This window comes from Brevibacterium sp. HMSC063G07, assembly GCF_001810665.1.
In the GTDB taxonomy this organism is placed as follows: Bacteria; Actinomycetota; Actinomycetes; order Actinomycetales; family Brevibacteriaceae; genus Brevibacterium.
This window is the reverse complement of sequence record NZ_KV802321.1, coordinates 287,177-400,501: the sequence shown is the minus strand read 5'-3', so window position 1 is coordinate 400,501 and position 113,325 is coordinate 287,177. Positions and strand designations below refer to the sequence as shown.

106 protein-coding genes and 1 tRNA gene (2 of these 107 only partly in view) are annotated in these 113,325 nt (G+C 62.4%); 43 read left to right on the top strand and 64 right to left on the bottom strand.

Annotated elements, in window-relative coordinates:
• Positions 1-376: the start of a cytochrome bc1 complex diheme cytochrome c subunit gene (locus HMPREF2757_RS01860; RefSeq protein ID WP_070572811.1), read on the bottom strand. It extends 407 nt beyond the left edge of the window; 376 of the gene's 783 nt are visible here — the first part of the coding sequence; the start codon lies at positions 374-376; its stop codon lies off the left edge, out of view.
• 50 nt (positions 377-426) lie between these two features.
• Complete coding sequence (locus tag HMPREF2757_RS01855; RefSeq protein WP_226829166.1) at positions 427-1,071, bottom strand: aa3-type cytochrome oxidase subunit III; 645 nt, start codon at positions 1,069-1,071, stop codon at positions 427-429.
• Positions 1,072-1,511: 440 nt separating this feature from the next.
• Here HMPREF2757_RS01855 and trpD point away from each other — a divergent pair, with 440 nt between their 5' ends.
• The gene (trpD, locus tag HMPREF2757_RS01850; RefSeq protein WP_370919372.1) at positions 1,512-2,558 is read left to right on the top strand and encodes an anthranilate phosphoribosyltransferase; all 1,047 of its coding nucleotides are present in this window, start codon (positions 1,512-1,514) and stop codon (positions 2,556-2,558) included.
• Positions 2,559-2,567: 9 nt separating this feature from the next.
• Here the strand turns inward: trpD and HMPREF2757_RS01845 are convergent, their stop codons facing one another.
• From HMPREF2757_RS01845 to HMPREF2757_RS01835, 3 genes are read right to left on the bottom strand one after another with little or no spacing between them, the layout of a single operon-like run.
• On the bottom strand, positions 2,568-4,280 hold the full coding sequence (locus HMPREF2757_RS01845) for a DEDD exonuclease domain-containing protein (protein ID WP_070572808.1): 1,713 nt from the start codon (positions 4,278-4,280) through the stop codon (positions 2,568-2,570).
• Between the two features lie 35 nt (positions 4,281-4,315).
• Entirely contained in the window at positions 4,316-4,720 is a 405-nt protein-coding gene (locus HMPREF2757_RS01840) for a hypothetical protein (protein WP_070572806.1), read from the bottom strand.
• Positions 4,710-5,480, bottom strand: coding sequence for an alpha/beta hydrolase (locus HMPREF2757_RS01835; protein WP_070572804.1), 771 nt, complete (start codon positions 5,478-5,480; stop codon positions 4,710-4,712). The genes HMPREF2757_RS01840 and HMPREF2757_RS01835 overlap by 11 nt, the downstream gene beginning before the upstream one ends.
• Positions 5,481-5,564: 84 nt before the next feature.
• Here HMPREF2757_RS01835 and HMPREF2757_RS01830 point away from each other — a divergent pair, with 84 nt between their 5' ends.
• Together HMPREF2757_RS01830 and HMPREF2757_RS01825 are read left to right on the top strand one after the other, a co-directional pair.
• Complete coding sequence (locus HMPREF2757_RS01830) at positions 5,565-6,257, top strand: lysophospholipid acyltransferase family protein (protein ID WP_070572802.1); 693 nt, start codon at positions 5,565-5,567, stop codon at positions 6,255-6,257.
• 201 nt (positions 6,258-6,458) lie between these two features.
• Positions 6,459-7,025 carry a MerR family transcriptional regulator gene (locus HMPREF2757_RS01825; RefSeq protein WP_070572800.1) on the top strand — a complete coding sequence of 189 codons (567 nt, stop codon included), beginning with the start codon at positions 6,459-6,461 and terminating at the stop codon, positions 7,023-7,025.
• A gap of 109 nt (positions 7,026-7,134) precedes the next feature.
• Here the strand turns inward: HMPREF2757_RS01825 and HMPREF2757_RS01820 are convergent, their stop codons facing one another.
• Genes HMPREF2757_RS01820 through HMPREF2757_RS01810 form a run of 3 tightly spaced genes read right to left on the bottom strand, consistent with a single transcriptional unit; the run spans position 7,135 to position 12,472 of the window.
• A complete protein-coding gene (locus HMPREF2757_RS01820) occupies positions 7,135-8,298 on the bottom strand; it encodes a ParA family protein (RefSeq protein WP_083304039.1) in 1,164 nt (387 codons plus the stop codon).
• 26 nt (positions 8,299-8,324) lie between these two features.
• The gene (locus tag HMPREF2757_RS01815) at positions 8,325-11,357 is read right to left on the bottom strand and encodes an AAA family ATPase (protein ID WP_070572798.1); all 3,033 of its coding nucleotides are present in this window, start codon (positions 11,355-11,357) and stop codon (positions 8,325-8,327) included.
• Entirely contained in the window at positions 11,354-12,472 is a 1,119-nt protein-coding gene (locus tag HMPREF2757_RS01810) for an exonuclease SbcCD subunit D (RefSeq protein ID WP_070572796.1), read from the bottom strand. The genes HMPREF2757_RS01815 and HMPREF2757_RS01810 overlap by 4 nt, the downstream gene beginning before the upstream one ends.
• A 139-nt stretch (positions 12,473-12,611) precedes the next feature.
• On the opposite strand from HMPREF2757_RS01810, the gene HMPREF2757_RS01805 reads away from it, so the two are divergent.
• Genes HMPREF2757_RS01805 through HMPREF2757_RS01795 form a run of 3 tightly spaced genes read left to right on the top strand, consistent with a single transcriptional unit; the run spans position 12,612 to position 17,414 of the window.
• Complete coding sequence (locus tag HMPREF2757_RS01805) at positions 12,612-16,013, top strand: pyruvate carboxylase (RefSeq protein ID WP_070572794.1); 3,402 nt, start codon at positions 12,612-12,614, stop codon at positions 16,011-16,013.
• Entirely contained in the window at positions 16,006-16,503 is a 498-nt protein-coding gene (locus HMPREF2757_RS01800; protein WP_070572793.1) for a peptide deformylase, read from the top strand. Before HMPREF2757_RS01805 ends, HMPREF2757_RS01800 begins: the two co-directional genes overlap by 8 nt.
• Before the next feature lie 53 nt (positions 16,504-16,556).
• Positions 16,557-17,414: a 3-hydroxybutyryl-CoA dehydrogenase gene (locus HMPREF2757_RS01795; protein ID WP_070572791.1), complete on the top strand. Its 858-nt coding sequence runs from the start codon at positions 16,557-16,559 to the stop codon at positions 17,412-17,414.
• A 75-nt stretch (positions 17,415-17,489) separates the two neighbouring features.
• On the opposite strand, the gene HMPREF2757_RS01790 is transcribed toward HMPREF2757_RS01795, so the two are convergent.
• Positions 17,490-18,713: an aspartate aminotransferase type Ic gene (locus HMPREF2757_RS01790; protein ID WP_226829168.1), complete on the bottom strand. Its 1,224-nt coding sequence runs from the start codon at positions 18,711-18,713 to the stop codon at positions 17,490-17,492.
• Positions 18,714-18,866: 153 nt separating this feature from the next.
• Here HMPREF2757_RS01790 and HMPREF2757_RS01785 point away from each other — a divergent pair, with 153 nt between their 5' ends.
• Entirely contained in the window at positions 18,867-19,943 is a 1,077-nt protein-coding gene (locus tag HMPREF2757_RS01785) for an Ldh family oxidoreductase (protein WP_070572788.1), read from the top strand.
• On the top strand, positions 19,943-20,719 hold the full coding sequence (locus HMPREF2757_RS01780; protein WP_070572786.1) for a class I SAM-dependent methyltransferase: 777 nt from the start codon (positions 19,943-19,945) through the stop codon (positions 20,717-20,719). Before HMPREF2757_RS01785 ends, HMPREF2757_RS01780 begins: the two co-directional genes overlap by 1 nt.
• A gap of 98 nt (positions 20,720-20,817) precedes the next feature.
• On the opposite strand, the gene HMPREF2757_RS01775 is transcribed toward HMPREF2757_RS01780, so the two are convergent.
• The 3 genes from HMPREF2757_RS01775 to HMPREF2757_RS01765 form a co-directional block, all read right to left on the bottom strand.
• Positions 20,818-21,582 carry a TSUP family transporter gene (locus tag HMPREF2757_RS01775; RefSeq protein ID WP_070572784.1) on the bottom strand — a complete coding sequence of 255 codons (765 nt, stop codon included), beginning with the start codon at positions 21,580-21,582 and terminating at the stop codon, positions 20,818-20,820.
• 212 nt (positions 21,583-21,794) lie between these two features.
• Positions 21,795-22,622, bottom strand: coding sequence for a septal ring lytic transglycosylase RlpA family protein (locus tag HMPREF2757_RS01770; RefSeq protein ID WP_070572782.1), 828 nt, complete (start codon positions 22,620-22,622; stop codon positions 21,795-21,797).
• A gap of 126 nt (positions 22,623-22,748) precedes the next feature.
• Positions 22,749-23,156: a hypothetical protein gene (locus HMPREF2757_RS01765; RefSeq protein ID WP_070777281.1), complete on the bottom strand. Its 408-nt coding sequence runs from the start codon at positions 23,154-23,156 to the stop codon at positions 22,749-22,751.
• A gap of 115 nt (positions 23,157-23,271) precedes the next feature.
• Between HMPREF2757_RS01765 and HMPREF2757_RS01760 the strand changes: the two genes are divergently transcribed.
• Positions 23,272-23,613, top strand: a complete 342-nt coding sequence (locus HMPREF2757_RS01760) for an RNA polymerase-binding protein RbpA (protein WP_070572779.1) — start codon at positions 23,272-23,274, stop codon at positions 23,611-23,613.
• Between the two features lie 136 nt (positions 23,614-23,749).
• On the opposite strand, the gene HMPREF2757_RS01755 is transcribed toward HMPREF2757_RS01760, so the two are convergent.
• The 3 genes from HMPREF2757_RS01755 to HMPREF2757_RS01745 form a co-directional block, all read right to left on the bottom strand.
• Complete coding sequence (locus HMPREF2757_RS01755) at positions 23,750-25,906, bottom strand: acyltransferase family protein (RefSeq protein ID WP_070572777.1); 2,157 nt, start codon at positions 25,904-25,906, stop codon at positions 23,750-23,752.
• Positions 25,907-26,032: 126 nt separating this feature from the next.
• Positions 26,033-26,761, bottom strand: a complete 729-nt coding sequence (locus HMPREF2757_RS01750) for a polyprenol monophosphomannose synthase (protein ID WP_070572775.1) — start codon at positions 26,759-26,761, stop codon at positions 26,033-26,035.
• Complete coding sequence (locus HMPREF2757_RS01745; protein ID WP_070572773.1) at positions 26,761-27,711, bottom strand: amidohydrolase family protein; 951 nt, start codon at positions 27,709-27,711, stop codon at positions 26,761-26,763. Before HMPREF2757_RS01745 ends, HMPREF2757_RS01750 begins: the two co-directional genes overlap by 1 nt.
• Before the next feature lie 60 nt (positions 27,712-27,771).
• Between HMPREF2757_RS01745 and HMPREF2757_RS01740 the strand changes: the two genes are divergently transcribed.
• Positions 27,772-29,481 (top strand): 5'-3' exonuclease H3TH domain-containing protein, encoded by a 1,710-nt coding sequence (locus tag HMPREF2757_RS01740; RefSeq protein WP_070572771.1) that lies wholly within the window; start codon positions 27,772-27,774, stop codon positions 29,479-29,481.
• An 11-nt stretch (positions 29,482-29,492) separates the two neighbouring features.
• Positions 29,493-31,748, top strand: coding sequence for an accessory Sec system translocase SecA2 (gene secA2, locus HMPREF2757_RS01735; protein WP_070572769.1), 2,256 nt, complete (start codon positions 29,493-29,495; stop codon positions 31,746-31,748).
• A gap of 19 nt (positions 31,749-31,767) precedes the next feature.
• On the opposite strand, the gene HMPREF2757_RS01730 is transcribed toward secA2, so the two are convergent.
• The 12 genes from HMPREF2757_RS01730 to dop all read right to left on the bottom strand — a co-directional run bounded on the left by HMPREF2757_RS01730 (position 31,768) and on the right by dop (position 43,576).
• Complete coding sequence (locus HMPREF2757_RS01730; protein WP_070572767.1) at positions 31,768-34,464, bottom strand: DEAD/DEAH box helicase; 2,697 nt, start codon at positions 34,462-34,464, stop codon at positions 31,768-31,770.
• A gap of 14 nt (positions 34,465-34,478) precedes the next feature.
• Entirely contained in the window at positions 34,479-35,285 is an 807-nt protein-coding gene (gene tatC / locus HMPREF2757_RS01725; RefSeq protein ID WP_083304037.1) for a twin-arginine translocase subunit TatC, read from the bottom strand.
• Positions 35,282-35,554: a twin-arginine translocase TatA/TatE family subunit gene (tatA, locus tag HMPREF2757_RS01720; RefSeq protein ID WP_070572765.1), complete on the bottom strand. Its 273-nt coding sequence runs from the start codon at positions 35,552-35,554 to the stop codon at positions 35,282-35,284. The genes tatC and tatA overlap by 4 nt, the downstream gene beginning before the upstream one ends.
• A gap of 16 nt (positions 35,555-35,570) precedes the next feature.
• Entirely contained in the window at positions 35,571-36,497 is a 927-nt protein-coding gene (locus HMPREF2757_RS01715) for a WYL domain-containing transcriptional regulator (protein WP_070572763.1), read from the bottom strand.
• Positions 36,490-37,506 (bottom strand): helix-turn-helix transcriptional regulator, encoded by a 1,017-nt coding sequence (locus HMPREF2757_RS01710; protein ID WP_070572761.1) that lies wholly within the window; start codon positions 37,504-37,506, stop codon positions 36,490-36,492. Before HMPREF2757_RS01710 ends, HMPREF2757_RS01715 begins: the two co-directional genes overlap by 8 nt.
• 2 nt (positions 37,507-37,508) lie before the next feature.
• Entirely contained in the window at positions 37,509-37,883 is a 375-nt protein-coding gene (locus HMPREF2757_RS01705) for an FKBP-type peptidyl-prolyl cis-trans isomerase (RefSeq protein WP_070572760.1), read from the bottom strand.
• Between the two features lie 12 nt (positions 37,884-37,895).
• Positions 37,896-38,816, bottom strand: coding sequence for an FKBP-type peptidyl-prolyl cis-trans isomerase (locus HMPREF2757_RS01700; protein WP_070572758.1), 921 nt, complete (start codon positions 38,814-38,816; stop codon positions 37,896-37,898).
• 75 nt (positions 38,817-38,891) lie between these two features.
• Positions 38,892-40,352 (bottom strand): Pup--protein ligase, encoded by a 1,461-nt coding sequence (gene pafA, locus HMPREF2757_RS01695; RefSeq protein ID WP_070572757.1) that lies wholly within the window; start codon positions 40,350-40,352, stop codon positions 38,892-38,894.
• On the bottom strand, positions 40,349-41,035 hold the full coding sequence (prcA, locus tag HMPREF2757_RS01690; RefSeq protein WP_070572755.1) for a proteasome subunit alpha: 687 nt from the start codon (positions 41,033-41,035) through the stop codon (positions 40,349-40,351). The genes pafA and prcA overlap by 4 nt, the downstream gene beginning before the upstream one ends.
• Positions 41,032-41,835, bottom strand: a complete 804-nt coding sequence (prcB, locus tag HMPREF2757_RS01685; RefSeq protein WP_070572754.1) for a proteasome subunit beta — start codon at positions 41,833-41,835, stop codon at positions 41,032-41,034. The genes prcA and prcB overlap by 4 nt, the downstream gene beginning before the upstream one ends.
• Positions 41,832-42,029 carry a ubiquitin-like protein Pup gene (locus HMPREF2757_RS01680; protein ID WP_070572752.1) on the bottom strand — a complete coding sequence of 66 codons (198 nt, stop codon included), beginning with the start codon at positions 42,027-42,029 and terminating at the stop codon, positions 41,832-41,834. The genes prcB and HMPREF2757_RS01680 overlap by 4 nt, the downstream gene beginning before the upstream one ends.
• Before the next feature lie 5 nt (positions 42,030-42,034).
• Entirely contained in the window at positions 42,035-43,576 is a 1,542-nt protein-coding gene (gene dop / locus HMPREF2757_RS01675) for a depupylase/deamidase Dop (protein ID WP_176745863.1), read from the bottom strand.
• Positions 43,577-43,608: 32 nt separating this feature from the next.
• Here dop and HMPREF2757_RS01670 point away from each other — a divergent pair, with 32 nt between their 5' ends.
• Entirely contained in the window at positions 43,609-43,995 is a 387-nt protein-coding gene (locus tag HMPREF2757_RS01670) for a DUF3054 domain-containing protein (protein ID WP_070572749.1), read from the top strand.
• 21 nt (positions 43,996-44,016) lie between these two features.
• Here the strand turns inward: HMPREF2757_RS01670 and arc are convergent, their stop codons facing one another.
• Genes arc through HMPREF2757_RS01655 form a run of 3 tightly spaced genes read right to left on the bottom strand, consistent with a single transcriptional unit; the run spans position 44,017 to position 47,938 of the window.
• Positions 44,017-45,684 (bottom strand): proteasome ATPase, encoded by a 1,668-nt coding sequence (gene arc, locus HMPREF2757_RS01665; RefSeq protein ID WP_070572747.1) that lies wholly within the window; start codon positions 45,682-45,684, stop codon positions 44,017-44,019.
• The gene (locus HMPREF2757_RS01660) at positions 45,677-46,711 is read right to left on the bottom strand and encodes a tRNA (adenine-N1)-methyltransferase (RefSeq protein WP_070572745.1); all 1,035 of its coding nucleotides are present in this window, start codon (positions 46,709-46,711) and stop codon (positions 45,677-45,679) included. The genes arc and HMPREF2757_RS01660 overlap by 8 nt, the downstream gene beginning before the upstream one ends.
• Before the next feature lie 54 nt (positions 46,712-46,765).
• Positions 46,766-47,938: a site-2 protease family protein gene (locus HMPREF2757_RS01655; protein ID WP_070572744.1), complete on the bottom strand. Its 1,173-nt coding sequence runs from the start codon at positions 47,936-47,938 to the stop codon at positions 46,766-46,768.
• Between the two features lie 69 nt (positions 47,939-48,007).
• Between HMPREF2757_RS01655 and HMPREF2757_RS01650 the strand changes: the two genes are divergently transcribed.
• A complete protein-coding gene (locus HMPREF2757_RS01650; protein WP_070573022.1) occupies positions 48,008-48,820 on the top strand; it encodes a RecB family exonuclease in 813 nt (270 codons plus the stop codon).
• Here HMPREF2757_RS01650 and HMPREF2757_RS01645 read toward each other — a convergent pair.
• A complete protein-coding gene (locus HMPREF2757_RS01645; protein ID WP_256278245.1) occupies positions 48,798-49,457 on the bottom strand; it encodes an HAD family hydrolase in 660 nt (219 codons plus the stop codon). The genes HMPREF2757_RS01650 and HMPREF2757_RS01645 overlap by 23 nt on opposite strands.
• 67 nt (positions 49,458-49,524) lie before the next feature.
• On the opposite strand from HMPREF2757_RS01645, the gene HMPREF2757_RS01640 reads away from it, so the two are divergent.
• Positions 49,525-50,358 (top strand): PAC2 family protein, encoded by an 834-nt coding sequence (locus tag HMPREF2757_RS01640; RefSeq protein ID WP_070572741.1) that lies wholly within the window; start codon positions 49,525-49,527, stop codon positions 50,356-50,358.
• 7 nt (positions 50,359-50,365) lie between these two features.
• On the opposite strand, the gene mshC is transcribed toward HMPREF2757_RS01640, so the two are convergent.
• The 3 genes from mshC to HMPREF2757_RS01625 are packed head-to-tail and all read right to left on the bottom strand — an operon-like array spanning position 50,366 to position 52,978.
• Positions 50,366-51,619 carry a cysteine--1-D-myo-inosityl 2-amino-2-deoxy-alpha-D-glucopyranoside ligase gene (gene mshC, locus HMPREF2757_RS01635; protein ID WP_070573020.1) on the bottom strand — a complete coding sequence of 418 codons (1,254 nt, stop codon included), beginning with the start codon at positions 51,617-51,619 and terminating at the stop codon, positions 50,366-50,368.
• A gap of 25 nt (positions 51,620-51,644) precedes the next feature.
• Positions 51,645-52,442, bottom strand: a complete 798-nt coding sequence (locus HMPREF2757_RS01630) for an SCO1664 family protein (RefSeq protein WP_070572740.1) — start codon at positions 52,440-52,442, stop codon at positions 51,645-51,647.
• Positions 52,439-52,978: a DUF3090 domain-containing protein gene (locus HMPREF2757_RS01625; protein ID WP_070572738.1), complete on the bottom strand. Its 540-nt coding sequence runs from the start codon at positions 52,976-52,978 to the stop codon at positions 52,439-52,441. The genes HMPREF2757_RS01630 and HMPREF2757_RS01625 overlap by 4 nt, the downstream gene beginning before the upstream one ends.
• 46 nt (positions 52,979-53,024) lie before the next feature.
• On the opposite strand from HMPREF2757_RS01625, the gene HMPREF2757_RS01620 reads away from it, so the two are divergent.
• Both HMPREF2757_RS01620 and HMPREF2757_RS01615 read left to right on the top strand, forming a co-directional pair.
• Positions 53,025-53,339, top strand: a complete 315-nt coding sequence (locus HMPREF2757_RS01620; protein WP_070572736.1) for a hypothetical protein — start codon at positions 53,025-53,027, stop codon at positions 53,337-53,339.
• A 134-nt stretch (positions 53,340-53,473) separates the two neighbouring features.
• Positions 53,474-54,319: an undecaprenyl-diphosphate phosphatase gene (locus tag HMPREF2757_RS01615; protein WP_070572734.1), complete on the top strand. Its 846-nt coding sequence runs from the start codon at positions 53,474-53,476 to the stop codon at positions 54,317-54,319.
• A gap of 23 nt (positions 54,320-54,342) precedes the next feature.
• Here the strand turns inward: HMPREF2757_RS01615 and HMPREF2757_RS01610 are convergent, their stop codons facing one another.
• A complete protein-coding gene (locus tag HMPREF2757_RS01610; protein ID WP_070572732.1) occupies positions 54,343-55,008 on the bottom strand; it encodes a histidine phosphatase family protein in 666 nt (221 codons plus the stop codon).
• A 59-nt stretch (positions 55,009-55,067) separates the two neighbouring features.
• Here HMPREF2757_RS01610 and HMPREF2757_RS01605 point away from each other — a divergent pair, with 59 nt between their 5' ends.
• Together HMPREF2757_RS01605 and HMPREF2757_RS01600 are read left to right on the top strand one after the other, a co-directional pair.
• Positions 55,068-55,262, top strand: a complete 195-nt coding sequence (locus HMPREF2757_RS01605; RefSeq protein WP_070572731.1) for a DUF5703 family protein — start codon at positions 55,068-55,070, stop codon at positions 55,260-55,262.
• Positions 55,259-56,233, top strand: a complete 975-nt coding sequence (locus HMPREF2757_RS01600) for a DMT family transporter (protein ID WP_070572729.1) — start codon at positions 55,259-55,261, stop codon at positions 56,231-56,233. The genes HMPREF2757_RS01605 and HMPREF2757_RS01600 overlap by 4 nt, the downstream gene beginning before the upstream one ends.
• Positions 56,234-56,260: 27 nt before the next feature.
• On the opposite strand, the gene HMPREF2757_RS01595 is transcribed toward HMPREF2757_RS01600, so the two are convergent.
• Together HMPREF2757_RS01595 and HMPREF2757_RS01590 are read right to left on the bottom strand one after the other, a co-directional pair.
• Positions 56,261-57,571 (bottom strand): M20/M25/M40 family metallo-hydrolase, encoded by a 1,311-nt coding sequence (locus HMPREF2757_RS01595; protein WP_083304036.1) that lies wholly within the window; start codon positions 57,569-57,571, stop codon positions 56,261-56,263.
• A 3-nt stretch (positions 57,572-57,574) separates the two neighbouring features.
• Positions 57,575-58,204, bottom strand: coding sequence for a hypothetical protein (locus HMPREF2757_RS01590; protein WP_141750123.1), 630 nt, complete (start codon positions 58,202-58,204; stop codon positions 57,575-57,577).
• Between the two features lie 506 nt (positions 58,205-58,710).
• Between HMPREF2757_RS01590 and HMPREF2757_RS01585 the strand changes: the two genes are divergently transcribed.
• Positions 58,711-59,163: a hypothetical protein gene (locus tag HMPREF2757_RS01585; protein WP_070572726.1), complete on the top strand. Its 453-nt coding sequence runs from the start codon at positions 58,711-58,713 to the stop codon at positions 59,161-59,163.
• Positions 59,164-59,851: 688 nt separating this feature from the next.
• Here the strand turns inward: HMPREF2757_RS01585 and HMPREF2757_RS01580 are convergent.
• The 4 genes from HMPREF2757_RS01580 to HMPREF2757_RS01565 all read right to left on the bottom strand — a co-directional run bounded on the left by HMPREF2757_RS01580 (position 59,852) and on the right by HMPREF2757_RS01565 (position 63,474).
• A tRNA-Leu gene (locus HMPREF2757_RS01580) sits at positions 59,852-59,939 on the bottom strand.
• Between the two features lie 76 nt (positions 59,940-60,015).
• Positions 60,016-60,852 carry a MaoC/PaaZ C-terminal domain-containing protein gene (locus HMPREF2757_RS01575; RefSeq protein ID WP_070572724.1) on the bottom strand — a complete coding sequence of 279 codons (837 nt, stop codon included), beginning with the start codon at positions 60,850-60,852 and terminating at the stop codon, positions 60,016-60,018.
• Positions 60,852-62,192 carry a 3-oxoacyl-ACP reductase gene (locus HMPREF2757_RS01570; protein ID WP_070572723.1) on the bottom strand — a complete coding sequence of 447 codons (1,341 nt, stop codon included), beginning with the start codon at positions 62,190-62,192 and terminating at the stop codon, positions 60,852-60,854. The genes HMPREF2757_RS01575 and HMPREF2757_RS01570 overlap by 1 nt, the downstream gene beginning before the upstream one ends.
• Before the next feature lies 1 nt (position 62,193).
• Entirely contained in the window at positions 62,194-63,474 is a 1,281-nt protein-coding gene (locus HMPREF2757_RS01565) for an acetyl-CoA C-acetyltransferase (RefSeq protein ID WP_070572721.1), read from the bottom strand.
• A gap of 53 nt (positions 63,475-63,527) precedes the next feature.
• Between HMPREF2757_RS01565 and HMPREF2757_RS01560 the strand changes: the two genes are divergently transcribed.
• Together HMPREF2757_RS01560 and HMPREF2757_RS01555 are read left to right on the top strand one after the other, a co-directional pair.
• Positions 63,528-64,127 (top strand): TetR/AcrR family transcriptional regulator, encoded by a 600-nt coding sequence (locus HMPREF2757_RS01560; protein WP_070572719.1) that lies wholly within the window; start codon positions 63,528-63,530, stop codon positions 64,125-64,127.
• On the top strand, positions 64,124-66,199 hold the full coding sequence (locus HMPREF2757_RS01555; RefSeq protein ID WP_070572717.1) for an acyl-CoA dehydrogenase family protein: 2,076 nt from the start codon (positions 64,124-64,126) through the stop codon (positions 66,197-66,199). The genes HMPREF2757_RS01560 and HMPREF2757_RS01555 overlap by 4 nt, the downstream gene beginning before the upstream one ends.
• A gap of 51 nt (positions 66,200-66,250) precedes the next feature.
• Here HMPREF2757_RS01555 and HMPREF2757_RS01550 read toward each other — a convergent pair whose 3' ends face one another.
• From HMPREF2757_RS01550 to HMPREF2757_RS01530, 5 genes are all read right to left on the bottom strand, one after another.
• Positions 66,251-67,330, bottom strand: coding sequence for a homoserine O-acetyltransferase MetX (locus HMPREF2757_RS01550; protein WP_070572715.1), 1,080 nt, complete (start codon positions 67,328-67,330; stop codon positions 66,251-66,253).
• Between the two features lie 6 nt (positions 67,331-67,336).
• On the bottom strand, positions 67,337-68,719 hold the full coding sequence (locus HMPREF2757_RS01545; protein WP_256278243.1) for a bifunctional o-acetylhomoserine/o-acetylserine sulfhydrylase: 1,383 nt from the start codon (positions 68,717-68,719) through the stop codon (positions 67,337-67,339).
• Positions 68,720-68,878: 159 nt separating this feature from the next.
• The gene (locus tag HMPREF2757_RS01540) at positions 68,879-72,157 is read right to left on the bottom strand and encodes an error-prone DNA polymerase (RefSeq protein WP_083304035.1); all 3,279 of its coding nucleotides are present in this window, start codon (positions 72,155-72,157) and stop codon (positions 68,879-68,881) included.
• Positions 72,154-73,788 (bottom strand): DNA polymerase Y family protein, encoded by a 1,635-nt coding sequence (locus tag HMPREF2757_RS01535; protein WP_083304034.1) that lies wholly within the window; start codon positions 73,786-73,788, stop codon positions 72,154-72,156. Before HMPREF2757_RS01535 ends, HMPREF2757_RS01540 begins: the two co-directional genes overlap by 4 nt.
• Positions 73,781-74,437 (bottom strand): hypothetical protein, encoded by a 657-nt coding sequence (locus HMPREF2757_RS01530; RefSeq protein WP_070572712.1) that lies wholly within the window; start codon positions 74,435-74,437, stop codon positions 73,781-73,783. The genes HMPREF2757_RS01535 and HMPREF2757_RS01530 overlap by 8 nt, the downstream gene beginning before the upstream one ends.
• Before the next feature lie 63 nt (positions 74,438-74,500).
• Between HMPREF2757_RS01530 and HMPREF2757_RS01525 the strand changes: the two genes are divergently transcribed.
• Both HMPREF2757_RS01525 and HMPREF2757_RS01520 read left to right on the top strand, forming a co-directional pair.
• Positions 74,501-74,968 (top strand): tRNA (cytidine(34)-2'-O)-methyltransferase, encoded by a 468-nt coding sequence (locus HMPREF2757_RS01525; protein ID WP_070572710.1) that lies wholly within the window; start codon positions 74,501-74,503, stop codon positions 74,966-74,968.
• A 20-nt stretch (positions 74,969-74,988) separates the two neighbouring features.
• Positions 74,989-75,819: a bifunctional hydroxymethylpyrimidine kinase/phosphomethylpyrimidine kinase gene (locus HMPREF2757_RS01520; RefSeq protein ID WP_070572708.1), complete on the top strand. Its 831-nt coding sequence runs from the start codon at positions 74,989-74,991 to the stop codon at positions 75,817-75,819.
• 126 nt (positions 75,820-75,945) lie between these two features.
• On the opposite strand, the gene HMPREF2757_RS01515 is transcribed toward HMPREF2757_RS01520, so the two are convergent.
• From HMPREF2757_RS01515 to HMPREF2757_RS01495, 5 genes are all read right to left on the bottom strand, one after another.
• Positions 75,946-76,203 carry a type B 50S ribosomal protein L31 gene (locus HMPREF2757_RS01515; RefSeq protein WP_070572706.1) on the bottom strand — a complete coding sequence of 86 codons (258 nt, stop codon included), beginning with the start codon at positions 76,201-76,203 and terminating at the stop codon, positions 75,946-75,948.
• 142 nt (positions 76,204-76,345) lie between these two features.
• Positions 76,346-77,110, bottom strand: a complete 765-nt coding sequence (locus HMPREF2757_RS01510) for a phosphatase (RefSeq protein WP_070572704.1) — start codon at positions 77,108-77,110, stop codon at positions 76,346-76,348.
• A complete protein-coding gene (locus tag HMPREF2757_RS01505; protein ID WP_176745862.1) occupies positions 77,103-77,990 on the bottom strand; it encodes a TrmH family RNA methyltransferase in 888 nt (295 codons plus the stop codon). The genes HMPREF2757_RS01510 and HMPREF2757_RS01505 overlap by 8 nt, the downstream gene beginning before the upstream one ends.
• A complete protein-coding gene (locus HMPREF2757_RS01500; RefSeq protein WP_070572702.1) occupies positions 77,987-78,790 on the bottom strand; it encodes a sulfite exporter TauE/SafE family protein in 804 nt (267 codons plus the stop codon). The genes HMPREF2757_RS01505 and HMPREF2757_RS01500 overlap by 4 nt, the downstream gene beginning before the upstream one ends.
• On the bottom strand, positions 78,790-79,578 hold the full coding sequence (locus HMPREF2757_RS01495; RefSeq protein WP_070572700.1) for an ABC transporter ATP-binding protein: 789 nt from the start codon (positions 79,576-79,578) through the stop codon (positions 78,790-78,792). Before HMPREF2757_RS01495 ends, HMPREF2757_RS01500 begins: the two co-directional genes overlap by 1 nt.
• A 29-nt stretch (positions 79,579-79,607) precedes the next feature.
• On the opposite strand from HMPREF2757_RS01495, the gene HMPREF2757_RS01490 reads away from it, so the two are divergent.
• Entirely contained in the window at positions 79,608-80,363 is a 756-nt protein-coding gene (locus tag HMPREF2757_RS01490) for a hypothetical protein (RefSeq protein WP_070572698.1), read from the top strand.
• Positions 80,364-80,391: 28 nt separating this feature from the next.
• Complete coding sequence (gene serB / locus HMPREF2757_RS01485) at positions 80,392-81,183, top strand: phosphoserine phosphatase SerB (RefSeq protein ID WP_070572696.1); 792 nt, start codon at positions 80,392-80,394, stop codon at positions 81,181-81,183.
• A 174-nt stretch (positions 81,184-81,357) separates the two neighbouring features.
• On the opposite strand, the gene HMPREF2757_RS01480 is transcribed toward serB, so the two are convergent.
• Genes HMPREF2757_RS01480 through HMPREF2757_RS01470 form a run of 3 tightly spaced genes read right to left on the bottom strand, consistent with a single transcriptional unit; the run spans position 81,358 to position 83,336 of the window.
• A complete protein-coding gene (locus HMPREF2757_RS01480; protein WP_070572695.1) occupies positions 81,358-81,828 on the bottom strand; it encodes a SixA phosphatase family protein in 471 nt (156 codons plus the stop codon).
• A gap of 11 nt (positions 81,829-81,839) precedes the next feature.
• Positions 81,840-82,598: an enoyl-ACP reductase FabI gene (gene fabI / locus HMPREF2757_RS01475; RefSeq protein ID WP_070572693.1), complete on the bottom strand. Its 759-nt coding sequence runs from the start codon at positions 82,596-82,598 to the stop codon at positions 81,840-81,842.
• A gap of 27 nt (positions 82,599-82,625) precedes the next feature.
• On the bottom strand, positions 82,626-83,336 hold the full coding sequence (locus HMPREF2757_RS01470) for a beta-ketoacyl-ACP reductase (RefSeq protein WP_070572691.1): 711 nt from the start codon (positions 83,334-83,336) through the stop codon (positions 82,626-82,628).
• 116 nt (positions 83,337-83,452) lie between these two features.
• On the opposite strand from HMPREF2757_RS01470, the gene HMPREF2757_RS01465 reads away from it, so the two are divergent.
• From HMPREF2757_RS01465 to HMPREF2757_RS01455, 3 genes are read left to right on the top strand one after another with little or no spacing between them, the layout of a single operon-like run.
• Positions 83,453-83,803, top strand: a complete 351-nt coding sequence (locus tag HMPREF2757_RS01465) for a DUF3099 domain-containing protein (RefSeq protein WP_070572689.1) — start codon at positions 83,453-83,455, stop codon at positions 83,801-83,803.
• Positions 83,796-84,005 carry a hypothetical protein gene (locus tag HMPREF2757_RS01460; RefSeq protein WP_070427988.1) on the top strand — a complete coding sequence of 70 codons (210 nt, stop codon included), beginning with the start codon at positions 83,796-83,798 and terminating at the stop codon, positions 84,003-84,005. The genes HMPREF2757_RS01465 and HMPREF2757_RS01460 overlap by 8 nt, the downstream gene beginning before the upstream one ends.
• Positions 84,006-84,899 (top strand): SURF1 family cytochrome oxidase biogenesis protein, encoded by an 894-nt coding sequence (locus tag HMPREF2757_RS01455; RefSeq protein WP_070572687.1) that lies wholly within the window; start codon positions 84,006-84,008, stop codon positions 84,897-84,899. It begins immediately after the preceding gene.
• A gap of 32 nt (positions 84,900-84,931) precedes the next feature.
• Here the strand turns inward: HMPREF2757_RS01455 and HMPREF2757_RS01450 are convergent, their stop codons facing one another.
• The 8 genes from HMPREF2757_RS01450 to HMPREF2757_RS01415 form a co-directional block, all read right to left on the bottom strand.
• On the bottom strand, positions 84,932-86,533 hold the full coding sequence (locus tag HMPREF2757_RS01450) for an ABC-F family ATP-binding cassette domain-containing protein (RefSeq protein WP_070572685.1): 1,602 nt from the start codon (positions 86,531-86,533) through the stop codon (positions 84,932-84,934).
• Positions 86,530-87,237: a ribonuclease H family protein gene (locus tag HMPREF2757_RS01445; RefSeq protein ID WP_070572683.1), complete on the bottom strand. Its 708-nt coding sequence runs from the start codon at positions 87,235-87,237 to the stop codon at positions 86,530-86,532. The genes HMPREF2757_RS01450 and HMPREF2757_RS01445 overlap by 4 nt, the downstream gene beginning before the upstream one ends.
• Positions 87,238-87,298: 61 nt before the next feature.
• On the bottom strand, positions 87,299-87,634 hold the full coding sequence (locus HMPREF2757_RS01440; protein ID WP_019175051.1) for a metal-sulfur cluster assembly factor: 336 nt from the start codon (positions 87,632-87,634) through the stop codon (positions 87,299-87,301).
• Positions 87,635-87,653: 19 nt separating this feature from the next.
• Positions 87,654-88,409: a Fe-S cluster assembly ATPase SufC gene (gene sufC, locus HMPREF2757_RS01435; protein ID WP_070572681.1), complete on the bottom strand. Its 756-nt coding sequence runs from the start codon at positions 88,407-88,409 to the stop codon at positions 87,654-87,656.
• 11 nt (positions 88,410-88,420) lie between these two features.
• On the bottom strand, positions 88,421-88,741 hold the full coding sequence (locus tag HMPREF2757_RS01430) for a Rieske (2Fe-2S) protein (protein ID WP_070572679.1): 321 nt from the start codon (positions 88,739-88,741) through the stop codon (positions 88,421-88,423).
• Positions 88,738-89,889 (bottom strand): Fe-S cluster assembly protein SufD, encoded by a 1,152-nt coding sequence (sufD, locus tag HMPREF2757_RS01425; protein ID WP_070572677.1) that lies wholly within the window; start codon positions 89,887-89,889, stop codon positions 88,738-88,740. Before sufD ends, HMPREF2757_RS01430 begins: the two co-directional genes overlap by 4 nt.
• 40 nt (positions 89,890-89,929) lie before the next feature.
• Complete coding sequence (sufB, locus tag HMPREF2757_RS01420; RefSeq protein WP_305366931.1) at positions 89,930-91,369, bottom strand: Fe-S cluster assembly protein SufB; 1,440 nt, start codon at positions 91,367-91,369, stop codon at positions 89,930-89,932.
• Positions 91,366-92,085, bottom strand: coding sequence for a helix-turn-helix transcriptional regulator (locus HMPREF2757_RS01415; protein WP_070572675.1), 720 nt, complete (start codon positions 92,083-92,085; stop codon positions 91,366-91,368). Before HMPREF2757_RS01415 ends, sufB begins: the two co-directional genes overlap by 4 nt.
• A gap of 142 nt (positions 92,086-92,227) precedes the next feature.
• Here HMPREF2757_RS01415 and HMPREF2757_RS01410 point away from each other — a divergent pair, with 142 nt between their 5' ends.
• The 5 genes from HMPREF2757_RS01410 to HMPREF2757_RS01390 are packed head-to-tail and all read left to right on the top strand — an operon-like array spanning position 92,228 to position 98,495.
• Positions 92,228-93,130: an ABC transporter ATP-binding protein gene (locus HMPREF2757_RS01410; RefSeq protein ID WP_070572673.1), complete on the top strand. Its 903-nt coding sequence runs from the start codon at positions 92,228-92,230 to the stop codon at positions 93,128-93,130.
• Positions 93,127-93,912: an ABC-2 transporter permease gene (locus HMPREF2757_RS01405; protein ID WP_070572671.1), complete on the top strand. Its 786-nt coding sequence runs from the start codon at positions 93,127-93,129 to the stop codon at positions 93,910-93,912. Before HMPREF2757_RS01410 ends, HMPREF2757_RS01405 begins: the two co-directional genes overlap by 4 nt.
• 13 nt (positions 93,913-93,925) lie before the next feature.
• Positions 93,926-94,894 (top strand): COX15/CtaA family protein, encoded by a 969-nt coding sequence (locus tag HMPREF2757_RS01400; RefSeq protein WP_070572670.1) that lies wholly within the window; start codon positions 93,926-93,928, stop codon positions 94,892-94,894.
• A gap of 3 nt (positions 94,895-94,897) precedes the next feature.
• Positions 94,898-96,622 (top strand): ABC transporter ATP-binding protein, encoded by a 1,725-nt coding sequence (locus tag HMPREF2757_RS01395; protein ID WP_070572667.1) that lies wholly within the window; start codon positions 94,898-94,900, stop codon positions 96,620-96,622.
• Positions 96,615-98,495 carry an ABC transporter ATP-binding protein gene (locus HMPREF2757_RS01390; protein ID WP_070572665.1) on the top strand — a complete coding sequence of 627 codons (1,881 nt, stop codon included), beginning with the start codon at positions 96,615-96,617 and terminating at the stop codon, positions 98,493-98,495. The genes HMPREF2757_RS01395 and HMPREF2757_RS01390 overlap by 8 nt, the downstream gene beginning before the upstream one ends.
• A gap of 3 nt (positions 98,496-98,498) precedes the next feature.
• On the opposite strand, the gene HMPREF2757_RS01385 is transcribed toward HMPREF2757_RS01390, so the two are convergent.
• Positions 98,499-99,140, bottom strand: coding sequence for a TetR/AcrR family transcriptional regulator (locus tag HMPREF2757_RS01385; protein WP_070572663.1), 642 nt, complete (start codon positions 99,138-99,140; stop codon positions 98,499-98,501).
• A gap of 133 nt (positions 99,141-99,273) precedes the next feature.
• On the opposite strand from HMPREF2757_RS01385, the gene HMPREF2757_RS01380 reads away from it, so the two are divergent.
• Genes HMPREF2757_RS01380 through HMPREF2757_RS01355 form a run of 6 tightly spaced genes read left to right on the top strand, consistent with a single transcriptional unit; the run spans position 99,274 to position 106,072 of the window.
• Complete coding sequence (locus HMPREF2757_RS01380) at positions 99,274-100,911, top strand: class I adenylate-forming enzyme family protein (protein ID WP_070572661.1); 1,638 nt, start codon at positions 99,274-99,276, stop codon at positions 100,909-100,911.
• 21 nt (positions 100,912-100,932) lie between these two features.
• Positions 100,933-101,703, top strand: a complete 771-nt coding sequence (locus HMPREF2757_RS01375; RefSeq protein WP_070572659.1) for an SDR family oxidoreductase — start codon at positions 100,933-100,935, stop codon at positions 101,701-101,703.
• Position 101,704: 1 nt separating this feature from the next.
• Positions 101,705-102,958: an acyl-CoA dehydrogenase family protein gene (locus HMPREF2757_RS01370; RefSeq protein ID WP_070572657.1), complete on the top strand. Its 1,254-nt coding sequence runs from the start codon at positions 101,705-101,707 to the stop codon at positions 102,956-102,958.
• A complete protein-coding gene (locus HMPREF2757_RS01365) occupies positions 102,952-104,031 on the top strand; it encodes a phosphotransferase family protein (protein WP_070572654.1) in 1,080 nt (359 codons plus the stop codon). Before HMPREF2757_RS01370 ends, HMPREF2757_RS01365 begins: the two co-directional genes overlap by 7 nt.
• Before the next feature lie 2 nt (positions 104,032-104,033).
• Positions 104,034-105,440 carry an MFS transporter gene (locus HMPREF2757_RS01360; protein ID WP_083304033.1) on the top strand — a complete coding sequence of 469 codons (1,407 nt, stop codon included), beginning with the start codon at positions 104,034-104,036 and terminating at the stop codon, positions 105,438-105,440.
• On the top strand, positions 105,440-106,072 hold the full coding sequence (locus HMPREF2757_RS01355; RefSeq protein WP_070572652.1) for a histidine phosphatase family protein: 633 nt from the start codon (positions 105,440-105,442) through the stop codon (positions 106,070-106,072). The genes HMPREF2757_RS01360 and HMPREF2757_RS01355 overlap by 1 nt, the downstream gene beginning before the upstream one ends.
• A gap of 109 nt (positions 106,073-106,181) precedes the next feature.
• Here HMPREF2757_RS01355 and HMPREF2757_RS01350 read toward each other — a convergent pair whose 3' ends face one another.
• Complete coding sequence (locus HMPREF2757_RS01350) at positions 106,182-107,156, bottom strand: heme o synthase (protein WP_070572650.1); 975 nt, start codon at positions 107,154-107,156, stop codon at positions 106,182-106,184.
• Positions 107,157-107,308: 152 nt separating this feature from the next.
• Between HMPREF2757_RS01350 and tkt the strand changes: the two genes are divergently transcribed.
• From tkt to HMPREF2757_RS01330, 4 genes are all read left to right on the top strand, one after another.
• The gene (gene tkt, locus HMPREF2757_RS01345) at positions 107,309-109,390 is read left to right on the top strand and encodes a transketolase (protein WP_070572648.1); all 2,082 of its coding nucleotides are present in this window, start codon (positions 107,309-107,311) and stop codon (positions 109,388-109,390) included.
• Positions 109,387-110,478, top strand: a complete 1,092-nt coding sequence (gene tal / locus HMPREF2757_RS01340; protein WP_070572646.1) for a transaldolase — start codon at positions 109,387-109,389, stop codon at positions 110,476-110,478. Before tkt ends, tal begins: the two co-directional genes overlap by 4 nt.
• Positions 110,475-112,082: a hypothetical protein gene (locus HMPREF2757_RS01335; protein ID WP_070572645.1), complete on the top strand. Its 1,608-nt coding sequence runs from the start codon at positions 110,475-110,477 to the stop codon at positions 112,080-112,082. Before tal ends, HMPREF2757_RS01335 begins: the two co-directional genes overlap by 4 nt.
• A gap of 153 nt (positions 112,083-112,235) precedes the next feature.
• Positions 112,236-113,325 carry the 5' portion of an alanine/glycine:cation symporter family protein gene (locus HMPREF2757_RS01330; protein ID WP_256278242.1) on the top strand. 572 nt of this gene lie beyond the right edge of the window, so 1,090 of the gene's 1,662 nt are visible here — the first part of the coding sequence; it begins with the start codon at positions 112,236-112,238; its stop codon lies off the right edge, out of view.

Sequence of the window (113,325 nt, the reverse complement as noted above, 5' to 3'; positions counted from 1 at the left end):
GACCGAGCGAGGCGACGTAGGCAGCCATGTTGTCGATCTCGTCCTGATTGAACTGCGGTGCCTTGACGGGGGCCTGGGGGCCGTGCATCTGGAGCGGCATGCGGCCTGTGCCAACCTGAAAGTCGACCGCGGATGCGCCCACGCCGATGAGGCTGGGTCCGTTTTCGGTGCCTTCGCCATTCATGCCGTGGCAGGTTGCGCAGTTCGTGACGAACAGCTTCTGACCGTCGTCGATCTGATCAGCGGAGTATTCGTCTGCGTTGGCATCGCTTCCGCCGGTGAACAGCGCGTATGCCCCTCCGGTGAACAGGAGTCCGACCAGCAGGAGAACAACGAGCGCCATGGGGTGCCGGCGGCGTTCTGCAAGAAACTTCACGAGTCTTGTCCTTTACTAAATTATCGCTGCGGGGTGTGCGGGGCGCCCGCTTACTGGAGCAGGTAGATGATTGCGAACAGAGCAACCCAAACGATGTCGACGAAATGCCAGTAGTAGGAGACACATACTGCAAACGTCGATTCGCGATGTCCGAAGCGCTTGGCACCGTAGGCACGTCCGATCACGAACAGGAACGCGATGAGACCGCCGATGACGTGCAGGCCGTGGAATCCGGTCGTCAGGTAGAAGACGGAGCCGTAGGCGTTCGAGTTGATTGCGACGCCTTCGGAGACGAGCGTGGCGTACTCCATGACCTGGCCGCCGACGAAGACCGAGCCGAGGAGGAACGAGAGGAAGTACCACTCGATCATGCCCCACTGTCCGATGGCGAACAGGCTCTTGCCCGCGGGGCGGCTGGGCTTGAAGCGCTCAGCGTGATGAACGCCGACCTGGCAGGTCACGGAGGACAGAACCAGAATCGAGGTGTTCACAAGCGCGAACGGGACTTCGAGCTTGGGTGTTTCCGCTGCCCACATGTCCGGGGCGACGGAGCGGATCGTGAAGTACATGGCGAAGAGCGCGGCGAAGAACATCAGCTCGCTCGCAAGCCACACGACGAAGCCGATGGTCGTCGTGTTCGGCCTGCTGATCACGGGATGAACCGGCGCTGTTTGAGATGAAGCTGCAGTTGACACACCCCGATTATTACTCAGTCCGCAGGTGAATTTCATCTTTCACTCAGGATTCACTCATTGATTGAGACTTCAATGCCCGCGTTTCGGCTAGTTGGCGCGGTTCTTTTATTTTTTCCCGGTGATGCCGACGTGCCGGCCCTGCGTGTCGAACTACTGTGATGTGGGCTACTGTTCTGCTTGTCGGAGTCATCTTCCTTCTCATTCTGCGCTTTTGCCCTGCGGGTCTTCTCGCAAGGCGATTCTTCGCCCCAGGGCAAAGCCCGCAACTTCATCTGCACAGTTCACTCCGGCATGGGTCGTAGGCGCTGCCCCGAAGTCTGGGCCGAGCGCTGTCTGGCCGCGCCGCCCAGATAAACTGGCCGGGCTTGCCGTGTCGCACACTCGTCCATCAGAAAGGCTCAGCTATGACCGTTCCCTTCACCGCTTACGAAAGCAGCGTCATGAAGGATGTACGCGACTGGTCGGACCTCATCGTCGGTCTCATGGACCACCGCCACATGGACGGTGCGACTGCGGCATGGGCGATGGATCAGATCATGTCCGGCGATGTTCCGGATGTCACCATGGCCGCGTTCCTTGTTGCTCACCACGGCAAGGGCGAAACCGTCGAAGAGATTACGGGCCTTGTGTCGGCGATGATGGAACACGCCGTTTCCATTGACGGCCTCACCGGCTATGTCGACATCGTCGGCACTGGCGGCGACCGCGCCAAGACAGTCAACATCTCATCAACCGCCTCGTTCGTCATCGCCGGAGCCGGGGTTCCGGTTGCTAAACACGGAAACCGGGCCACCTCGTCGGCATCAGGGTCGGCTGACGTCTTTGAACACCTCGGTCTGGCGCTCGACCTGACGCCAGAGCAGACGGCGGCACTGGCCGACAAAGTCGGGATGGCGTTTCTGTTTGCCAACGTCTACCACCCGTCTATGCGCTTCATTGCGCCCGTGCGCAAGAAGATCGCGGTGCCCAGCGCCTTCAACATCCTCGGGCCTCTTGCAAATCCAGCAGGGACCCGGTCAACTGCCATCGGCGTGTCGGATCCCGCTATGGCGCCTCTTATAGCCGGGGTGCTCGCTGAACGCGGAGATTCGGCACTTGTCTTCCGTTCGCAGGACGGTTTGGACGAACTGTCGAACACCGCGGTCAATGACGTGTGGGAAGTCCGCGACGGACAGATTGAGCATTCGGTCTTCGATGCGACGTCGCTTGGCATAGCTCGGGTGACGAAGGACGACCTGCGAGGTGGGGACCCCGCTTACAACGCTTCCGTTATTCGCCGCACACTCGACGGTGAAACCGGTCCGGTGCGCGATGCCGTACTCCTCAACGCTGCCGCTGCTCTTGTGGCCGCCTCTGCGGATGCCGAGGGGCCGCTTGCCGACCGCTTGGCCAGTCAGTTCCAGCGGGCTCAGGAAGCGCTTGACGCTGGCAAAGCCTCTGCAAAGCTCGACCAGCTGGTAGAAGAGTCAGTCACCGCGTCTGCGTGAGTAGAAGAGTCAATCACCGCGTCTGCGTGAGCCGAGCCGCGCAGAGGCAAAGCCGAAGCCCGTGCGCGGCAGCGCCAGCGGTGCCGTCGAGCTGATGAGCACAGTGCCTTCGCCGTAGAGCCACGCCGACAAGATTGTGTGCTCTTCGAGAAGCGTTGGGTATTCGGGTTCAACGTGGGCAGCTGTTGCCTCCATTTCCCGAGCGGTGCTGAGCACAGCTGAGGCCTTCGCGGCGGTTTCGGATGCGGCCAGCCGCCCCCAGCGGATGAGGACGATCTCCCAGCTTCCGTTCGGCTGCGGGCGTGCGGCTGCTATCTGCTGTATCTGGTTGATCAGACGCGCTGCTTCCGCACGTGCTTGGACGCGCAGCATCTGCACGGCGGCTTCCAGCGCGTCGCTGGCTGATTCAAAGCGCTGCTGCTGGGAAAGCTGCTTCAGCCTTTCGTTCAGGCGGTGACTGAAATCGGCTGTGTCTCCGGCTGCGAACTGCTTGAGTCCGCGGATGCTGTGTTGATACTCCCGGGCGTTTGCTATGCCGCAACAGGGGCCACCGCATGCGTCGACCTGGCTGGCGGCACAGGGCCTGAACTTTGCCGACCGCGGGTTCTGCGTGCACGTTTTGAGCGGGTACAGCTGTTCAAGCACATTTTTGGCCTGGAGTGCACTGCGGTGCGAGGAAAACGGCCCCGCTGCCAGGAGACCGTGGGGCGGCTGCGTCCTTACGGCTGATAGGCGAGGAAACGCTTCGTCGGTGAACTTCAGCCAGGTTTGGCGCTCCGGCCTCTTTGATCGCCTGTTGTAGGGCGGGGCGAGTTCCCCAATGAGCCGCACTTCACGCACCGCAGCTTCTGCTTCTGTCGCACAGGGAACAGTGGTGACCTCCTGGGCGGCAGTCACCATTTCAGTCATCCGGCCGCGAGTTTCACCCGCAGTGAAGTACGACCGGACGCGAGTGTGCATATCGCGGGACTTGCCGATGTAGAGGACGCGGCGTGCCCCGTCGAGGAACATGTAGACACCGGGGCCTGTGGGGACATTGTCTGCCAAGTGCAGCTTTGTGCGTCTGCGTCCCAGGCCTTGTGGTTTGAGCGACAGCAGCTCTTCGAGCGTGTTGACGCCGTATCCGCCCAGCCGGTCGAACAGGTGATTGAGGAGCTCTCCCGTTGCCCGTGCATCTGCGAGCGCCCTATGCTCCGGATCGGTCCTAGTGCCGAAATGCTGAGCGAGCGTTGCGAGTTTGTGGTTGCGGACTTCCCCCTTCGGCAGGATCCGTCGGGCCAAAGTCAGCGTGTCGACAACGCGAAACTGGGGCCACGGATAGGCGTGTTCTTCACACGCTCGCCGGAGAATGCCGATATCGAAAGGCGCATTGTGTGCAACTAGCACTGTGCCCCGGGCGAATTCCAAGAACGCGGGGAGGACTGTGCGCATTTCCGGTGCCGCGGCCACCATGGAATTGGTGATCCCGGTCAAGCGCTGCACAAAGGGCGAAACGACTTGCCCTGCCGGATTCACGAGCGTCTGGAATTCTCCGTCGACTGCGCCGCCGCGCATACGCACAGCGCCGATCTCCGTGACGTTGCCGCCGGAACGGTCTGATCCGGTGGTTTCGAAATCGAGAACCGTGAACGTGACATCGCTGAGGTCCGTGCCGATATCGGCGATGTTCAGCTGGCCGGAGCGCACGGGCTCAGGGAGATCGAAGCCGGGAAATTCCTTCATTCAGTCATCGTCCCACCAGGCACTGACACGGAGAGTCACACCTGTGCGCCGTCATCCAATTGCTCGGTGCGCGATGCGGGAAGAAACAGCAGGAGCGCCACCCCGCCGCCGGCGGCACTGGCGATGAAGAACGCCGTCAGCAGTCCCGGCGCTGAGCGAAAGAACATAGCGGTCATGACCAGTCCGATAATGCCGAGAAGCAGCGCGGCGGCTGACACAACAAAGCCGGGTCGTGCTCTGCGGATGCCGATCTTGGGCGCAGGCGGGGCAGTCCACCCGTCCTGCTCGGCGAGGTAGTCTGCGGCTTCGTCAGCTGAGACTTCGGAATTGACGGCGTCGAGATCGCTGTAGCCGGACATGACCGAGTCCCATTGCTCATCCGTGACCTTCTCATCAGGGCTGAGGCGATCCCATTCCGGTTTGGGTTCGTCACGCGCCATCGGCAGCCCCCTGCAGACCGCGAACGGCAGCCGTCAGCGTCCGCTCGATTTTGCCGGAATCGTAGTCAAGGGTCGCAACGTGATTGCTCATGGGCAGCGGCACTGTTGTCATCGGCCCGCGGACGCCCCGGCGCACAGAGTTCCATGAGCGCGGGCTGACCACATCGTCTGATCCGGAGAGGAAATAGGTGATCGGCGCATGCACGCGCCACAGCAGAGAACGCACATTGCGGACGCCGCGGAAGAGTTCGCCCACACTGCGCAGCGGAACCTGCGGATACGCCAGTTCGTCCTGCCCGGGCTTGTTGATTGCGTTCTCAATCCCGGGGACCCGCTCTATCAGCCCAGCGAGCGAACCGGCGAACGGTGCGAATGGGCTGTCGACGTAAACGGCCGGGTTGATAAGCCCGATGTGTGCGGTGTCTGATCGGTTGGCAGCTGTGTGCAGGCAGAGCGCTCCGCCCATCGACAGCCCGATGAGGACGATCTGGCTGCACTCTGAGCGAAGTTCGTCAGCGGTCCGGTCAACGGCTGAGCACCATTGTTCCCACGTGCTTGAGGCCATGTCGTCAAGGTCGGTGCCGTGGCCCGGCAGCAGAGGCACTCGGACCGGCGCACCGGTAGCGGTGTGGAGGGCCTGTGCAAGCGGGCGCATCGAGGCGGGGGAGCCCGTGAAGCCGTGGACGGCGAGAATCCCGACATCGCCAGAGCCGGGCAGGCGGAGGGGCCGCGTCATCTCTTCGGCCAGATGAGAGGTCATGTTTCCAGCATGCCACAGCGGCAGGGTCAAGAGGACCTATACTCGAAAGCGCAAACAAGCGCAGTGCGTCCCGAAAGGCTCTGAGTGTTCTACTGGCTGCTCAAGCGGATCTTCGTCGGTCCGTTTCTCAAGGCTCTTTTTCGTCCCTGGGTCCGCGGTCTTGAGAACATTCCGGCTGAAGGCGGGGCCATCATTGCAGGCAACCACCTTTCGTTTGTCGATTCAATCTTTACGCCTCTCGCTGCGCCTCGCCCGGTGGTCTACCTTGCTAAGAAGGACTACTTCATGGGTCGGGGCATTACGGGCTTTTTCACCAAGTGGTTCTTCAAGGCCACGAACCAGCTTCCTATGGACCGAGGCGGAGGGTCGGCTTCCGAAGCATCGCTGCAGGCTGGTCTGAAAGTCCTCAGGAGCGGGGCTCTCTTGGGAATCTACCCGGAGGGTACACGCAGTCCTGATGGGAAGCTCTACCGGGGTCGCACGGGAGTTGCTCGCCTGGTTCTCGAGGCGGGTGTCCCGGTCATTCCAGTTGCGGTCATCGGCACCGACAAGGTGCTGAAAACCGGCTCCGTCATTCCCAGGCTGCGCCGGGTGGGTGTGGTCTTCGGCGAGCCGATGGACTTCAGTCGGTACCAGGACCTCGAACACGACAGGTTCTTGCTGCGATCAATAACTGACGAAGTCATGTACGAAATCCTGCGCCTGTCCGGTCAGCAGTACGAGGACAAATACGCATCGACGGTCAAGACCCGACTGCTGGCTGAGAAGAAAGCTTAACGAGACAGCTGAGCAGGGTTGCGATTCTTAGGATAACGACGACACGCAGAAGAGTTATCGCCAAGATGTTTGAATCCGGTCCGCGCAGCACATACATTCTTCATGTAGACAGCCCCGGGTGCGTGTCTGTCCTATGCGGTAAACTCAGAGGACTTCGACAACGCGCCCTTACTTCCCCCAGGGGTCTAAGGAGGAGATGGCGTGAGCCACTCAACAGAAGAATCGGCCAAGCCGATTCCCCGCGCAGCTCAAGGGCTGCTTTTTGACGACGACCTTCCGGAGCTCGACGAAGACGCAGGCTACCGCGGCCCGACAGTATGCCGTGTCGTCGACATCACGTACCGACAGCTCGACTACTGGGCGCGAACCGATCTTGTCGTCCCGTCTATTCGCACTGCCACCGGGTCTGGTTCGCAGCGCCTCTACTCTTTCCGCGACATCTTGGTGTTGAAGGTCATTAAGCGCCTGCTCGACACCGGTGTGGCCCTCAACCAGATTCGCACTGCGGTGGGGCATCTGCGCGAACACGGTATTGACGACCTTTCGCGCATCACCTTGATGAGCGACGGCGCTTCTGTTTTTGAATGCACCTCCGCTGACGAGGTCGTCGACCTTGTCCAGGGAGGACAGGGCGTGTTCGGCATCGCAGTCGGTCAGGTGTGGCGCGAAGTCGAAGGAACGCTGTCTGAGCTTCCCAGCGAAAGGCCAGAGCAGGCCCAGTTGCCGATTGACGAACTTGCTCTTCGGAGGGCCCGCAAGTCAAGCTGACTCGCACCCCAGGGGGGGGACCGAAGGCCCTTATATGCAGAAACGGCCAGGAGATCATCTCCTGGCCGTTTCTGCTGGACGGACGGGGCCTGTCTTTGTGAATGCTGTATCAGCGGCGCCGCAGATCGCGACGGCTTGGGTATGAGCCGTCCGAGCGCGGCCCAGTCGGTGTGCTGGAGCCCGGCTTTTCAACTGGACCGGCCTGATCGGTTGACCTGAACTTATCTGCCAAGCCGCTCAGTCTTGCCGGGCCGTGCCTATCTGCAGAGCGTGTCTGTGGTCTTACTGGATTTTCTGCGGGCACCGTGCCTATCCGCATTGTCTGCTGTGCCTCGGGCGCAGTCCTCTGCGTGTCCGAGAACCTGTTGATCTTCGGTCTCGGAGCTTCATCGCGACTGCGCTCGGCTTGTCCTCGCAGCTTCTGCGGCTCCTGGCTGGTTGTTGGAATCTCGTTGGTGCTCGGCGCGACTTCGACCGGTCGCCGACCTCGAATGTTCTCGCTGCGCAGTGCACGGTCGAGGATCTTGTCGAAAGCGCGGGCAAGTTCGCTGGCGGGCGCGCCTGGCCACTGGTGGATAGGGCGAGCTGACCCCTGCGCCTGCTGGAGGACGGTTCGCTCAGGAAGCGGCGGATTGACGACAAGCGGCCCGAACATGTCCTTGAGTTCGTTGATGCGGAAACTGTGTTCGCGCGATGATGGGCGCACGCGGTTGAGCACTATGCCGAGAGGCTGGAGGTCCTTGGCGGTTCTCTTTCGCAGCTCATTAGATGCCCGCAGGGCACGGTCTGCCGCTGCGACTGAGAAGAGGCCCGGCTCGGTGACGACGAGCACTCGGTTGCTTGCGGTCCATGCGGTCCTGGTGAGTCCGTTCAGCGACGGAGGGCAGTCGATGATGACCAGCCTGTAGACGTCCGAGACGCGGTTGAGCGTGTCGCGCAGACGCTTGAGGTAGCGCTCGGAGAGGCTGGGGCGATCGAACTCAGCAGCGCGCGGCGAACCGGGAATGACATCGAGGCGGCTGGATCCCCTTTCAGTCCATCCACTGGACACCATGGCTTCACGCGCGAGCTTTGACTTCGGCGCTGCGAGAACATCGGCGATGTCCAGCGGCGTGGAAATCGGTACATCGAGGCCCGTGGAAGCGTCAGCCTGAGGGTCCATGTCGACCACGAGGGTCGGTATTCCCCGGCTTTGGGCGGCAGAAGCCAAGCCGAGTGTGACCGACGTCTTGCCGACGCCGCCTTTGAGACTGGAAATACTGAGGACAAGCACAATTCAACGGTATCTGATTCTTCTGCTCAGATGCTGGAGGCGCCCGCGGAATGTTTCAGCCCCGCAGTGCTGATTGTTGAACCTGATGCACCGGGCTCAACGACGATTTTCGCCGGTATGGCTCGCTGCATCGATTCGACGTGCGAAATGACACCCAAACAGCGCCCGCCGGTGCGCAGTTCGTCGAGTACGGTGAGCACCGAATTGAGTGAGTCCGGGTCGAGGCTGCCGAACCCCTCGTCAATGAACAGGGTGTCCAGTCGCAGGCCGCCCGCGGTTTCGGCGACAGTGTCGGCCAGGCCGAGGGCCAAAGCCAGAGCGGCCATAAACGATTCTCCGCCGGATAGGGAACGAGGATCGCGCGCGGTTTCGGAAAAGGCGTCATGGATGACGAGGCTGAGGCCGACTCTGCGTTCTTTTCGCCGCCCGCGCGGGTCGACTGCCAGCCTGTAGCGTCCGCTGGTCATGCTGCTGAGTCGTTCTGACGCGCTGCGGGTGACGGCTTCGAACAGCCCCAGGAGGGCGAACGAAGACAGCGGGAGCTTGGAGTGATGCGCTGTTCCGCGAACAAGCTCCGTAAGCTGAATCTCTATTGCCAGCCTTTCAAGGGCGCGGTGTTGATGTTCGGACTCGGCGGCGAAGCCGCCGATGAGGCTCTGCAGTGAATTCAGGCGGTCGGCTACAACCGCTGTGCGCTCGTGCAGATTGCGCGCCTGCTGGGCGCAGATGTGTGCGGCTGTCGTTGCCTCTGTCGCGCGGCGTTGATATTCCTCTGCCGTCAGCAGGTCGTGGGCTTCGGCAAACCAAGAGCTTTCCCGGTTCTCCCGCAGTTTGGCCACCCTGTAGTCATTTGCCTTCAGAACACGCTCGAGATCGTCGGTGTCTGCCGAGGCGGCTTGCTCAGCAGTCTCCGCGCTGGCGAATTCAGAAGCGCTGAGCTCAGCGGCGACACGTGCGGTTCGTTCAGCGTGTTCACGTTCGGCTCGCCTTTGGCTGTCTTCAGCCGCGCGCAAGTCGCTGATGAGCGCAATGCGGTCACTGAGAGCGGCAGCCGCAGCAGCTGCATCGTCAGCGGTCAGCGGAAGTTCGATGCCGGCTGCTTGAATATCGGGTGCGAAGACTGAATCTTGAGTCTGCGTCACCGCAGCCATCTGAGATTCGGCCGCCGCAAAGCGTTCCCTGGCACTGTCGGTCTGCTTCTGAGCGGTGGCGAGCTGTTCCTGTGCGGCCGCCAGGCGGTCACGCGTGTGTTCGGCAGTGCGCAGCACCTTCTGCTGCGCTTCGCGCGCTTCTCTCAGCGCTGCCTCTGCATGATTCACAGCGGCTCGTGCTTCTTCGGCGCCTGTGAACCTGGTGTTCTTGACAGATTCTTCGGCAGCGGCCAGCTGTGCCTGCACCGCTGCAGCATTGGTTCGAGCGTCTGCTGCCGCGGTTCGAGCGCACTCTGCTTCCCGCTCAGCGTCTTCTTCGGCTTCCCGCGTGGCCTCCTCAGCCGCCGCCGGCGCCGGGGCTGGGTGTTCTTCCGCACCGCACACTGGGCACGCATGGCCGGTTCGCAGACCCTGGGCCAGTTCGGACGCTATCGTTGCAAGGCGCAGGTCGCGCACTTTTCGATAGTGTTCAGCGGCATCGCGTTCGGTCTGTTCGCGGTCGCGCACAATCGCCTGCGCGCCCCGCTCCAGTTTCTGCAGTTCGGAGCGCCGACCGTAAGCCTCCAGAGCTCTGTCAGCCAAAGCTGCGGCTTCCTGGTGCTCGGCTTCGAGTTTCTCGACGTCGGGTGCCTCCGCAACAGCATTCTGTGCCGCTATGTCGGCTTCCACAGCCGTTGCGTGAACTGCCTGCGCTTTCTGCAGTGCTGCGTGCGCCGCCTCGAGGGCTTTGCGGCATCGGCGGCTTTCTGCTTCGAGGTCTTCTCGGCGACGCAGACTGGTCTGCAGGCTGTTGGCCGCAGCATAGGCGCTCCTTGCGATCGTGTCGCAGCTGGCAAGATCTTCAACCGGCCCGAGGGCTGCCGTCAGGGTTTCCTGCGTGCGCTGATGCTGCCTGCGCGCGTTGGCAAGAGCCGCATGGGCTTTCCGCTGTTCGCTCAGGCTCGGCATGATGCGGTCGGCTTCTGCCTTCCTTCCGAGCTGGTGCCGAGCGGTTTCGACTGCCTCCCGCTTGCTTTCGTGCTCGACCTCCAGCCGCCGGTGCTCTTCGAGCCTTTCGGCTTTGTCGGCAGCCCGCAGCAGTTCCTCAGCGCGTTCGCGCTGCCGTTCTGCGCGGGCATCAGCTGCGCGACCGGCGATCTCAGCTGTCTCCAAGTGCTCAGTGACAGCTGTTCGCGCAGCTGACAGAAACGCACCGACGTCTACAGGCCGGGGACGAGGGTCGTCTGGAACAGGCAGAGGATCAAGGCACAGTTCGGCCGCTGTCTTCATGAGGTCACGGCGGTGCTTCATGATGTCGTCGAGCTCACGGCCGGCCTCCTGCGAGCGTTTGCTGAACCATTCTTCGACAAAGCTGAACCGCTCCGTGCTGAAAAGCCTGCGCAGCAGCGGTTCGCGCTCAGCTGGATCAGCTCTGAGAAATGCCGTGAATTCTCCCTGGGGCAGAAGGACGATCTTGGTGAACTGTTCGGCGGACAGGCCGATGATCGGTGCGAGGACTTCCCCTACCTGCTGGTTGCGAGAAGCAACCGGCCTCCATTGCTGAGCTCGGCATTCAAACAGGTGCACCTGGGGCCTCTGCTTGGTTGTGCCTTCGCCGCGAAGTTTGGGACGGTCGTAGCCGGGGCTGCGTTCAATCTTCCAACGGCGCCCGTCGGCTGTGAATTCGAGGACGACAGTCGTGGGGGTATTGGGGTCGGCGTATGTTGAACGCAGTTCGCCTGCATCATTGCGGGCACCGGGTACGCGCCCGAAAAGCGCAAAGGTGACAGCATCCAGGATTGTTGTTTTTCCTGACCCCGTCGGCCCCGCAATGAGGAACAGACCGTCACTGGCAACCGCGTCGAAGTCGACTGTCTGACGCTGGTTGAAGGCACCGAAGCCTTCCACGGAGAGTTTGTGAAACTTCATTGCGTCTGCTCCTGTGCCCACTGCATTGCGCTTGCGAATAGGGTTCTCTCAGCGTCCGAAGGGGAGCGGCCGACTGTTGTCCGACAGAACTGCGCGAACAGTTCGGCGTCGTCGATCGCATCGGCGCGGCGGCTGGGCTGAGACGAGGCCTGGACGAGGTTGGTCCACCGCACGCTGAGCAGCTGGGGGAATGCTCGGCGCAGTGAGTCCAATGCGCCGTGGGGGACCGTAGTGTCTGTCAGCTGCACCTCTATCCAGCGGTCTTGTTGGTCCGGCGCCTGTGCCAGCAGATCCGCGACTTTTCCGGTGAGCGAGGAGATCGGAAGGAATTCGGGAATTTGGATGGGGTCAATGATGCCGCTGTGCGTGTCGTAGAGCCACATGATCTTGTCTGTGCCGGCCTCTGAAAAGGAGTAGGGGAGAGGCGAACCCGAATAGCGCAGGTTCGGTGTGATTGTCTGCGGGCGGTGCAGATGGCCGAGTGCGGCGTAGTCCGCCCACGTGAAGAGGTCGGCCTCTGCCCGGCCGACACCGCCGATCTCAATAGACCTTTCGGAGTCGCTGGGTTCGGCACCGGCTATGAACCCGTGGGCCATGACGATTGCCCTGTGCTTGGGACAGTGTGCGGCGCGGTGGGCGCGTATGCGCTCCATGGCGGCCCTGAGAACGGCGCTGTGGGTGCGCGCCGTGTCCAGTTGACCGCTGACGAGAGCCGGTTCGAGGTAGGGGATGCCGTAGACGGCCGTCCGGTCGTCGTCTGCGCCCAGCAGCACTGGGCGTTCGATGTCGGACAGCGACGTGCGAATGAAGAGTCCGGAGGATTCCATGAGTCTGCGGCCAAGCCCCAGCCGCTGGTGGGAATCGTGGTTGCCGCTGGTGAGAACGGCGACGGCGCCGGTGTTGAGAACGCGCGCCATGGTGGATTCGTAGGCTTCCAGAGCATCGAGCGGCGGGACGGCACGGTCGAATACATCGCCGGAGACGAGAAGCACATCAACCGAATGGCGTTCGATGGTCTCAATGAGGAAGTCGGCGTACTCAAGAAACTGCGCAACGGTGTTCAAGCCGTGGAACGTCCGCCCGATGTGCCAGTCTGAAGTGTGAAGGATCCTCATGGGGACAAGCGTAGAGGCTGGCACGGACACTGCCCCGAGCCAGCCGCATGGCGGAGATCACTGCCGCATTCGGTACAGTGGTTCAGACACAAAATGGAGGCCGCCCCTTACGGGGCACAACCGGAATAGAGCTTGCCTGATGTTCAAGAAAGTCCTGGTAGCCAACCGCGGTGAAATCGCGGTGCGCGCGTTCCGCGCAGCCTACGAACTCGGCGCGTCCACCGTTGCCGTCTTCCCCTACGAAGACCGCAACTCTGAGCACCGCCTCAAGGCTGACGAAGCATACATGATCGGAGACGAAGGGCACCCGGTTCGGGCGTACCTCAACGTCGACGAAATCATTCGCGTGGCCAAGGAATCCGGAGCAGACGCTGTTTACCCCGGTTATGGGTTCCTGTCGGAAAACCCTGAACTCGCCCGCGCCTGCGACCGTGAGGGAATCACCTTCATCGGTCCGCGCGCCGATGTGCTGCAGATGGCCGGAAACAAGGTCGAGGCCATTGCCGCAGCGCGCAGCGCCGGAGTGCCCACCCTCGATGCCACACCGGCATCCACCGACCTGGACGAACTGCTCGCGGCGGCCGAAAACATGGAGTACCCGCTGTTCGTCAAAGCCGTTGCAGGCGGCGGCGGTCGCGGTATGCGCCGAGTTGACAACCGCACCGAGCTCGTCGAAGCCGCGAAGATCGCCATGCGCGAAGGTGAGGGCGCTTTCGGCAACCCCACCGTCTACATCGAGCAGGCTGTTCAGCGCCCCCGCCACATCGAAGTTCAGGTGCTGGCCGACAACGACTCCAACGCCGTTCACCTCTTCGAGCGCGACTGCTCGATCCAGCGTCGCCACCAGAAAGTCGTCGAAATCGCTCCGGCGCCGAACCTCGATCCTGAAATCGCAGGCGCCATGCACGAAGCGGCTCTGCAGTTCGCGCGTTCGATCGGGTACCAGAACGCCGGAACCGTTGAGTTCCTGCTTGAAACCGCCGGCCCGCGCGCGGGCAAGTTCGCCTTCATCGAAATGAACCCGCGCATCCAGGTTGAACACACGATCACAGAAGAGATCACCGACGTCGACCTCGTGCAGGCGCAGATGCGCATTGCCGCCGGGGCAAGCCTGGAAGAGCTGGGCCTCACACAGGACAAGATCAGCTACAAGGGGGCGGCCGTTCAGTGCCGCATCACCACGGAAGACCCCGCGAACTCCTTCCGTCCCGACACCGGAACCATCACCGCCTACCGTTCTGCCGGCGGCGCAGGCGTGCGCTTGGACGGCGGAACCGTCTACGCGGGCGCTGAGGTTTCGGCTCACTTCGACTCTATGCTCGTCAAGTGCACCGCACGCGGTGCCACCTACGATGTCGCGGTCAACCGGCAGCGCCGCGCGCTTGCTGAGTTCCGCATCCGCGGTGTCGCGTCGAACATCGGGTTCTTGCGCGCGGTGCTCGACGATCCGGCTTTTATCCGCGGGGATCTGTCGACCAACTTCATTGAAGAGCGCCCGCACCTGCTGGAAGCCCGCGTGGGCGCCGACCGCGGCTCTAAGGTTCTCGAATACCTCGCCGACATCACAGTCAACCAGCCCTACGGGCCTTCACCGGTTGACCTCAAGCCCTCCGAAAAGCTTCCGCAGCTTGAACTTGCAGCCGAAGCACCGAAGTCTTCGCGCAACAGCCTCCTGGAACTCGGCCCCGAGGGCTGGGCAAAGGCTCTGCGCGACGCTGAAGAACTCAAGGTGACTGACACCTCGTTCCGCGATGCTCACCAGTCGCTTCTGGCGACCCGCGTGCGCACTCGCGACCTTGAAGCCGTCGCACCGTACATCGGCCAGATGCTTCCCGAACTCCTCTCGGTCGAAGCATGGGGCGGAGCCACGTACGACGTCGCGCTGCGCTTCCTTGCGGAGGACCCGTGGGAGCGTCTGGAGAAGCTGCGCTCTGCCATGCCGAACGTCAACCTGCAGATGCTCCTGCGCGGCCGCAACACCGTCGGCTACACCCCGTACCCGACTGAGGTCACTGACGCCTTCGTCGACGAAGCCGCCCGCTCGGGCATCGACGTATTCCGCATCTTCGACGCGCTCAACGACGTCGAGCAGATGCGCCCGGCAATCGAATCGGTGCGCGGCACTGGCAAAGCAGTCGCAGAAGTCGCCCTGTGCTACACCTCAGACCTTCTCAACCCGAAGGAAGAGGTCTACACCCTCGACTACTACCTGCGTCTCGCAGAGCAGATCGTCGAGGCCGGTGCACACGTCCTGGCCATTAAAGACATGGCGGGTCTGCTCCGCCCGGCAGCCGCTGCGAAGCTCGTCACCGCTCTGCGAAGCGAGTTTGACCTTCCGCTGCACCTGCACACCCACGACACCGCCGGAGGCCAGCTGGCCACCTTGCTGGCAGCATCCGAAGCAGGCGTGGACGCTGTAGACGCAGCTTCGGCATCGATGGCGGGAACCACGAGCCAGCCGCCGATGTCAGCTCTCGTCGCCGCGTTGGAACACACCGAGCGTGATACCGGCCTCAACCTGGCCAACGTGCAGGACCTCGAACCGTACTGGGAGGCTGTGCGCAACGTCTACAAGCCTTTCGAATCCGGCCTGCCCGGCCCCACAGGCCGCGTCTACCGCCACGAAATCCCCGGCGGTCAGCTCTCGAACCTCCGTCAGCAGGCCGTTGCACTCGGCCTGGGCGAGCGCTTCGAAGAAGTCGAGCTCATGTACGAAGCCGCGGACAGGATTCTCGGCCACCTGGTGAAAGTCACCCCGTCCTCGAAGGTGGTCGGCGACCTCGCACTCCACCTCGTGGCAGTCAACGCAGACCCCAAAGAGTTTGCGGAGAACCCCCAGAACTTCGACATTCCGGATTCCGTCATCGGCTTCCTCAGCGGTGACCTCGGCGACCCGCCGGCCGGTTGGCCCGAGCCGTTCCGCACCAAGGCGCTCGAAGGCCGTAAGCACACTAAGCCCGCTGAGAAACTCGAACCGCACGAAGCCAAACTTCTGCGCGAACCCGGCAAGACCCGCCAGGACACGCTCAACCGTCTGCTGTTCCCCCAGCCGACGAAGGAGTACGGCCGCATGATCGACCAGTACGGCGACCTATCGGTGCTGGAGACCAACGAATTCCTGTACGGCGTGCGCGAAGGCCGCGAGCACTCCGTCGTCATCGAGAAGGGCAAGGCCCTGCTCGTCGGCATCCAGGCGATCTCCTCGCCCGATGAACGAGGTATGCGCAATGTCATGGCGACGCTCAACGGCCAGCTGCGCCCGCTGTCGGTGCGCGACCGCTCCGTTGACGTCGACATCGCCGTAGCCGAACGAGCAGATGAGTCCAATCCGGGTCACGTTGCAAGCCCGTTCGCCGGTGTCGTCACCCTCCAGGTATCCGAAGGCGACAAGGTCAAGGCAGGCCAGACGGTCGCCACGATCGAAGCGATGAAGATGGAAGCCTCCATCACGGCAACCATCGACGGCACGGTTTCGCGTGTGGCCATCGAGCCGGTCGCGCAGCTGGAAGGCGGCGACCTCGTGGTGGTCATCAATGGCTGAACGAGCCATCCGGCTCTTCGGGGATCCCGTTCTGCGCACTGAGTGCCGGCCCGTCACCGAATTCGGGCCGGCCACTCGGGCGCTGGCGCAGGACCTCATCGACACTTCGCTGCCCGACGGCCGCGCCGCCGTGGCAGCGCCCCAAATCGGTGTTGCCCTGCGCGCTTTCGGCTATGATCTCGACGGGCGCACCGGGGCGATCTTCAATCCCGAAGTCATCGAAACAGGCGGCCAGAAGCGCGACATCGATGAAGGCTGTCTGTCGATCCCCGGACTGCAGTTTCCCACCCCGCGCTGGGAATATGCGGCAGTGAAGGGTTTCGACGCGGCCGGAAATCCGGTCGAGCTGCACGGTGATGGGGTGTTCGCTCAAATGCTCCAGCACGAAACAGACCACCTGAACGGCGTTGTGTACGTTCAGACACTGCCCGGGCCAAGGCGGAAAGAGGCGATGAAGCAGATTCGCAGCTCCGCCTGGTTCGGCAGGTGAAAACGGCGGCGGCCTCTAAGGGGTCGCCGCCTTTCGTCTTCGAAAGGAGAACAATGGAAATCACAAAAGCCGGTGTCATCGGCTCCGGCCTTATGGGTTCGGGCATTGCCGAAGTGCTCGCGCGTTCGGGTCTGGACGTTGTCGTCCGGGACATCAGCGACGAAGCTGTCGCAGCAGGCCGCGGCCGCATCGAGAAGTCCTTCGCCAAGGGTGTTGAACGGGGCAAACTCAGCCAGGAGGATGCCGACGCTGCTCTTGGCCGTCTGACGTTCACGACTGATCTGCAGGCTATGGCTGATCGCCAGCTGGTGATCGAAGCGGCAAGTGAAAACGAAGACATCAAGAAATCGATCTTTGCCGAGCTTGACGACATTGTGACGGACAAGAACGCGATCCTTGCGTCCAACACCTCGTCAATGCCGATCATCCGGTTTGCCCAGGTCACTTCGCGTCCCGAACGGGTTCTCGGCCTGCACTTCTTCAACCCCGCACCGGTGCAGCCGCTTGTCGAAATCATCAGCTCCGTGCTCACTGACCCAGAAGTTGCCAACACGGTTGAAGCCTTCGCGGTCGACGTCCTGGACAAGAAGCCGATCCGCTCGGATGACCGCCCGGGCTTCATTGTCAACGCTCTGCTCATCCCGTACCTCTTCGCCGCCATCCGTATGTACGAAGCGGGCCACGCGACGAAGGAAGACATCGACAACGGCATGATGAACGGTGCCGCTCACCCCATGGGTCCGCTCACGCTGGCTGACCTCATCGGGCTCGATACCTGCCTGTTCGTCGGCCAGTCGATCTACGAAGAAACCGGGGCTGCCGCCGACAAGCCGCCGGTCCTTCTGTCGCGCATGGTCGACGGGGGACTGCTCGGTCGGAAGTCCGGCCGCGGTTTCTATGACTACCGCTGACCCAAGAACAGAAAGAACGAGGCGGAGCTCACCTTGGTGGGCCCCGCCTCGTCTGTTGTTGGGGTGGGGGAGAGATCAGCCGAGTTCAGCCGCCGCCAGACGCACGCAGGCAACCAGGCCTTCTGCCGCTGCCGTGACCTCTTCGAGGCTAGGCATGGTCGGAGCAATCCGAATGTAGGCGTCGTTGGGATCGAGCCCGTGGGGGTGAGTCGACCCGGCTGGGGTCAAGGCTACGCCGGCTTCGGCAGCGTATTTCACGACCTTTGAAGCAGTGCCGTTGGGAACACGCAGGGTGATGAAATAGCCGCCGTTTGGCGTGGTCCAAGAGGCGATGTCGGAGCTGAGTCCGTCTTCGAGCGCGGTGAGAACTGCGTCGAATTTCGGACGGATGATCGCAGCGTGGCGGCGCATGTGCTCCCGCACACCATCAGCGTCGCGGAAGAAGCGCAGGTGACGCAGCTGGTTGATTTTGTCCGGCCCGATCATCGCGGCACCCATGTGCGTGCGGTACCACTCGATCACAGCGGGGGAGCCGGCAAAGAACGCCACACCGGCGCCGGCGAAGGTCATCTTCGATGTCGAGGCGTAGATCCAGGGACGGTCTGGGTGGCCGGCTTCGGCGCACAGGGACAGGATGTTGACCATGGGCGCCTGGTTGTCATCTGACAGGTGGTGCAGGCCGTAGGCGTTGTCCCACAGAAGGGTGAAGTCCTCAGCTGCGGCAGTCACTTCGGCAAGCTCACGGGCCCGCGCTTGGCTGATCGAAGTGCCGGTGGGGTTTGAGTACATGGGTACGAGCCACATTGCGCGGACATCTGGGTCAGCCACATAGCGGCGGACATCGTCCATGACTGGGCCTTCGTCATCCGTGCGGATGGCGATGAGCTCATAGCCGAGAGCTTCGGCCAGCTGGAAGTGACGGTCATAGCCGGGAACGGGGCAGAGGATCTTGGCGTTCGTCCACGGACCGCCTGCGGGGGTGCCGTAGCGCTTGGCGAAGTCGAGGGTCATGTATTCAAGCGTCAGAGACGACGACCCCTGTGCCAGGATCTGCTCGGTGGGAACCTTGTAGAGCTCACCGAAGATCTCACGCAGTTCTTTCAGACCATCTAGACCGCCGTAGTTGCGGGTGTCGATTCCCGAAGGCGAGGTGAAGTCGTCGCCCGTGACGTTCGTCAGCAGTTCAGCTGACAGGTCAAGCTGTTCGGGCGCGGGCTTGCCGCGGGTGATGTCGAGATTGAGCCCGCGAGCGGCGAACGCGCGGTAGTCAGCCTGTGCCTGCTCAAGGGAAACGTCCATCATGGCCTTTCTGGCTCTCAAAGAGAAACCCAGGAAAATACACTCTCGGTTCATTTTAGGGTCTTGCCGGTGCAGTGCAGCCACCGGATAGGCTGGTGTCAAAGCGCAAGCACATAACCCACATGAGTCCACCACAGCAACGGAAGGCTGTCTATGCGCCGCTACACCCCGCAGTCCGTCAAACAGCAGATCTTCACCGGGCTCAAGGCCTTCGGACTTGCAGAAGAGCCCGCGCAGGTCTGCACGGAGATCATGTTCGCGACTGACCTGGCCGGAGTGGACTCACACGGCATTTCCATGCTTCCGCTGTACTGGCAGGAGATTTCCGATGGCACGCTGAATGAAAAGGCCGAACAGCGCCTGGTCCATCAGTTCGGTGCCGTTTCGGTATTCGATGCCGACCACGGTTTTGGCCACCCGGTGAGTGTGCGCGCCATGGATGCCGCGATTGAAGCAGCTGAAAAGTTCGGAGTGGGCATCGGCTCTGTGCGCAATGCGAACCATTTCGGTGCCGCAGGTCAGTACGTTCTGCGAGCTGCCCGCCGAGGCATGGTTGGTATAGCCACGTGCTCCACCCGCTCGGCCATGCAGAAGCCGACCGGCGCTAAGCATGCGCTTATGGGAACCAACCCGATTGCCTTTGCCCACCCCGTAAAAGACGAAGAGCCGATTTTCGTCGACATGGCCACAACCGTTGTGCCCGGAAACAAGGTCAAGGTCTACGCCTACGCTGATGAGCCGCTGGCCGGGGAATGGGCCACTGACGGCCAAGGTGAGGTCGTGACTGATGGCATGCGGGTCTACAGCGCACTTCTGGACTCGGAGGCTTCAGACATCGGTCTGCTCCCGGTCGGCGGCAACAGCGCCGGTGGGCACAAAGGCTACGCGCTTGCCACGATGGTGCAGCTGCTCTCAGCTGCTCTGTCTGGTTCCGACCAGCCGGGCGATGTCGCAGGACGACAGTCGATTGGCTATTTCTTCTTGGCAATCGATCCGCGAGCCTTTGGCGACGGCGCAGACGCCGAGGAGTATGCCCGTGTGCTGCGCAATACTCTGCGCGGTATGGAGCCGATCGATCCTGACGAGCCCGTGCAGGTTGCCGGTGATCCCGAACACCGTTCGGTCGAAGCGAGGTCTGTCAACGGGATTCCCATTTCTGACGGCATGGTGCAGGCGATCAGAGACGCAGTCGAGGCAGCCGGGGCGGAATTCATTCTGACCGAAGTCTGATGGCAGGCCCGAATATCGGCCGCGACATCAAACATCGGGGCACGCTCTTTGGTGCTTCGGCCGATGAGTACGAACGGATTCGCCCGGGCTACCCGCGGGCGGCGGTTTGCGCAGTCGCAGACCACGCGATGTCCGCTGCCGCCGTTGAGGCCGGGGGAGAGGTACTCGCTCCGGACAAACTGCGGGTGCTCGATGTGGGCTCGGGGACGGGCAAATACGGCAGGGCACTTGCTGAGCTTGGTCTCGACGTCCATGCAGTCGATCCCGATCCGGCACTGCTTGAGATCAACCAGCTGCCGTCGACGGTGGGCCGGGCAGAGGAGCTTCCGTTTGCTGACGCATCGTTTGATTTAGTCGTGTCGGCCCAAGCCTGGCACTGGTTCGATGCCGAGGCGGCCTCAGCTGAGTTCGCGCGGGTCCTCAAACCCGGGGGAGTGGCAGCCGTGGTTCTCAACCAGCTGGATGTGCGCCACGACTGGGTTATGCGCCTATCGAGGATTATGCACGCCGGTGACGTCTACCGCCCGCGTTGGCGTCCTCAACTTGGTACAGACTTCGGTCCCATTCAGGCCCGGATTGACGAATTCAGCGTGCCCATGACGATTGACGACACGGTGGCCCTGACGGCAACGCGCACGTACTGGCTGCGGTCGAATGACACGGTCCGCGCACGTGTTGAGGACAATCTGCGAGGCTACTTGACTGAAGAACATCTGGTGAGTGAGCCGTTCGATCTTCCCTACATGTGTCTGACGTACATGGCGCAGAAGCAGTGACTGTGTTTATTGCCGGGGTCGACCTCGCTTCACAGGCTGCCCAGACCGGGCTTACGCTTCTGAATGCCCGGGCTGGCCGGCTGACCGGGGGGACAGACTCAGGCGAAGAACTGGTCGTAGGCGAGTTTGCCCGCCATGATGACGACAACACAGAGAATCACGACCCGGACGAATCCTGCGCCGCGGCCGAGCACCATGCGCGCACCAATGCGTGCGCCGATGATGTTCGTAACGGCCAGGCCAAGGCCCAACAGCCACAGGACGTCACCGCGCAGACCAAACACGATGAGTGCGCCGATATTGGTTGCGACGTTGAGGATCTTCGCCCAAGCCGCACTTGTCATAAAATCCCCGCGCATGAGGGCTGTGAGCGACATGATGAAGAAAAGCCCCGTGCCGGGACCGAACGCGCCGTCGTAGATGCCGATTGCAAGAATGACAGCGGCACCTGCGGTCCAAGACCGTTTCGACATAATGCGCGGCTCAGTGTCGCGGCCGAAGGATGGGCGCAGCAGAACAAAGAAGCCAACGGCGACTAAGACCACGATGATGATCGGCCGCATAATGTGCTGGTCGACGCTGGCTGCGATGAGAGCGCCGATCGCAGCGCCGATGAGTGCCAAAGGCGCCCAGCGCAGAGCGCCCATGGCTGTCGGTATGCGGCGGGCCAGCGTAATAGCGGCACTTGTGGTTCCGAAGACCGCCGCGAACTTGTTGGTCCCGAGCGCCTGGGCATTTGTCAGTCCCGGCGCCATGATCATGATGAGCGGCAGGAGAATGAGTCCGCCGCCGCCGACAACCGCATCGATCCATCCTGCCGCAAGAGAGCCCGCGAGCAGAACGGCGATGACGGTCGTCGACATTGGGGAAGCGGCCTCTCAATCTCTACTTAACATAATGTATATTATCGGCTCTTAGTGGGAAGTCTTCAGGAAGCCCGCGCGACGAAGTTCGCCATCACGGCTCTTCTCTGCGGTGCGCCACGTTGTGCTGTGTGCAAAGCGTTAGCTGTGCGCAGCGCAGCTGAAAAGCAGAAAGCGGCGCACTGTCTGCGCCGCTTTCTGAATGCCTGGTGTCAGAGCACCTGCCACTTGACCTGAGCTACTCCATCGCCGCCGATCTGATTCATTGCGGCAGTTGAAAGGTCGAGGCATCGGTTTCCGTGGTACGGACCGCGGTCGTTGATGCGGACCGTAACCGATTTGCCGTTTTTCGTGTTGGTGACCTTCACGCGGCTGTTGAACGGAAGCGTCTTATGTGCAGCTGTGAGGGCGTTCTTGTTGAAGCGCTCACCATTAGCCGTCTTGCTACCGTGGAAGCCGTCACCGCCGCCGTAGGTCGAGGCCGGGCATGAGCCCGACTGACCGGATGCCTTTGAGTTCTTCGGTTTGCCGCTGTCGGAAGCGGCTGCGCCCTTGTCGCCCGAGGAGCCGCTGCTGCTGCCCTTCTTCGAGGTGCCGCCGGAGCTTCCGGAGCTTCCCGAGCTGCTCTTGCTGCGGCTGTCCTCAGAGTTTCCGACGCTGTTTGAGCTGGGCGTTTCGACGGGCTTTTCTTCCTTGACGGTGAGGGAAGAAGAAATGTCCTTCTGCTTTTTCTTGCCTTCCTTGGCTGCCTTGTCGGCCTCCGAGGTGTCCGGGCTGTCGGCGGCAGGTGCAGCCTTCTGAGCGAACTCGGTTTGTTCGTCTTCAGCGCTGGGAGTTACAGCGAAGCCTGCTGCGACGATGCTTGCAGCTGCCGCAGTCGGCACGGCGATCGCTGCCAGCACCGGACGCCGTCCTGCCGACGCAAGAATTCCGGCGGCCGACTTCGATTCGCCGCTGTAGCGCCCACGGTTGGGCGAGCGGCGAAAGACGTCGAAAATATTTCCGGAGGCCTTGGTGCCTTCAGCGCGGTGTTTGCTCACTGTTCTTCCAATCGCAGATGAAAGTTTCGGAACGATAAAGCCATGTTATACCACTTCGTAACAGAAAGATAACGAGCGCCGGTGTGTTGGAGGTGTGTCTTTGCGCACGCAGGTGCGAAGCGCCGCTTATGCCGTGTCTGTGTCGGACAGGCGTCGCGCTGCTGACTTTGCGCGGATGCGCGCTTCGCTGATTCCTCGTTTGATGGTGTCAGTCGAGGCGCCGCTCGCCTTTCCGAACCGGTCGACCGTCGCATCAATGCCGTCGCTGATCCTGTCGATCAGTCCCCCGTCGGCGGCTGCCGTGCCGGCGGCGGTTTTTGCCGTGCGCGTCGCTGCTGAGCCGGCGTCCCTGAACTTCTCCCCCGCCGCTTTGGCCCGGTGTGCGAACGTCGTGACCGACTGCGCTGTCCGCTCAGCGCGTGAACGTGCCTTCAGATAGGTCATGTGGGCACGTTTGAAGCTGGACTGTTCTTCTTTTGTCCACACGCCGTCGGGTTCGATCGGTTCGCGGTGCGTGCGCGGAGCGTCGTTCATATTGGCCATTGTCCCACCGGAGCCTTAATAGGCCGTGTACGTCGGGAATACACCGCGGCGGTAGACTTGTTGTCTGCCCGAAAGATCCTGCCCACCGAGTGAGAGGTTCAGTCACATGAGCGAACGCAGCCTGCGGGGCACCCAGCTTGGCTCCCGGTCCTTGGAATCGGAAGTCGGCGTTGAGCCGGCACCCCGTCAGCTTGTCGAATTCGTTTGCGAAGACGGACACCGCTTCAAAGTTCCCTTCTCGACGGACGCAGACGTTCCAGACACTTGGGATTCCGGCACTCACGGCATCGGCATGCGGGTCGGAGTTTCCGAAGTCGAAGAAGACGACGCCAAACCTGCTCGCACCCACTGGGACATGCTCATGGAACGCCGCTCGATGGAAGAACTCCAGGTGATCTTGGATGAGCGCCTTGCCATCCGCCGCGGCGAAAAGGCCCCCGAGGTCTGATCCGATCCGCCCGCACAGCCTCTGAGGGCCCAAAGCAGATGCTCTGCTTTGGGCCCTTTTATTGGTCCTCTCCCCTGCCAAGACGCACAACCTCATTCTGGCGAGGTGCCAGCTGACTGCCGCTCAGTCTGCCCTGTCAGTCGACCGCCCGGGAGATCCTTTCGTCGAAGACCGGCTGCAGCGTTCTGAAATAGGTATTCGATACGTGGTTCTTGTCGCGGTAGATAAGCACATTGCCGGCTACAGCCGGGCACGTGTCTTTGCTGCAGAACCGGTCGGTGAAATCGACAACGCGCACACCGCCAATACTGTGTGCGGCCGTCACCGAAGGATCGTCCAGCAGCGCCTTTCCTCTTGGTTTGCTGCACAGCGAAGGGTTGTTGAAGTATTCAGAGACGCAGTACGTGGGCGGGTCTGCCTTATTGTCGGCGAGGATGGGCGTGTCGCGTACGACAACGACCTGCGCTCCGGTCTTCTTCAGCGCACGGAGTGATTCTTCAAAGCCCTTGACCGCATCGGAACGGTATGTGCTCAGTGAGAAGTTCTGCGTGATGATGACGTCCGGCTTGTCTTCAGCAAGGCTTTTGAGCGTCTGTTCGTTGGGCTCTATGCACTGTTCTTCGGCCTTGTCCAAAGTCCTCGGCACAAGCGACATCGGGCAGGAGGCCTTTGTGTAGGTGATGATCTTCCACCCCTTGTCTTCAGCCAGAGAGCGCAGCGGCTCCAACAGCATCTGGGCGTGGGAATCGCCTACGAGAGCAACTGTCTTCTTGCCGTTCTCATTGCCTTCAACGCAGCGGGGCGTGTAGTCGGCCTCAACCTCTGAGAAGCATGAGCCGTCAGTTGACTTGTCGTCGATCGCATCGGTCGGCAGCGGAGTGATTGCCCTCCCTCCCGGCAGAGCTCGCGGAACGTCTCCGGCCAGCTCACTATCGGCTACAGCACTGGCGTCGGCACTGGCGGGATCTCCGGCATCCCTGTAGCCGGGAGCATCGACTTCCAGGGCTTGGTCCCAGCTGCGTGCTCCCAGTTGTGCACCATCTGCTGCAAGCAGCGCGTCGGCTTCCTTGCGAAGATTCTCGTTTACGACATCAGCAGCTCCTGTGGGGATGAAGGCGAGGCCAAGGGAAATGATCGTGGCCGCTGCGCCAAGCCGAAACGCATACTTCGGGGTCCTCTTGGGCAGGCTCCAGTGGCGTGCGGGTTCTTCGACAAACCGCCACGACAGATGAGCCAGTGCCAGTGACAGCAGTGTCAGCAAAGCCGCTTGCCACCAGCGCGGATTCTTTCCCGTCAGTTGGACAAACACAATGAAGACCGGCCAGTGCCACAGATACAGCGAATAGGAGACCTTACCGACCCACTGCACGGGTGCCCAGTCGAACAGGTGGTTCAGCGACAGAGCCCCGGCTGTGCGTCCGGCAATGATGACGGCAGCTGCTCCGAGGACCGGCAGCGCAGCCGTGGCACCGGGGAACGGGGTCTTCTCCGTGTAGAGGATGATCGCCCACAGCATTGCGCCCAGGCCGACAAGCGCAAGAAGCGAATCAAGCGAGATCCCGGCTGGCCCGCTTTTGGCACAGCGGGCACGGAGACGCTCGATATGCGGCATAGCAGCGGCAAGCAGACCGCCGACGCCAAGTTCCCACACGCGGGTGAAAGTTGAGAAGTACGCGGCTGGATCGCCGGAGCGTACCGAGTATTCGGCCCACACAAATGATGCGATGACGATGATTGCAAAGAACACAGCTGACGCAGAGCGGGCTGTTGTGCCGATCCGTCCGTGCAGAACTATTGCGAGGACCACGAGCAGCGGCCATACCAGGTAGAACTGCTCTTCTACGCCCAGCGACCAAAAGTGCTGCAGTGCAGTCGGCTTGTTGTCTGCTGCCAGATAGTCGACGGAATCGAATGCCAGAACCCAGTTCTCAACGCTGAGCAGGCTGGCCATCGACTGCTTGGAGACCTCTTGCCAGGCCGCAGTGGGGAACCACAGGAAGGTTGCCGCAATCACTGCCAGCACTGTGACGACCGAGGCCGGCATAATGCGGCGAATGCGACCGGCCCAGAACTCCCCCAGATCAACTCGGCCTTGTTCTTCAGCATCACGCAGGAGCTTGGAGGTGATGAGAAAACCCGAGATGACGAAGAAGATATCGACGCCGACGAAACCGCCGGGAGCGGCACGGGGATAGAAATGCCATACGAGGACACCGAGAACTGCTATTGCCCGCAGTGCCTGCACTTCGGGCAGAAAAGCGCGGGGGCGGTGCGACGAGGCGGCACGAGACATGCCGCAATGCCACCACTGCTGAGTGAACTGATGGCAACGCGCGGATTAAAGTCGCCTGTGAGCCGACTGGTGCGATGCCTGAGACCACCGGCTGTTCAAGCGCGTGAACACCGCCGCCTTTCTCGATCAGCGGCCCACAAGGCGGCGAACCTGAGCCGCACGGCGCTGCAGTCCCCAGCGGGCCACATTGACAAAGGCCTCGCCGATGATGCCTCCGGACATTTTCGACGTGCCGAGCTCTCTTTCGACGAAGACAATGGGGACTTCGACAATATTCGCACCAGCGCGGCGCGCTCGGACGGTCATATCGATCTGGAAGCCGTAGCCGTGGGACTGCACGCCGGCCAGATCAATTCGCTGGAGAAGTTCACGTGAGTAAGCTCGGAAGCCCGCAGTCGCGTCGGCTACGTGCAGGCCAATGGCGATATTGGCGTACAGGTTGGCCCCGCGTGAAAGCACATTCCGGTTCAGCGGCCAGTTGACCACCTCTCCCCCGCGCACCCAGCGCGAGCCGATCGCAAGATCAGCTCCGCCTCGTACGGCGCCCAGAAGCTGCGGAAGGTCGCGCCCTCGGTGGGAGCCGTCAGCGTCCATCTGGCAGATGACGTCGTAGTCCTGTTTCAGCGCCCACGTGAAGCCGGCGACATAGGCCGGCCCCAGCCCGGCCTTTTCGGTCCGGCGCATAACGTGAACGCGATCGTCTCCAAGAGCTTCGGCCCAGTCTGCAGTTCCGTCTGGGGAGCCGTCGTCAATGACGAGCACTTCGACTTCGGGGGAATATTCGAAGATCGCCGCAAGCGTGTTCGGCAGCGACTGGCGCTCGTTGTACGTGGGGATTGCAATGAGTGTGCGCATCAGGAATCCAGTTCTACAAGTTCTCCCGCGCTCCACAGGGACACGAGTTCGGGCAGTGGGGTTCCGGGGGTCAGATCCGGCAGTCCGGGAGTCCCCGAACGAGGGTCGGTGCTCCACGCGGCGACACGTTCGTCGGCGGCTTGTACGACGAGATGGTCGACCCTCCAGCGGGCGATGTCAGCCCGGTTTCCCGGCGCGATCACTCCCCCGCCGAAATTGCCGACCGCGCGTTCAGCGAAACGCGTCAGGCAGTTGAACGCCGCGCGTCCGCTGACAGTCGAACCCGGGGCGAAAATCGCCTGTCGCATGGCCTCCCAGGGTTCGGATGACGACGCGAAGCTCACCTGCGCTCCTTCGCGCAGCAGGGATCCGACCGGCTGGGCGAAAGCGCGCGGGTCGACTGTCAGAGCAAAGGGCGACTGTCCGAGCGGGCCGGTGAGGTCTTCGGGGATCTGCACATTGGCGAATACGCGCCATCCGCTGCGGGCGGCGTGGCGTTTGAAGTCGGCGTCCTGCAGCGCCTCGGTGTAGGCGTTCAGCGCCTCAAGGTCATCCAGCACGATGAACACGGGCGCTTCAGGGCGCTGCTCGGGCAGACCGACGTGTGCTTGCCGTTGACCCGTGCCGCTGAGGCTGTAGCCGATAACGCGCAGCGGGCCCGCCTCCTGGGCGAAGTCTGCAATCTGCTTGTCCGTGCCGATGGCGTGAACTGCTGCAATGCCGGCGGCCAGGAAATCGTGCGGGGCTGACTCTTCGCTTCGCAGGTCGACCGTCGTGATCATGGCCGGTGCTGCGAAGTCATCGCAAAGGTCAATGAGCTCCGAGCCGAAGGTCTGTGCGGCTTCGTCACCGCCCACCCAGTCGACGACGTCGCCGCTGACAGACACGGCCGTCGCGAAAGGATCAGCGCTGCTGTAGACATCACCGTTGTAAAGTACGAAATTCACCACACTGCGATTCTCCCAGACGGACGCAGGGCGCGTGATGGGGCCTCGGGTAGGCTGAGCCGGGTGAGCAGACTCGTCGTTCTCGATACCCCGGCCCTGTACTACCGGTCTTTCTACGCTCTTCCGTCCAGCATCACAGCTTCAGACGGCACTCCGGTCGGAGCTCTGCGCGGGCTGCTGGACACGATTGCGGGCCTTGCTGAAGATCTCGCCACCACTAGGATTGTCGCGGCCATGGACGGCGACTGGCGGCCGTCCTTCCGCACAGCCATACTGCCGGAGTACAAAGCCCAGCGCGTGCAGGACGAAGAGACGGGCTCAGAAACCCCCGATGACCTCAAACCGCAGATACCGCTTATTCGCGAAGCGCTCAGGTTAGCTGGGGTACCTGTCCTTGAGATACCCGACACGGAAGCTGACGACATCATCGGGTCTTTTGCCGCCCAAATGGGGCCGGATGACGAGCTCGTCGTGGTTTCGCCTGACCGCGATCTCATCTCGGTTCTGCGCGCCGACCGCAGAATTCAGCTTCACAGGCCACGCCCCAAGGGGCAGTGGGCGCCGCTGACCTATGCGGATGTTCCCGCGGAGTACGGGGTCAAAGGCGGCGAACCCTACCGTCAGATGGCGGCCCTGCGCGGCGACCCCTCCGACGGGCTTGCCGGTGTGCCCGGCATAGGCGAGAAGACTGCCGCAAAGCTCCTCACCGGATACGGCGGGCTGGACGAGCTGTTCCGCGCGGCGTACAGCGGAGCGAAAGACCACGGTCTGAGCCCGAAGCGCGCCGCAGCACTCATCGAACATGAAGACGCCGTGCGCCGGGCAGAAGAAGTCATGACGGTTCTTCAAGACATTGATGTGCTCCCAGCCGCGGGGGATGCAGCCGGGGTGCCCCAGCGGATGAACAGCGAAGCACTCATCGCATTCGGTGCACGGTGGGGTGCTGAGCGGGCGACGGCCCGGCTTGTGCGGGCCCTGGGTGACGAGGCACCGCCGGCACCGGACGAGCCCTCCCCCGCCGCTGGGCGACAGTCACGCAGAGACCAGCTTCCCGAGTTCGCGGGGCCGTCGTGGACGACAGCCGAACTGTGGGGCTTCGACCTTGAAACCACCGGACTGGACCCGCAGACAGTGCACGTTGTTACGGCGGCGTGCGTGCGGCTTGGGCGGGTTGACGGCTGTATCCAGCCGCTCGAGATTCGCACGTGGCTGGCAGACCCGGGGATCGAGATTCCGGAGGCCGCCAGCAGCGTTCACGGGATAGCCAGCGACTATGCGCACAAGCACGGTGCGGACCGAACCGCGGTCGTGACCGAGGTGATTGCGTGTCTGGACAGCATTCGCCGCCGTGGCGGCTGCGTTGTGGGGCACAACATCGTCTACGATCTCACGGTGCTCGAAGCCGAACGGCGCCGTCTGGGACTGTCGACGGCCGTGGCAGATGTTCTTCCGCCGATCTTCGACACCCTGGTGCTCGACAGAGAGATCGACCGATTCCGCAGGGGCAAGCGGACGCTTTCCGATCTGTGCGCCGCGTGGGGTGTCGAACTGGACAACCACCACGATGCTCTCGCCGACGCTGCGGCCGCCGGCTGCATACTGTGGGCGATGGCAGACAAGCACGAGGCTATTGCGAAGGGCTCGGGGGCGCAGCTGCACGCGGCGCAGATCGAATGGAAGCGCGCACAGGCTGCTGATCTCGAAGAGTTTCTGCGCTCCAAAGGCCGCCGCGCTACGATAAACCCCGATTGGCCGCTGGAAATCTTAAGCTGAGAGGAACGATCATGGGCTTCTTCGACCGACTGCTGGGACGGCCCGGAGCGCAGGCAGACAAGCGCGTCGGCTGGTTCGCAAAAGCCCAAGACGACCTTGACCGCTACGGTCAGCAGTATGCGGATCTGCCAGACGAGGAACTGGCGACAACCGCGGCGGACCTGTTCACCCTCGAAGACCGGCGCGAATCACTCACCCGCTACGCCGCGCTCGTGCGCGAAGCCGCCGACAGAGCCCTTGGCGAACGGCCGTATTCGACACAGCTCAAAGGCCTCATCGGCCTTCTTGACGGCATGGTCGTGCAGATGCTCACGGGCGAGGGCAAAACCCTCGTCGGTGCCATGGCCGCCGCCGGATACGCCCTGCAGGGGCGGACAGTTCACGTAGTCAGCGTCAACGACTACCTCGCTGCTCGCGACGTCGAATGGATGCGCCCTCTGTTTGACCTGCTGGGTGTGACAGCGGCATCTGTTGGCGAAGCCGACTCGGAAGTCTCCCGTCGGGATTCCTACACACGGGAAATCGTCTACGCGTCCGTGCAGGAAGTCGGCTTCGACACTCTGCGCGACCGTTTTCTCACCCAGGGCCAGGAGCTCCGAATCGCCCAGCGTGACGTTGTGATTGTCGACGAGGCCGATTCTGTGCTCATTGACGAAGCGCGGGTTCCGCTGGTCCTGGCCGGCACCGCGAGCGTCGAACAGGCCGATGCCGAGATCACGCGGCTGGTTGGCAGCCTTGAAGCGGGCCGACACTACGAACTGGCACACGACCGCACAGCGGTGTCCTTAACAGAGAGCGGCATCGACGCAGTCGAAGAGGCCCTCGACGTTGATCTGTACGGCGACGATGCGGAGACGCTCGCCGCGGTCAACCTCGCGCTGTACGCCCTGGCTGTCGTTCACCGTGATGTCGACTACCTCGTTGTCGACGGCAGCATCAAGCTGATCTCGGATTCGCGCGGTCGCGTCGCTGACCTTCAGCGGTGGCCGGACGGACTGCAGGCGGCAGTTGAAGCCAAAGAGGGGCTGACCGCTTCTTCAACGGGCGAGATCCTCGACCAGATGACAGTTGAAGAGCTCATTCAGACGTACACCACCGTATGCGGTATGACGGGCACTGCGTTGGCAGTCGGCGATGACCTCAAGGAGTTCTATGAACTTGAGATCTGCGCTGTGGAGCCCAACGAGGACGTTATTCGCGTAGATGAGCCCGACCGTCTGTACACCTACCAGGAGTCCAAGGAACGTGCGATTGTCGACCAGGTTCTCGAAGAGCACCGCCAGGGTCGGCCCATCCTGATCGGCACCCGGTCGGTGGCCGAGTCCGAAAGCCTCGCACACAGGCTCAAACAGCGTGGAATCGACGTCAGGGTGCTCAACGCAAAAGACGATTCGCGCGAAGCCGATATCATCGCCCAAGCCGGCGAATCCGGCGCTGTGACAGTCTCGACTCAAATGGCGGGCAGGGGCACCGACATCCGCTTGGCAGATGACAAAGCCCGCGAATCCGGCGGTCTTCTGGTGATCGGTGCCGGTCGCTACGACTCCTCGCGCCTGGACGATCAGCTGCGGGGCCGTTCTGGAAGACAGGGCGACCCGGGGACATCCGTGTTCTTCACGAGTCTGGAAGACGAACTGCTCACACGAGTTCCGGAAATCCAGCGCTTTGTCGAAGACGGCGACGAAACCGGCTTCATCCAGTCGCGCAAAGCAGCACAGCTGGTCGAACACGCCCAGCGGATGGCAGAAGGCGAAAACACCGGTGTTCATCGTGATACCCGGCGGTTCAACGACCTCATGTCGAAACAGCGCAAGCAGGTGCTTGCACGCCGCGAGGCCGTGCTGACCGAGGACTATGGGATCGACGAACTTTTGGAAAAGGTCAGCGATCGCGAAGACGTGAAGACCGCCGGTGATGACGCTGTGCGCCAGGCTCTGCGCGATATTCTCCTGTTCCAGATCGACGACCGCTGGGTGACTCACCTCGCGTTCCTCAACGATCTGCGCGAGGGGATCCACCTGCGCACACTGGCAAAAGAACGCCCCCACGAAGCGTTCAACAAAGAATCTATGGCGCAGTTCGCTCAGTTCTGGTCGGATGTGACGGCCAGCGCCGAAGAGGTCCTGGACAAAGTCGAGTTCACTGCCGACGGGGTCGACCTGCCTGCCATTGGAATGAAGAGGCCGTCATCCACGTGGACCTATGTAGCAGCCGAATCGACGTTCGGCTCTGACATTGAGGCCGTGGTGAAGCGGATTCGCCGCTGAGATCAGCGCTGCGCTGCGATCAGTACTGGTCCATGACCACACCGCGGCGCACCGCGTCAGCCGCTCGGGCAATCGTCGTGGCTGCTTCCGGCCCGACGACGTTCTCAATCTGGCCCAGAACGTCGAGTGTCTGTTTGGCCCACCGGACGAAGTCACCGGCGGAGATGTCCGTTCCGTCCAGAGCCGCGGCGAGGTTCTTGCCGTCGGTCCAGCGGTAGATCGGCACTGCAATACCGGAATCGGGTTCGGGGGTGATGCTCGTGCGGGCGTCGCTTTCGGTTTTGGCAAGTGTTCGCCACAGGTCTTCCAGAGCGCCCACACACTGCCGCAGAGTCTGAGTGGGCATGCGAGTGTGTGTCAGCAGTTCGCGTCGGCTTTCGTATACCAGGCACGAGGCCATCGCCGCGGCTTCGGGCTCGGTCAGCCCCTCCCACAGTCCAGCGCGAACAGACATGGCGATCAGCAGGTCGCGATCGCCGTATATGCGCCGCAGAATTGCGGTGTCATCAGGCAGGAACTCGAGTGTGCGCAGAACTGAGCAGACTCGGTCGAAAACTTCGGCGATAGAGGACGTGCGCGATGTGATCTGGCTGGTGAGCTTGGCCCGGTCGCGTTCGAGCCGGTGTGCCCTTTCTGCCCACCGGGCGTGCTGTTCGCGTTCGGGACAGTCGTGGCAGGGGTGAGAGCGCATCTGCTGTCGCAGCGCCTCAACATCTTCAGAGCCGACCTTGGGTCCCTTGGTTCTGCGCACTTGGACATCGGCGGGGTCTTTGACCCGTCCCTGCGCAATCGCCTGGTCGAGGATGTCAAGCAGGCGGCTGCGCTCACGGGGATTGCGGTGGTTGAACTTCCGGGGGCTCTTGATCTTACCGAGGCTCACCGCCGGCTCAGTGACTTCATGTGGACGCAGGTGCCATACTTTGCCGGCGCTTGTGAGGACTGTCGGCAGACGCAGACCCGTGTGGTCGTTGTGCATGGGACTGAGCACAATGCAGGCGCCGAACTTCAGCCGGGACGGCAGCAGAATAACGCTGCCGAACTGCAGTTGGGACAGTGATTCGACGACATCGCGCTGTTTGAGCTTCGACCGCTGCTTACCGGCCTGCTTCTCCAACTGCGCAATCGAAAGTCGATAGCCGAAATACTCCGAGAAATCACCGCGGTCGCACTGTGCAGCCTCTGTGTAGCCGGCAAGCGCCTCGTCGGTTTTGCGCACTCGCTTGGCAAGGCCGACAACAGAAGAGTCAGCTTGGTACTGGGCGAACGATGTTTCCAGCACCTTCCGCGCGTCATCGTGGGTCATACGCGCCAGCAGGTTCGCGGCCATGTTGTAGGTGGGAACAAAACGGCTGTTGAGCGCGTAGGTCCGCTTGGAGGCAAGGGAAGCGATATCGGCGACTTCGATCGTGGGGTGCCACACCGTCACGGCGTGTCCTTCAATGTCGATTCTGCGCCTGCCAGCCCGTCCAGTCAGCTGCGTGTACTCCCCCGGTGTGATCTGCACGTGAGATTCGCCGTTGAACTTCTTGAGTTTGTCGAGCACCACTGAACGCGCCGGCATGTTGATGCCCAGCGCAAGGGTTTCAGTTGCGAAGACAACCCGCATGAGCCCCTCGACGAAAAGCTTCTCGACAAGCTCTTTGAACTGCGGGATGAGTCCGGCGTGGTGCACTCCGAAACCGGACATGAGGCCTGCCGCGAATGACCGGAATCCCAGCACTCCTAGGTCTTCGGCAGTCAACGACTCTTCCAGCTCTTCCAGCGCGGCCGCGATTCGGCGTTTTTCGCTCTTCGTCGTCAGATCAAGGCCGGCCGCCAAACAGTGGTCGAGAGCTTCGTCGCAGCCTTTGCGGCTGAAGATGAAGAAAATGGCAGGCAGAAGCGAAAGCTTGTCGAGCTCAGCAATGACAGCCGCCCGAGCCGGCCGCATAAACCGGTGTCGGGCTCCGCCTCGTCGGCGGTCCCGCCGGGAGCCAAAACCTGAGTACGGCCGGACAGCCGCTTCCAGTCCTTTGTTGATGTCCCGGCCATTAGGTGCGAACAAGGGCATGAGGTCGGTCCCGACTGCTACGTGATTGTGCAGCGGTACCGGACGGTGTTCGGAGACGATGATGTCAGTGGTGCCGCGCACCTCGGCCAGCCACGCTCCGAACTCTTCGGCATTGGACACCGTCGCCGACAGGCTCACCAGCAGGACGTGGGCCGGCAGGTGAATGATGACCTCTTCCCACACGGGTCCGCGGAACCGGTCGCCCAGGTAGTGGACTTCGTCGAGAACGACGAAGCCGAGTTCGGAAAGGTCCGTTCCCGAATAGATCATGTTGCGCAGGACCTCGGTTGTCATGACGACGATCTGCGCGTCTCGGTTGATGCTCGTATCCCCTGTCAGCAGGCCCACGCGATCAGCGCCGTAGGCGTCGACGAGCTCATTGAACTTCTGATTTGACAGGGCTTTGATCGGCGCGGTGTAGAAGACCCGCACACCGCGGGCAACCGCCAGAGCAATGGAGAACTGTGCGACAACCGTCTTGCCCGCACCCGTGGGGGCGGCGACGAGGACTGAGTGATCGGCCTGCAGACTGCGGCAGGCGCGCAGCTGGAAGTCGTCGAGTTCGTAGTCCAGGGAACGGCGGAAGGCCTCCAATGGTGAACCCGCTTCGCTCTGGCGCTGCAGAAACTGTGAATATGCGTCAGCCGGAGACAGGTTGGATTCCATGCCCCTCAGTCTACTCAGTCGATCGGTTCGACCCACGTGCCGTCGGCAATCCGGCGCCGTTTGCGACCGCGGTCAATGATCGCGCAGATCAGCCACGCCAGGAAGAACATGAACAGCATCGGAACGACCAGGTAGAACATGGACACGGCATCCGGGGTCGGCGTTGCGATTGCGGCGAACACGAATACCAGCACCACCAGCCACCGCCAAGACCTCCGAATCGTGCGGGCTGACAGAAGATCGAGCATATTGAGCCCCACCATGAGGACGGGCAGGACGAACGCAGCCCCGAAGGCGATGATGACAACGGTGACAAACGACAGGTAGTCCTGCGCCGGCACAATGTACGACGTTCCCTGAGGCACCAGGCCGCCCATAGTGCGAACAGCATTGGGCAGAGCGAAGAACGCCAGCGCCCCTCCCGCCAAGAACAGCGGGAGTGCAGTGCCGAGAAAACCCACGGTGTAGAGCTTCTCCTTGCGGTGCAGACCGGGCATGATGAACGCCCAGATCTCGTAGAGCCATACGGGTGAAGAGAGGATGATGCCGATGAAGATCGATATTTTGATCTTCATGTCAAAAGGCGACACGACACCAGCGAAGTTGAGCATCGCGGTCTTGCCTTCTGCTGCTGCAATGTCATCCAGGGGCTTCTGGAGAACTCCGAGAACACTGTCGTAGAGGAACCAGCCGATGACAGAGGCGATCAGCAGAGCAACGGCGGCCGCTATCGCCCGGTTGCGAAGCTCCCGAAAGTGGTCGAGGAGCTTCATCCGCTTCTGCGGATTGCCCTTCAGCGGCAGGCGCTTGCGCGGGCTCACTTTCGCTTGTCGTCGTCCGCTTCGGTGTAAGCAGATGCGCGGTCCTCGGCACTGTCAGAAGTGCCGGGTTGTGCGCTCTTAGATTCGATGGAACCGGGGTCCTTGGGAGCCGAGACCGTGGGTTCGTCCTTGCCGAAGTCCTTCATTTCATCGCGAAAGATCTTCATTGACTTGCCGACGTTCTTGGCAACACCGGGCAGACGCGAAGCGCCGAAGATCAGAACGATCACCAGAACGACGATGACGATTTGCCAGATTCCGGGTCTCACATGTGCTCCTTAGTTCTCAGCGTGCCCCACCAGTGTACTCGTCCTGTCCGGCATGTTCGATAACACGCGCAAGAGTGCCAAGCGAGCTGCTCAGTGCAGGCACTGGATCTGCGGAGCGGATCCAGCGACCCCAGCGCAGCATCTGGCGATCCAGCCACGCTTCCGAAAAGACGGTAATGGTGCCGTAGGCGCAGCCTTCGGAGTCGTCGAACTGAACATCGCGGAAGGCAAACTCGTCGAGGATCCAGGCGGCAGCGGAGGCAAAGCCGAACCGGTAGTCGGTCGGCTCTTCCGCTTCCTGTGGTGTGGGCACAATCTCCCTGTCGCCTTCTGCCAGTGCGGCTGATTCGATGTTGTCGACGCTGAATGTGCGCTCTCCCCCGGAGGTTTCGCAGAAGGCATCGAGATACCAGCGGCCGGCCAGGCGCAGTTCGTGCGGACGAATGACTCGGCGAGTCAGTTCGTCACGAGCGGCGACGTAGTAGTCAATCACGATCGGCGTGCCGGAAGCAGAAGCACTCTGCAGGGCACGGCGAAGATCTTCCGGGACAGTCGGAACATCGACAACCGGTTCTGTCGAACGGTCGGCCGACTGCAGCTTTGCCCGCAGGTCCTCAATGCCGTCGACGTCTGGGTTTGCAGCCTGCAGGTAGTCAAGAGCGACAACGAGGCTTGCGGCTTCGGCAGCGCTGAGCCGGACCGGAGCCGCAACCTCCGCGGCGTTGTCTACGTACACGCCGTCCGGCCCCCAGCGAGCGTCGATGAGATCATCCGGCATGTGGCCGGGGCGACCGCTGACGAACAGCAGCTGAAGGTCGTCTTCGATCGTTTCGACGGAGACGTTGAAATGCGAAGCCAGCTCTTCCAGCCGGGCGCCGGGATGAGCAGTGATGAAGGGGACCAACCCCAGCAGACGCGACAGCCGCTGCCGTGCTTCACACATGAGCGCGGTTTCCGTCCACGAGGGCGATGAGGCTCTCCAAGGTCAGCTGAGCGAGCTTCCTGTGAGCCTCTCGCAGCTCCGGCGGTGCGAGTACGCTGACGCTGTCGCCATAGCCCAGCAGTTCCTCGGCAAAGCTCTGCAGATCAGCAAACGGCACCTCGTAGGTTCCGTCTGCAGTTTCTGCGCCCCGGTGGCGAAGTGGCCTGCCCTTGCCGGGTACGAGGCGGAGCACGGCCTTCTGCGAAACCTCTGCTGGGTGTACGGACTCCCCCACCGCGCGGGGGTCTACAGTGAAATCCGCCGGCACGGCACTGCGAAGCGAATCGCCAAGGGGTGTGATGCGCCCGACAATGCGGGAGAGTCGGAACGCCCGCTGTGCCCGCCGGTTGAGGTCATAGCCGACAACATAGGTCTTTTCGCCGCGGGTCAGTAGACAGAAGCCGACGACTTCGCGGCGCTGCGGGACAGACCCGGGTTTTCGATACTGAAAGCGCATGGGTCGGCGGTCAGCCACATATTCCATCACTTCGGCGTAGCGGTCATCCACAGAGCGCAGGTCAAAGGCTGCGTCGGTGTCGAGGCTGGCAGCCGGCTGTGCGGCCTGTCCTCGCAGCTTGTTCACGGCAGCGAGGGCCGCGCCGGAAACGGCCGAGCTGCGCACAACGTCAACAGCGGCCGCTAAAAGCGCTATGTCTTCCGGGCCCAGGTCAATGGGAGGCAGAAGGTAGTCTTCGTCGCTGATCCGATATCCGTAGGCGGATTCACCGGTGAAGGGGTCAGACCAGTCGGTCGTGCTGATCTCTATGCCCAGATCCCGAAGCGCCTTTTTGTCCCGGTTGAACATCCGGTCAAAGGCAGCGTCGTCCTTATCGCGATAGTCCTCGATGGTTTGGCGAAGTACGTCGCGGTCGATCCAACCGGAAACCGACCGCAGCGCGATGAGCAGGTTGAGCAGGCGTTCAGTCTGTCGACGCGCGCGGCCGGTCTTCGGACGGTCGAGGTCGGCCATTGTCAGGCGATGTTCTCAAGATCGCAGACGAAGATGAGTGCTTCGCCCGGCGCAATGACACCGGGGACGCCCTGGCTGCCGTAGGCCAGGTGGGAGGGAATCCGCAGGGTGCGGCGTCCGCCGACCTTCATGCCGAGCAGGCCCTGGTCCCAGCCGGGGATGACCATGCCGACGCCCACGCGGAAGTTGAGCGGCTGGCCGCGGTCCCAGCTGGCGTCAAACTGTTCGCCGGTGGAAAAGCCCACGCCGACGTAGTTGACGCTGACGGTGTCTCCGGCCTGAACAGCACGGCCGGTGCCCTCAATGTCGTCGATGATCTCGAGTTCTTCCGGGGCGGTGTCGCCGGGAAACTCGACTTCGGGTTTTGTGCGGGACACGAGGTACTCCAATCAGTTTGCGTCGAGGATGTCGACGACGAACACGAGCGTTTTGTTCGGGCCGATGTTCGGTGGGCTGCCGGCTTCCCCGTAGGCCATGTCAGGCGGTGCAATGAGCAGCACCTGCGAACCGACCTTCTGGCCTGCAAGTCCCTCTGTCCAGCCCTTGATCACACCGTCAAGGGGGAAGGTCGCAGGCTGGCCGCGATCCCAGGATGAATCGAAGGTCTTTGAAGGGTCATCCCACGTCCAGCCGGAGTACTGCACGGTGACTTCCTGGTCTTTGCTGACCTTTGGGCCGTCGCCTTCAATCGTCGGCTCGACGATGAGCTTCTTCGGCGGGTCGCCCTTGGGCTTGCTGATGGACGGTTTGCCCTTGTCGTCCCGGCTGACCTGCGGGAGGTCCTTCTTCTGAGGAAGCTCCTTGCCCTCAGCGCGGGTCTTGAGCTTTCCGGTTTCGACGATGTCGATGACGTACAGGACGCTCGGGCCGTTTTCGCCCGGCGTGGCCAGCCCCACCCTGGCACCGACCTTCTGGCCGACGAGGGCATCGACGAGTTCTTTGGCAACCTGGTCATTGTCCATGGGGAAACCAGACGGTTTGCCCTGGTCGTAGGTGCTTTGGAGGTTTTTCGGATCGCTGCCGTCAATCGTCGTCATGTGGGCGGTGACCTGATCACCGTCCTTGATGACGTCCCCGTCGCCTTCGCTGTAGACCTTGGATTCAGCCTTTGCAACGGCGAAAGGAGCTTCAAACTCCACCTTCGGCTTTTTGCCGTCCTCACCGTTGACCTCGACCTTGTCGAGGCTCGTAGTCTTGGCATCCTGCACCTGCTGGGTGGCTGTGTCGTCGGCTTTCTGATCGTCGCCATTCGAACAGCCGGTCAGCAGAAGAGCTGCGATGGCGGCTGTGCCGATCACCTGTCTGCGCACGTAGATACATCCCTTTCGATAGCTCTGGCCAATCCTAGTGGGGCCAGTCTGGGGCTTGCCTGAGTGGTGGTGAGGTCAGATGACAGGTTCGGCAAAGGCCTCTGTCAAGGTGCGGGCCCTGTCGTCTTCAGTCGCGAAGGGGTCTCGGAGAACCACGGCCTTCTGGCTTTGGTCATTGACTCGCAGGTGCACCCAGTCGACGGTGAAGTCACGGCGATGTTCCAGGGCCTGCGCGATGAATTCGCCGCGCAGTCTGGCCCTGGTGCTCTGTGGTGGTGTTGCCATTGCCCGCTGGGAAGCTTCAAGCGGCACAGCGCGCCTGGCCAAGCCGGCTTGTTCCAGTTTTGGGAACAGGCCGATGCCGGGGGTGACATCGTGGTAGGCGTAGTCGAGCCGGGTGATCTTCGGATCTTTCAGGCTCAGGCCTTCACGTTCGACGTAGCGGTCGAAGAGCTTCTTTTTGATGACCCAGTCGACTTCCGTTTCGACCGAGCTGAAATCTCCGCTCTCAACGGCTTCGAGCACTCGCTTCCAGCGATCGAGCACTCGCCGGGCTGTGTCGTCGGAGCCGAGGCTGTGGTCGCCCCTGTCTGCAAGTTTCGCTGCGTGCTCCCAGTAGAAGCTCAGCAGCCCAAGCGGGGTTGTCGTTTCGCCCGAACGCAGTTCCAGCTGGGCTGTTCCGGTGAGGTCGCGGGCCACGGTGCGAATGTCCCGAATGGGATTGCGCAGAGTGTGGTCGGCAAGCGGCACACCGGATTCGAGTAGGTCGAGCACCAGGCCGGCGGAGCCGACTTTGAGCTCCGTGGTGGTCTGCGACATTGAAGAATCGCCGACGATCAGGTGCAGGCGGCGGTACTTTTCAGCATCAGCGTGCGGTTCGTCGCGGGCGTTGATGATCGGCCTGGACCGGGTTGTCGCTGAGGACACGCCTTCCCACATGACATCGGAACGGCCGGACAGGCCGTAGACAACATCGCCGTGCATGGTTTCGACCTTGGTGGCGTGGCCGCTGAGTGAGGCCCGCTGGGAATCAGCGGCGGGCATATCGGTGCTGGCCCGGGCGGGAATAACGCAGCCGGCCCCGGCGATGAGCTGGCGGACGACGAGGAACGGCAGAAGCGAGGTTGTCAGACGCGTGAAGTCCATGGTGCGGCGCACCAGGAAGTTTTCGTGGCTGCCGAACGAATTTCCAGCCGAGTCGCGGTTGTTCTTCAGCATGTGTGCCGTGCCGGTCAAACCGTCGGCGGCAAGTTCACGCTGAGCGATTTCCAGGTTCTGGGTCAGAAGCAGGGTTCCGGCTTCTTCTTGGGCGATGAGCTCATCGACAGAAGAGCACTCCGCCGTCGCGTACTCGGGGTGGGAGCCGACATCCAGATAGAGGCGACCGCCGTTGGCCAAGAAGGCGTTCGACGAACGGAATCGGCTGACAACCGGTTTGAACAGGTAGCGCGCCGTTTCCTCCGGACCCAGGTGGCGGCCCCCGTTGGCTGAATAGGTCAGACCGTATTCGGTCTCAATGCCGTAGATGCGCTTCATGCTTCGCCCCCGAGGATCTGCTTGACAGCTTCTGTGTTCTGTCGGCGGAAGGTCCTGTGTCCCTCGGCGCTGCGGTCAAGCAGAGCCGCTTCGATGTGCTGAGCGGGAATCGGGCCGTCGGCACCCAGGGTGCTGGCTGCCCACCGCAGAACCTCTGCACTCGTCATAGCCGATGTGTCGATGTCAGTAAGCGCCCGACCGTGGGCTTCGGAGTCTCCCCCGATGACCACGGCACTGGCTTCGTCTGCAACCGAACCGTCATAGGACAGCCGGTAGATTCTGTCGCCTTCGGGGTCCACACCGAGTTCGGCGACGATGATTTCGACTTCAAAGGGTTTGGATTCCGTTGTGAAGACAGATGCCAGCGTCTGAGCGTAGGCATTTGTCAGACCCCGGGCGGTCACGTCTGCCCTGTCGTAGGAATAGCCGCGCAGGTCCGCGTAGCGAACACCGGCCTGGCGCAGTGATTCGAACTCGTTGTACTTGCCGACTGCGGCAAAGCCGATTCTGTCGTAGATTTCGGCGATCTTGTGCAGTGTGGTTGACGGATTCTCTGCGATCAGTGCGATCCCGTCTGAGCACCGGGCAACCAGGACGCAGCGCCCGCGTGAAATGCCCTTCCGGGCGAACTCCGCGCGGTCTTTCATCAGCTGTTCGGGTGAAACATAGAAGGGCATGCTCATGCGGAACCGCCTCCTCGCCGTGCGGCGACATCGGCCGCGGCAGCCAGAATGACGTCGGCTTGGACTTCACGCACTCCCTCGGAATCAACCACCATCATGGTCGGTCCGATTCGACGGATGAGGTCCGGTCCGGCAGTTCCGGAATCGTCATCGGCGGCATCGAAGAGCGCCTCGACCGCGACCTCGACTGCGGCACCTTCACTGAGGCCTGGCTTCCACCTCTTTTTGAGCGAACCGCGGGCGAAAGTCGAACCGGAGCCCACCGAGTGGTAGTCCTGCTCTTCGTATCTGCCCCCGGTGACATCGAACGAGAAGATCCGGCCGGGAGTATCACCGTCCGCTTTTTGGTCAACCCCGGCAAACAGCGGCACCACCGCCAGACCGCGCAGCGCGGAACCGAGGTTGGCTCGCAGCATCGAGGCCAGCCGGTTGGCTTTGCCGTCCAGGGAGAGGACCGTGCCCTCGATCTTTTCGTAGTGCTCAAGTTCAAGCTGGAAGAGTCGGACGAGCTCAAGTGCGATGCCCGCCGTGCCGGCGATGCCGACAACTGAACCGTCGTCGGCCCTGTGCACTTTCTCCATCGTCCGGCTGGCGATGAGCGAGCCGATTGTCGCCCGGCGGTCACCGGCCATGAGAACACCGTCGGCCGTTGTCAGCGCGACGATAGTCGTAGCGTGCGGGGCGATGTTCTCGGCAGCCGCTGCCTGCGCAGAGGGAAGCACGTGCGGGGCGACTTCGCGTGCGAACTCAACGAACGAGTTCGAGGCGGTGCTGAGGTAGGCGGCTGACAGTCCTGTCACTGTCCGCCTTTCTGCACGAAGTTCTTCACGAAGTCTTCGGCATTGGTCTCCAGAACGGAGTCGATGTCGTCGAGGATGTCGTCAAGCCCCTGCGTGTTGATCTGGGCCTGGCCGCCGCCGAGACCCAGGTCGCCGGATTCTTCCGGGCCTTCTCCTCCGCCCGAGTGCCTGTGGATCTGATCCTGACCAGCCATTGTGCTCACATCCCGTAGTCGTCAGTGTTGTTGTCTTTGATTGTAGTGACCCCGAGTGCCGCCAACAGCGATTCGGTGTCGACAGCTGTGCTCAGCCGGTCTTCCAGCAGAGCGCGCGTGCCCTTGAGCGGTTCGCTCATGGGGATCCTGACGGCGGATTCGCCGCGGCGCATGACGATTGACTCCCAGCTGGCTGCAACCAGGTCATCGCGCAGTCTGTCGACAACCGTGCCGCGCAGGTAGGCGCGCGTGTCATCCGGTGGTGTCGTCATGGCCCGCCGCACCTCGTCATCGGTCGTCAGTCGGCGGAAGCGCCCGGCACGTTCCAGCCGATAGAACAGTCCCTTCTCCTGGCGGACGTCGGTGTACTGGACGTCGATGAGGGCCAGCTTGGGGTTGTCCCACTCGAGTCCTTCGCGCTGCCGATAGCCGTTCATGAGCGACAGTTTGGCCACCCAGTCAATCGAGTCCGCAAGCGTCATGGGATCGGCTGCAAGACCGGTGAGCAGACGATCCCATTCGGCCAGCACCTGAGCGGTCTGCTCGTCATCGGGATTTGCTGCCTTAGCGGCCGCCGCATAGAACGCGCGCTGGATCTCCAGCGCCGTCATGGTCGATCCGTCGGTCAACTCCAGTGGTGCGCTGAGACTGAGGTCGTGGGACACCGTCTGCAGGGCGGTGACGGGATCGGCCAGTTCGATTTGGGGCGCCAGTCCCTGCTCGATCAGACCCAGCACGAGGCTGGTGGAGCCGAAGCGCACGAACGTGGCGACTTCGGCCAGCGTCGCATCGCCGATGATCACGTGCAGGCGCCGGTACTTGACGGCATCTGCGTGCGGTTCATCGCGGGTGTTGACTATGGGTCGGCGCAGGGTCGTCTCCAAGCCGACGCACTCTTCGAAGAAGTCGGCCCGCTGGGAGATCTGGAAGCCGGGCGCTTCACCCTCCCGTCCGATGCCCACTTTGCCGGCTCCGCACAGAATCTGGCGGGTGGCGAAGAAGGGCAGCAGGCCCTCGGTGATCTTTTCGAACTCGACACTGCGGTCGACGAGGTAGTTCTCGTGTGTGCCGTAAGACGCTCCCTTGGAGTCGGTGTTGTTCTTGTACAGGTCGACCGGCTGGCCCGTTGAGAGCAGCTGATGCACCGCCGCTTCGGCCACCCGGTCTCCTGCGCGGTCCCACGTGACGATGTCGCGGGGGTTTGTGACCTCGGGCGATGAATATTCGGGGTGAGCGTGGTCAACGTAGAGGCGCGCGCCGTTTTCCAGCACCACATTGGCAAGGTACTGCGCTTCCGGCTGTTCCTGCGGCAGGTGAGTCAGCTGGGATTCGTGTGCATCGGCCAGGTTCATGAGGAAGCCCCGGGCATCTGCCAGCGGCGTTTCTGAGCCGAAGTCCCAGAAGCTCTGGGCGGACTTCAGACCGCGAGGCCCAGCGTAGGCGTCGACGACGCGCGCGGAGTCGCGCATGGGGGCTTGCGGGCGACCGCCTACGGCGACGATGCCGAACTCGGTTTCGGAGCCCATGATCCGCTGGACGGTGATCATTGTGCCTCACTGCCTTTCGTAGACTTTGGTCTGTGGCTAAGCGTTCTTCTCGTATTTCTCATATCTTGACCGCCCTCGCAGCCGACATCGTCCTGGTGGTTGCCTTTGCGGCTGTCGGCTTCTACACCCACGCCCAGGTTCTCACGCTCGACGGAGTTGTTCAGACATCGTGGCCGTTCCTGGTAGGCCTTGCGTGCGCGTGGATCCTCAGCGCCGCATGGACTGCTCCCCTGGCGCCCATGCGCACCGGCGTCGCAATCTGGTCGACGACTGTTCTGGTCGGCATGATCACCCGTTTTTCGTTCGGGGCGGGAATCGCCGGACCGTTCATCATCGTTGCCTCCGCGATGAATTTCCTGACCCTCGTGGGCTGGCGTGTGATCGCCCGCGCTGTCGGCGGGCGATCAGCCAAAGGCTGATCCTAACCGGCAGACATCGCCTCAGATGAGGCTGCTGTCTCCGCGTGCGGTCTGAATTGACGAGGTGTCGCTCTCGGCAGCCGTGTCTGTGCGGCTCTCGCGGTCGGCGACATCGGCTGCCAGGACCAGGTGGGTGATCCTTTCGCCCTTGCATCCGGAGATGCGGGCCCATTCGTCCGGGTTTGTGGTGTTCGGCAGGTCTTCGTGTTCGCTGAACTCTTCGCGAATCGCCCGGTAGAGGTGATCCCACGTGATGCCGTGCTCACCCAGGTCGAGGTAGGCCTTGATGGCGTGCTTCTTCGCCCGGTCGACGACATTGGAGATCATGGCTCCCGAGGTGAACTCGGCGAAGTAGAGCATTTCGCGGCGGCCGTTTGCGTAGGTGACTTCGACGAAGCGGTTGCGGTCGGTATGTGCGTACATTTCTTCAACACAGCGTTCGATCAGGCTGTCCACGGCGGCTGCCTTGGTCGTCGTGATCTCGGACTCGGCAATCGGCAGCTGTTCTGTCAGGTATTTGCTGAAGATGTCCTTGGCGCCATCCCGGTCGGGGCGCTCAATGCGTATCTTCACGTCGAGACGACCAGGGCGCAGAATCGCGGGGTCGATCAGGTCTTCGCGGTTGGACGCGCCGATCACGATGACATTGTCAAGCTGTTCTACTCCGTCGATCTCGGTCAGCAGCTGGGGAACGATCGTGGTTTCGACATCGGAGGACTTGCCGGTTCCGCGAGTGCGGAAGAGTGCTTCCATTTCGTCGAAGAAGACGACCACGGGTGAACCCGCTGTGGCCTTTTCGCGGGCGCGGGCGAAGATGGTCCGCAGCTGGCGTTCGGTTTCGCCGACGTATTTGTCCAGAAGCTCTGGGCCCTTGATGTTGAGGAAGTAGGAGCGGGGGTTCTCCCCGCCGCGGCGTTGGGCCAGTGAGTTCGCAACGGCTTTGGCGATGAGGGTCTTTCCATTGCCGGGAGGTCCGTACAGCAGGATTCCCTTGGGTGGTTTGAGGCCGTGTTCGGTGTACAGCTGCGGATGTTCGAAGGGAAGTTCGACGGCATCGCGGATTTCGCTGATCTGGGCGGACAGACCGCCGATGTCGGAATAGGAGATGTCCGGAACTGTTTCGAGCATGAGCGAAGCTGTTTCGGCCCTTTCGAGTCTTTCGACAACGAGGCCGCTGCGGGAATCGAAGACGAGGGAATCGCCCACCCGAACCCGGGTGTCACGCAGTGGCTGGGCGAGTGTGACGACGCGCTCTTCGTCGGTTGAGGTTGCGGCGAGCACTCGCGTGTCGTCAATGAGTTCGCGCACTGTCACAACCGAACCTTCGTCAATGAAGCCGAGAGCCTCCACGATCACCAGGCCCTCGGTCAGTCGGACGCGGCGGCCCGGTGTGAGCTCTCGCAGAGGAACCTCGGTGCTCACAGACAGGCGCATGGGCCTGCCCGCGTAGTGGACGTCGGCGAAGACAACATCGCCATCGCGCACGGTGCCGAGCACAACCGCGTAGGAATTGGGCGGTTCTGCAATCCTCTCAGCTTCGGTCTTGAGACGGTCGAGTTCCGCACGTGCGGATTTCAGAGCTGTGCTGAGCTGTTCGTTGCGCTGGGAAGCTGAAAACAGCTGCTGTCGGAGGCCTGCCGCGTCCTGGCGGACTTTCGACAGTTCTTGTCGCATTGTCGAATCATCCATTGAGCTCTCCTTCGCTGCTGAGAATGTCGAGACGGGAACCCGCCTCGCGGACGGAACGGCGGATCTTCTTCGCTGTGGGGTATTTGACCCCAACGGATTCGTCTGTGACTTCGGGACCGAACCAGACATCGAGGTCGCGCTGATCCGGAGGCGCCTGCTGACCTCGTTTGGTCCGGCGCAGCGGAGTCGTCCCCTGAGCCACGCGGCGAGCAAAGACGAGGAACCCCGTGTGGCCTATCATGCGGTGCTCGGGTCGCACAGCCAAACCGTCCAGGTGCCAGTCGCGGACCGTTGATTCCAAAGCGTGCGGTTTGGTGTAGTCGCCTGATTCCTGCAGTGCCTGCACGGTGCGCGACATCTGAGTGACGGTCGCAACGTAGACGATGAGCACACCGCCGGGAACGAGGGCTTCTGTCACAGCGTCCAGGCAGTCCCAGGGGGCAAGCATGTCAAGCACAACGCGGTCGACTTCGCCTGGGCCATAGGCTTTGGGGAGCTCTTCGGCGAGATCCCCCACGGTGATATTCCACGCGGGGTGTGGGCCTGCAAAGAAATCCGAGATATTGCCCTCGGCAATCTGGGCGAACTCTTCGCGCAGCTCAAAGGAGTGCACGCTGCCGGAATCGCCGACAGCTCGCAGGAGGGCGATGGTGAGAGCTCCCGAGCCCACACCGGCCTCAACGACACGCGCTCCGGGGAAGATATCGCCGAAGCCCGTGATGAGGGCTGCGTCTTTTGGATAGATGATGGCCGCACCGCGCGGCATAGACAGAACAAAGTCGGAGTACAGGGGCTTGAGCACCTGGTACTCGACGCCGACGGAGTTGCGCACCGTCGTGCCGTCGGGGCCTCCGATGATGTCATCGTGGGAGATGATGCCCCGATGCGTGTGAAACTCCCCGCCGGGTTTGAGGACGATCGTGTTCATCCGGCCTTTGGAATCGGTCAGCTGGACCTTGTCCCCTGCCTTGAGAAGACCGCGACGGTCATCAGCTCCGGCCGGAGCGGGTGCAGATTCGTGGCTCATGATTGACCAGTCTAGCCGGGTGGTCTCTGCCTCAGACGCCCCTCGTGTCAGGCCTCAGTCTTCGAGAAGTTCGTGGAAGAACTCCTGCAGGTCGATGATGCCGGCGAGCGAAGAGCCTTCCATGATGAGGCAGAACTGGGCTTTGGGCCTGTGGGTGAGCGATTCGAGCAGGTGCGGGGCGGAAATTCCCCGGGGCACGCCGATCCAAGCCCCCAGCGGGCTGGAGAAGTCTCCGGCGACGGCCGCTCCCGGCCCGCCGACGGTCGTTGCCGATCTTTCGGCCAGCTGTCGCTTGAGCAGGCCGTTGGGCAGTCCGGAACGGTCAAGGATGACGACGAGGGCAGGGTCGCTGCCCTTGCCCGCGGCATCGGCAGCGCGCAGCGTTTCTTGGACATCCGCGTCATAGGCGGCTGCGATAGCAGGCTGAATGACCTGGTCGAGGTCGTAGGTTTCCATGCGGCGGGCGCGCTTGGCGTGTGCGGCGGCGTCGGCGGCTGAGACCCACAGCATCACCGCGATGGCAGTCGTCCAGATGATGGTGACGAAATCCGGCTTTGCCCCTGTCATATAGGGATAGGCTATGGCGCCGAGGACGAATCCGACCGCAACGATCCGGCCGATCATGCTTGCGATCACGGTGCCGCGGAACTGGCTGCCGGTGAACCGCCAGATAAGGGCCTGCAGCGCCCAACCGCCGTCGAGCGGAATGCCGGGCAGCAGATTGATCACGCCGAGTGCCACGTTGGCAAACGTCAGTGCGGCGCACAGCAGCCACAGCACGCTGCCCCCGTCGGAGTGATTCATGCCGATCCAGCCGATTGCCGCCAAAATGATGTTGACAACGGGTCCGACGACCGAAACGTAGAAGCTCGTCATCGAGGTGCGCTTGAAGTCGTCATCGATCTTCGGTTCGAACTTTGTGAAGCCGCCCCACACGTTGAGCTCGATGACAGACACCTTCTGCCCGCCGAGCGTGCCGGCAACACCGTGAGCGAACTCGTGCAGGAAGACCGACGCGAAAAGCAGAATCGCATAGAGGAACGCGACGAACATCGACGTTGCTATGGTCATGCTGGGTGACAGGGTGCGAATGAACGGCGCCAGCAGGGCCGTGATGAGAATCGCGGCAATAAACCACGTCCATGACAGCACAATGGGCGCACCGAGGGCGCGACCGATCACGAGGCCGCCGGCGGTGCCGTCCTTGCTAGCATTCGCTTGTGCCATATGCGACATCATAACCGGCAGACGCAGAAACACTGCGACCTGCGCCCGCGTGCCTACTAGGCTGTGTTCATGGTCTCGCTCAATGCTCTTTCACCTTCGCGCGCCAATGACTTCGTGTCGTGCCCGCTGAAGTTCCGCTTCCGCACAATCGACAAGCTGCCAGAACCGCCGAGTGAAGCGGCGTTCAAAGGAACGCTCGTCCACTCTGTTCTCGAGGGGCTCTTTGATCTGCCAGCCGAGGAGAGGACCGCCGCCGCTGCGCGCTCCCTCATAGCGCCCAGCTTCGGGGAGCTTGCAGACAAGAACGCCGCGGAGCTCGCTGAGCTTTTCCCTGACGAACCCTCCCGACTGAAGCTCTTCGCTCAGGCAGGCGAGCTGGTGGACCGCTATTTCACACTCGAACTGCCCGACCGTCTGGAGCCGGCCGGACGAGAGCAGTTTGTGCAGGCCAAACTGGACAATGGCCTGCTGCTGCGCGGATTCATCGACAGGATCGATGTGGCCCCGGGAGGCGAAGTGCGGCTTGTCGACTACAAGACCGGCAAAGAGCCCAAACCCCAATACTCCCGGGAAGCGGAGTTCCAGATGCGCTTCTACGGCGTCCTCAAACACCGCACGGACGGCACTTTGGCCCACACACTGCAGCTTATGTACTTAGGCTCCGGAACCATTAAGGCCATGCGGCCGCAGATGACAGACATCGAGCGGACGGAAGACGAAATCCTGCACATCTGGGACGACATCGTGCAGGCGGCCCTGACCGACACCTGGCGGCCGAAAAAATCACCCCTGTGCGGGTGGTGTCATTTCAAGGACATATGCCCAGCCTGGGGAGGCCGGGCGCCGGAAACGCCGGAGATCACTTCGATTGCCGGCAGGTAGCCGCCTTCGCAAAGTCTTCGAGGGACAGGCCCTCCAGGCTGTGAACAATCGACCAGCGGGGGTCGTCTGGAATATCAATGTGGCACGGCACAACGAGAGTGCGGGCCCCTGCGCTTGATGCCGAGAGGGCTCCGTTGAGGGAATCCTCGATCGCTATGCATTCCTGAGCACGCAGGCCCAGAGCCTTCGCACCCACCTCGTAGGGCTCCGGGTGCGGTTTGCCGTGCTCCACCTCGTCTCCGGTGATGACCGCATCGAAGGTGCCTTCGGGCAGGCTGGCGACAACGGCGTCGGCCAAGGGCCGAAACGACATCGTGACCATTGCCGACGGAATGCCGACCCGGCGAAGCTGCCCGAACAGCTCTCGCACACCGGGACGGAACGGCACCCGCTGCTGCACTTGGGCAATGACGTCCTGCGTTAGACGGTTGATGATCTCCAGCGGCTCAAGCGGTACGCCGAGGTCGATGAACACCTGGGCGGACACGCTCAGAGCATTGCCCACGAGCTTCAGCCCCTCTTCTTCAGACCACGGCAGACCGTACTGAGCGGTCAGCCGGTGTTCGGCTTCAATCCAGTACGGTTCGGTGTCGACGATTGTGCCGTCCATATCCCACAGGACTCCAGAGAATTCCATGCCTCAACCCTAAAAGCTGCGTATGGTCTAAGAGCAACGCCCCGGTGAACGCGGCTAGGCTGACGACATGGCATTTCTTCCCAGTCAGGGCGGTCAGGCTGTGGTCATCGGCCTGCAGGGGCCCAACAGCCCCGACGATGCGGCCGCCGTAGTGATCGACGTCCTCAAACATCACATAGACGACGGCCGCCTGGTCGATCTCAGCGTGGCCGAAAGCTACGACCGCGAGAAGCATCCGCCTTTCATCGTCCGCCCCGATGGCAAGCCCGTTGTTGTGTACCCGCACGTCATCGGAATAGAAGGCTCAGTTGAGCGGTCGGACAGGTCGTTGAACATGCTGCTCGTGTCCGGTCCGACTCCCCTCGACATGTGGGAGGAGTTCATCGAAGACCTGCTGGATTCACTGGATCCAGACAGCGATGTCGTCATCTTCTTGGCCTCAGAGCCGGCCGCGGTCCCCCACACGCGCAGCCTGCCCGTGCGGCTGACCTCAGAGGACCCTGGCATCGTGAACTGCCCGGGGGTGCAGCAGCAGGAATACGAGGGAATTGCGAATCTGCAGGACGCGCTTGCCGTTTCTATGGTCGAGGCGGGGATTCCGGCAATCACCCTGACGTGCGCAGTGCCTGACTACGCTGCGCTGTCGCCCTCACCCAAGGCAGGTCTGGCGCTTCTGTCTGCACTCGAAGACGTCATCGGCACCACCTTTGAGCCCGATGATCTGACAGAAGCCGCCAGGGCGTGGTCTGACGGGGTAGACATGATTGCAGAAGCTGACGCCGAACTGGCCAAGCGCATCAAGATGATGGAAGAAGAGTACGACCTCGCCGGTGCGCACGACGGCGAGGACATTGCGCGCGAATTCGAGAAGCTGTTGCGCCGCCGCGAAGAGGACCGTTAAGCGGGAATCACAGTTTGATGCCCAGAAGAGCATCGACTGCAGCGACAACGGCTTGCGTGTTCTCATCAGCGACTGATCCGGTCTGTCGGGCTGCAGCCCAGTCGTCAATCACCGACAGGGCGTTCGGCGTGTCGAGATCGTCTGCAAGCTCACTGCGGATTTCGGCGACGACGTCTGCCGGATCGGAAGAGTTTGCACACTCGGCGGCTGCGCGCCATGTGCCGAGCCGGTTCTCTGCGGCAGACAGGACGCTGCCGCTGTACTCCCAGTCAGACCGGTAGTGGTTGCCGAGAATGGCCAGCCGGATGGCCATGGGGTCAGTTCCCGCTGCGGTGAGCTTCGACACGAGCACCAGGTTTCCCAGGGATTTGCTCATCTTTTCGCCCTCATAGGCGACCATGCCGGTGTGCATGTAGGCGTCGGCAAACGGCGTGCCGGTCAGTGCGATCGCATGAGCAGCACCCATTTCATGGTGCGGGAAGATCAGGTCCGATCCCCCGCCCTGCACGGTCAGCGGATAGCCCGCGTACTTCCCGGCGATGACGGCGCACTCAATGTGCCAGCCGGGACGTCCCGGCCCCAGTTTCCCGCCGGGCCACTGCGGTTCGCCTTCGCGGGCAGAACGCCACAGAAGAGCGTCGAGGGGATCTTCTTTGCCGGGCGTGTCGGGGTCTCCCCCGCGTTCGGGGAAGATCTCCAGCATCTGCTCGCGGCTGTAGTGAGATTCGGAGCCGAACGGCGGTTCGACCTGTGTGCCGATGCGGTAGTACACGTCGCCGTTGTCCAGCGTGTAGGCCGCTCCCTGATCAAGCAGGTCTTCCACTGCTGTCACGACGTCTGGAATCGACTCTACCGCCCCTATGTAGTGCTTAGGCGGTATGACTCTGAGTGCTTCCATATCAGAGAAGAACAGCCGGATCTGACTGTCGGCGAGTTCGCGCCAGTCAACTCCCGTCGCATCGGCGCGCTCCAGAAGGGGATCGTCGATATCCGTGGTGTTCTGGACGTACACAACATCGGCCCCCGCATCAATCCACGTGCGAAGGAGAACGTCGAATGCGACGTATGTGGATGCGTGTCCCAGGTGCGTTGCGTCGTAGGGCGTGATGCCGCACACGTAGAGCCGGGCCTGCCCGTCGTTGAGCAGACCGCTGACAGGTCCGCGGGCCGATGTGCTGTAGACGGTGCTGTCGGCTGGGGCGGGCGGGAGCACTGGGAAGTCGGACAGAGTCGGAACTTCGGGAGCTGACCAAGATTTCACGCCACCCAGCATAGCCGCCTGTCGTCTATATCGGGGGCCAGGGAATCGCAAGCTGGTCCTGGGGCATAAACGGCACAGTTCCATGTTGAGCGAGCATTCCCGCCCGCAGCGCCAGTGCCCCGCGCTCATCCGGGGTCAGGTATTCGGCGAGGACATCTGGGACCGAACCGGCAATAGAGTCCAGGGCTGAGCGCATCGAATCCGGCACTGTCACCCCCGAAAAGCCCCACAGGACTGTACGCAGCTTTGGCTGCGTGTGGAATGACAGCCCATTGTCAATTCCGCAGAATCGAGAGGCCGCGTGCGGATCCCACGTGCCGGGCAGAATGTGGCTGCCTTTGCGGTCAGCATTATTGGCCACGGCGTCGAACACGGCCAAGCGCAGCAGCCCATCATCCGGGCTGTGCGCAATGACCACCTGTTCGCCCGTCTCGGTTTCACCGGCTGCAGCGACCAGCCAGCCGTCAGGGACCTCAGAGGGCGGGCAAACAGTCACGGGGAGCTCGTAGTCACTGTCGGAAAGCACATATGCCTGCAGCGACCCCGGGCCCAGCGGGCCGTCATCAAGGAAGACAGTCGGCGGCACCTCGTCAATGCCCAGCAGACGCGCCAAGCGGAAGGCCGCGACTTCTCGTCGCGCCAGCGAACCGGCCGGAAAATCTCGCAGGGGCCGTTCACCCCGAACCGGCTTGTAGATGCCCCGCCGCATAGTCGGCCCGGAGCCAAAATCCCCTTCCAGCAGGCACAGAAAAACTTCGTTCGAGGCGCCGGGCACCTGACCGAGCACCGTCACCTGGGCTTGCGCCAGAGCGGATTCGATCATCGGGGAACCCCGTTGGCACGCGGGCACAGATGACCGCCCGGATCCAGGGGCAGGGAGCAGAACGGGCAGTCGGCGCGACCAGCGTTGACAACCTGGTCGGCGCGACGGGCGAACTCACGGGCAGATTCCGCGGACAGAACAACGCGCAGGACCGGCGCTTCAGCATCATCGTCGTCTGGTCCAAGGTTTATCGCGGAACATTCGATTTCCAGGTGACGGCGGCGGGTGTCCCACCCCAAACTCATTGTGCCCACGCGGAACTCCGGGTCGACCGGCATTTCGAGGTTGGCGTTGTCAGCATCGCCCGGGTCCGGTCCGGCAGGGATCATGTAGCCGTCAGCCGAACGAGACCTGACCATGTCCAGCAGTTCGTTGATTCGCTCGCCGAGAAGCTCGACCTGTTCCTTTTCGAGCGCAACGGTGACAACCCGATCGGCCTCCTTTGCCTGCAGATAGAAAGTGCGGTCCCCCGGCAGGCCGACGGTGCCCACGATGAACCGGTCGGGAGCGGGGAAGAAGTATTCGCTGGGAGCCATAGTCAACAGGGTAGTCGCTCAGCTCACACACGGTTACGATGGAACTATGAGCTCAGAACCGGAAGTCGCCCTCGAAGCCTTCATCGCAGCCATCCGCGAACACTACGCGGCCGCAGTCAAACGGACCTCCGACACCGACGAACGCGTCGAAGCCGCCTACATGGCACTTGCTGACGCGTATGAAGTCTACGAAGACGCACTGTACGTCGCCTATGACGAAGTAACCCCGTTCGAGCTTTTCGACGACATAGAAGATGCCCGCGAAGACGGCACTTTCGACGACGACTTCGACGATTTTGATGACGACGATGACTTCGACGACCCCGACTCTGACGATGAGGATGACGAAGACGACGACTGAGACTCGGGCGTCGACTGTGGGCAAGCTCTAAGCGATTTGCGGGCGAGTTTCCGCACACTGGTCAGCCTTGTCCGTTAGAGTCCCGTAGGGCCTGCTGAGACCGGCAGGACCGGAAGTCGTTTCGAAGGGATCGCATGGACTGGCTAGTGGCGACCATTTTGGGAATTGTGCAGGGACTCACTGAATTCCTGCCCGTGTCTTCGTCTGCGCATTTGCGGATCGTAGGTGAGCTGCTCATGCCGGGCCGTGAGCCGGGAGCGTTCTTCACCGCCATCATTCAGGTCGGCACAGAACTTGCCGTGCTCGTCTACTTCTGGAATGACATCGTCACGATCATCACCAAGTGGTGCAAAGCGCTTGTCGGCAAACACGATCGGCGCGATCCCGAAGTCCGCCTGGGCTGGCTGATCATCATCGGCTCTATTCCGATCGGAGTTTTGGGACTTCTGTTCGAAGAACAGATCACCTCGACATTCCGGTCGCTGTGGATCGTTGCGACGATGCTCATTGTGTTTGCGATTCTCATCGGCGTGGCTGACGCGGTCGGCAAGCGGGTGAACACTCTGGAAACCATGCACTGGGGCCAGGGACTCGCATTCGGATTTGCGCAGGCGCTGGCCCTTGTGCCCGGTGTTTCACGTTCGGGCGGAACGATCATGGCCGGTCGTTTTATGGGCTTCACCCGGCCCGCCGCGGCACGCTACTCATTCCTGCTGGCTATCCCCGCTGTTATGGCCTCGGGCGCCTACAGCCTGTTCAAGGCGGCAAAGGATCAGATTGAAGGAACGGCGTCCATGACGATCGGCTGGGGGCCGACTCTTCTGGCCACCTTCGTGTCGTTCGTAGTGGGCTATGTCGTTATCGTCGGCTTTCTGAAGTTCGTGCAGACGAAGTCGTTCGCTGTTTTCGTGTGGTACCGGATTGCCCTGGGCCTGCTTCTGTACGTGCTGCTGGGCACGGGAGTCCTCACCGCCGCCTGATTACCAGGCGCCGCCGGGCTTGTTCAGGCCCCTCCCCCAAGTGTTCGCGCCTGTCCTGTCTGCCCCTCGGACGACACGGACATGGCGGTAAGCACGGGAACTGGACCCGAGTAGTCGACTGTGGTCAGGGATCCGGGGGCTGCGGCGGTTCGCTGAAAGTGCTGCAGCGGCATGCCCAGGGCATCGGCGACAGCCATTTTGATGATGTCACCGTGGGTTACTACAACTGCCGTGGCGCCGCTTTCGAGAACGCTGAGCTCACTGAGGACAAGCCTGACTCCGCGGCGTGTTCGAAGCCAGGCGTCGTGCTGTGCTTCACCGCCTGGGAAAACCATGTCCTGCGGATTGTTCTGCACGCGGTCCCACGCGGGCAGAGTGCGCAGCTCTTCAAGTCGACGGCCAGACCAGTCGCCGTAGTCGACTTCAGAGAACTCTTCCATCACGGCGGCAGTCGGAGCAGCCGAGCCGTGTTTTTCGGCGTAGGCGGACATCAGAAGATCAGCCGTTTCGGCGCATCGTGCTATGTCAGAGACACGCCACAGAGCGACGCCGGAAGGCAGCAGACCAGCCGCGTCGCGCGCCTGCTGGCGGCCTGTCGCCGTCAGCGGATTGGCACCTCGGCGACCGGCGAGGATGCCTGCTAGGTTCGCCTCCGATTGTCCGTGGCGCGCGAAGATGATCTTCACCATAGAATCAGGCTAACGCGATGATACAGTGACGGCCACCCCAGGGAAGGAGCGAAGCCCAGGTGAAGCGAGAAATCGAATACGAAGTGCGCCAGGTGACTTTCCACCCGAAGATTTCGCGCAGCGAATCGCTGCGGGCACTGACCGAAGCGGCTGATACGGGCCGCTGGGAGCTGGCCCGGACAGTAGTCGGAATGGGCGGCCAGAAGACCGTCTGGCTGCGTCGCCGCGTTATGACGGTCGTGCGCACCGCATGAGGTCAGGCCCCAATCTCCTCTACATTTTTCCGGCCATTGCGACCGGACTCGCGGTTTCCCTGCAGGGGAAGTACAACGGTGAACTGACCGTCGAAATCGGCCACTGGATCTACAGTGCGGCCGTGTCTTTCGGCGGCGGGCTCGTCCTCATCTCCATTGTCACTGCGATACTCCCCGCCGGGCGGCGAGCCATTGCAACCACTGTCGGGCTTCTGCGCTCAAAGGCCCTTCCCTGGTGGATGTGTCTGGGCGGGCTCGGCGGCACCACGATCGTCATAGCCCAAGGCATCACGGTTCCGGCTTTCGGCGTAGCCGTTTTCACTATGAGCTTCACATCTGGCCAGCTGCTCGGTGCGCTGATCGTAGACAGCACACGGCTGCCCGCCGGCGGGCCGAAGCCGATTACCCTCGGCCGGCTCGTCGGTGTTGCCGTCGTTCTGGTGGGTGTGGCGATTGTGAGCGCCGGAGCATTCACGTCCGGCCTGCAGTGGTGGATTCCTCTGATTCCCTTTGCGTCCGGTGCGCTCACAGGGCTGCAGCACGCTTTCAACGGGAGGCTGTCAGCCGCCTCTGGTTCTGCGCTTGCCGCGACGACGATGAACTTCGTGGTCGGCCTTGCTGCCTTGGCTGTTGCCTGCGCCGTTGTGTTTGCCGCAGGCACTCCCCCGCTGAGGTTTCCGTCTGAACCGCTGCTGTATTCCGGCGGTCTGTTCGGCGTTGCCTTCATCTTGGTGTCCGCGCTCATTGTTCCTCGGCTGGGCGTGCTCATTCTGAGCCTGTCAACGCTGGTGGGCAATATGGGCGGTTCGCTCATCATTGACGCGGTGGCGGGAAGCGAACAGGCATTCACTCCTGCTTCGCTGGTGTCAATTGGGCTGGTGGTGCTCGGGGTTGTGATTGCCACTCTGCCCGGGAAACCCGTTATTGGGGGCCGCCGGGCAGTGCGGTCACACATCGACGTCGGCAGCTGATTGTGCAGCGGATGCCAGTCGCGCCGGTTAGGCGTTGATGAGGAAATCTCCCAGGATCTGCGTGCCGAATTCCAGGGTGTCGGTCGGGACGCGTTCGTCGACGCCGTGGAACATTGCGGGAAAGTCGAGATCCTTCGGCAGGCGAAGCGGGATGAACCCGTAGCCGGTGATCCCCAAGAAGCTCAGAGCTTTGTTGTCGGTGCCTGCTGACAGCGCGTAGGGCAGGACGTGGGCGTCCGGGTCGTAGGCGTGGACGCTGTTCTTCATCTGCTCGACGAGGTCGCCTTCGAAAGGCGTTTCGAGTGAAACGTGCTGAACCACCGGGACGATGTCGACGTCTGGACCAGCGAGTTCTTTCAGCTTCAGCAGAGCGTCTTCTGTGCGTCCGGGAATCGGTCGGCAGTCGACGAGGGCTTCTGCTGAACCGGGAATGACATTGTGCTTGTAGCCCCCGGCAAGTGCAGTCGGGTTTGCGCTTGTGGCAAATGTCGGTCCGACGAACTTCTCCACTGAGCCGAGTTCGGCGAGCAGAGCTGGGAAGTTCTCCTCCGTGTATTCGATTCCGGTGAGTTCCGCCACACCCTTGAGCAGTTCACGGGTTGCCTGAGGAATCTCTACGGGCCATTCGTACCTGCCTATGCGAGAGACAGCTTCGGCCAGCTTCACGATGGGGTTGTCGTCATTGCGCTGCGAGCCGTGGCCTGCGGTTCCCTTGGCTACCAGCTTGAGCCACTGCAGGCCCTTTTCCGCTGTCTGGACCAAGTAGACCCGCTCACCGCGCACATCGACGGAGTAGCCGCCGACTTCCGACACAGCTTCGCTCGCCCCGGCGAACACGTCGGGGTGATTGTCGACCATCCAGCCGGAGCCGAACTTTCCGCCTGCTTCCTCATCGGCAAAGAACACCACGAGGATGTCGCGGTCAGGAACAATGTTCTCGCGCATCATCTGGCGCACGACGGCAACGATCATGGCGCAGCCGTTCTTCATGTCCACAGCACCGCGGCCCCACAGCAGTCCGTCTTTGACCTCGCCGCCGAAAGGATCGACGCTCCATTCGGATGCATCTGCTGGAACGACGTCGGTGTGGCCGTGCATGACAAGTGCAGGCCTGTCCGGGTTCTTGCCCTTGATGCGGGCAACCAGGTTGGCTCGCCCGGGTGCCGATTCGTAGATCTCAGAGTCAAGCCCGACTTCTCTGAACTTCTGGGCGATGTAGTCAGCGGCAGGCCTTTCGGGGTTGGCCTTGCCTTCACCCCAGTTCTGAGTGTCAATCCGGATAAGCTCTGAGCAGATCTGAACAACTTCGGACTGAGCGGCAGAGAAGTCGATGTTCAAGGGTCACTCCTGTCTTTCAGTAGCCTGTGCTTCTTTCGCGGCGGACCAGCTGCCGAAGAACTTGCGCAGCGCCGGTCCAGAAGGCCGGTGTGCTCCCAGGGCGTTCTGGTGAGCCACCCACTCACCGTACGCGCGGAAGGACTGGTCGGACTGAGAATCTGCAATAAAGTCCGTCACAGACTGCACGTACTCTTCTCGGCTGAACCGGGTGGGCCCAGGAGCTTTGCCCCGGGTGGAAATGGGAATGCCGAGGCTGCGCATGGCAGTGTTCCACTGTTGGCCGCCGAGCTGAGCGCGCACGGTTTGGCTGGTGGGCGGCCACAGACGAACGCCTGCACTGCCGGCGCGGACAAGACGCGAAACAAACTGGCGACGCGATTTGTCGTAGGCAACAGCACTGAGCGGTTTGGCCGCATCAGAGCCTATGTGCTGTTGGGCTGCGGCGATGAGCCCTTCAATCTCGCTGATCTTCTCTGAGGGTGTGCCCTGCTGGGCGAAGCGCTCGAGGAGCACACGGCGGATCTCTGGGCTGAGAATACGGGCGCCGTGGTCGACAGGCAGTTTGTGGATGCGGCCGTATGTCGCCAATACCGCTGCCGTTGTCAGCTCTGATTCGAGATGCGCTTCTGCCATGCGTTCTCCGTTCATCCCAGCGCTCTTTCAGCTGATATAAGGCCAAGCGTACCGCGAGGAGCAAGAGCAGCGCGCGTTCTTCCTACAGGGTTTGGTACGCGGTGTCAGCAGCGTGGCGCGTTGGAAGGAAGTGCTGAAGCTGTCTGGTCCAACCCACTTATGTGGCTGGTATGAATCCACCGGCTATTGACAGGTATCGCTGTATTGGGCGTTTCTGTGCTGAGGTTTCACAAACACCGATATTGGTTGCAAATCACGGGCAAATTTGCGGGCCTTTGAATCTGTACTGAGCATAACAATCTGTGATCATCACCGAACTGTCTCACCTACCGTAATCTCATCTGAAGAAAACTGTTTCTGTTGCCCCTTGCTATATTCTGGACGCATAAGCGAACAGCGCCGCAAGATAAGGATGAAATATGCGACGTACATTCATGCTGGCAGCCGTTGCTGCTTTTCTACTGGTTTCCGGTTGCGGATCCGGACCAGATGGCCAAGCAGGAACTGTGACTGAAACGGAGGCCGCGAAAGCTCCCAAAGGACCGATCAAGGTTTCTATTGGCGACACTGTGGACGATGAGGAGGGTGGTTCGATCACCGCGCACGGGTACCGCGTGACGACCGACACTTTGGGCAAGAAAGTCGGCGCTGTTGACATTGAAGTCTGCCTTGGGCCGGACGTGCCCGCTGGGGTTGAAGACGCGGAAGGGCATGTCACGACTGATTATTGGTCTGCGGTCGACAAGGAGAATCGTCGTTACCAGCACCCGGGTGAATGGTCGGAGAACAAGGACGTATCACCCGTGCTCGATCCGGAGACTCCGGCTAGTTGGGGTGACTGTGTCCGAGGTTGGGCGCTCCTGGAAACGAACGACAAGACTGACGTCACAGAAATTCGCTACTACCGCCCCAAGGACGAGAACAGAAATGCCACCGATATCCGGTGGGCTGTGAAGTAGGATGAACTGCCAAACAACGCAAATGCGCCGGCATGTTGACCTATAGCCCTGTCTGCGGTGCGTTTGATCCCAGATAGAGCGCAAGGCCCGGAACTTCGGTTCCGGGCCACGTTTGTCTTTGTGCGCTGTGAGCTGTTTCGTTATGGCATCGTTCACTCCTATCTGGCGTCTGTGCACAGATGTGCCAGATGGTTGGTGGCCCCGGCGAACCGCGTGGTTTCAGGACATCGTTCACCCCTGCCGCTGGGAATTGGGTTGCGGATGTCTCATGACATAGTTCCGGTGATGTGTCGGGTCATCGTTCACGTCTACATTCAGACTGCCGACACCCTTTAGCCGGGTTCTGCGCCTTAGCAACAGCTTCTAACGGGAGTTTCGGCTGCTCAAAGGAGTCTCCCTGCGGCTCAAGCGTGGATGTGGTGTTAACGGGTGTGGGGACGCGGAATAGTCAGCCATCCAGCAGCCGCGCTGGCAAGAGACAGCCCGCAGGTTTCAGTGGGTTCTGCAGATTAGGGCACATATAGAGGCGATCCGTGATGGACTTGCCTCCATATGTGCCCTAATCTGCACATCCCGCAGCTTGGGGATGCAGGACCTACAGCGGGGAACGATGACCCGACACATCAGCCGCCCCACACACAAAAAATCCCGGAACATCGAGTGAACGATGTCCCGGGACTTCACACTGTGCGCGGAGGGGGACTTGAACCCCCACGACCGTATAAGTGGCCACTAGCACCTCAAGCTAGCGCGTCTACCAATTCCGCCACCCGCGCTGGGCAACAGATGACACTTTACACGCTGGTCAGGCGATTGCAAAATCATCTGTGCACCACCCGTTCTGCGAGGCTCCTACACGCCCAGCGGACGGATCCGGGAAATGACGTGGGGCGCTCCGTCGGTCTTTCGGGTGACAGCCGTCGTAACGCCGTCACCGGCTTGTGCCAGGCTGAATTCCACAGTGCTCGGCAGCAGGACCGGCTTGGCGAACTGGATCTCCCACACACAGGACTCACGCTCGACATCTGTCGAATTGAGCGCCCGCGAAGCCGTGTACATTCCGTGGGCAATGCGCCGCGGAAACCCGAAGGCCTTTGCTGCGACTGCGCTCAAATGAATCGGATTGCGGTCGCCGGACACAGCGGCGTAGCTGCCGCCGACTGCAGGGTCGAGCTTCCACTGTGCTGTTGGCCGTCCTTCCGCGTGCCATTCGATCCGCGGAACCGCTTCGCCTTCTGCCGCGCCGATAAGCTCCGCACCCTTAGCCAGGTAGACCGAGGTTTCTTCGAAAACCAAGGCTCCACCTCGGCGACCGATCACGTGAATATCGACCACAGCACCCTTGGTGTGTAGGCGAGGAGTTGAAACAGACGTTTCTACCTCGAGTTCGTCATCCACCCATACGGGTGTCAGCAGTTCAAAGCGGTTGTAGACGTGGACCATGCCGAGCACCGGCAGCGGGAACGCCTTGTCGGCCATGAGCTCGAGCGAAGGCAGGAAGCCCAGCGTGTGCAGATAGGCGGGACTGACGCGGTTGCCCACAGTTCCCGAGGTGACGCGCTGGAAGCGCGCCCACGCCGACGGATCAATACGGTGCGTTTGCGTCACGGATCTTGCGGGCGCGGATGCTGCCCTCGGTCCGCGGCGCAGTGCTGTAAGAGCCGCTTTCACATAGATGGAAGTGCTCATCACGCACCCACCATATTCTGCCCGCACACCCGCAGGGTCTGCCCATTGATGCCGCCGGCCGCGGGGCTTGCAAGGAACGCGATGGCCTCTGCGACATCGACCGGCAGACCGCCCTGCTGGAGGCTGGACAGGCGCCTGGCAACCTGGCGGGTCAGGAACGGCATAGCCGCGGTCATATCGGTTTCAATGAAGCCGGGTGCCACCGCGTTGATGCTGCCGCCGCGAGCAGCAAACTCGTCAGCACAGGCAGCTGCCATTCCGATGACACCGGCCTTGGAGGCAGAGTAGTTCGTCTGGCCGCGGTTGCCCGCAATACCCGATGTCGAGGCGAGGCTCACCACGTGCGGTTCGTTCCCCCACGCATCGGCCAGCTGGGAGTTGATGCGCAGCTGTGATTCGAGGTTCACCGCAAGCACCGCCTCCCACTGCTGCTGATTCATATTGGCCAGCAGCTTGTCGCGGGTGATGCCGGCGTTGTGCACGAGGATATCGACGGCAGCGCCCACATCCTCGGCAAGACGGGCGCCTGCGTCTTCTGCAGTGACGTCGAGAGCGCACGCGCGTCCGCCGATCGAGTTCATGGTTTTCGCGAGAGCATCGCCAGCTGGCGGGACGTCAACGCCGACTACGTGTGCTCCGTCGCGGGCAAGGGTCTTCGCAATCGCTGCGCCGATACCGCGGGCGGCACCCGTAACGACAGCAGTCTTCCCTGCTAGGGGGCCGTCGTCCCCAGTCGCTGCGAACTGTTCAGCGCCAATCGGTGTGCCTGCTGTCGAGTTCACGCGTAGGAACTGGCCGGACACATAGGCCGACTTCGAGGACAGGAGGAACCACAGGGCGCCCCGGACGCTCGGTGCGTCGAGGTCCACGCCGTCCAGCTGGATGCCGTTTGTCGTTGAGCCGCGCAACATTTCATGTGCCAGTGAGCGCGTGATGCCTTCAACTGCTTTGCGTGCCGAATTGAGTTCAGCAGACACACTGCTGCCCGGTGCGTGGCCAATTGTGACGATCCGGGCACAGGCGCTCATGCGCTTCAACGCCGCACCAAGCCCCAGGGAGATCTCTGCGAGGTCCGCGGGCGCTTTGATCTGGGTGTAGTCGGCAATGATTCCGCTGTATCGGTAGGCGGGGTCAAAGCTGCGGTGCACGCTGAAGCTGTTCTCCTTGAGCATGTCAGCCAACTGGTCTGCTGCACTGCCCGTGCCGACCACCAGAATCGGCTCTTTCAGATAAGCCGAACCGCTTGCAAAGCGCCGCAGCTTCACCGGTGCCGGCAGTCCGAGTTTCTTGATGATGCCTGCCAGCGGGCCGTTTGCAATGTTGATGTACTTATCAGCCATGTCATGCCTCCACAATTGCTGTGAGTCCCTGACCACCGGCCGCGCAGATGGAAATGAGAGCGCGTTTGCCGCCGGTTTCCTTAAGGTGCTTGGCTGCCGAGGCGACGATCCGCCCGCCCGTTGCCGCGAAGGGGTGACCGGCGGCCAGCGATGATCCATTCGGGTTGATCTTGCTGCGTTCGATCGCACCGAGAGGGGCGTCCAAGCCCAGGCGCTCACGGCAGAACTCTTCCGATTCCCACGCCGCGAGGTGACACAGAACGGTCGATGCGAACGCCTCGTGGATTTCAAAGAAGTCGAAGTCGGCGAAGGTGAGGCCATTGCGAGCCAGCAGGCGCGGCACCGCGTAGGCGGGAGCCATGAGCATGCCCTCATTGCCGGTGACGAAGTCAACAGCCGCAACCTCGGCGTCCTTCAGGTACGCAAGCGGCTCGAAACCGTGCTGCTGAGCCCAATCCGGGCTGGACAGCAGGACTGAAGAAGCGCCGTCGGTCAGCGGTGTCGAATTGCCCGCGGTCATGGTTGCAGGCGCATCTAGCCCGTGACCGAAAACCGTGCCGAGGCGTGCAAGGGCTTCCGGGGTTGAATCGGGTCGAAGGTTGCCGTCGACAGTCAAGCCAAGGTACGGGGTGACCAGGTCGTCAAAGAATCCGCGGTCCCACGCGGCTGCAAGATTCCGGTGTGAGGCCGCGGCAAGCGCGTCCTGATCCTCACGGCTGATGGCCCAATCAGCGGTGGTGCGGGCCTGGTGTTCACCCATCGACAGTCCGGTGCGCGGTTCGGTGTTGCTCGGAGGTGACGGTGCGAGGTCGGCTGGCCGAATGCCCGCCAGAGCTTTGAGGCGCGCTGGCAGAGTGCGGGCGCGGGAAGCCTCCAGCAGCGCCCGTCGAAGGCCTTCACTGACTGCAATGGGGGCGTCCGAGGCGGAGTCGACTCCTGACGCGATGCCGGCTTCGATCTGGCCGACTTTGATCTTCTGCGCAATCGAGACGACGGATTCGAGTCCTGTTGCGCACGCCTGCCCGAGGTCGAAAGCCGGAGTCTGCGGTGCGAGAGCCGAACCGAGAACAGCTTCGCGCGTGATGTTGAGATCGCGGGAGTGGCGGAGAACAGCACCGCCGGCGACAGCGCCGAGCGTGGTGCCGGCAAGGCCGAATCGTGCGGTAAGCCCGTCGAGAGCCGCGGTGAGCATGTCCTGCACGGAAGCTTCGGCGTATTCACGGTTGGCGCGGGCAAAAGGTATGCGGTTGCCGCCGAGAATGGCGGCTGGAGTCTGTGACACGGGAACCTCCTGAAGAGTTATCTGATACGAACAGTACTTGATACTGTGGCCGTATGGAACCGCAAAGACGCGATGGTCGCGCAGCACGATGGGACGCCCACCGCGCTCGCAGGCGCGCTGACCTGCTGCGCTCGGTGCGCAAGGCCGTCGACGCGCACGGCGATCTGTCAATGGATGAAATCGCCGCCGAAATCGGCACTTCCAAGACCGTCGTCTACCGCTACTTCGGTGACCGCACGGGTCTGCGCCGGGCTATGGGCGAATGGGCGCTCAAGCGCATCGAGCGCAGCCTCGACACCGGCGGGCAGGGCGCACCCAAAGATGAACTGCGAGACATGATCTTCGCCTTCGCACAATTTGCCGCAGGATCGCCGAATGTCTACCGATTCTGTGAAATCGCAGTCAGTCCAGACAGCCCGTTCATGAAGGGCATTGCCGAACTCATCGCCGCGCGCCTGCGCTTGAAGGGACCTGACGGATTGGCGTGGTCATACGGAGCACTGGGATTCATCCACTCTGCTGCACAGCACTGGCTGGCCCAAACACCGGTTGATGATCGCCCCGCTGACGACATTCCCTCCCATGAACATCTTGCCGCCACCCTGACCGACTGGCTGTACGCATCAGCCGCCACCCTCCCAGGAGAATCATGAGCCGCAAAGACCATCTGACGCTCGACGTCGACGTCCTGTCCTCCCTGCTTGACGGCACCCGCGCAGAATCCCGCGCTGCCGGTCGTGAATTCGCCGGAGGCGACGGCCTCCTGCTCGATGACAGCTGGACGCTGTCACAGAAGCGCGAGGCAACCCGCGAGAGCCTGCAGAAGCTCATCGATACGGGAATTGCGCGCTCTCCCCTGCCGAAGCGGCTTGGCGGGGACAACCGACACGACCAGCACATCACGATGTTCGAAGAGATTGTCACCGTCAGCCCGTCACTGCAGATCAAAGCCGGTGTGCAGATCGGCCTGTTCGCGGGCGCCATTCATCACCTGGGCAACGAGCAACAGCACGATGCGTGGCTGCTCGACGCGATCGAAGGGCGCCTTCTGGGCTCTTTCGCTATGACGGAAATCGGCCACGGCTCTGATGTTGCCGCTGTCGCCACAACTGCCGAGTACGATCCGCAGACACGCGAGTTCGTGATCAACACGCCGTTCCGCGCGGCGTACAAGGAGTACATCGGCAACGCGGCCTGTCACGCGCGTGCAGCGGTCGTGTTCGCCCGCCTCATCACCGCCGGTGTTGATCACGGCGTGCACGCACTGTTCGTTCCCGTCCGCGATGAATCCGGCAATCCCCTGCCCGGCGTCACAATCGAAGACGACGGGCACAAGGGCGGCCTGGCCGGTGTCGACAACGGCCGCTTTGCCTTCGATAACGTACGAGTTCCCCGCACCAACCTGCTCGACCGCTACGGGGCCGTCTCCGAAGACGGCGAGTACAGCTCCCCCATCGAATCACCCGGCAGGCGCTTCTTCACTATGCTCGGCACTCTTGTGCAGGGCCGCGTATCGCTTGTGGGCGCTTCCAACGCGGCGGCAAAACTGGCCGCCGACATCGCCGTGCGCTACGCACTGGCCAGGCGCCAGTTCCAAGCACCGGGTGCCGCAGAAGAATCTACGCTGCTGTCCTACCGTCGCCACCAGCACCGACTCATGCCGATGCTTGCGAAGATCTGGGCCAATCAAGCTGCATACGACCGGCTTCTGGACCGTTTCGACGCTGTGTTCTCCGGCCGAGAAGACACCGAAGAAGCCCGGGCAGAACTCGAAACCCTGGCCGCGGGACTGAAGGCCACAACCACCTGGGAAGCCCTTGACATCATCCAGGAAGCGCGCGAAGCGTGCGGCGGTGCAGGCTTCATGGCCGAAAACCGGCTGGTGGGACTGCGCCACGACCTCGACGTGTACGCCACGTTCGAAGGCGACAACACTGTCCTCCTGCAGCTGGTGGGCAAACGCCTGCTGACCGACTACGCGAGCGAAATGCGCGACCTCGACGTCGGCGGCATTGCCCGCTATCTCGGCAGCTACGCCGCGGAGCGAACACTGTTCCGCTCCGGCATTGCCAGTGTCAGCTCAACCATTGGCGACATCTTCACTCCCGCAATGAACGAAAAGCGCATCCGCTCCGGCCGCCTGCAGGAAGCCCTGCTGGCCTCGCGGGCAGAAGTCACGCTGACTGAGCTCGCCGCCAATCTCCGACCGGCGAAGAAGATGAGCTCAGCCGATGCCGCGGAGCTGTTCAACGATCACCAGAACGACCTCATTGAAACGGCGCGGGCCTACATCGAGCTGTACAAGTGGCGTGCACTCAACGACCTCATGCACTCCGTCGACACCGAAGACAATCCAGCAGAAGCGAAGTTCCTGCGGCGCCTGCGTGACCTCTACGGTCTCGAACTCATCAATGCGCACGCCGGATGGCACATCGCCAACGGGCGCCTGTCCATGACACGCGCCCGGCAGGTTGAGCCGACCATCAACCGTCTGGTGCGCAAACTCGCCGCCAACGCCGCCGAGGCAGCAGCGGCGTTCGGCTACGGCCCCGAACACCGCCGCTGCCCGATAGCCGACGGCGCAGAAGAACACTGCCAGCAGGAAGCGCACGACTACTACGCCGAGCTCAAGCGCAGCGGGAACATGCCGCGGGATGAAAAGGACATCTACCGCCGCAGGCAGCAGAGAGAAGCCCAGCTGAGAGCCAAAGCCGCGGACAGCTGATCTGAACCGCAGCGGCGCCTGCGAAAACGCGGCTGCGCTGCCTGCACCTCGTCAGTCGAGGAAGCGCGACACGTAGGCGCCCACTGCGCGGGCTTCCGTGAGGAAGCCGTCGTGACCGACTTCCGTGGGAATCTCGGCGTACTCGACCTCGCCCGGCAGGTTGTCGGCAATGAGCTTCACCTGCTGCGGCGGGTAGAGTCTGTCTGTCGACAGCGACAGAATCAGCGCCGATCCCGTATAGCGCGACAGCGCCTGGTCAAGAGTGTCCGCGCGTCCGCGACGCACGTCGTGATCGCGCAGGGCTTCAGTCAGGAGAATATACGCCTGCGCGTCAAAGCGGCCCACGAGTTTGTCCCCGTGGTAGTCCAGATAGGACTGCACAGCGTAATAGGGTTCGTCAGCCCTGTGCTGCAGACTGCGGCCGAAGCGCGAATTGAGCTCGGCATCGCTGCGATACGTCAAGTGCGCAATCTGGCGGGCCAGACCCAAGCCCTTTTCGGGTACAGCACCCAGTGCGGCATAGTCACCGCCCGCGTAGTCAGGGTCCATCGTGATGGCGGCAACCTGCGCGTGCGCCCAGGCAATCTGGTCCGCCTCGGAATACGCGGGGGCGGCCAGAACCGTCAGCCGCTGCACACGCTCAGGCGCTTCAAGAGCCAATTCCAAAGCCCTCGCCCCGCCCATCGAACCGCCAATCGCCGCATACAGGCTCTCAATGCCCAAATGGTCCAGCAGGAGCAGCTCCAGACGAGCCATATCGCGGATGGTGACCCGTGGAAAGCGCCCACCGTAGGGCAGACCGTCCGGTGCGGTCGACAGCGGTCCGGTAGTGCCGGTGCAGCCTCCCAGAGCATTGGTGCAGATGACGAAGAAGCGGTTGGTGTCAATCGGTCGACCCGGACCGACAAGCTCTTCCCACCACCCGGGCGCGGCGCCGGCCGCATGGGCATCCATGCGGCCGGACGTCACGTGAGAGTCACCGGTGAGGGCGTGTTCGACAATCACCGCATTCGTCTTCTCGGCGTTGAGCGTGCCGAATGTTTCATATGCGACGCTGACGTGCTCGAGAGTTCCCGACTCAAGGGTGAAGTCGTCGATCTCGAATACTCTGTTCACACTGGTGACTGTCATAGTGGATCAGCCGCGGGCCGCGGCGAAGCCCTTCTCGAGGTCGGAGAGGATGTCGTCGATGCCCTCAATGCCCACCGACAGGCGGACAAACGCGGGATTGACTCCGGCTGCAAGCTGCTCTTCTTCGCTCAGTTGGGCGTGAGTTGTCGAAGCCGGGTGGATGACGAGCGAACGGACATCGCCGATATTGGCCACGTGGCTGTGCAGTTCGAGTGCTTCGACGAACTTCACCGCTGCGTCGTAGCCGTCTGCGATGTTGAAGCCGAGAACCGATCCGACGCCCTTGGGCAGGTACTTCTTTCCCGTTTCGTACCACGGGGAGGACTCCAGTCCCGCGTAGGCCACCGATTCGACGTCGTCGCGAGCTTCGAGCCATTCGGCGACCCGGGTGGCGTTTTCAACGTGGCGCTCCATGCGCAGCGACAGGGTTTCGATTCCCTGCTGCAGGAGGAACGCGTTGAACGGCGATGCCGAATTGCCGAGGTCGCGCAACAGCTGCACGCGGATCTTCAGTCCGTAGGACACATTCGCGCCGAACGGCGAGTCAGCGCCGAGGTCACGGGCGAAGACCAGGCCGTTGTAGGAGTCATCCGGTTCGTTGAAGCCGGGGAACTTCTCCGGGTTCTTGCCGTAGTCGAAGTTGCCGGAGTCGACGATGACACCGGCGATCGAAGTGCCGTGCCCGCCGAGGAACTTGGTGGCCGAGTGCACGACGACATCAGCACCGTGCTCGATGGGACGCAGCAGGTACGGGGTTGCCAGGGTGTTGTCGACGATGAGCGGCACCCCGGCTTCGTGTGCGACGTCGGAAACAGCGCGGATGTCGAGCACGTCCGAACGGGGGTTCGAAATGGTTTCGCCGAAGAACGCCTTGGTGTTGGGCTTCACGGCGCGCTTCCACGCTTCGATGTCGCTGGGGTCGTCAACGAAGGTCGTTTCGATGCCGAGCTTGCGCAGAGTCACGTTGAGCAGGTTGTAGGTGCCGCCGTAGAGGCTGGGGCTGGACACGATGTGGTCGCCGGCTTCGACGATGTTGATGAGCGAAAGAAACTCTGCCGACTGACCCGAGGAAACGAGAACCGCGTGGACGCCGCCTTCGAGGCTGGCGATCCGGTTTTCGACTGCTTCAACCGTCGGGTTGGTCAGGCGGCTGTAGATGGGGCCCAGTTCCGCGAGGGCGAAGCGGTCGGCCGCGGTCTTCGTCGAGTCGAAGACGAACGAGGTGGACTGGTAGATGGGCAGGGCGCGTGCGCCGGTCTGGCTGTCCACTACCTGGCCGGCGTGGATCTGGCGGGTTTCAAAAGCCTGTTCGGCCATGGGGTTCTCCTCAGCGAAATCGTGTGTCCCAGTTGGGTTCGGTCTGGTCGTGTCTGGGCTGTCAAAGCTCACGCTAGGTTCGTGTGCGCCCCTGCTGCCGCGGTCTCGTCATGTCTGTGTCACGGCTTGTCATATTCGGTCACACACTCGTCGGTTCGCGTCATGAAGCAGATATGAACGGCAGTTCAGACAGCCTTGAAGTCGGCAGTCGCGACACCCGCCGTCACAGTGCTACTGGAAGTCGCGGGAGCGGACGGGCAATTCGACTTCCAGCGGCACGAGGCTGTGGGCGTAGAGGCTGATGACAGTCCCTGCGCGCTGAATGAGGCCCGTGACCGCTATTGCACTGCTCGTGAGCGCATGTGGTGAGAACCGGCGGATGAACCCGCGGGTGCACACGATGTTGAGCATGCCGAACTCGTCTTCCAGGTTGATGAACGTGATGCCCTGCGACGTGCTCGGCCGCTGTCGGTGCGTCACAATCCCGGCGACAGTCACACGCTGTCCCTGAGCGGCGCGCCGCACATCTGCCGTCGACCAGCAGCCGCGTGCCGCAAGCTGAGCGCGCAGGTGCTCCGTTGGATACCCCTCAACAGTGATTCCGGTGGAGAACAGCTGTGCGAGCGTGACATCGAAGTCGTCCATAGTCGGCAGCGTGGGCGACTGTGCTGCAGGCGCGGTTCCCGGGAGCGTCTGCGGCCCCGCCCGGCCCAAAGCACCGGCCGTCCACAGCGCCTGGCGGCGGTCAACGCCAAAGCAGTCAAAGGCTCCGGCGGTGGCAAGGGCTTCAAGCACCCTCACGCCCACCCCGGTGCGTTCGGCAACATCGACGATTGACGTGTACTCCCCTCTCTGCCGTTCCTGTTCTATGGCACAGGCGGCATCGGCAACCCCCTTGACTTCACTCAGCCCCAAGCGGATGGCGAACCCGCCGGAAGACTCGGCATCCGCCTCGAGATCCGTGCGCGCGCCAGAAGAGTTGATGTGCACGGGGCGAATGTCAATCCCGTGGCGCCTGGCATCGGAGATGAGCGACTGCGAAGAGTAGAAGCCCATGGGCTGGCTGCGCAGAAGCCCCGCTGTGAAGGCCGCGTGGTGGCGGTATTTGAACCACGCGGATTCATAGACCAAGCCCGCAAAGGACAGTGCGTGAGACTCCGGGAAGCCGTAGTTGGCAAATGCCGCGATCTTGTCGAAGATGACCTGCGCTGTCTGTTCGTCAATTCCGCGCTGGGCGCATCCGGCGTGGAAGCGCTGTTGAAGTTCGCGCATCTTCCGCTGGCTGCGGGAAGCTCCCATGGCGCGGCGCAGCTCATCGGCGTCTGTCCCGGAGAACCCGGCGACGTCAATGGCCAGCTGCATGAGCTGCTCTTGAAACAGCGGAACCCCGAGTGTCTTCTCCAGTGCCTGTCGTGTGCTGGGGTGAATGTAGTCGACATCCTCCAAGCCCTGCTTACGGCGAATATACGGGTGCACGGACCCACCTTGAATGGGTCCGGGTCGGATGAGCGCAACCTGCACCGCGAGGTCGTAGAAGCTGCGCGGTCTGAGTCTGGGCAGTGTGGCCAGCTGAGCGCGCGATTCCACCTGAAACACGCCCAGTGCATCGGCGCGGCACAGCATGTCGTAGACCCCGTCCTCCTGGGGTATCTGCGCCCGGTCGATGCGCGTTCCGGTGTGGCGGTCAACGAGGTCGACCATTTCGTGCAGCGCCCCGAGCATGCCGAGGCCCAGAAGATCGAATTTGACCAGGTCCATCGCCGCACAGTCATCCTTGTCCCACTGGAGCACCGTGCGGCCGGGCATGGAGGCCTGTTCGATGGGAACCACTTCACCCAGGGGACGGTCGGCAAGAACCATGCCGCCGGAGTGGATGCCCAGGTGCCGCGGTGTGCCCAGCAGACCTTCTGCCAGCTGAAGCACCTGGGGCGGGGCCGGGGATTCATCGGCCGGAGGAAGAGAGCGCCAGCGGCTGATGCCCTTGGTGAACGCGTCTTGTTGGCCGGGGCTGTAGCCCAGTGCGTGCGCGGCATCCCGTATGGCCGATCGGGGCCGATAGGTGATGTAGTTGGCCACCTGCGCTGCGCGGTCGCGCCCGTAGGTTCGGTAGGTGTACTGGATGACTTCTTCGCGCCTGTCGGATTCGATGTCGAGGTCGATATCCGGGTAGCCTGCGCGCTCGGGGCTGAGGAAACGGTCAAACAGCAGCTGGAACTGGACGGCGTCGACGGCTGTCACGCCGAGCACAAAGCACACCGCCGAATTCGCTGCCGACCCCCTCCCCTGGCAGAAGATGTTGTTGTCGCGGCAGAAGCGCGCAATGTCTTCGACTATGAGGAAGTAGCCGGCAAGCCCCATGGAGTCGATGACGTCGAGTTCGCTGTGGACCTGCTCCCACGCCCGAGGTGCCGCTTCCGGGCCGCCGTATCGTTTCCAGGTGCCTTGGGTCACCAGATCGCGCAGGTGCTCGCTGTCTGTTCTTCCGTCCGGCACGGGCGGACTCGGCAGCCCGGCGCGTGCTGCGCGCAGCTCGAATGCACATTCGTCTCCGATGGCAGCGGCGGTAAGGACCGGACCGCGGCCGAATCGCGCCAGCATTTCGGCTGGTGTGTGGATCCTGGCGGAAGCTGTCGGCGGCAGCCACCCGGCCAGTTCGGACAGCGGAAGGCGGGAGCGAACGGAAGCCCGCACCTGCGCATCGTGGAATCCTGAGCGGTCAGCGTAGTGCACCGCGTTTGTGGCTGCGGCGGGCAGACGGAACCGGGCTGCGAGATCTTCGAGGTGGGCTATGCGCGCATCGTCGCCGGGAAGGCCGAAGCGGGTGAGTTCGACGACAACCCGTTCGCGGCCGAACAGGTCGACAAGCCGCCGCAGTGCGCCCGCGCCCCCATCGGGATCACCGAGTGCCCGGCCCAGGTGCCCTTTGCGGCAGCCGGTGAGGATCTTCCAGTCGGCTTCGAGTGCTGCGAGTTCTTCGAGCTCGAACACCGGCCTGTTCTTTTCGCCGCGCATACTGGCTCGGGTGATTGCCGCTGACAGCTGCCGATAGCCTTCAACCCCGGCGGCCAGCACCAGCAGGTGATGAGCTTCAGGGTCAACCTGGCCGGGGATCTTCTTCTGAAGTCCGAGTGACAGCTCCGCGCCGAACACCGTGGGGATCTTGTGTTCACGGGCGGCCTGGGCAAACTGCACTGCCCCGCCGAGGCTGTTGTGGTCTGTCAGCGCCATCGCACTCAGTCCCGTCAGGGCTGCCTCCTCTATCAGTTCGTTCGGCTGTGAGGCCCCGTCGAGGAAGCTGTAGACCGAGTGAGCGTGCAGTTCGGCGTAGCGGATGGCACCTGGGGCCGTGCGCACGGCAGGCACGGGTGGTGCCGATGGTGACGAGGGGCCTGCTTTTGCGGCGGCGGGCCAGCCCGCTCCTACCGGGCTGCCAGTTGCAGGGCCCGGCTGCGTGGCTGACAGGCGCCGTTCGAGTTCCGACCACGGTGTGCGGGGGTTGAAGCCGCTCATTCGTACCTGCCGGCAATCGACCACTGCCCGTCTTCTTTTTTCAGCAGAAAGGCACGATTGTCGTCTGTCAGCACCTGCAGGCGAACCCGGTACTGTCCCGGTGGGTCCCACCATTCGGCTTCGACGGGCCAGGCGGAAGAGTAGGCGATCACACGGCTGTGTTCCCCTCCTGGCCACACGATCCTGTCCGGTGGACTGTCCAGCCCTGACGGTCTGGCCACGACCGTGTTGCCGCGTGTGTCAAAGAGGTCGATATCGGCTGTCTCAACGAGGGTAGGTCGGGGTGCCGGAAGTGCGCCGGGCCAGGGCGCCTGACTGTCTCTGAGCGGCCGAGGCGACTGCTGCCACGGGGTCCACAGGTTCGTTTCGCTGGGTTCGCGGCCGCCCTGTACGTGCGGTACGCGCACGGCGTCGGGGCCGAAGAGCCCCTGTAGGCGTTCGAGTGTGCGGCTGACGTCTCCTGACCGGGAACTGAAAAGATCCGCGGTGCTTTCCAGCGGGCGGACGAGTTCGGCCGCTGTGAGTTCGATGAGGCTGACGCCGTCGCTGTCGGGTTCCGGGGAGCCGGCGTCTGGGGCCTGCGATGCTGAGACTGGAGTGTTGCCGCGTGTGGCCATCCAGCCATCAGCCTGCCAGCGGACGCGGTCGGCAATGTGCGATTCGTCCATGTCCGGCAGTCGCCACGTGCGCTGTTCGGGTTCTGTCCCGCGGCTGTGCAGGACGACTGTCACCTGCGTGCACACCAGTCCGGTGGAGCGGACGCGACGGAACAGCTCTGCCGCTGCGCTGCGCGCATAGAAGGACAGTGCGTCGGATCGGCCGGTGGGCGGTTCTATGGGACAGGAGACAGTCACATCGACCGCCCGGAGATGGGTGGTCGGAAGAGATTCGGTCAGCCCCGCCGCCAACAGCCGGGCTCTCCGGCCGACAGAGCCGAAGCGCGTGTAGACGCTGTCAGCTGACAGTGCCGCGAGATCACCCAGGGTTCTAAGCCCCAGGCGGTTCAGCTGCTGGGCGAAGTCCGCGTAGCGCTCCGGGTAGGCTTCTGCCAGAGTGCTGACCGGCAGCGGCGCGAGGAATTCTGCGGTTCTGCCTGCCTCAACGCGATGTGAACGATGCGCTGCGAGCACCGCCGCAAAAGGCGAGTCGGCAATGCCCGCCAGCACTTCCCACCCGGTGGCATCGGTCAGCACCGTCAGCAGTTCTTCTGCCGCGGCGTCTTCAGTGTGGGTGTGGGAAAAGGAGCTGACGGGAACGCCGACGGTGCCCGGCCGCAGCAGAGTGAAGCGAGCCATGCGATCTTCGAGGATTCCCACGCTGCGGGCAAAGAGCCGCTGTTCGATGTCTTCGCTGTAGTCGAGAACAGCCGCCTGCGGGCAGCGGTGACCGACGGCTCGGCGGCCCAGGCCCACGGCAATGCCTGCCGCCCTGGCCTGCGCGTCGGCGCTGATGACACGCCCGGCGTGCAGAACGACAGCCGGTGTGCTCGGCGGAATGTCGGCAGCTTCAGCATGAGCGACGGCGGTGAAATCGGGAACGTGGAGCACGAGCGTGCGCAGAGTGCCTCCGGGTTCAGCCGGCCGACGCTGGGCAGCTGTGCGCGCAGTGCTGGCGCGGCGAGAATCAGACAAGGCGAAAGCCCCTTTCCTCAGCGCACCCAGATGGGCCGGGCAGGAGCAGCTGGACACGATCGCGGCCGCGGTGGACCGTAACAGTGCATTCGCTGAGCGCTCCCGCGCCCTGTGCCAGGCCCGTCCACCGTGGCGAAGTGACAGACACTGTGCTGCCGGCGGTCCCCTTTGGCTGTCTGCTGCGCCCCACTACGAGCAGACTCATGTTCCTTTCGCGCACTTTTGCCCGCAGGCGCGCCTGTTCGGCGGGTGTGAGCGAGAAGCCCGGGCGGACAATGACAGCGGAAAAGGACTCCACGAGAATCGACACGGCACGCAGCCAATCGCGGGTGTCGACTTCAATGCTGGCAAAGCGGCTGAGGGAAACTCCGTAGTCGGCAATTGCCTGAACCGCGGGCTCCCCCACCCCAACAGCGGCCGTCCAGCAGTCTTCTGTGCTCAGGCGCGCCACGGACGCCAGTGCGAGCGACAGAGCCTGCGGCCCGACGATCTCAGTTATTTCACCGCGCGGCAGACCAGTGGGAAACACTGAGCGCAGCCCGGAGACCACGGGGAAGGCGGGCTTTGCCTCCGCCAGGTCGCGAGCAGTGCTCACACCCGGCAGGCGGCGCAGCTGCGCAAGCGCTGCGGACACGGCATGAACGGACATACACCCAGTATCGAACGGGTGTTCTAATAGTGCAAATGGATCTTCGAATAGACTAGTGGACCTATGAAGCTCAGCCTTGTCTTCCACACCCCCGAAATTCCCGGCAATACGGGCAACGCCATCCGCCTGGCCGCTGTGACGGGGGCTCACCTTCACCTGGTGGAGCCGCTGGGTTTCGATTTGTCTGACGCAAAGCTTCGCCGCGCGGGACTGGACTACCACGACCTCGCGCACGTTACGGTCCACCCGAACATCGACGACGTCTTCACACAGCTGGTCGGCCGTCGCATCATCGCGTTCACAACGCACACCGACAAGCACTTCGGCCACCTTGAGTACCGCGAAGACGACGTTCTGCTCTTCGGCCGAGAATCCACGGGACTGCCGCAGAGCGTTGTCGACGATCCGCGGATCGAAGAGCGCGTGCGCATCCCCATGCTGCCCAGCCGCCGCTCCCTCAATCTTGCCAACTCCGCATCCATTGCCGCCTACGAAGCCTGGCGCCAGCTGGGCTACCCCGGCGGCTGCTGAACGCCAGAAGGAGACAGACCATGACGCATCGACGCGCGCTGACAGTTGCCGGCTCCGATGTTTCCGGCGGCGCAGGCCTTGCCGCAGACCTCAAAATGTTCAACGAATACGGGGTCTTCGGCGCATCCGTCATCACCTGCATCGTCACCTTTGACCCGGCGGAGGGCTTTGACCACACGATCGACTTCACCACGCCCGAAAGCGTGATACGGCAGTTCGACTCCACTCTCGGGGCCCACCGCTTCCACGCGGTCAAATCCGGGATGCTCGGAAGCGTTGACACCGCACCCATGCTCGCCCAGCGCCTGCGCGATATCGACGCCCCTTACGTATTCGACCCCGTGCTGACCTACAAGGGCAGCGGCAAAGGCGTCATCGATCTCTCCCAGATGATGCTGGAGACCTATGTGCCTGCAGCTTCGGTCATGACACCCAATCTGGACGAAGCGGCAAAGCTGATCGGCGCGGACTCCCTTGACTCTGCTGAAGACATGATCGCCGCGGCCAAACAGCTGCACGCCCTCGGTGCGGCAAGCGTCGTCGTCAAGGGCGGTGCCCGCTTCCCCGGCCCGGACGCCGTCGACGTCTTCTACGACGGTTCGACGGCCCACGTACTGCGCTCGCGCAAGGTCAATGACGAACTCGTCAACGGCGCCGGGTGCTCTTTCGCATCCTCGATTGCCGCCGGTCTCGCCCTGGGACACAAGCCGCTCGACGCGGTTGTCAGCGCAAAGGTGAAGGTGGCGCACGGAATTGCCCGCTCCATGCCCAACGCAATGAACGTCAACTCGATGTTCCACCCGGCCGCCCGCGTCTGGCCGCACCCCGACGTGTCCGTCACCGTCAGCTGAAACAGCCCCGTCCGGTGAGCTCCGCCTCGCAGGTCACATTCTGAAGCCCCAGCGTTTTGGAACCTCACCCGGAAAGCATAAAGCCGCCGGTCCCACGCAGGGATCCGGCGGCTTCTTCGGCGCAGATTACTTGCGCTTGCCGAAGGACTTGTAGCGGTCCTTGAACTTCTCAACACGGCCAGCGGAGTCGAGGATGCGCTGCTTGCCGGTGTAGAACGGGTGCGATGCCGACGAGATTTCAACGTCGACGAGCGGGTAGGTGTTGCCGTCTTCCCACTCGATGGTCTTGTCGCTCTTGACCGTCGAACGGGTCAAGAGCTTCTTGCCCGAAGCGAGGTCGTTGAAGACAACCGCCTGGTATTCGGGGTGAATGTCCTTCTGCATAAGTCTTTCCTTTGAATTCGTCAGAGCCCCTGGTGCGACCGAGTCGCCTGCCAGCTGCTCAAATTCGGATGTGCCGACGCTGAGGCGTCAACCTATGAGACTATACCGGCTCAGCACCTGCAAAGCGAACTGATTCAGGGAGTCAGCGCGTCAGCCACCGGATGAGCCCGGCGTAGTTGTACGGCGGAATGTTGTCGTCCAGTGGTACGCAGACCTCCACCTGGCCCTGGGCTTGCGCGACGAAGAGGGCCGGGTCATTGCAGTCGGCGTAGCCCACTGTGCGCAGTCCCCTGCTGGCCGCGGCCCCCGCCCATCCGTGGTCGGCAACCACGAGGTCGGGCATGGGCTGGCCGGCTTCATCCAGCGCGTCGAGCAGCGCGTGCATGGGCTCGGCCAGGTGCGTGTGCGGCAGGCCGCCGTGAATGTGCCAGTGCCACACACGGCCGATCTGGCGGACGTCCCCGCCTTCTGACTGCAGCGGAATGAACTGGTCAAGCCGCACGAGTGCAGCACCCAGCCGCTCAGCCCAGGCGGCAGTGGCTTCGTGCACCGGCAGAAGCCCCGAAGGGTGGCCGGTGGCAAAGAGGATGCGCTCACCGCGCCCAGCCGCGTCAGATACTGCCGCCCGCAGACGGTCCAGACCGTCCATGCACAGCTCAGTGGAGATCGTGTCAGCGCCTTCCGTGTAGTCTCGCTGCGGTCGAATGCCGCAGCGGGCAACCATGACGTCGAAGACGGAGTCATAATCCCAATCGCGCGTCAGGGGCACGCCGAAGTCGAAATTGCGCTCCTGGGCCAAGAACCTGTGGATGTGCGACAGGTTGTTCTCCCTCGGCGTTGCAACCTCGCCGGTCACCCCGCCTTCAATCAGCGATCGGGCGGCGGCATCGCGGGTGATTTCAGCCATCGGCGTCCTCCTGAAGTGCAAACACTGCCACAGCCGCTGCCGCAGCCACATTGAGTGAATCGATTCCGTGGGACATGGGGATGATGACTCTGGCATCGGCGGATTCGATTGTCCGGCGACTGAGCCCGGCGCCTTCAGTGCCCATAACCAACGCGGTCTTGCGGTGCCCTGCCCGGGCGAACTCGCGAACGCTCATCGCGTCATCGCGCAGAGCCAGAGCCGCAGTTGTGAAGCCGTGCTCACGCAGCAGGTCAATGCCGCCGGGCCACGGTTCGATCCGCACCCACGGCACAGAGAAGACTGTGCCCATCGACACCCGGATGGAGCGCCGGTACAGCGGGTCGGCGCATCGTGGACTGATGAGAACGGCGTCAGCGCCAAGTGCTGCCGCAGAGCGGAAGATCGCACCGACATTCGTATGATCGACGATGTCCTCCAGCACTACGACCGTCCTGGCCCACTCGAGAATTGTCTTCAGTGTTGGCTGCGGTTTGCGCTCCATGGCCGCCAGGGCTCCCCTGTGCAGGTGAAAGCCGACGATGTTTTCAAGTTCAGCCGGTGTTCCCAAGATGATGGGGGCGTCTGAGCTGGCCAGCTGTGGTGCGAGATCAGCCAGCCAGTTGGGCCGCAGCAGGAACGAGCGCGCGCTGTATCCGGCGGCAAGCGCCCGTGTCACGATCTTGGATGACTCTGCAATGAACAGCCCCTCGGCGGGTTCTCGTTTGCTGCGCAGCTGAACATCCGTCAGATCCGTGTAGTCCGCAAGCAGAGTCCCGGACGCCTGAGAAGACCGGATGACCCGAGCTTCGTCGATGCCGTGAGTGCGGAGAATCTGCTGAATCTGCGCGTCGTCAATATCGCGCTTGGCCGGGGTGTTCACAGCTGGATGATGCGGAAGAAGGCGATGATGCTGAGAATGACGATAATGCCCCGCAGCAGCGGGTCGGGCAGCTTCTGGGCGAACTTGGCTCCTGCGTAACCGCCGATGAGCGATCCGATGGCGACAAGCAGCACGGCCGTCCAGTTGATCTTGTCGAACCCGACGATCATGTAGACAACGGCTGCAACCGTGTTGACGCCGAGAACGAGAACATTTTTGAAGCCGTTGATCTGCTGCAGCGAATAGGCCGTGAGAACACCCAGGAGGCCTACGAGCAGAACACCCTGCGCGGCGGCGAAGTAGCCGCCGTAGATTGCGGTGAAGAAGATTGCGGCCAGAGCTGCCGCCTTCATGGCAGTTGAGGCGTCTTCCGGCTTGGCCGGTGCCGTGTGCCCCGTCCTTACTGCCCGAGCAGTCAGGGCCCGTTTGAGGAACGGCTGCCCGATCACGAGAACGACCGCTAGAACAATGAGCACCGGCACTACGGCCTCAAATGTCGTCGAGGGCAGAATCACCAGAAGCAGCGCGCCTACAACAGAGCCGAGAATCGACGCGGGCAGCCACACGGCAACCTGTTTGCCGTAGCCGGCCATCTGCTTTCGGTAGCCCAGGGAGCTTGCCACATTGCCGGGGATGAGACCCAGCGCATTGCTCATCGTCGCAGTCTGCGGCGGAACCCCAAAAGCGACCAGAGCCGGGAACGTGATGAGCGTTCCAGACCCGACGGCCGCGTTGATTGCGCCGGCGCCGAGGCCCGCGGCGAAGATGAGCAGAGCCTCGACGAGGCTGAATGATCCCATCAGTTCAAGCGCGCCTGCGCGTGGAAGCGCCCTTCGGTGACGGTGAGCTTGATGGGCAGATCGAAAGTCTCCGACAGGTTTTCTTCTGTGATGGCTTCCTTGATTTCACCGGCTGCGACTACGCCGCCGCCGCGAATGAGCAGGGCGTGCGTCATCGACTGCGGAATCTCTTCGACGTGGTGGGTCACCATGAGGGTGGTCGGGGCGTATTTTGAGCCGACGATCTCGGTCAGCGCCCGCACGAGCTCTTCGCGTCCGCCCAAGTCAAGGCCCGTTGCCGGTTCGTCCAGCAGGAGCAGTTCGGGATCGGTCATGAGCGAGCGGGCAATCTGCACGCGCTTCTTTTCGCCGTCGGACAGCGTGCCGAATCGACGAGAGCCGAAGCCCTCGATTCCGAAGGCCGCCAAGAGGTCATCAGCGCGGGTGAGGTCGACGTCCTCGTAGTCCTCCACCCAGCGGCCGAGCACTCCGTAGGCGGCGGTGAGAACGACATCGCGCACTTTTTCGCTGCCGGGAATCCGTTTGGCAAGCTGCGAGGACGAATAGCCGATCCGCGGCCGCAGCTCGAAAACGTCAACCCGCCCCAGGCGCTCTCCGAGGATGTCGATCGTGCCTTCTGTCGGGTGCATGCGTCCGGCCGCAAGCTCAAGGAGCGTCGTCTTTCCAGCGCCGTTTGGACCGAGAACAGCCCAATGTTGGCCTTCTTCAATCTTGAGAGAAAAATCTGAGAGGAGCTGATTGGCTCCTCGGCGGACACCGACGTCGTCTAGCTGCAGGACAATGCTCATACGACGAACTCTAACCTATACTCGGGCCGATGATTCCCCCCTCTCCTGACACGTCGGCCGTGTTCTTCGTCGCTTCGCTCCAGTGCCTCCTTTCCCAGACCAGGCCGCCGGATGCGGTGGTTGACTCATACACCTCGGCTGGGTCTGCGGTCCCACTGATTGTAGATGATCCGGTCTTCTCCGCCGACCTGCCCGAGGGCCTTCTGCTGTGGGCGGCACAGCTGCGCCGCGCAGGCATCGACTCGGCATACACCGTCCTCGTCCACCCCACGCTTCCACACCGGGTGCCCCGCACCGACCGTGAGCACCGGGGCCTATTATCTCGCGTGTCAAATGTCACAGTTCTTGAAGCGCAGGGCGTTTCACGCGCCCTCGTCGTGCTCAATGCCGAAGGCACGGCTCGGGTGATTCCCACGGCCGCTGTGCCTTCCACACCTCTGGGCACTGTGTCTGCTTCCGAGGCGGTGCGGGCTCTGCGCGAATGCACGATGGAAGGGCTGGCTCTTGTTGAGCGGCTGGGCGACGAGCTGCCGGAAGATCTGCGTCAGGCCCCGTGGCGTGACTGGCAGGCGGACATGGCGCTGGGCCGCCTGGCAGAGAACATCGGGTTTCTTCTGCCGGAGCCGAGGTGGGCGGCAAGTCTGGTCACAGCGTGTGAAATCCATTCGCTCCTGGCACCGATTTTGGCTCCCCAAACGCTGCAGCCGCCGGAGTTCGGCGCTCTGCTCGCCCGCCTTCACGCCGCGGCAGCCGCAGTTGTGTGGTCTGTTACCCGAGCCCGGTGAGCCGCATTCGCTCACATACAATCGCGGCATGGATCGACTGAGCATCATCACCGACGACGACGGTCTTTTCGTCCGCTCCGACCTCTTTGACGAAGACGAGCAGCACATTGTCGCCCGCGAGCTGCGTGAACAGCACCCCGACGGTGACCTGTGGACCGTCCCCCTGCCCCTGGGCCTGCTTGGACCTGAGCTGGTTGTGATGGATGTCGATTCGACCTTCATCAACGAAGAGGTCATTGAAAAACTCGCGGCACACGCTGGACGCGAAGCACAAGTGCGCGCCGTAACCGAACGCGCCATGGCAGGTGAGCTCGACTTCGCCGAATCGCTGATCCACCGTGTCGAACAGCTGGCGGGCGTACCGGCCTCGGCGCTGGACGAAGTTGCTGCCGCCGTCACGTTGACCCCCGGTGTTGAAACCCTTGTGGCGAACCTGCACGCGGCCGACTGCCGTATCGCGCTGGTTTCAGGCGGCTTCACCGCAGTGGTCCAGCAGATCGCCGGTTCCCTCGGAATTGACGATGTCACTGCCAACGGGCTTGAGATCGCCGAGGGCGTTCTCACTGGGAAGGTCAGCGGTCCGATTGTCGACAGGCAGGCAAAGGCCAACCGGCTGCTGGAGATCGTCGAAGCCGAAGGGCTCGACACAGCGCGCACCGTGGCCATCGGCGATGGAGCCAATGACATCGATATGATTGAAGCCGCGGGCTTCGGCATTGCCTTCTGCGCCAAGCCCGCGCTTATCGAACGGGCCGATGCTCAACTGCGCACCCGGCGGCTCGATGCGGTCTATCCCGGACTGACGGGTATGAGCCTGTAGGCCAAAACCACCCGGCAATCCCCCGCGGGCAGGCGAAAGCTCCGGCGAACCATCCGGGCACAGAAGAGGCGGTGGGCCCCACTTGGGGACCCACCGCCTCTGCTGTGTATTTGAAGGTGCCGCAGAATCGGTTTTTAGGCCTGTTTTTGGGCCCAGATGTTCACGGCAGCGGTCTCAAACCCGTTCTGTGAAGTCGAGAATCTGCGGCTGTGGGAGGACTCCCGCCGCGTCTTCCCAGCTGTCGATCGTGAAAACCGCGATAGAACTGGGGCGGAATTTCTCAACCGGGACGCCCGAGAATTCGGACACCGCTTGGGCGACGGTGGGATTGTGGCCCACGATGATCGCCGCCTGCGAGTCCGGCGGAATGGTCGCAACAGCTTCACGCCAGTCAAGAACCTGCGCCTGGTACAGCGCGTCGTCCAAACGCACCTGGGGGCTGCTGTTCAGCTGCTCGATGATGAGCTGCGCGGTTTCCGTCGTTCGCCGCGCACTCGAAGCTATTGCGAAGTCGATCGGAAGATCCGCGAGGTGTTCGCCAGCTCGTCGCGCTTCTTCGCGTCCTTCGGGCGTGAGCGGACGGTCGTAGTCAGGTCCGGCTTCGTTCGACGCGTGGGCGTGACGGGCGAAGATCAGAGTGGGCATTATCCGCTGCCTCAGGATCCGGTTGAGTGCAGGCCGCCGTCAACGTGGATCATCGAACCGGTTGTCTTGGGGAACCAGTCCGACAGCAGGGCGACGATTCCGCGACCGGCGGGTTCCGTGTCGCTTTGGTCCCAACCCAGCGGCGCGCGGTCGCCCCATACGTCTTCGAACGCGTCAAAGCCCGGAATGGACTTCGCTGCGGTGGTCTTGAGAGGACCTGCCGAGATGAGGTTGACGCGGATGTCGTGTTCACCGAGGTAGCGGGCCAGGTAGCGGCTTGTGGACTCGAGTGCGGCCTTCGATACGCCCATCCAGTCGTATGCGGGCCAGGCGACTGTCGCATCGAACGTCAGGCCGACGATTGAGGCTCCCTTGTTGAGCACCGGCTGAGCAGCGACAGCGATGGCCTTGAGCGAATATGCCGAAACGTGAAGGGCATTGGATACGGATTCCCACGGCGTGTCGAGGAACACACCGCCGAGTGCGTCCTTTGGTGCGAAGGCGATCGCGTGGACAATGCCGTCGATGTTGCCGCCCAAACGCTCGGGAAGTGCGGCAAGGTCGTCTTCGTTCGTCGCGTCGAGCTCGATGACCTCAGCCGGCTTCGGCAGGCGCTCGGCGATGATCGACGTGATCTTCATCTGGCGTCCGAAGGACGACAGGATGACCTCGGCGCCCTGTTCCTGAGCCAGGCGGGCTGCCGAAAAGGCGATGGACGATTCAGTGAGCACACCCGTGACGAGGATGCGCTTGCCTTCGAGAATTCCCATGATGTTCCTTTCTACAAGATTCTGCTGTCAGTGACCCATGCCGAGGCCGCCGTCAACCGGAATGACGGCACCGGAGATATAGGCGGCGTCCTCCGAGGCCAACCAGGCGACAACCCCTGCGACCTCTTCCGGGAGGGCGAACCGCTTAGCGGGGATGGTGTCGAGGTATTCCTTCTGCTGCTTTTCGGGCAGTTCATCAGTCATGTCCGTCTTGATGAAGCCCGGGGCAACAACATTTGCCGTGATGCCGCGGGCACCGAGCTCGCGAGTGAGCGAACGCGCCATGCCCACGAGCCCAGCCTTGGCTGCCGAGTAGTTGAACTGACCGGGCACGCCGTAGAGGCCCGAAACAGAGGAAATGAAGATGATGCGGCCGAACCGCGAGCGGACCATGTTGGTGATCCCCGGTTTGACGGTGCGGAACACACCCGTGAGGTTGGTGTCGATGACCTGTTCGAATTCATCTTCTGACATCCGCATCAGCAGGTTGTCCCGCGTGATGCCGGCATTCGCCACTACGACTTCAACGGTGCCGAGCTCATTTTCGATCGCTTCATAAGCCGCTTCCAACGACGCGAGGTCCGTGACATCCGCGGCGACCGCGAATGCTCCTTCGGGAGCATCGCCGTTGCGCGAGGTGACAGCGACCTTATCGCCCTGGGCCAGGAAACGTTCGGCGATCGTGCGACCGATGCCGCGGTTTCCGCCGGTTACAAGAACAACACGGGGTTCAGCCACGCTGGTCCTTTCAATCTGGAGTCAATCTCTCCCAACCTAGCCTAAAGCCCAGTCGGGCGTGGTTGAACAACAAAGGAGCGATATGCTTTTGTAGTCCGTTTGAAAGGTGGGGAGACGTGAACAGCAGGCCCGCGGTCAACATCACCTCGGCCAGCGAATCTCACGAAGCCGATCTCAACGCGCGCACCCGCAAGTACCTGATACTCATGGCCATTCGCATGGTCTGCTTTGTCGGGGCTGTATTCGCACACGGCTGGTTTCGCTGGGCACTTGTCGCCGGCGCCGTCGTCCTTCCGTGGATTGCCGTTCTCATTGCCAATGCCGTCGTCCGCCGTTACAGCCCGATCGATGCCGAACAGCCCGCGCCCACCGCAGCCCCGCTGGGCCAGCCAAAACAGAGCAGCCCGGCCGCACCGGACGACCCGATCATCATCGACGGCGAAATCGTGGAGGACGACGATGACTGACCTGCAGTGCTCGGCAAAGGGCTGCCCAGCACTGGCGTCGTGGGCTCTTCTGTGGAACAACCCGAAACTCCACTCCGATGAACGCCGCAAAGTGTGGCTGGCCTGCAGTCTGCACCGAGAAACCCTCGAAGAATTCCTCACACTCCGGTCATTTCTGCGTGAAACTGTGCCCGCAGACCGTATTCCCCCAGGAGCTGGATAAGTGCGCTACGGATTCCTCTTCTCCGCAAAATGGCTGCGCTACATCGCCATTGCAATCATCTTCGCCATCGCGTGTGCGCTTTTGGCCAACTGGCAGAACAGCCGCCGTGAAGCCCGCAACGCCGAAATCGAGCGCATCGAAGCGAACTACAGCGCTGCCCCGCAGCAGCTGCACAAGGCGGTGCCGTCCGCATCAGACCAGCTGCCGGATGAGGCCGATTGGAAACACGTGACCGTCACCGGGACCTACGCCGCAGACCATACGGTCCTTGCGCGCAACAGGCCTCTGGGCGGGCAGCCCGGATATTTCGTCGTCACACCGCTGCAGACCGACAACGGTCCCGTGGCAGTCGTGCGCGGGTGGACACCGAGCTCAAGCAGCCCCGATCCGAGCAGCGTGCCCGCTCCCCCGCACGGCACCGTCACAGTCGACGGCTGGATTCGCCCCGCGGAAGACGGCAAGCCCGATGACAACACTGTCGGCACGGTCAAACAGCTCGATCCGAAGGTGATGGGAATCGACGACGGATACACCGGCCTGTATCTCCAAGCCGGCAGCGAAGACCCGCAGGCAGACGAAGCCCTCACGGGCCTGCCGAAGCCATCGGTCGATCCCGGCTCTCACCTGTCCTACACCCTGCAATGGATTCTGTTCGGCGCTATGGCACTCGGTGCGATCATCGTCGCAGCCGTGCGAGAACGCAGGGCAATCGCGGCGGGCAAGGACCAGCAGCAGGCCGACTACGTCGTCGTGGAAAAGGCTGCGATCGCACACGGAGTGCGCACCTCCGGCAGCCGCTACGGCGACGATGGGCGCAGGGTCAGATCAGGCCGTCGTGACCGTTCGGCAGAGGCAGACGAAGACGCGCTTCTGGACTCCCAGGGCTGGGGCTGAGACTGCGAGACCAGAGCCCCAGCTCACTCGCATCAGGCCAGTTCAACCAGGTCCAGGTAGTCCTCGCTCCACAGGTCCTCGTCAGCATCCGGCAGCAGCAGCACCCGGTCGGGGTTAAGAGCCTCAACAGCACCGGCATCGTGCGTCACCAGCAGGATCGCACCCTCATAGCGTTCAATGGCCGACAGGATCTCCACCCTCGACTGTGGGTCGAGGTTGTTTGTCGGCTCATCTAGAAGAAGCACATTGGCTGAAGACACCACGAGGCAGGCCAACGCCAGGCGGGTCTTCTCGCCGCCGGAGAGAACGCCCGCGGGCTTGTCGACGTCTTCGCCGGAGAACAGGAATGAACCGAGCACAGTGCGCACCTTCGTGTCGTCAAAAGCATCCGGTGCGGCCGACTGCATGTTCTCCAGAACCGTCCGCTCAAGATCGAGTGTGTCGTGTTCCTGCGCGAAATAGCCCAGTTTGAGGCCGTGCCCGGCAACGACTTCGCCGCTGTCTGGTTCTTCGACACCGGCCAGAAGCTTCAGCAGGGTTGTCTTTCCGGCCCCGTTGAACCCGAGAATCACAACGCGCGTGCCCCGGTCAACAGCGAGGTCGACACCGGTGAACACCTCCGTCGAACCGTACGCTTTGGACAGGCCGCGCGCCTCAAGCGGTACCCGACCGCACTTGGCAGGTTCGGGGAACCGGAGGTCAGCGACCTTTTCGCGCTGCCTCTCCCCCTGTGTGCTGGCCAGAAGCCGGTCCGCCCTCTTGGCCATGTTCTGCGCGGCAACCGTCTTCGTGGCTTTCGCGCGCATCTTGTCGGCCTGGGCGTGCAAGGCTGCAGCCTTCTTTTCGGCGTTGGCGCGTTCACGGCGCCTGCGACGTTCGTCGTCTTCACGCTGTTTGAGGTACTGCCGATAGCCCATCGAATAGATGTCAATGCACTGGCGCGTGGCGTCGAGGAAGAACACCTTGTTGACGACTTCGTCGATCAGGTCGAGGTCATGCGAGATGATGATGAGCCCACCGGGATACTTGGCCAGATAGTCCCGCAACCACAGAACGCTTTCGGCATCGAGGTGGTTGGTCGGCTCATCGAGAATCATGGTCTTCGGTGCTTCAAACAGAATTCGGGCCAGTTCGACCCTGCGCCGCTGACCGCCGGAAAGAGTCTGCAGCTCTTGTTTGAGAAGCTCCGCATCCAGCCCCAGATTGGCTGCAATCGCAAGCGCTTCAGATTCAGCAGCATAGCCGCCGGCGGCTATGAATTCGTCTTCAATGCGCGGGTACTTGTCGATGGCCTTCGACGCGGTGTCCGGATCAGGCGAAGACATCTGCTCCTCCGTGCGGCGCAGACGCTTGGCCAAAACGTCGAGCTCCCGCCCGGCTAGGATCCTCTCTTTGCCCGTCATGCGGAGATTGCCCGTCCGCGGATCCTGCGGCAGATAGCCGACCGAACCGGAGCGGAACACCTGCCCGGCGCTCGGCGGCACCTCGTCCATGAGGGCCTTTGTCAAGGTGGTCTTGCCCGCGCCGTTGCGACCCACCAGACCAACCCGGTCACCCTTCTCGACGCGGAAGGTGACATCGGACATGAGCACGCGGGCGCCCACCGTGATTTCGAGGCCGGATGCGGCAATCATTCCGCAACCGCCTTCTCAATGAGTGCGCGCAGGTACTGCTGCGGGCGGACGCCGTCTTCACGTGCGCGCTCGGCGATGGCCCCCGCGAGGTCACGCGGAACATCTGCCCAGATGCGCACCGTATCTGTGGTCGAGGCCGCGGTTGAGCGGTCCTCGGAAGACGAGGTGCCGGAGGATGAGGACTCGGCTGTGCCACTGCCTGCGGTGTCGGGTTCGTTCGCAGCTTCTCCGCTGTACCCGGGACCACTGTCGAGCTTCGCGCCTTTCTGATAGGCGCCAGCCGCAGCTCGGGCGAGATCATCGGCCCTTTCGTTCATCCTGTGGTTTGCGTGCCCCTTCACCCACTCGTATGTGATGGAGCGGCCCGCAGACTTGGCAGCAGACATGAGTTCATCGAGCTGCTTCATGAGGTCGTCGTTGAGCACGGGCGATCCGTTGGCTTTCTTCCATCCGCGCTTCTTCCAGCCGGTCATCCACTTGGTGATCGAATTGATGGCGTACTGCGAATCACACAGAACGTGCACGTCAGCGCCAGAATCCTCGACTGCGCGGAGGAGCTCGATGACGGCCTGCAGCTCTCCGCGGTTGTTCGTCGCCTTGGGCCACCCGCCACAAGCCCACTGGTCGTCGCTGATGTACCAGGCCCAGCCGGCGGGGCCGGGATTGCCGAGAGCCGAACCGTCAACGGCTGCGATGATCGTCACAGAACTCCTAGAGAAGACTTTGGGGGCGGGTAGATTCTACCCGCCCCCAAGGATCAGCTGATCAGATGTTGAAGCCCAGTGCACGCATCTGCATGCGGCCGTCTTCTGTGATCTTCTCCGGGCCCCACGGCGGCATCCAGATCCAGTTGAGGCGGAATGCCGGGACGATGCCGTCGAGCGCCTGGGCGATCTGGTCTTCGATGACGTCGCTCAGCGGGCACGCCGCCGAGGTCAGGGTGATGTCGATGACAGCAGTGCCGTCTTCTTCGACAACAACCCCGTAGACGAGCCCGAGGTCGACGACGTTGACGCCGAGTTCTGGGTCAACGACGTCCAGGAGCGCTTCTGTGACTTCTTCTGCAGAGGCGTTGCTCGGCGAATCGATGACTTCGGTCACACTTTCCTCCTCTGATGTGTCAGGCGGTCTGGAAGAAGCGGTCGTAGCCTTCGTTTTCCAGACGCTCGGCCAGTTCCGGTCCGCCCTCTTCGACGATCTTGCCGTCGACGATCACGTGCACGAAGTCCGGCTTGATGTACTGCAGGATGCGCGTGTAGTGGGTGATGAGCAGAATGCCCACGTCGGTGTTGTCTTTAGCGCGGTTGACGCCCTCGGACACAATGCGCAGGGCGTCGACGTCAAGACCGGAGTCGGTTTCGTCGAGGATCGCAAAGCGCGGCTTGAGCAGCTCCATCTGCAGGATTTCGTGGCGCTTCTTCTCACCGCCGGAGAACCCTTCGTTGACGTTGCGGGTGGCAAATGCCGGGTCAACGCGCAGCTTCTCCATGGCTTCGCCCAGTTCTTTCGACCAGGTGCGCAGCTTGGGAGCTTCGCCGTCGATGGCGGTTTTGGCGGTGCGCAGGAAGTTCGTGACGGTCACGCCGGGAACTTCCACCGGGTACTGCATAGCGAGGAACAGACCGGCCTTGGCGCGTTCGTCTGCTTCCATTTCGGTGATGTCTTCGCCGTCGAGCTCAATCGTGCCCGAGGTGATGGTGTAGGCGGGGTGGCCGGCCAGGGCGTAGGCCAGCGTCGACTTGCCCGAGCCGTTGGGGCCCATGACGGTGTGGGTCTTCTTCGAGTTGATGTCGAGTGACAGGCCCTTGAGGATCTCCTTCGGGCCTTCGTCGGTTTCTACGCTGACGTGGAGGTCGCGGATAGAGAGAGTGGACATGTTTCCTGCTTTCAGTGCGTCGAGTTGATGTCTACGAAGATCGTGCCGTCGCGCTCTTCGGCGGCGTAGACGGCTACGGGCTCGAAGGCCGGGGGTGATTCGGGCTCACCCGTTCTTAAGTCGAAGGCCGAGCCGTGCAGCCAGCATTCGATCGAACAGCCCGAAACTTCGCCTTCAGCCAGCGAAACTTCGCCGTGCGTGCAGACGTCGTTGACGGCGTGGACCGCGCCGTCTTCCGTGCGCGCAACACACACTTCGACGTCGTCGATGACCACCCGCACGGCGGTGCCGATGGCGAGTTCGTCCGATTTCAGTGCTGGCTTGCTGCTCATTCGGCCATGCTCCGAGCGAGTTCTTCTTCGATTTTCTGGCTGAGGAGGTCTTCGACTTCCTCGTTTTCGATCTTCTGGATGATTTCGTTGAAGAAACCGCGAACGACCAGGCGGCGCGCTTCGTCTTCGGGAATGCCGCGGCTCATGAGGTAGAACAGGTGCTCTTCGTCGAACTGGCCGGTCGACGATGCGTGGCCGGCGCCTTCGATTTCGCCCGTTTCGATTTCCAGGTTGGGAACCGAGTCAGCACGGGCACCCTTGCTCAACAGCAGGTTGCGGTTCATTTCGTAGGTGTCGATGCCGAGGGCCTCGGGGCGGATCAGGACATCGCCGATCCAGACGGTGCGCGCGTCCTTACCGTAGAGGGCGCCCTTGTACAGCACGTTCGACACGGCCTTCGGCGTGTTGTGGTCCACGTAGGTGCGGTGTTCGAAGTGCTGTCCAGCATCGGCGAAGTACAGCCCGAACATTTCGGCTTCTCCGCCGGGCGCGGAGTAGCGGACGTTGGTGTTCAGCCGCACGATCTTTCCGCCGAGCGTAATCTGCACGTGCTTGAAGTACGCGTCCTTGCCGACGACGGCATCGTGCTGCGCAGCGTGCAGGGCGGTGTCGTCCCACAGCTGCAGTTCGATGAAGTCGACGTTGGCGCCGTCTCCCACAACCGTCGTGATCAGCTCGCTGTAGTCAACGGTTCCCCTGTGGGTGACGATGAAGTCAACGTGGGCGTTCTCACCGACTGTCACGAGGGTGTGGCCGTGAACGAGGCCCCCTGCGCCCGTGAGGTCGATGCGGACGGGTTCGCTGATCTCGGCACCGGCTTCCACCGAATAGTGGGTGACGGTCGCCGCCTGATTGGCGGCGATGACAGCCGGAAGGTCTTCCGGTGCTACCGCGCCGAGCTCGCGAGCCCGTTCCAGCGTGATCGTTTCTACGGCGACGCCTTCGGGCAGGGTCTCTTCGCGGCCGAGCGTTCCGTTTCCGGTCTGGTTCTGAAGCAGCGCGTCGAGCTTCTTGACCGGGCTGAAGCGCCATTCTTCTTCCCGGCCGGTCACTGCCGGGAAGTCAGCGATGTCGAAGCTGCGCGTGCGCTGCGAACGAGTGGTGGCAGGCACCTGCTTGGGCGCGGTGCTGCTCGAGGTCTGGGTCATTATTCTCCTTTGACAGTCGGCGTGATCGCGGCTGGACTGGTCAGCCGACCGCGCCTTCCATCTGAAGTTCGATAAGGCGGTTGAGTTCGAGTGCGTATTCCATCGGCAATTCGCGTGCAATCGGTTCGACAAAGCCGCGGACGATCATGGCGTAGGCCTCAGTTTCGTCCAGGCCACGGCTCATGAGGTAGAACAGCTGGTCTGCCGACACCTTCGACACGGTGGCCTCGTGCCCGAGGGTCACATCGTCATTGCGAATGTCGATGTACGGGTACGTGTCCGAACGCGAATGATTGTCCACCAGCAGAGCGTCACACAGCACGTTGTTAGCCGAACCGGATGCGTTCGGGTACACGTGCACGAGTCCGCGGTAGGCGGAGCGACCGCCGCCGCGGGCAACGGACTTCGCGACGATGTTCGAGGACGTGTTCGGGGCTGCGTGCACCATCTTCGAACCGGTGTCCTGGTCCTGGCCAGAGCCTGCGAAGGCAACAGACAGGGTTTCACCGCGAGCGTGTTCGCCGGTCATCCAGATGGCCGGGTACTTCATGGTGACCTTCGAGCCGATGTTGCCGTCGATCCACTCCATGGTGGCGCCCTCTTCGGCGATCGCGCGCTTGGTCACGAGGTTGTACACGTTGTTCGACCAGTTCTGCACGGTCGTGTAGCGAACCTTTGCGCCCTTCTTGGCGATGATCTCAACGACTGCCGAGTGCAGGGAGTCGGACTTGTAGATCGGAGCGGTGCAGCCCTCGACGTAGTGCACCGACGAACCTTCGTCGGCAATGATGAGTGTGCGCTCGAACTGGCCCATGTTCTCGGTGTTGATGCGGAAGTAGGCCTGGAGGGGAATTTCGACGTGAACGCCCTTGGGGACGTAGACGAACGAACCGCCGGACCACACAGCGGTGTTGAGCGCGGAGAACTTGTTGTCGCCGGAGGGGATGACGGTGCCGAAGTACTCTTCGAAGATCTCCGGGTAGTCGCGCAGGCCGGTGTCCGTGTCAACGAATATGACACCCTGGCGCTCAAGCTCTTCGTTGATCTTGTGGTAGACGACCTCGGATTCATACTGCGCAGCGACACCGGCGACCAGGCGCTGCTGTTCAGCTTCCGGGATGCCCAGGCGGTCGTAGGTGTTCTTGATGTCCTCCGGGAGGTCATCCCACGTCTGCGCCTGCTGCTCGGTCGAGCGCACAAAGTACTTGATGTTGTCGAAGTCAATGCCGCCCAGGTCTGGGCCCCACTGCGGCAGCGGCTTCTTCTCAAAGAGCTCGAGTGCGCGCAGCCTGCGCTGCAGCATCCATTCGGGCTCGTCCTTCAGCTTCGAGATGTTGCGGACGACATCCTCATTCAGGCCGCGCTGAGCATTGGCGCCTGCTTCATCAGAATCATGCCAGCCGTATTCATAGGCGTTCCCGATGTCTTTCAGTTCGGGATTGGCTTCCAGAATCCAGTTGGATTCAGTGGTGTCAGTCACCTTGCTCCTCCTTGGTTTTGTTCCGGCGCATCGATCAGCGGTCTGTTGACGTCTGAAGTCGGCACGTGCGTTGTGCACACATGACCGCCGGCTGCGAGCGTCGACAGGCGCCTGATGTCCACGCCCAGAAAATCAGAGAAGGCATCGAGCTCTGCTTCGCAGAACTGCGGATACCTTGCGGCAGCTTTGTGTATTGGACAGTGCCCCTGGCACAGCTGCATGGCCTCCAGCGGTGTTCCCACCGCCACGGGGGTTGCCGATGTGGCGTACCCCTCGGCATCGAGTGCCGCGGCGAGATCGCGGGAGCGTCCTGCCACGGTGGCGGACCTGCGGCCGACACGCGCTTCGACACGATCCATGAGTTCGCCGATCCGCTGCCTGGCGAACTCCTCTACTGCACTCTCCCCGAGTTTATCTTCGAGGAACTCGAGTGCCTCAACGGTCAGTTCGTCATAGGAGTGGCTGATTCGGCTGTGGCCAGCGGTCGAGACCACGTAGTGGCGTGCCGGGCGCCCCCGGCCGGTCTTCGCACCGGCCAGTTCCCGCACCTCGATCGCGCCCTCATCTGTCAGTGCGTCCAGGTGCCGTCTTATGGCCGCGGCGGTCAGGTCGAGCTGGCGGGCGATGCTGGCAGCGGTGATGGGACCGTGATCCAATACCGCCTGCAGCACCCGCGCCCGGGTGCGCAGCACAGCCTGCGAACTCTGCTGAGACATAACCTGCCTTGCTGCATAGACTTATGAGGCGTTCTGCCTCATTTTCATTCAATAACATTAATGTGGCCTAAATTGTTCCACAAGCACCGGGCCTGGGCGTCCTCCGCACGTCCGGCGGGCCAGACGGCTACAGTGGGCACCTGTGACAGCACTTCAAGTCCGCGACGTCCGGTTCGCCTACGGCCGCAGAACCGCCGTCGACGGAATCTCACTTTCTGTTGAACCGGGTATGACCACCGCGGTTCTCGGCCCCAACGGAGCGGGAAAATCCACTCTCATCTCGCTGTGCACCGGTCTGTTGCGCCCACAGTCCGGTTCGGTCGAGATCTTCGGCCGCAGCCCCCTGGAAACACAGACCAGGGCTCTCATCGGCGTCATGCTGCAAGACGGGGGTCTGCCCATGGCCGCAAAGCCGCCGGCCATTCTCAAACACCTGGCGCGAATGTACGCAGACCCGGCAGACCCGGACGAACTCATGGACCAGCTGGGCATCCGATCCTTTGCCGGACGGTCCATCCGCCGGCTCTCCGGCGGTCAGAAGCAGCGCGTGGGCTTGGCCGCAGCGCTTATCGGCAAGCCCAGCCTCGTGTTCCTCGACGAACCGACCGCCGGGCTGGACCCGCAGGCGTCCCTGGCAGTCAAAGACATTGTCAGCAGCCTCGCTGACAGGGGAACGGCCGTCGTGCTGACAACCCACAACATGGCAGATGCACAAGAGCTTGCCGACAACGTCCACATTGTCGACCACGGGCAGATCATTGCCCAGGGAACGCCGTCAGAGCTCACCGCGGGCCGCACCTCGGTTCTGCGCCTGACCTTTGCCGAGGCTCCCCCACACAAGCTCAGCGACAAGCTGCGCTCTCGCTGGGACCTCAGCTGCGCTTCGGCAACGGCTATGACCTCAACCGGCGCCTACACGGCTGAGGACCTCAGCCAGATCACAGCGGAAATAGCAGCCAGCGGAGCAGAGCTGACGGGCTTGACGATGAGCTCTGGCGACCTTGGCGATGTCTTCCTCCAGCTGACGGGAAGGAGCCTGCGATGACAGCGCGCACGAATGCCGAAGAGCCCGGCTCATTCCGGCAGCGGCCCGCACCTGCCGTTGGCCGCGTTACCGCACGCGCAGCGTTTGAGACCAGGGCGATTCTCGGCAACGGCGAGCAGCTGATTTTGTCGCTGGTGCTGCCGCTGGCGATCCTGTTCACCCTGTCCCTGACAGGAATCCTGGAGGTCTTCGGCTATACGGGAAGCAATCACACGGCCGTTGCACTGGCGGGCGTACTCGGGGTGTCCATTGCCTCCAACGCTTTCACCGGCCAGGCGATCGCGACCGCTTTCGAGCGCCGCTACGGGGTTCTGCGCCACACCGCAACAACGCCCCTGGGCGTCAGCGGCCTCGTGGCAGGCAAAATTGCAGCCGTGCTCGCCGTGACCGTCGTCCAGTACGCTCTCGCCTTCGCCTGCGCGGCCTTTCTGGGCCTAGAGGCGAATATCAGCATTTCAGCGGTTGTTTTAAGCGCAGCTTTAGGCACCGCCGCTTTTGTCGGCCTGGCTCTTCTCATGGCCGGAACCATGAGGCCCGAGGCGGTGCTCGCCTTCGCCAATCTCCTGTGGGCTGCCATGGCCGGCGGCGGTGGACTGCTCATCGACCACGGCGGCACGTGGGGTTCTGTCGTAGGCTTTCTGCCCTCTGGAGCTTTGGGATCGGCGCTGCGCAGCGCTGTGATCGACGGTCGCTTCGACTGGATGAGCCTGCTCGTTTTGGCGGTGTGGGCGGTCATCGCAGCGGCAGCGGCTCGCCGATGGTTCTCCTACGACGACAAATGAGACAATAGGGGCCATGTCGACCTCCGCCTCTGTTTCTCCCGCGGCAGCCCCGCACAGAAGTGAAAAGCTTCCCCGCCGAGTTCGCGTGGCTGCGTGGGTTGTCCTCTTAGCCCAGGTGAGCATTATCGTCACCTCAACGGCCGTGCGCCTGACAGGATCCGGTTTGGGCTGTTCCGACTGGCCCATGTGCGAGCCCGGATCGCTGACGAACACCCCGGAGATGGGCATTCACGGCTTCATCGAGTTCGGCAACCGGGTCCTGGGCGTTGTCCTCGGTCTCATCTGCCTCGCCGCGCTCATCGTGGTCTGGCCGTGGCGGCGCGAACGGCCCGAACTCGCGTGGTCGGCCTTTGCACTTCTCATGGTTGTGCCCGTCCAGGCTGTCATCGGAGGCATGTCGGTGCTGACAAAGCTCAACCCGTGGGTTGTCGCCAGCCACTTCATTCCATCTGCCGCATCAGTCGCGGTTGCCGCGTATCTGATTGTCCGCGTGTATTCCGGACCGGGACCGCGCAGAGCGGTCGGACCGGCAAAGCTGCGGACGCTCATGTGGATCATCGCGGCACTGCTCGCGGTCGTCCTCGTGTTCGGCGTCCTCACCACCGGGGCTGGGCCGCACGCGGGCGACCGCGAATCGGCTCGCAACGGCCTGCCGACCGTGTGGATGGCCCGCTTCCACGCGTTTCCCGTCTGGCTGATGGTCCTGACCGCGGTGTGGGCTCGCGTCATCGCAGCAAAAGAAGGCGCTGTCCCCCAAGCCCGCGCAATCGACTTTCTCTTGGCCGTCACGGTCGTTCAGGGTCTGATCGGCTACGTCCAGTACTTCACCGGTCTGCCGATCGGCATTGTCTTGGTCCACATGTTCGGTCTGACGCTTGTGATCATGGCCGCGGTGTTCGCCATCATGTCGAACTACTCGTGGAAGGATGCACCTGCTCACCCGGCAGATGACATTTTCGAACCTACAGACAGCAGGCCCTGACACATGCTTCTGCATCTTTTTCGCAAGTTCGCGCTTCCGCTGTGGCCTGCGCTTCTCGGCCTGTTGGTCTTTGAAGCCCTGCAGATTGCAGGATCGCTGGCTCTGCCGACCCTCAATGCGCGCGTGATCGACGACGGGATTGCCGTTGGAGACGCTGCCGTGGTGTGGCGTTTGGGCGCAGCCATGCTGGCTCTGACTTTCGGACAGCTGGTGACCAATATCCTCGCGGTTGCCTGCGGCGCGTACGCCTCCCTCAAAGCGGCGCAGCACATGCGCACGGCGTTCTTTGCCAAGGTGTCGTCGTTCGGGTTTCAGGAGATCGCCCAGTTCGGCACATCGAGTTTGGTGACCCGCTCAACCAACGACGTCCGCCAGGTCCAGCAGTTCCTGACAATGGCGATGTCGATCGCGATCATGGCTCCGTTTATGGCCGTCGGCGGGCTCATCATGGCGCTGACTCTGGACCTTGCGCTTTCGTGGACGATTGTGGCTACTGTCGTCCTGCTCATGGCGATCATGGTGTGGGCAATTCGCGGGATGGTGCCGAGCTTCCGCATCATGCAGGAGCGCCTTGACGCTATGGGGTCGGTTCTGTCACAGCAGCTCTCAGGCCTGCGGGTCATCCGTGCCTTCGTCAAAGAAGACGCTGAGAAGAAGCGCTACGAACGGGTCAATGATCAGATGACGGACGCCTACATGACTGTCGGAAAGTATTTCGTGACCCTGTTTCCGCTGGTCATGCTCGTTGTCGGCCTTGGCGAGATGGCCATTGTGTGGTTCGGGGCGCTCGGTGTGGAAGCCGGCACCAGCAATGTCGGTTCGATTATGGCGTTCACGCAGTACCTCATGCTGATCCTCATGGGCGTTCTCATGGCCTCGTTCCTGGCCATGATGATGCCCCGTGCCGAAGTCGCCGCCGGCCGCATCCGGGAAGTGCTGGAAACCGAGCCGGCACAGACGCGCTCAGGTTCCGCCGAGTCCGTTTCCCACCCCGGTCTGCTGGAAGTCTCCGATGTCACTTTCTGCTTCCCCGGGGCCGAGGCGCCCGTTCTGGATTCGGTCACGTTCACCTGCCGACCGGGCACCACGACTGCGATCATCGGCGCCACGGGCTCCGGCAAGACCGTTCTCATGCAGCTCATCGTGGGCTTGCTTGACCCCACGAGCGGCTCTGTCGTCATCGGCGGGGTGCCCGCCGAAGAGCTCACGGCAGAAGCACGCAGCGAACAGTTCGGCTATGTGCCGCAGAAACCGCAGGTTTTCGGCGACACGATCGAGGGAAATCTGCGCAAGGGCAACCCCGGTGCCACTGATGCTCAAGTGCAGAGCGCCCTGCGCACATCCCAGGCGTGGGAGTACGTGCAGGGGCTAGAAGGCCAGACCCAGTACCGGGTCAACCAGAACGGCACTAACCTCTCCGGCGGTCAGCGTCAGCGGCTGGCAATCGCCATGGCACTGGTTCGCCCAAGTCCCATCCTGATCTTCGACGATTCCTTTTCGGCCCTCGACACGCAGACAGAAGCGCGAGTGCGGGACGGAATTGCCCAGATGGGTCCGCGCACCCAGATCGTCGTCACCCAACGCTGCTCAAGTGCAGCCCGGGCCGATCAGATCGTCGTGCTCGATGAAGGTCGAGCCGTTGCAGTCGGCACGCACACCGAGCTTTTGGAATCCTCGGACGTCTACCGGGAGATCTACTCATCGCAGACGGGAGCGGCCCATGAGTGAAGAAACCCCGCCAAACGAAAAGTCCGCTCACTTCTGGGCCACGGTCAAACGGTTCGTCGGCGAATTCAGACCGCATCGCACCCCGATGGTCATCACCGTCATCACCCTGTTCGTCGGCACAGTGCTCACAATTGCGGCACCCTATGTTTTCGGACTGGCGACAGACGCCGTGTTTGCAGGCTATCTGTCGATGACGACCGCGGCTGGGCAGCATGCCGAAGAAGCTGCACAGGCGCGCGATCAGCAGTCATCGCTGGGACCCATCATCGACACGATGGATGTCGTGCCCGGAGCTGGGATGGACTTCGGGCTCATCGGCAAACTCGTTCTCGTCGGTGTTGCGGTGTACGTCCTATCTTCGCTGTTCACCTTCATCGGCGGCCGCGTGAGCATCCGGGTTGTCAACATCGTCATGAGCGATATGCGCGCTCGTGTCGAGGCAAAGCTGCACCGGGTGCCGCTGTCCTACGCCGATAGGCAGCGCAAGGGCGATGTTCTGTCCCGGCTGAACAACGACCTCGACAATGTCACCCAGGTCGCCAATGAAAACCTCCAGCAGATCATTACGGGACTCATCAGCTTCTTCGGAGTACTCGCGGTGATGTTCACCCTGTCGTGGCAGCTGGCGCTCATTGCGGTTGCCTCAATTCCGATTACGGGTGTGATCTTCGCGCTCATCGGCGTGCCCAGCCAACGGCAGTTCAGCAGGCAATGGGCCGCAACCGGCGAACTCAATGCGCACGTCGAAGAGTCAATCACCGGGATTGCGCTGCTGCGCGTACACGGCGGGCTTCCGGCGGCACGCACAGAGTTCGAAAAATCGAATCGCGAAGTCTATGCCGCCAGCCTCCGGGCGCAGATTCTGTCCGGTTCGATCATGCCGTCGATGACATTCGTGTCGAACCTCGTGTTCGTCGCAATAGCGATTGTGGGGGCGGCTCTCGTGGCCGGCGGAGCCATCACTCTGGGCATTGTGCAGGCCTTTGTGTGGTACTCACGCCAGTTCTCTCAGACCTTCGGCCAGCTGGGCGGCATGGCATCGCGCCTGCAGTCGGCTGCTGCAAGTGCCGAGCGCGTCTACGAACTTCTCGACGCTCCGGAGGAAACACCGCAGACGGACGTCGAGCCCTTTGCCCCCTCGCACGGGAAAATCGAGTTCTCTGCGGTCGGCTTCTCCTACAGCCCCGATGAGGAGCTCATCTCCGATTTGACGCTCACTGCCCAGCCGGGTCAGACAATTGCCGTTGTGGGACCCACGGGTGCTGGCAAAACCACGATCGTCAACCTGCTCATGCGCTTCTACGACGCGGATTCCGGCAGCATACGGATCGACGGACGAGATGTTCGCAACATGAGTCGAGCCGATCTGCGCCGCCCTATCGGCATGGTTCTGCAGGACACGTGGCTGTTTGAGGGCTCCATACGGGACAACATCGCCTACGGCAATGATCGTGCCGATTCCAGCGCAATCGAAGCGGCCGCCCAGGCCGCCTACGTGGACCGCTTTACGTCGCAGCTGCCTGACGGTCTGGATTCCATGATCACCGAAACCGCAGACAACATCTCCGCGGGGCAGCGTCAGCTCATCACAATTGCCCGCGCTTTTGTGTCCGAGCCGACGATCCTGATTCTCGACGAGGCCACCTCGAACGTCGATACTCGCACAGAAGTGCTGGTGCAGGAGGCAATGAACAGGCTGCGGGCGGGGCGGACGAGCATTGTCATAGCCCACCGGCTGTCGACCATCCGCAATGCGGATGTCATCGTCGTCATGGACAAGGGCAGCATTGTCGAGCAGGGCGCGCATGACGATCTCATTGCCGCCGGCGGCCTCTACGCGTCACTGCACGCGGCGGGTTTTGGCGAAGAGTAGCTCTCAGGGCTCAGCCGAGCCAGAGCGCACAGCACCGACAGCACCGCGTGCTATGTGCCGAAAACGTCCGGCCAGCTGTTCCGGACGCAGCGGCCCGTCCGCGCGATACCACTGGGAGATTCCCGTGCACATGCTGATCACAGCGGTCACGGCTTCGCGCGGATAGGGCACGCTGAATTCGCCATCGGCGGCACCGCGTTGGACTATTCTGCTGAGCCTGGCGTGCTGCGCATCGCGCAAAGCAACGTAGTCGGGCCTGTCATCAGGGTGAATCGAGCGAAGCTCTGAGGCTGCCACAAAGGCGAGCTGCTGGTTCTTTGCATGGAACAGCACCATGCATTCGACGTATGCGTCGAGCTGCTCAGCACTGCTTGCACCAGCCTGCTCTTCTGCAAGGTCAGAACGGGCCGCGAGGTCAGTCATCGCGTAGCGAATGACAGCCAGCAGAAGGTCGTATTTCGATTTCCAATGGTGGTAGAGCCCAGGCACCGAAAGACCTGCGCGATCGGCTATCTGGCGGATGCTTGTGCCGTGGAAGCCCTTGTCGGCGAAACAGCTGAGGGCAGCGCGGAGAATCGGCGGCATCACAGTGTCGTAAAAAGCGCGCCAGTTTCCGTCTTCTATCGACGGCTGGAAATCCTCCATCGTGCTTCCTCTTTCTGCAATTCGGCATCCCCCACACTCTTACACGCGAATGACTCTTGACATTGCGCGGCTCGCCGTGTGAGGGTTCATACACCGAGCGATCGCTCGGTCGGGACATTCGAAGGAGCATGTCATGGGGCACACCAAGCGATGGACACATCTCTACCCTGAACACATCCCGAAAAGCGTCGAGGTCGAACACGCAAATCTACCGGAAGGGTGGAAAGCACGCGTTGCCCGAGACCCAGACAACACAGCCCTCGTCTACTTCGATCGAGTATTCTCCGCCGCGGAGGTTGACAGAAAGTCCGATGCTCTTGCTGCGGCCTTAGCGCAGCGGGGAATCGGCAAAGGCGACTGCGTCGGTTTGAAGCTGCAGAACATTCCCCAGTTCCCCCTTGCTCTGCTCGCCTTGTGGAAACTCGGCGCTTCCGCTCTGCTCATCAATCCCATGTACCGCCAGCGAGAGTTCCGCAGGCTGGTAGACGATTCCGGCGCCAAGGGCGTCATCGTTGAAGACACGCTGTTTGAGGAGACGCGGAGCTTCTGCGAGGGCTCTGACGTTGAGTGGCTTCTCACCACGTCGAGTCTGGACTACCAGACCCGCAACGACCCCCGCGTCTTCGCCAGCACCGAACGCCTTGACGCTGCTTCCGACGGCGATGTCTGCGCACTGATCGAACAGTTCGACGGCAGCGCACCGCCCCCTGTCCAGCTGAATCACAACGACGTGGCCGTCATGGTCTACACGTCGGGAACAACCGGACCGGCCAAGGGCGCACCGAATACACACGGAAATCTCCTGCACATTGCTGCGACGAACAGCGCGTGGCTGTCCATGACGCCCGAAGACGTCACGTTTGCTGCCGCACCGCTGTTCCACATCACGGGTGTCGGCGCCGTCAATACGACTGCCCTGCTGCACGGCGGTGCGCTCGTGTTCGCCAACAGGCCCAAGCCCGATGTCCTGGCGGATGCGTTCCGCGAGCACGGCGCCCACCACATGCTGTCGTCGATCACCGTCTACAACGCCCTGCTGCAGTCAGATGAGGTCAAGCGCGAACACTTCGCATCTGCAAAAGCGCTGCTCTCCGGCGGAGCGCCCACTCCCCCGGCCACCGTCGAGGCATTCGCAGAGAAATTCGGCATCGTAATCGGCGGGGCCTACGGAATGACGGAGACCACCTCGGCCATCATTGCCAGTCCGCCAGGCCACAGGGCACCAGTGCACAGCGCAAGCGGCACCCTGTCGGTGGGGGTGCCGCTGCCCAATGTCGACGCCGCCGTCATCGGACTTGACGGAAGCGAACTGCCGCCGGGCGAAGAAGGCGAACTTGCAGTTGCCGGACCGCAGGTGATCTCGGGCTACTGGAACAACCCGGAAGCCACAGAGAAAACGATTGTCGACGGAATGCTGCGCACCGGGGATTCCGCAATCATGGACGAAGACGGCTGGATCTACCTGGTCGACCGGCTCAAAGACCAGATCAACGCATCCGGCTTCAAAGTCTGGCCGCGCGAAGTCGAAGACGTCCTGTACGAACACCCTGCCGTCTACGAAGCCGCAGTGATCGGCAAACCAGACGAATACCGCGGTGAAACAGTTGTCGCCTTCGTGTCGCTGCACCCGAACACCCCTGCCGAACCAAGCGAGCTCAGAGACTTCTGCAGTGAACGCCTAGCGGCCTTTAAACGCCCGACAGAAATCACAATCGTCGATGAACTGCCCAAGACAGAAACCGGAAAGATTCAACGCCGCGCACTGCGGTGAAGCACTCCCGAGGAGAACACCATGACCGTGTACACCGAACTCGAAGGGCAGACAGCCCTTGTGACCGGCGCATCGCGCGGAATCGGCTTTGCAATAGCCGAAGAGCTCACCCGCAGCGGCGTGACGGTGGTTATGACAGCCCGCAAGGACGACGCGCTGCAGCAGGCAGTCAACAGCCTGCCGGACGGCAAAGCCATCGGCATTGCGGGCAAAGCAGATGACCCCGAACACCGCAGACAGGTACTGGACACTATTGCCGAGCGCTTCGGCAGACTCGACATCCTCATCAACAACGCAGGAATCAACCCCGTCTACGGCAAGCTCGTGGACCTCGAAATGGCAGCCGTTGAGAAGGTGCTGTCAGTCAACCTGCTCTCAACCCTGGCCTGGACCCAAGCGGCCTACCACCACGAAGGACTGAAGTTCCGCGAAAACCGCGGCAGGGTCGTCAACCTGTCTTCGGTCGCAGGCGCAACACCGTCACCGAACCTCGGCCTGTACGGCGTTTCCAAGGCCGCGGTCAACCACCTGACCACGACTCTCGGCGCAGAACTCGGACCGGAAGTGCGAGTCAACGCGATCGCCCCGGCCGTCGTGAAAACTCAGTTCTCCGAAGCGCTCTATGCCGAAGGCGAAGACAAGGTCGCCCAGCAGTATCCGCTCAAACGCCTGGGCACACCCGAAGACATCGCACATACCGCAGTGTTCTTGGTATCCGATTCTTCGTCGTGGATCACTTCACAAGTCATCACCCTCGACGGTGGACTGCTCTCAAACGGAGGAAGGGCCTGACATGAACGCACACAGCACGCACACCCCCGATGTCGAACAGCTGCGCCGAAGAATCCGCAGCTTCGTGCGAGAGCAGATCATTCCCGCCGAACCTCGCCCCGGTGAGACCCTCCAACCAGAAGAGCTGCAGCGCCTCAAAGATGCCGCAGCCGGTGAGGGACTGCTCAGCGTGCACGTCTCCGAAGAGCACGGCGGTGCCGGTGTTCCGCTGCGCGATTGGCCTGTGCTGTTCCAAGAGGCCGGGTACTCCCCCATCGGACCGGCAGTTCTCAACATCATGGCCCCAGACGAGGGCAATATGCACATGCTCAGCCTGGTAGCGAACGAAGAGCAGAAAGAGCGCTATCTTCGTCCGCTGGCAGCAGGTCAGGTGCGTTCGTCATTCGCTATGACCGAACCGCATCCCGGCGCCGGCTCCGACCCGAACTCGCTGACTTCGAGTGCTGAGTTCTCAGACGGCCAGTGGGTGCTCAACGGACACAAGCGCTTCATTTCCGGGGCATACGAAGCATCGTTCTTCATCGCGATGATGCGCACTCCCGCACACGGTGATTCCCCCGAGGGCGCCACCATGTTCTTCGTCGATGCGGACAATCCCGGAGTGCGTGTGGGTGAGCCCATCCACACGGTTGACACCACAATTGCCGGTGGCCACCCCCACGTGTACTTCGACGACTGCAAGGTCGATTCTTCAGCAGTCATCGGTGCGGTGGGGCGGGGGTTTGAATATGCCCAGGTTCGTCTGGGACCGGCTCGCCTCACACACTGCATGCGCTGGCTGGGCCTGGCCCGCCGTTCTCTTGACATTGCGCTGGATCGGGCGGAGAAGCGGGAGATCTTCGGCGACAAGCTCTACCGTCTGGGACTTGCACAGGAGCTCATCGCGCAGTGTGAGATCGACATCGAAACATCTGCAGCGCTCATTGAGAAGACAGCACGGAAGCTGGAGGAGGACGAAGCAGCCGGCCGCAGCCTGTCGTCAATTGCGAAAGTGTATGTTTCCGAAGCTGTCTACCGGGTCATCGACCGCTGTGTGCAGATCTGCGGCGGCGACGGCGTATCCGACGGTCTGCCGCTGATTCAGTACCTCAACGAGGTTCGCCCGTTCAGGATCTACGACGGCTCGACTGAGACCCACAAGTTCGCCATAGCCCGGCGCGCTTCGTCCCGCCGCAGAAAAGAAGTGCAGGCAGGAGCACCCGATCAGGGCACAGCTGCCCTCCGCCCCTGCGATGGGGATGATTCCCGATGCTGACACAGCCTGATGGAATCGAGGTTGTCGCCACGCGCACCGAAGCGCAGGAGTTGAGCTCTCCCCCGCTGCTCGTTCTGGAATCCCTGACCGAATATCTTGACGAGCAGCGGCTGGGCTCAGGGCCGGTTGCGTGGCAGCGAATCGGCGAGGGCCAGTCGAATATCACCTACCTCCTGCGCCGCGGCGACACCCAGTTTGTTCTGCGCCGCGGACCGCGCCCTCCGCTGCCGAAGTCGACGCACGACATGAAGCGCGAAGCGCGCATCCAGTCCGCACTCGCACCCGAAGGCATAGCCGTTCCCAGCATCCTCGCCCTGTGCGAAGACGAAGCGGTCCTCGGTGTTCCGTTCTACATCATGGAGTTCCTCGACGGTGAGGTCGTCACCGACCGGGTGCCCGACTGCTTTGCCGGACCGGAGGGGCCGCGCATCGCTGTCGAGGCGATGGTCGATTCACTCGCTGCCCTGCACTCCGTCGATGTGTCTTGCGAACCGGTATCCGCTCTCGGCAGGCCCGAGGGGTACCTTGAACGCCAAGTGCAGCGTTTCAGCGGCCTGTGGGGACAGACATCGAAGCGTGAAGTCCCCCAGGTCGATGCGATCGCGCACAGGCTGGCGTCAGCACTGCCGACAACCCAGCGTCACAGTGTCGTCCACGGCGACTTCCGCATGGGCAACGTGATGTATGAAAAGTCAGCTCCGCCTCGGATTCAGGCGATCCTCGACTGGGAGATGGCAACACTCGGAGATCCCCTGGCAGACCTCGGCTACCTGGTGGCAACCTATGCCGACCCATCAGCGGAGCCGACGATTATGGAGCTGACACCCGTGACCCGCGGGTCGGCATTTCCCACCCGCGACGAGGTCATCAGCCGCTACGCCGATCGCACAGGCCTGGATGTCTCGCCGCTGAAATGGTACATGTCACTGGCACTGTGGAAGGCCGCAATCTTCTCCGAAGCAATCTACACCCGGTGGCTCAACGGCGAGCGTCCGGACGATCCCTTCGCCGCGAATCTCGACACCGGCGTCTTGACGCTGCTTGATCAAGCGCAACAGCTCATAGAGGAGTGACCATGTCCCAGCCTCCAACGTCGCAGGCTCACACACCACCTCGCCAGTACCCCCAGTCGCTGCCGACCTCCCGTGTCAAAGCTGATCGGGCTACAAGGAAATCGGTGCGGGCCTCAACCGTCGGCAACATCCTCGAATGGTACGAGTGGTCGTCCTATGCGGTCTTCGCCCCGTTCATCGCCAAGGTGATGTTCGACCAGACCGACCCCGTGTCAGCCCTGCTGGCGACCTTCGCGGTATTCGCAGTTGGGTTCTTGGCTAGGCCTCTGGGCGGTTTCGTCTTCGGCCGCTTGGCAGACAAGAAGGGCCGCAAGTTCGTTCTGCTGGTCACAATGCTGACCATGGCCGCAGGATCATTCGCAATTGGAATCATGCCCACCTACACCGCAATCGGCATCGGCGCTTCGGCTCTTCTCCTGACCATCCGCGTTGTCCAGGGCTTTGCCCACGGCGGTGAGTCGGCCGCGGCGAACACCTACGTCGCTGAGATCGCACCCGCCGCACGCCGCGGCATGTGGGGATCAATTCCCTTCATCGCCATTTTCGCCGGATCGGTCCTCGCCTATATCGTCGGAACGGTTCTCACCACGGTGCTTTCGGATGAAGCAGTTTCGGCATGGGGCTGGCGTCTGCCGTTCCTCGCAGGCGGTGTGCTCGCTCTCGTTGTGCTCTGGATGCGCCGCGAAATGCTCGAATCCGAGGTTTTCGAAAGTTCCGATGACGACATCCCGGCCGACGCGGCTGATCTCGCACACCCTGCCGCCGACACCGTCAGATCCGCAGCAGCCGAAGCACCCGCAGATGCACCGCATCCCGTCACAACGCACGCGGTGTGGAAGACGGTCATCCTCATCATCGCCTTCGTGTCAGGCATTACGGCTGCGCACTACACCTGGAGCTCCTATGTTTCGACCTATGCGATCACTCAGCACGGAATGGAACCGGCCCAGGCATACCTCGTGGTGTGCGTATCGCAGACCATTGCGCTGGCAGCTCTGCCGCTGTGGGGTCTGCTTTCCGATAAAGTCGGCCGCAAGCCGGTGCTGTTCGGCTTCGCGATCGGCATGATGGTCCTCCAGTTCCCGATGATGATGCTCATCAGCTCGGAACCGTGGACTCTGCTGGTTGCTTCGACGGTGTCGCTGGTGGTCGTCGCCATGTCCGGCGCGCTTCTGGCCTCCGTCATGTCCGAGGCCTTCCCCACCAAGTACCGCACACAGGCGCTGGGCTTCGCCTACTCCGTTTCTGTCGCAGTCTTCGGCGGTTCGGCACCGTACCTCAACGCTTTGGCAATCGACATCAACATGGCGTGGCTCTCAAGCGCGTACATCGTTGCACTGTGTGTTTCCACGCTCATCGCCGTGCTCATCATGCCCGAGACCAAGGGCATCGACCTCAACAGAATCTGATGCCGACCATCCTCTTGGTCCGCCACGGACAGGCGAGCTTCGGAGAGCCGGTGTACGATCGGCTCTCCGAAGTCGGCCGCGCACAGGCCACCGCGCTCGGCGCCTACTTACGTGAGCATCTTCCGGCTGAACCAGCGCGGATCATCACCGGCAGCCTCGAAAGGCAGACGCACACCGCGCAACTGGCGAAATCGGCCGCCGGCTGGACGGCCGATGTGACAACAGATGCACGCTGGAATGAATACGACAGCGACTGTCTGCTGAGCCTGGCGGGCTGCTCAGACGACATCATTTCGGCGACAGAGTTCCAGAAGAGAATCGAAGTCGGCATGCGCCTGTGGGCCACCGAAGCGCAGCATCGCAGCGTCTACCGTGAGTTCGCTCGCGCAGCCGACGAGGCGCTGACTGAGCTTGCGGCTGTGCCGGGCACGAGCGTTGTCTTCAGTTCCGCCGGAGTGATCTCGCAGCTGGCGACCGCGCTCATCGACGGCACAGTCGAAACGTGGGTGAAGCTGTGCCGGGTTGCCGCCAACACCGGTGTGACGACCCTCGCTGCCGGCAGACAGGGCGTGAACCTCGTGAGCTTCAACCAAACGGCCCACTGCACCGGCAGACTGCTGACCTACCGCTAGGAGTCCAACCGCCTGCTGCCGTGTACGTTAAGAGCACAGATCGGGCAGACACAGAACAGCGGGGCCGGTGAGAAGTTTCTCACCGGCCCCGCTGTTCTGCAGTCAGGAATCAGCCGAGGAACGGATTGAGGAACGGATCGATTGCAACTGCCAGGAACAGAATCGAAAGGTAGGTGATGGATCCGTGGAAAACGCGCATGGCCTTCAGCTGCGTTCCGCTCAGCCCCTGCTTTGCGCGCTTGAGGAAGGTGATGCACTCCCACATGAACCAAGCGCCCGAGCCCAGGGCGACAACCGTGTACAGCGGGCCCATGGGCGCCAGCGGGATGACAGCCAAAGATGCAGCGATCATCGCCACCGTGTAGCCGATCATCTGCACGCCGACGGTCTTCGGCGGCACCTTGTTGGGCAACATGGGAACATCGGCGGCTTCATAGTCGGCCTTGTATTTGATGGCCAGCGGCCAGTAGTGCGGCGGGGTCCAGAAGAACACCACGAGGAAAAGCGCAACGGGCGCCCAGTCAAGCGAACCGGTGACGGCAGACCAGCCGATGAAGACCGGCATGCAGCCTGCCGCGCCTCCCCAGACGATGTTCTGGGTGGTACGGCGTTTGAGGACCATGGTGTAGAAGACCGCGTACAGGAGGATCGCAGCGGCGGTCAGGCCAGCCGCAACCCAGTTGGTGAAGCCGCCCATCCACAGAATCGAGCCGATGCCCAGTGAGAACGCGAAGATCGTCGCTTCTTTCACCGAGATTTCGCCGGTGACAAGGGGGCGGGTTTCGGTCCGGGCCATGCGGGCGTCGATGTCGCGGTCGAAAATCGAGTTGAACACCGAAGCTGACGCGGCGGCGGCCGAACCGCCGATGAGGGTGGCGACGATGAGCCAAAGATTGGGCAGTCCGCGTTCGGCAAGGAACATCACCGGCGCTGTCGTGACCAGCAGCAGTTCGATGACGCGGGGTTTGGTCAGTGAGACAAAGGCCATGAAGCGGCTGCGGTTCTCAACCGAAGCAGCCGGTCGCTGTTCATCCCGAAGACGCTGCAGCGGTCGTTCTGCTTGGTGCTGCTGATGAGCGCTCACGCATTCACTTCCTGTAGTCGACGCGGTTGTTCTCACTGGATTCTCCCAGCGTCCGCTCATTCTATCCGCTGTTCCTGTGAATACCAGCTCCCACCCGGTGTGCGCGCCCGTTACAGTTGGTGTGGACGCACGTCAACAGGAGGAACCTTCGCATGAGCTCGCTGAACTGGTCTGCCGAAGACCAGGCTGCTGTCAACACTGCTCGACTTCTCGCCGCTGATGCCGTTCAGGCTGCCGGCAACGGCCACCCCGGCACCGCTATGAGCCTCGCACCCGCCGCGCACTACCTGTACCAGTATGCGATGACCCACAGCCCGGCCGATCCGAACTGGATCGGCCGCGACCGCTTCGTTCTGTCAGCGGGACACGCCAGCCTTACGCAGTACATTCAGCTGTTCCTCACCGGCTACGGGCTGGAACTTGACGACATCAAGCAGCTGCGCCAATGGGGTTCGCTCACCCCCGGCCACCCCGAGGTGGGGCACACCGCGGGCGTTGAAATCACCACGGGCCCGCTTGGCTCCGGCATTGCAAGCGCTGTCGGCATGGCTATGGCGGCACGGCGCGAACGCGGTCTGTTCGACCCCGAAACGCCGAAGGGCGAAAGCGTTTTCGACCACAGCATCTTCGTCATCGCCGGTGATGGCGACCTCCAGGAGGGCGTATCCGGCGAAGCTTCATCGCTTGCGGGCACTCAGCGTCTGAGCAACCTCATCGTCATCTGGGACGACAACCGCATCTCCATTGAAGACGACACTTCGATCGCGTTCACCGAAGACGTCGAGGCACGCTACGCAGCCTACGGCTGGCACACCCAGCACGTTTCCTGGGTCAAGGAAGACGGCACCTACCTCGAAGATCTCGACGCCCTCCACCTCGCAGTGGAAGCGGCCAAGGAAGACGACCGTCCGTCCTTCATTCGCCTGTCGACCATCATCGCCTGGCCGGCCCCGAACGCTCAGAACACGGGAGCTGCGCACGGTGCTGCGCTCGGTGACGACGAGATCGCCCAGACCAAACGGCTGCTGGGCTTCGACCCGGAAGAGAAGTTCGCCATCGCCCCGGAGGTTCTCGACTACACCCGCAAAGCCGCAGAGCGCGGCCGCGAAGCACAGCGAGACTGGAACGAGCGCTTCCAGCAGTGGCGCAGCGCCAACCCCGAAGCCGCGACGCTGTACGGCCGTCTGCAGGCGCGCGAACTGCCCGAAGGCCTCACAGACACGCTGCCGACTTTCGAAGCAGACGACAAGGGAATTGCGACGCGCGCAGCTTCCGGTCAGGTTCTCCAGGCACTCGGCGCAGCGATGCCCGAACTGTGGGGCGGATCTTCTGACCTCGCCGGTTCGAACAACACCCTCATCAAGAATGATCCGTCATTCCTCCCAGAAGATCGCTCTTCGGAAATGTTCCGCGGCACCGAATACGGCCGCAACCTGCACTTCGGTGTTCGCGAGTTCGCCGCAGGGCTGATCTGCAACGGAATCGCCCTGCACGGGCCCACCCGGCCGTACTCGGGCACCTTCCTCGTGTTCTCCGACTACCAGCGGGCTGCTGTCCGCCTGGCTGCACTGCAGAACCTGCCGAACATCTTCGTGTGGACCCATGACTCCATTGGCCTTGGCGAAGACGGCCCGACCCACCAGCCGGTTGAGCACTTAAGCGCCCTGCGCGCAATTCCGGGACTCGACGTGGTGCGTCCCGCTGACGCCAACGAAACCGTCTGCGCGTGGCTGAATATCCTCCAGCGCACCGACGGGCCCTCCGGTCTTGTGCTGTCGCGCCAGAATCTGCCCGTACTCGACCGGACAGAACTCGCCGGCGCGGAGAACACCGCCAAGGGCGCCTACGTTCTGTCTGACGATCCAGAGCCCGAGGTCATCCTCATGGCCACCGGCTCAGAAGTTCAGCTGGCGCTCGAAGCGGCTGCGCAACTGCGCCACGACGGCACTGCGGTGCGCGTCGTCTCGATGCCCAGCCACGAATGGTTCGACGCTCAGCCCCGCGACTACCGCGACAGCGTTCTGCCTCCGACCCTGCGGGCACGCGTCTCGGTCGAAGCCGGCTCGGCAATGAGCTGGCACCGCTACCTCGGCACGGACGGCCGCACTGTTTCGCTCGAACACTTCGGGGCTTCAGCCGACTACAAGCGCCTCTACCAAGAGTTCGGCATCACGGCCGACGCGGTCGTCACCGCCGCACGCGAATCCATCCGCGCCGCCAAGGAGGAACAGTGAACCTTCAGACCCTGAGCAAGAACGGCGTTTCCATCTGGCTGGACGACCTTTCGCGCACTCGCATTGAATCCGGCTCGCTCGCGCAGTCCGTGGCAGAAGACTCTGTTGTCGGAGTGACGACGAATCCGACAATCTTCGCGGCAGCACTTGCCGAGGGAAGCGGCTACGCAGACCAGCTGAGCGAGCTCAAGGCCAGCGGCACTTCGACAGAGGATGCTGTCGACGCGCTCACCGTGCGCGATGTCGCTCTGGCCTGCGACATCCTCAAACCTGTCTACGACGCCACGGACGGCCGCGACGGCCGCGTGTCCATCGAAGTCCCGCCGACGCTTGCCCACGATGCCGAGGGAACGGTCAAGTGCGCGCTGAAGCTTCACCGCATGATCGACCGCCCAGGCGTCATGATCAAGATTCCCGCCACACCCGAGGGCCTGCGGGCCATCACCGCGGTCACCGCTGAGGGAATCAGCGTCAATGTCACCCTCATCTTCTCGCTTGATCGCTACCGCAGGGTGGTCGAGGCGTACATCAACGGGCTCGAAAGGGCGCGCGAAGCAGGCCACGACCTCGGCACCATCCACTCCGTGGCATCGATCTTCGTGTCCCGCGTGGACACAGAAGTGGACAAGCGCCTGGAGAACATAGGCACCGACGCGGCTCTGGCTCTGCGCGGAAAGGCCGGAATCGCCAACTGCCGTGCTGCCTACCGCATTGCCGAAGAGCAGTTCAGCTCCGAGCGCTTTGCCGTTCTCGAAGCAGCCGGTGCCAACCGGCAGAGACCGCTGTGGGCCTCAACCGGCACGAAGAACCCCGAGTACCGCGACACGCTCTACGTCGAAGAGCTCACGGCCCCCGGAACCGTCAACACAATGCCGGAGAAGACCCTGCGCGCCTACGCCGAACACGGCCACGACAAGGGTGATGCCGTCACCGGCACTGCAGCCGAAGCCAACAGCGTGCTCGATGCGCTGGCTTCCGAAGGCATCGACTACGCGGACGTCATGCGGGTGCTTGAAGACGAGGGCCTGCAGAAGTTCGACGACAGCTGGGCCGAGCTCGTACAGACGGTCGAGGCGGGTCTGCGATGAAGGTCGACCTCTCCCCTGCCTCCCACGAGTCCTACGATCATGAGCTGAAGGTCCTCACTGAGGCTCGTGCTGCGTCACGCCTGGCCGCCCGCGATTCTCAGCTGTGGGGCGATTCCTGCGCTGCCACAGCTGAGAATCGCCTTGGCTGGGTGGAACTGCCGAAAGTCGAACACCCCGAAATCGCTCGCGCCGAAGAGCTGCGCCGCGAACTGGCCAAAAGCGGTGTGCACCGTTTTGTCCTGTCCGGCATGGGCGGGTCGTCGCTGGGAGCGGCCGTTATCGCTCGCGCTCTCGAGGTGGAGCTCACCTTCTTGACGAGCACGGCACCCGCCGCTGTGCACCGGGCTTTCGGCGACGACCTCAAGCACACGGGACTGATCGTCGCATCGAAATCAGGCACAACGGTCGAAACCCGCTCACACCTTGCCGCTTTTGAGGCCGCCTGCGCCGACGCCGGCCTCGACCCCGCCGAACGGGTCATCGCCATTACAGACCCCGGTTCACAGCTGAACGACCTCGAGCGCTTCACCGCGGTCTTCACGACCCCGACCGATGTCGGCGGGCGCTATTCGGCACTCACCGCCTTCGGCCTTGTCCCCGCCGTTTTGGCCGGCGGCGATCCGCGACCGCTGCTGGAGGCGGCTGCGCAGAGTGCCGCTGTGCTCGGCCGTGACGACGACAACCCCGCGGTTGAACTGGCGGCGTTCCTCTCCAGCGCTCACGCTCGCGATGTCGACAAGCTCGTTCTGGCGGACCAGACCGGCGTCGGTTTGGGTGCATGGATCGAGCAGCTCGTAGGCGAATCGCTCGGCAAGGACGGCAGGGGGCTTCTGCCGATTGCCGTTGCAGACCCGAACTCCGATCTCATCCAGAAGGCCGGGCCGGACGTCAGCATTGTCCAACTCGCCCTGGACGGCGAAGACAGCACGGAGCTTCCTGCGCCCGTATCCGGCCACATGGCCACAGTCACGGCCGAGCTCGGAGCTGCGCTCTACCTGTGGGAATTCACAACCGCCCTTCTGGCTTTCTCCACGGCCGTCGATCCCTTTGACCAGCCCGACGTTGAATCCGCCAAAGCCTCCGCCCGGGCCGCCCTTGCAGATCCCGAAGGGGTTCACGGCATGGACCTTGTGTTCAGCTACGAAAACATCGACGTCTACGGCAATGAGCACGCGCTGGCCAGCGTGCGCAGCATCAGCGGGACCGTTCAGGCCCTGGCCGGTGCCGTTCCCGAGTTCGGATACGTAGCCGTCCAGGCTTTTGTCGACCCGGAGCGCTTTGCTGCGATCGAGGCGCTGCGCGAAGCAGTTTTCCGCCTGACCGGACTTGTCACCACCTTCGGCTTCGGGCCGGCCTATCTGCACTCCACCGGGCAGTACCACAAGGGCGGGCGGAACAATGGGGCCTTCATCCAGATCACCGCCGACCCTGCGGGCGAAGACCTCGCAGTTCCCGGTGCCGACTGCTCTTTTGCACAGCTGCTCAGCGCACAAGCCGACGGCGATGCGGATGCACTCCGCCGCGCGGGACGTCCCGTCGTTCGCCTGCACCTGCGCACCGACGGATGGACACAGCTGGAGCGCTCACTCGGACTGAAAGGATAGGGGAAGCCTCGGACTGGAGGAAAGGAAGCAGAGACTTTCTGACCGGCACTTGTGCATTCGCTCTGCAATTGCCCTAGGGTATATGCATGCCGCGGATCACTGTAACTCTATGACTCCACGGCCGAGACCATGTACCCGATCTTCGGAGAGATTATGATCTCTGGTTCACAACCAGAAGTCCTGGCACAAGGGGGCTCACTCGAGTCCGTCGACGCGACTATTCAGAGCATCCTGGGCCCGTTCTCAGACTGGCTCAACAAGGTCGTCTTCTACGCACCGAGCGTCGGCGGCGTTGAGATTCCGCTCATCGTCGTCTGGCTGATGGCCGGCGCGATCTTCCTGACCGTCTACCTGCGGTTCCAGCCCATCACGGGCCTCAAATACTCCTACAAGGTGATTCAGGGTCGGCTGACCCGCAAGACCGACCCCGGCCAGGTGACCTCTTTCCAAGCACTTGCGACTGAGCTTTCGGGAACGGTCGGGCTGGGCAACATCGCCGGTGTGGCCGTCGCCATCACCATCGGCGGCCCCGGCGCAGTCCTGTGGATCATCATCTTCGGCCTCCTTGCCATGACCATGAAGATGGTTGAAGCCACTCTCGGTGTGAAGTATCGCGAGGTCGACGCCAAGGGCGAAACCATCGGCGGCCCCATGTACTACCTGCGCAACGGTCTGCGCGAAAAGGGCATGCCGCGCTTCGGTTCGTTCCTCGGCTACTTCTACGCCGCCGCAACCCTCATCGGCGTGTTCGGTGCCGGCAACCTGTTCCAGGCCAACCAGGTTGCGATGCTCGTGCAGAACGCCACCGGCGGCGAAGACTCCTTCTTCGCGGGCCGTCTGTGGCTCATCGGCCTGATCCTTGCCATTCTCAGCGGTGCCGTCATCCTCGGCGGCATCAGCCGCATCGCACAGTGGACCTCCGCCATCACTCCCCTCATGGGCGTCCTCTACGTAGCCTGTGTTCTCATCATCATCGTCATCAACATTCAGCACCTGCCGGGCGCTGTCGGCGCTATCTTCACCGGCGCGTTCACAGGTGAGGGCGTATCCGGTGGCATCGTCGGCGTTGCCATTGTCGGCATTCAGCGAGCACTGTTCTCAAACGTCGGCGGTGTCGGCACCGCCGGTATGGCCCACGCGGCCGTGAAGACTCGCGAGCCGGCGACTGAAGGCTTCACTGCACTGTGGGAGCCGTTTGTCGACTCCGTCGTCATCTGCACCCTGACGGGCCTGGCCATCACGA

Excerpts from the sequence above, each read along its gene's own strand:
- trpD (WP_370919372.1), top strand. The coding sequence starts at position 1,512 with ATGAAGGATGTACGCGACTGGTCGGACCTCATCGTCGGTCTCATGGAC.
- HMPREF2757_RS01845 (WP_070572808.1), bottom strand. The coding sequence starts at position 4,280 with ATGAAGGAATTTCCCGGCTTCGATCTCCCTGAGCCCGTGCGCTCCGGC.
- HMPREF2757_RS01840 (WP_070572806.1), bottom strand. The coding sequence starts at position 4,720 with ATGGCGCGTGACGAACCCAAACCGGAATGGGATCGCCTCAGCCCTGAT.
- HMPREF2757_RS01835 (WP_070572804.1), bottom strand. The coding sequence starts at position 5,480 with ATGACCTCTCATCTGGCCGAAGAGATGACGCGGCCCCTCCGCCTGCCC.
- HMPREF2757_RS01815 (WP_070572798.1), bottom strand. The coding sequence starts at position 11,357 with ATGAAGTTTCACAAACTCTCCGTGGAAGGCTTCGGTGCCTTCAACCAG.
- HMPREF2757_RS01810 (WP_070572796.1), bottom strand. The coding sequence starts at position 12,472 with ATGAGGATCCTTCACACTTCAGACTGGCACATCGGGCGGACGTTCCAC.
- HMPREF2757_RS01805 (WP_070572794.1), top strand. The coding sequence starts at position 12,612 with ATGTTCAAGAAAGTCCTGGTAGCCAACCGCGGTGAAATCGCGGTGCGC.
- HMPREF2757_RS01800 (WP_070572793.1), top strand. The coding sequence starts at position 16,006 with ATGGCTGAACGAGCCATCCGGCTCTTCGGGGATCCCGTTCTGCGCACT.
- HMPREF2757_RS01795 (WP_070572791.1), top strand. The coding sequence starts at position 16,557 with ATGGAAATCACAAAAGCCGGTGTCATCGGCTCCGGCCTTATGGGTTCG.
- HMPREF2757_RS01790 (WP_226829168.1), bottom strand. The coding sequence starts at position 18,713 with ATGGACGTTTCCCTTGAGCAGGCACAGGCTGACTACCGCGCGTTCGCC.
- HMPREF2757_RS01785 (WP_070572788.1), top strand. The coding sequence starts at position 18,867 with ATGCGCCGCTACACCCCGCAGTCCGTCAAACAGCAGATCTTCACCGGG.
- HMPREF2757_RS01780 (WP_070572786.1), top strand. The coding sequence starts at position 19,943 with ATGGCAGGCCCGAATATCGGCCGCGACATCAAACATCGGGGCACGCTC.
- HMPREF2757_RS01775 (WP_070572784.1), bottom strand. The coding sequence starts at position 21,582 with ATGTCGACGACCGTCATCGCCGTTCTGCTCGCGGGCTCTCTTGCGGCA.
- HMPREF2757_RS01765 (WP_070777281.1), bottom strand. The coding sequence starts at position 23,156 with ATGAACGACGCTCCGCGCACGCACCGCGAACCGATCGAACCCGACGGC.
- HMPREF2757_RS01760 (WP_070572779.1), top strand. The coding sequence starts at position 23,272 with ATGAGCGAACGCAGCCTGCGGGGCACCCAGCTTGGCTCCCGGTCCTTG.
- HMPREF2757_RS01755 (WP_070572777.1), bottom strand. The coding sequence starts at position 25,906 with ATGTCTCGTGCCGCCTCGTCGCACCGCCCCCGCGCTTTTCTGCCCGAA.
- HMPREF2757_RS01750 (WP_070572775.1), bottom strand. The coding sequence starts at position 26,761 with ATGCGCACACTCATTGCAATCCCCACGTACAACGAGCGCCAGTCGCTG.
- secA2 (WP_070572769.1), top strand. The coding sequence starts at position 29,493 with ATGGGCTTCTTCGACCGACTGCTGGGACGGCCCGGAGCGCAGGCAGAC.
- HMPREF2757_RS01730 (WP_070572767.1), bottom strand. The coding sequence starts at position 34,464 with ATGGAATCCAACCTGTCTCCGGCTGACGCATATTCACAGTTTCTGCAG.
- HMPREF2757_RS01715 (WP_070572763.1), bottom strand. The coding sequence starts at position 36,497 with ATGTGTGAAGCACGGCAGCGGCTGTCGCGTCTGCTGGGGTTGGTCCCC.
- HMPREF2757_RS01710 (WP_070572761.1), bottom strand. The coding sequence starts at position 37,506 with ATGGCCGACCTCGACCGTCCGAAGACCGGCCGCGCGCGTCGACAGACT.
- pafA (WP_070572757.1), bottom strand. The coding sequence starts at position 40,352 with ATGAAGCGCATCTACGGCATTGAGACCGAATACGGTCTGACCTATTCA.
- prcA (WP_070572755.1), bottom strand. The coding sequence starts at position 41,035 with ATGAGCATGCCCTTCTATGTTTCACCCGAACAGCTGATGAAAGACCGC.
- HMPREF2757_RS01680 (WP_070572752.1), bottom strand. The coding sequence starts at position 42,029 with ATGGCTGGTCAGGATCAGATCCACAGGCACTCGGGCGGAGGAGAAGGC.
- dop (WP_176745863.1), bottom strand. The coding sequence starts at position 43,576 with ATGATCACCGTCCAGCGGATCATGGGCTCCGAAACCGAGTTCGGCATC.
- arc (WP_070572747.1), bottom strand. The coding sequence starts at position 45,684 with ATGGATGATTCGACAATGCGACAAGAACTGTCGAAAGTCCGCCAGGAC.
- HMPREF2757_RS01660 (WP_070572745.1), bottom strand. The coding sequence starts at position 46,711 with ATGAGCCACGAATCTGCACCCGCTCCGGCCGGAGCTGATGACCGTCGC.
- HMPREF2757_RS01655 (WP_070572744.1), bottom strand. The coding sequence starts at position 47,938 with ATGGCACAAGCGAATGCTAGCAAGGACGGCACCGCCGGCGGCCTCGTG.
- HMPREF2757_RS01650 (WP_070573022.1), top strand. The coding sequence starts at position 48,008 with ATGGTCTCGCTCAATGCTCTTTCACCTTCGCGCGCCAATGACTTCGTG.
- HMPREF2757_RS01645 (WP_256278245.1), bottom strand. The coding sequence starts at position 49,457 with ATGGAATTCTCTGGAGTCCTGTGGGATATGGACGGCACAATCGTCGAC.
- HMPREF2757_RS01640 (WP_070572741.1), top strand. The coding sequence starts at position 49,525 with ATGGCATTTCTTCCCAGTCAGGGCGGTCAGGCTGTGGTCATCGGCCTG.
- HMPREF2757_RS01630 (WP_070572740.1), bottom strand. The coding sequence starts at position 52,442 with ATGATCGAATCCGCTCTGGCGCAAGCCCAGGTGACGGTGCTCGGTCAG.
- HMPREF2757_RS01625 (WP_070572738.1), bottom strand. The coding sequence starts at position 52,978 with ATGGCTCCCAGCGAATACTTCTTCCCCGCTCCCGACCGGTTCATCGTG.
- HMPREF2757_RS01620 (WP_070572736.1), top strand. The coding sequence starts at position 53,025 with ATGAGCTCAGAACCGGAAGTCGCCCTCGAAGCCTTCATCGCAGCCATC.
- HMPREF2757_RS01615 (WP_070572734.1), top strand. The coding sequence starts at position 53,474 with ATGGACTGGCTAGTGGCGACCATTTTGGGAATTGTGCAGGGACTCACT.
- HMPREF2757_RS01610 (WP_070572732.1), bottom strand. The coding sequence starts at position 55,008 with ATGGTGAAGATCATCTTCGCGCGCCACGGACAATCGGAGGCGAACCTA.
- HMPREF2757_RS01600 (WP_070572729.1), top strand. The coding sequence starts at position 55,259 with ATGAGGTCAGGCCCCAATCTCCTCTACATTTTTCCGGCCATTGCGACC.
- HMPREF2757_RS01590 (WP_141750123.1), bottom strand. The coding sequence starts at position 58,204 with ATGGCAGAAGCGCATCTCGAATCAGAGCTGACAACGGCAGCGGTATTG.
- HMPREF2757_RS01575 (WP_070572724.1), bottom strand. The coding sequence starts at position 60,852 with ATGAGCACTTCCATCTATGTGAAAGCGGCTCTTACAGCACTGCGCCGC.
- HMPREF2757_RS01570 (WP_070572723.1), bottom strand. The coding sequence starts at position 62,192 with ATGGCTGATAAGTACATCAACATTGCAAACGGCCCGCTGGCAGGCATC.
- HMPREF2757_RS01560 (WP_070572719.1), top strand. The coding sequence starts at position 63,528 with ATGGAACCGCAAAGACGCGATGGTCGCGCAGCACGATGGGACGCCCAC.
- HMPREF2757_RS01555 (WP_070572717.1), top strand. The coding sequence starts at position 64,124 with ATGAGCCGCAAAGACCATCTGACGCTCGACGTCGACGTCCTGTCCTCC.
- HMPREF2757_RS01550 (WP_070572715.1), bottom strand. The coding sequence starts at position 67,330 with ATGACAGTCACCAGTGTGAACAGAGTATTCGAGATCGACGACTTCACC.
- HMPREF2757_RS01540 (WP_083304035.1), bottom strand. The coding sequence starts at position 72,157 with ATGAGCGGCTTCAACCCCCGCACACCGTGGTCGGAACTCGAACGGCGC.
- HMPREF2757_RS01530 (WP_070572712.1), bottom strand. The coding sequence starts at position 74,437 with ATGTCCGTTCATGCCGTGTCCGCAGCGCTTGCGCAGCTGCGCCGCCTG.
- HMPREF2757_RS01525 (WP_070572710.1), top strand. The coding sequence starts at position 74,501 with ATGAAGCTCAGCCTTGTCTTCCACACCCCCGAAATTCCCGGCAATACG.
- HMPREF2757_RS01520 (WP_070572708.1), top strand. The coding sequence starts at position 74,989 with ATGACGCATCGACGCGCGCTGACAGTTGCCGGCTCCGATGTTTCCGGC.
- HMPREF2757_RS01515 (WP_070572706.1), bottom strand. The coding sequence starts at position 76,203 with ATGCAGAAGGACATTCACCCCGAATACCAGGCGGTTGTCTTCAACGAC.
- HMPREF2757_RS01510 (WP_070572704.1), bottom strand. The coding sequence starts at position 77,110 with ATGGCTGAAATCACCCGCGATGCCGCCGCCCGATCGCTGATTGAAGGC.
- HMPREF2757_RS01500 (WP_070572702.1), bottom strand. The coding sequence starts at position 78,790 with ATGGGATCATTCAGCCTCGTCGAGGCTCTGCTCATCTTCGCCGCGGGC.
- HMPREF2757_RS01495 (WP_070572700.1), bottom strand. The coding sequence starts at position 79,578 with ATGAGCATTGTCCTGCAGCTAGACGACGTCGGTGTCCGCCGAGGAGCC.
- HMPREF2757_RS01490 (WP_070572698.1), top strand. The coding sequence starts at position 79,608 with ATGATTCCCCCCTCTCCTGACACGTCGGCCGTGTTCTTCGTCGCTTCG.
- serB (WP_070572696.1), top strand. The coding sequence starts at position 80,392 with ATGGATCGACTGAGCATCATCACCGACGACGACGGTCTTTTCGTCCGC.
- HMPREF2757_RS01480 (WP_070572695.1), bottom strand. The coding sequence starts at position 81,828 with ATGCCCACTCTGATCTTCGCCCGTCACGCCCACGCGTCGAACGAAGCC.
- fabI (WP_070572693.1), bottom strand. The coding sequence starts at position 82,598 with ATGGGAATTCTCGAAGGCAAGCGCATCCTCGTCACGGGTGTGCTCACT.
- HMPREF2757_RS01460 (WP_070427988.1), top strand. The coding sequence starts at position 83,796 with ATGACTGACCTGCAGTGCTCGGCAAAGGGCTGCCCAGCACTGGCGTCG.
- HMPREF2757_RS01450 (WP_070572685.1), bottom strand. The coding sequence starts at position 86,533 with ATGATTGCCGCATCCGGCCTCGAAATCACGGTGGGCGCCCGCGTGCTC.
- sufC (WP_070572681.1), bottom strand. The coding sequence starts at position 88,409 with ATGTCCACTCTCTCTATCCGCGACCTCCACGTCAGCGTAGAAACCGAC.
- HMPREF2757_RS01430 (WP_070572679.1), bottom strand. The coding sequence starts at position 88,741 with ATGAGCAGCAAGCCAGCACTGAAATCGGACGAACTCGCCATCGGCACC.
- sufD (WP_070572677.1), bottom strand. The coding sequence starts at position 89,889 with ATGACCCAGACCTCGAGCAGCACCGCGCCCAAGCAGGTGCCTGCCACC.
- HMPREF2757_RS01415 (WP_070572675.1), bottom strand. The coding sequence starts at position 92,085 with ATGTCTCAGCAGAGTTCGCAGGCTGTGCTGCGCACCCGGGCGCGGGTG.
- HMPREF2757_RS01405 (WP_070572671.1), top strand. The coding sequence starts at position 93,127 with ATGACAGCGCGCACGAATGCCGAAGAGCCCGGCTCATTCCGGCAGCGG.
- HMPREF2757_RS01400 (WP_070572670.1), top strand. The coding sequence starts at position 93,926 with ATGTCGACCTCCGCCTCTGTTTCTCCCGCGGCAGCCCCGCACAGAAGT.
- HMPREF2757_RS01395 (WP_070572667.1), top strand. The coding sequence starts at position 94,898 with ATGCTTCTGCATCTTTTTCGCAAGTTCGCGCTTCCGCTGTGGCCTGCG.
- HMPREF2757_RS01390 (WP_070572665.1), top strand. The coding sequence starts at position 96,615 with ATGAGTGAAGAAACCCCGCCAAACGAAAAGTCCGCTCACTTCTGGGCC.
- HMPREF2757_RS01385 (WP_070572663.1), bottom strand. The coding sequence starts at position 99,140 with ATGGAGGATTTCCAGCCGTCGATAGAAGACGGAAACTGGCGCGCTTTT.
- HMPREF2757_RS01380 (WP_070572661.1), top strand. The coding sequence starts at position 99,274 with ATGGGGCACACCAAGCGATGGACACATCTCTACCCTGAACACATCCCG.
- HMPREF2757_RS01375 (WP_070572659.1), top strand. The coding sequence starts at position 100,933 with ATGACCGTGTACACCGAACTCGAAGGGCAGACAGCCCTTGTGACCGGC.
- HMPREF2757_RS01370 (WP_070572657.1), top strand. The coding sequence starts at position 101,705 with ATGAACGCACACAGCACGCACACCCCCGATGTCGAACAGCTGCGCCGA.
- HMPREF2757_RS01365 (WP_070572654.1), top strand. The coding sequence starts at position 102,952 with ATGCTGACACAGCCTGATGGAATCGAGGTTGTCGCCACGCGCACCGAA.
- HMPREF2757_RS01360 (WP_083304033.1), top strand. The coding sequence starts at position 104,034 with ATGTCCCAGCCTCCAACGTCGCAGGCTCACACACCACCTCGCCAGTAC.
- HMPREF2757_RS01355 (WP_070572652.1), top strand. The coding sequence starts at position 105,440 with ATGCCGACCATCCTCTTGGTCCGCCACGGACAGGCGAGCTTCGGAGAG.
- tkt (WP_070572648.1), top strand. The coding sequence starts at position 107,309 with ATGAGCTCGCTGAACTGGTCTGCCGAAGACCAGGCTGCTGTCAACACT.
- HMPREF2757_RS01335 (WP_070572645.1), top strand. The coding sequence starts at position 110,475 with ATGAAGGTCGACCTCTCCCCTGCCTCCCACGAGTCCTACGATCATGAG.